We start from the raw sequence: 110,264 nt of genomic DNA, 5'->3' as shown, positions 1-110,264 counted from the left end.
CGCCTTTTTAATGTCCATCGTGACGGTGCCGGTTTTAGGATTGGGCATGAGTCCTTTAGGCCCTAAAATACGCCCCACTTTCCCCACAACCGCCATCATGTCCGGAGTGGCGATGACCATGTCAAAGTTCGTGTTGCCATTTTTGATCTCTTCGGCTAAATCCTCGCCCCCGACCACATCTGCACCAGCTGCTTTAGCTTCATCGAGCTTAATGTCTTTGGCAAAGACGGCGACTCGCACCTTTTTACCCGTGCCATGGGGCAACACCACCGCGCCGCGCACCATTTGATCGGCATGTCTAGGATCCACACCTAAGCGCAGCGCCACTTCTACGGTTTCATCAAACTTCGCCGAAGCGAGGGATTTGAGCACATCCACCCCCTCTTCAAGGCTATAGACTTTTTCTCTCTCAAACTGAGAATTTAATTTTTCTACCCGTTTTGCTAACTTTGCCATAGTTATCCTTCTACCTCAATGCCCATGCTCTTTGCGCTGCCCATCACAATTTTTTTAGCCGCCTCTAGGCTGGTGGTGTTGAGATCTTCCATTTTGTTTTGGGCGATCTCCTCAACTTGCTGCATGGTGAGCTTGCCCACTTTGTTTTTTAAAGGGTTGTCTGAACCCTTAGCCACGCCACTGGCTTTTTTGATCAAGTCTGTGACCGGGGGCTTTTTGGTGATGAAAGTAAAGCTCTTGTCTTGATAAACCGTGATGATAACCGGGATATTAAAACTGCCCATGTCCTTGGTTTTCTCGTTAAAAGCCTTGCAAAACTCCATGATATTCACGCCTCTTTGCCCTAAAGCCGGACCGATGGGCGGGCTAGGGTTTGCCTTGCCGGCGGGGACTTGTAATTTAATCTGGCCAACAACTTTTTTTGCCATACACTCTCCTTAAATGATTTTTTCCACTTGAGAATACAAGATCTCGATCAACGTGTTGCGCCCAAAGATAGACACATTGAGCTTTAACTTGCGGTGCTGCACATCGTATTCTTCGACCGTGGCGGTGAAGTTGGCAAAGGGCCCTTCAATGATGCGCACCACTTCGCCTTTTTCATAGTAGATTTTGGGTTTGGGCGCGGCGCGGTTGGTCATTTTCTCTAGAATATTGCCGATGTCCGCATCGCTTAAAGGCGTGGGCTTTTTGCTTTCTCCAATGAAACGGCTCACGCGGGGCAAGGACTGGATTTTATGCCAAAGCACGGTGTCTAAATCCACCTTGATGAACACATAGCCAGGATAAAGGCTGCGCTCGGTTACTTTATTCTTGCTCTTTTTAGACAGCTCGATCACATCTTCGGTCGGCACGATGATCTCTTGCACCCGGTCGGCAATGTTGTTTTCTTGCACCATGTTCTCAATGGCTTTTTTAACGGATTGCTCGCTGCCTGAATAGGTTTGAATCGCGTACCACTCCATACCCACGCCGACCCCTTATAAAATGCTCGCAACAAAAGACGACAAAACAAAATCGATCAAAGTCAAAAACAGCGTGATGATCGTTACCACAATCAGCACGGACACCAAAGCGTTTCTAATCTGCTCTTTGAGCGGAAAGATCACCTTTGATAGCTCTTCTTTTGTCAACTTGTACTGCGCTAATAGTTTATTCATGCCACCTACTTTAATTTCACCCCTGGCAGGCCAGGAGGGACTCGAACCCCCAACAATCGGTTTTGGAGACCGGTGCTCTACCATTGGAGCTACTGACCTAAAATCCCCCTCCCATTGCCTAGCTGCTTTTAAGCTTCACTTCCTTGTGGATGGTGTGCTTATTTTCTCTAGGGCAGAACTTTTTGAGCTCCAGTTTTTCCGTGTTTGTCTTGGCATTTTTGGTTGTGCTGTAATTGATTTCAGCACAATCTGCACACTTCAACCCTACCTTAACTTTCACAATGTGTCCTACTCGATGATTTTTGTAACCACACCCGCGCCCACGGTTTTACCGCCTTCACGGATCGCAAATTTTGTCCCTAATTCAAGGGCAATAGAGCTGATCAACTCAACCACGATTTTGGTGTTGTCCCCGGGCATGATCATTTCTGTGCCTTCGGGCAAAGTAATGGAGCCGGTCACATCGGTGGTGCGGACATAAAACTGCGGGCGGTAGCCGTTGAAGAAAGGCGTATGGCGGCCGCCTTCCTCTTTAGAGAGCACATACACCTCGCCCTCGAATTTTTTGTGTGGGGTGATGGAGCCGGGTTTGCAAAGCACCATGCCACGGAAGACTTCTTCTTTTTTAGTGCCGCGCAAAAGCACGCCTACATTGTCGCCCGCTTCGCCTTTTTCAAGCTCTTTTCTAAACATTTCTACGCCCGTAACGGTGGTTTTTTGGGTGGGTTTGATCCCCACAATTTCCACTTCGTCCCCAATTTTCACCACACCGCGCTCAATTCTACCGGTCACCACGGTGCCTCGGCCGGCGATGGAGAACACATCTTCTACAGGCATCAAGAAAGCTTTTTCGGTGTCGCGCTCAGGAGTGGGGATGTATTTATCCACTTCTTCCATGAGTTTGAGCACTTTTTGTCCCCATTCGCCAATGTTGCCAGATTTGGCCTCCTCTAAGGCTTTAAGCGCAGATCCGGCCACAATGGGGGTGTCATCCCCGGGGAATTCGTAGGTGCTCAAGAGTTCGCGCACTTCCATTTCCACGAGGTCTAATAATTCTTGGTCGTCGACCATGTCTTGTTTATTTAAAAACACCACGATATAGGGCACACCCACTTGGCGGGCTAGTAGAATGTGTTCGCGGGTTTGGGGCATGGGGCCATCAGCGGCAGACACGACTAAAATCGCGCCGTCCATTTGGGCGGCACCAGTGATCATGTTTTTGACATAGTCGGCGTGGCCGGGGCAGTCCACATGCGCATAGTGGCGGTTTTCTGTAGAGTACTCGATGTGAGAAGTGGCGATCGTAATGCCCCTTTCTTTTTCTTCTGGGGCGTTGTCAATGTTGTCATAATCTTTCAGTTCAGCTAGACCTTTTAAAGAGAGCACCGCAGAGATCGCCGCGCTCAAAGTGGTTTTGCCATGGTCCACATGCCCGATGGTACCCACATTGACATGGGGTTTGTTCCGTTCAAACTTCGCTTTTGCCATTGTTTTAACTCCTCTTATAGAATTTAAAGCATTGTGTTAAGGGGGAAACTGGAGCCCATAAGCGGGATTGAACCGCCGACCTCTTCCTTACCAAGGAAGTGCTCTACCCCTGAGCTATATGGGCATTCTCCCTACACTGGAGCGGGAAACGGGGCTCGAACCCGCGACCCTCAGCTTGGAAGGCTGATGCTCTAGCCAACTGAGCTATTCCCGCACTGGTGGTGAGACGTGGATTCGAACCACGGAAGACGAAAGTCAGCAGATTTACAGTCTGCCCTCGTTGGCCACTTGAGTATCTCACCTACTGGAGCTGGCTAAGGGAATCGAACCCCCAACCTGCTGCTTACAAGGCAGCTGCTCTACCAATTGAGCTAAGCCAGCGCAAAATAAGCTAATATTGTAGCTAACTTAGTGCCCCTTTGTCAAGCCCCCTGGCTTAAGGCTAAGTAATGTTATAGTAAGCCCCATTTTTAACACAAAGGAACGATTATGCGCTTTTTTTCACTGAGCCTCATCTTAGCCGGTCTGCTTGCAGCCACCCCCTACAAAGTTGATACCGCCCACTCCAGCGTGGACTTTAGTGCCACACACTTGTTGGTGTCTAAGGTCAATGGGGACTTCTCTCAATTTAAGGGGGCTGCGGACATTGAGAAGGGGCAGTTAAAAGCCCTGGATGGCGAGATTGAAATCCAAAGCATCAACACCAAGAACGCCAAAAGGGACAAGGATTTGCTCTCAGCCAATTTTTTTGATGCGCACGAATACCCCAAAGGCTATTTAAAAGCCACGAAGATCAGCCAAAAAGGCGATGGGGGTTTGCAGATCAAGGCCATGCTCAAACTCAAAGATGTGGAAAAGGAAATCATCCTAAAGGGCAAACTCACCGGACCCGTTAAACACCCTAAAAGTGGGGCAGATGTCTATGGGCTAGAGTTGCAGGGCGTGGTTTCGCGAAAGGTCTTTAAAATCGGACAGAACACCCCTCCTAAACTTGTGGGCGAAAACATCCAGGTCAACATCCATTTGGAGTTGCACCACTAATTTAAGTTTTTTAGGCTAAAATTGCCTTTTTTAGGGAGTGCAAAACATGCAGATCAAGAAGGCGTTTTTAGGGTACTTTGAAGGTTTAGGGCATCTACAAGTGCCAAGCTCTAGCTTAGTGCCCCAAGATTCTTCTTTGCTTTTCACCAATGCGGGCATGGTGCAGTTTAAAGACATTTTCTTAGGCAAGAGCAAGCCCTTCACAAACCGCGCCACCAGCGCCCAGCTGTGCATGCGTGCCGGGGGCAAGCACAACGATTTAGAAAATGTCGGCTACACCAACCGCCACCACACCCTCTTTGAAATGCTGGGCAACTTCTCCTTTTTTGACTACTTTAAAGAAGAAGCCATCGCCTACGCCTTTGAGTTTGTGCATCAACATCTAGGCTTTAAAAAAGAGCACATTTACATCAGTGTGCACGAAAAAGATCAAGAAGCCTATCAGTTATGGCAAAAGTTTATCCCCCAAAGCCGCATTAAGACCATGGGCGATGAGGACAATTTTTGGCAAATGGCAGACACGGGGCCCTGTGGGTACTGCAGTGAAATTTACATAGACCAAGGGGATCAATATTTTCACTCTAAAGAGGATTACTTTGGGGGCGAGGGCGATCGCTTTTTAGAGATTTGGAACTTAGTTTTTATGCAGTATGAGCGCTCAGCTGAGGGCGTGCTGACCCCCTTAGAAAAGCCTTGCATCGACACAGGCATGGGTTTAGAGCGGGTGCAAGCCCTTTTAGAGGGGGTGCAAAATAACTTTGACAGCTCGTTGTTTAAACCCCTTATGGCGTGCATTGAAGAGAGTTTTGGCTTGAAGTATGCAAAGCACCAAGAGTCCTTTAGGGTGTTGGCGGATCACGCCCGCAGTGTGGCGTTCTTGCTGGCGATGGGGGTTTACTTTGAAAACACGGGGCGCGGCTATGTCTTGCGCCGCATTTTAAGGCGGGCATTAAGGCATGGCTATTTGTTGCAACAAGCTAAGGGCAAGAGCCTAGAAAGCCCCTTTTTCTACGAAATTTTAGGGCGTTTTTGCGACTTGATGCCCGACTATCCCCTTTTAAAAGAACACCAAGAGAGCATTAAAGCCGAGTGCAGAGCAGAGGAAGAATTGTTTTTAGCCACTTTGGATAAAGGCATGCACTTATTTGAAAGGGCCCTCTCTGAGTGCCAAGGTCAAAAGTTTAGCGGGGCTGTGGCGTTTAAGCTGTATGACACCTATGGTTTCCCCCTAGATTTAACCGCCGACATGTTGCGCGGGCAGCATATCCAAGTGGACATGGCAGAGTACCAAGCCTGCATGCAAGAGCAAAAACAACGCTCGGCGCATAGCTTTAAACAAAACAACGCCAAAGACGGCTTAAAGGCACTAGATTTAAGCCATTTAGAGCCCAACCACTTTGCCGGCTACACCACAGAAAATTTGCAAACCCAAGTTGTCGCCCTTTATCCGCTAGAGGACAACACCGCCTATATTGTGCTCAAAGAAACCCCTTTTTACCCACAGGGCGGCGGACCCATCGGCGATCGAGGGGTGTTGTTAGACCCTAGCCATGTGCTTTTGGCTAAAGTCCTAGACACGCAAAAAGTGGGGGGGGTCAATGCGAGCTTGATCGCGCTAGAAAAAGGGGCGCATTTAAGCGTGGGGACACAAGTGATCGCACAGGTGAGCCAAAGGGCTGAGATTGCCAAACACCACAGCGCCACGCATTTATTGCATTTAGCCTTGCGGACCATCCTAGGCGAGAGTGCGAAGAAAGAGGGCAAGAACGCCCAAATCCAGCAAAAAGGCAGCCACATTGAGCCGCACCGCCTACGCTTTGACTTTAGCTTTTACCGCAATCTGAGCGATGAGGAATTAGAGCAGGTTGAAAGCTTTGTCAATGCCAAAATCAGCGAAGGGGTGGCTACTTGCGTTAAAAGCGTAGGGGCTAATGAGGCTAGAGAGAGTGGAGCCATCATGCTCTTTGAGGACAAATACCTAGATGAGGTGCGCCTTGTAGACATTGCCGGGAGCTTAGAGGCGTGTGGGGGCGTGCATGTGCCAAACAGCGCACATATTGGGGGCTTTGCCATTGTCAAAAGCTCAGGGGTGAGTGCGGGGGTGAGACGCATTGAGGCGGTGTGTGGTAGAGCGTATTATGCGTTTGTGGCCAGTGAAAGGCGCATCCTCAAACAAGCGAGGGCGCAGTTAAAAACCCAAGATTTATTAAAAGCCCTAAAACGTCAAGAACAAACCCCCAAAAGTGCTCCACCCAAAGAGCCTAAGCTCATCCCCATTGAGGGGCAGGCCTTTCATTTAGCCACCTTAAACGGGCTTAAAGAACACTTGAGTCACTTTTTGACCTTCATAGAGAAATACAAGAGTCGACAAGAACCCGTGGTGGCGTTGTTTCAATACCACAATTTGCAGAAAAATTGCGTGGAGGTGGTGCTAAAGTCTGTAGGGCAACACGATGTGCGCCCTTTGTTAGAGGCCTTAAAAGCGCACGGCCAAACCCTAGGCTACACCAGCAAGGGCGGGGGGCGGGCCGATCACGCTTCGCTCGTCCTATCCAAAGAGGGGGTTTTAGCGAGCAGGAATTGCAAAGCCTTGAGAAAGCCCTACACCTAAAGGCATTGGAGGTCTTAAAACCCTGATGCACACCAACACCCTATTTTTAATGCTCTTTGTGTCGCTCATGCTGGGGCTTGTAGGGTTGTTGATTTTTTTATGGGGTTTGAAGGGCAAACAGTTCAACGATGAGAAAAAAATGCTCGAGTGCTTGCTTTACGACAGCCCGCAGGATTTAGCCATCGCCAAACAAGAGGAGGAGGCGCAAAAATCTAAGAGAAAGGATGCGCATGGGTGAGGTCTATGATGTTTTGGTTGTGGGGGCGGGCCCTAGTGGGATCGCGAGTGCCATTGAGTGCCAAATCAACGGGATTTCTAAGGTTTTGCTGTGTGAAAAGGAGGAGGCATGTTGTGGGATGTTGCGTAAATACTACAAGGCCAACAAACGGGTAGACAAGGACTACCGCAAACAAGTGGTGGAGATTAAAGGGCATATCCCCTTTGGCGACACCGACAAAGAGGGGGCATTAGAAGTCTTTGAAAAAGCCCTAGCAGAGCACAAAACCCCCGTGCGCTACAAAACCAACATTGAGAGCGTGGCAAAAAAGGGTGCGCTTTTTGAGGTGACTAGCTCAGCCAATGAGGTCTTCAAGGCGCGGATTGTGGTGATCGCCATTGGCAAAATGGGCCAGCCCAACCGCCCCAGCTACCCAATCCCCGTAGAAATCATGCGTCAAGTGGTGTACACCATCAATGATTGCAAGGAAAAGGAAGAAGTCTTGGTCGTGGGCGGGGGCAATTCGGCGGTGGAGTATGCCATTGCCCTAGCGCAAAACAACGCCACCACCCTAAACTACCGCCAAAGCACCTTTAGCCGTGTCAATGAAGAAAATTTAAAAGCCCTTGAAGAGGCGTTTAACCGCAATTTAAAGAGCAAGCTAGGGGTGGATATTTTGGGTTTGGAAGGCTTAGAGGGGCGCATTAAGGTGAATTTTGCAGATGAAACAAGCGGGATTTACGACAGGGTTTTATACGCCATAGGCGGAGCGACCCCTCTAGACTTTTTAAAAAAATGCCACGTCCATTTGGAGCAGAATTTGCCCGTAGTGAGCGACAAACAAGAGAGCAATGTTGAAGACCTTTTCATTGTAGGGGATATTCTCTACAAGTCGGGGGCGAGTATTGGCATTGGCTTAAACAGAGGTTTTGATGTGGCACAGGTGCTTAAAAGCCGTTTGGCTTAGTGCCTTATTTTTCACTTTGATGCAAGGAGCAGGTATGCAGTTTTTTAAAGTCTTTATCCATACAGACGCACAAGGGTTTTTGGATTTAAAATTTGGAGGCAATGCACCCAAAGAGTTTTTAACACATGGGCTGCCTAAACTTTCACCCGAGATTTCTTGGGAGGCGGTGAGTGGGGCTAAGAGTTATGCCCTAGAGATCATCGACCACGATGCTGCAAGGGTTTGCGGTAAAACTTTCATCCACTGGGTGGTGGGCAATATCAAAGGCACAGAGCTTAAAGAAAACGCTTCGCTAGAGAATCCAGAGATCGCGCAGGGGGTCAATTCAATGACAGAGGGCTACTTACGCTCCGGCTTAAGTCCCGAACAACAAGAAAAATCTAATGTCGAAAACAGCACCTACATAGGGCCCATGCCCCCCAACGCCGATCACCACTATTTGATCCAAGTCTATGCCCTAGACATTGCGCACTTAGACCTCAAAAAACCCTTCTTTTTGGGCGACTTGCACGATGCGATGCGCGGGCACATTTTAGGCATGGGGCGCGTGGAATTTAAATACCCCAAAATGCGCTAATACAGCTTTAAACTTAGGCGTGTTAGAATAACACTTTTTTACGATGGGGGATTTCATTAATTTAGAGGTTAAAAATGTCGCAGGAAGGGTTGTATTTAGATTTAGACATACACATGATTAGCGCAATTTTACCGCACCGCTACCCTTTTTTATTGGTGGATCGCGTGTTGCACCTAGAACCTTATAAAGAGGTGCACGCCTACAAGAACATCACCTACAATGAAGAGGTGTTCACGGGGCACTTCCCGGGCAAGCCCATTTACCCTGGGGTGTTGATTGTGGAGGGGATGGCGCAAGCGGGTGGATTGTTGGCATTTGTGAGTTTATTTGGGGTAGACCCAGAGATCGCGGCGACTAAAATCGTGTATTTCATGACGATCGATCGGGTGAAGTTTAGAAACCCTGTGATCCCGGGCGATCAACTCCACTACCACTTGAGCGAACAAAAGCATAAGGGCATGATTTGGCAAGTGGGGGGCGTGGCTAAAGTGGGCGATAAAGTCGTGGCAGAGGCCCAGCTTAAGGCGATGATTGTGGATCGCAAGGACAATAAATGATCGCCCCCACTGCCATTATAGAAGCCGGGGCTAAGATCGATCCGAGTGTGGAGGTCGGGCATTTTTGCATGATCGGGCCCAATGTGGTTTTAGAGGCGGGGGTGAAACTCTACAACAATGTTACCTTATTAGGACACACCACCATTAAAAAAGACACCACGATTTTCCCCTACGCGGTGCTAGGCACCATCCCACAGGATTTAAAATACGAGGGCGAAGAGTCCTATTTAATCATCGGGGAGCGCAATTTGATCCGCGAGCATTGCATGATCAACCCCGGCACCAAGGGTGGGGGGTATAAAACCATCATCGGCAATGACAATTTATTAATGGCGTATGTCCATGTCGCCCACGATTGCCAAATAGGTAACCACTGCATTTTAGCCAATGGCGTGACTCTAGCCGGACACATTGAGATCGCCGACCATGTGAATATTGGGGGGCTCACAGCGATCCACCAATTCACCCGCATCGCCAAGGGGTGCATGGTTGCTGGGGCGAGTGCTTTGGGGCGAGATGTCCCCCCTTATTGCAATGCTGAGGGCAATCGGGCATTCATTAGAGGGCTTAACCGCCATCGCATGCGTAAGCTCTTGCAAAGTGCCGAGATCGACTTCATCAGCGGACTGTATAAAAAGCTTTTTGATTTGGAAACCACCAACATTAGGGACAACGCCCAAAAAATTTTAGAGGAATACCCTAACAACCCCCACGCCAAAGAAATTTGCACATTTGTGCTAGAAACCCAAAGGGGTATTGCCATCAAGGCAGGGGTTTTTAAAGAACAGGAGGAAGTGTGAACACCCGTTATTGTAGTTTTTGCAGCAAACCCGAGAATACTCTGCCCCACCACCGCCGTTTAGTGTTTTCGTCTAAAAAATCCGGTAAAGACATCCATGTCTGCGAATATTGTGTAGAAGTGATGTATAAAGAGTTGCACTCCCAGTTGCCCGGAGCTCTTTTAAGTGTGCCTAGATCCACGCCCGAAGAAACCCATTTTAACAGCCACGCCCAAACCCCCGTAACTGCGCCCAAGCTCTTAAAAGAGGCACTAGATCAATATGTCGTGGGCCAAGAGGAGGCCAAAAGGGTTTTAAGCGTGGCGGTTTACAACCACTATAAGCGCCTAAACCACCAAGAGAGTAAAGACCCTCTAAACCAAGAGGTGGAGATTTCCAAGTCCAATATTTTGTTGGTGGGCCCCACAGGCAGCGGCAAAACCCTCATGGCGCAAACTTTGGCCCGCTTTTTAAATGTCCCTATCGCCATCAGCGATGCCACGAGTTTGACAGAGGCAGGCTATGTGGGCGAGGATGTAGAGAACATTTTAACCCGCTTGTTGCAGGCCAGCGATGGTGATGTGGCGCGGGCGCAAAGGGGGATTGTCTTCATCGATGAAATCGATAAAATCGCCCGCTTGTCGGAGAATCGCTCGATCACACGCGATGTGTCGGGCGAGGGCGTGCAACAAGCCCTCTTAAAGATCATCGAGGGGGCGGTGGTGAATGTCAGCCCTAAAGGTGGGCGTAAACACCCTAATGAAAACTTTGTGCAGATCGACACCACGAACATTTTATTCATCTGTGGCGGGGCGTTTGACGGGATCATTGACATCATTAAACGGCGCATACACAGCAATGTCCTAGGTTTTGGCAATGAGAAAAAAACTAAAGAACAGTTAGAAAATATCTTGCACTTGGTCGAACCCGAGGACTTGATCTCTTATGGTTTGATCCCTGAACTCATCGGGCGTTTGCCGGTGATCTCCACTTTAAAACCCATTTCTAAAGAGGCGATGGTGGACATCCTACAAAAGCCCAAAAACGCCCTCATCAAGCAATATCAAGAGCTCTTTAAAATGGACGGCGTGGAGCTGGTCTTTGAGGACGAGGCGATCGAGGCGATCGCCGATTTGGCGATCAAGCGCAAGGTGGGTGCAAGGGGGCTAAGGGCGATCATCGAGAGCTTTAGCCTAGACATCATGTTTGACTTGCCCGCCTTAAAAGATTACCAAGTCATCATCACCAAAGAGTGCGTGTTGAAGCAAGAAAAACCCTTGTTTATCAAAAAAAACAAGCCCCTTCTCATGCCTTCTTAAATCCAAAGGAAAGAGTCTCATGATCTTAGATAAATTAATCGGCGTGTTCTCCCACGATGTCGCCATTGACCTAGGCACGGCCAACACCGTGGTGTCTGTCAAGGGGCAGGGTATTATTATCAACGAACCTTCCATTGTGGCGGTTAAGCTCAACAAGTACGACCGCATGGAGGAAATCCTAGCCGTAGGCACAGAAGCGAAGGAAATGATTGGCAAGACTCCTGCAGGGGTGCAAGCCATCCGTCCTATGAAAGATGGCGTGATCGCGGATTTTAACATCACCGAAAAAATGATCCGCTACTTCATTGAAAAGGCACATAAGCGCAAGTCCTTGATCCGTCCGCGCATCATGGTGTGCGTGCCTTATGGCTTAACCAGCGTGGAGCGCAAAGCGGTGAAAGAGAGTGCCATGAGTGCGGGGGCTAGGGAAGTCTTTTTGATTGAAGAGCCTATGGCAGCAGCCATTGGGGCGGGTTTGCCGGTCAAAGACCCACAAGGCAGCTTGATTGTCGACATCGGGGGGGGCACGACTGAAATTGGTGTGATCAGTTTAGGCGGGCTTGTGGTGAGTAAGAGCATTCGGGTGGCGGGCAATAAATTAGATGCGAGCATTGTGGATTATGTGCGCAAGACCTATAACCTGCAAATTGGCGAGCGCACGGGCGAGGAAATCAAAATCGCGATTGGCTCGGCCGTTGAGCTCAACCCCCCTTTGACGATGGAGGTCAGCGGGCGCGATCAGGTGAGCGGGATTTTAAACACCATTGAGCTCAACAGCGAAGATGTCAGGGAAGCCATTAAAGAGCAAATTCGCGAGATCAGCAACGCCTTAAAGTCTGTGTTAGAAGAGGTCAAGCCCGATTTAGCACGGGATTTGGTAGAAAATGGCGTGGTGCTGACGGGCGGGGGCGCTCATTAGGGGACTAGATAAATACCTAAGTAGCATCGTCAAACTCCCCGTATTCGTGGGCGAAGAGCCCTTACTCGCGGTGGCAAGGGGCACAAGCAAGGCGATTGAAGATTTAGATTTATTGAGTTCTTTGGGGGATATTTAATTTTTGATTAGCCGGCGCACCCTTTTGGTCTTGATTGCCATTTTTGGGGTGCTTTACTGGCTCAATATCAAAGGCTCGAGCAGTTTTATCAGCGATAAAATCCGTGTCTTTATTCTCACCACAAAAGATAACTTCATCTTTGCCTACCAAAAACACTTCGACCAAGCCCGCTTGATTGAAGAAGATCGACGGCAACTTAAGGCCTATGAAAATTTAAAACTCGCTTATGCCAATCTAAGCGCCAAAAACGAGGCGTTAACCCTTGAGCTAGATGACTTGCAACAGCTAGAAAAATCTAACCTAGACACGCCAGGCCTTGAAAACCTAAGCCCTGAAATGCCAAACCCCAAAGTTTGCCCCCCCAGCACTGAGGTAGAAAGTCCCACCGACCTGCTCCCCACCCCCACCTTCACTCCCGCACGCATTTATGGCTTTGCGCGTATGGACGACCCCCATCGGGTGCTTCTAGACATCCACAAATCCTACCCTAAAGACAAGATTTTAGGCATGGTCGCCTTTAACCAAGTGCTCGGCACCGTGATCCAACAAGACGGGCACTTTGTGGGGCTTCTGCACGGGGATAAACAAATGAGTTACAGCGTGGTGGTGAAAAGTGGGGATCAAATTTACTATGGCTTTGTTACGAATGAAAACTTTAAAACCTATGTGGATTTTTTGCCCGCTTACGCTTCGTTTAAGGTGGGGGATGCTGTTTTTACCAGCGGCTTAGACCATATCTTTAGCCCTAATATCTATGTCGGCACAATCGCGCACATTGAAGACCACTACCTTTACAAAAAAGCCCTACTCAACATCAAACACCCCCAAAACATGCTCTTTGAGGCGATTGTTGTGGCGGTGCCCTAGTGCGCCCTCTACTCTTAGGTTTAGTGTCTTTCTTGTTTATCGGGTGTATGGGGATGATGCCCTTCATGATGATGCCTACCATGTCGGGCTTATCTAGCGACAATGAAGACAATTTAAAACAAACCCACCAAGGCTTGTTTGACGATGACGATGACGACGATGGCCCACCCGTGTATTACACCCGTTTAGACCCCGTCATGCTAGACACCCCCGAAGAACAAGCCCAAAAAGAGCAAGCCAACCTAGAAAAGCAATTAGGGGGCAAGGTAAAAGAGTCTAAAAAACCTGCAGTTACAGAGAGTGCGGGCTTGAGCTCACAAGACATCCAAGGCACGCCCATGCCAAATGGGATCGAGATCAAACGCGCGCAGGTGATGGATGAGCTCAAAAACACCCAAGAAGCCTACGCTAGAGAGCCAAAAAAGACTCAAGAGTCCTACCACACCTTGCTAAATTACTGCGCCAAGAACGCCCTGTTTAACGAGCTAGGGGCGCATTTAATCATCAAGGCGAGCGAAACCAAGCAGTGCCAACGCATGCAAAAGGCGTACTTCGTGGTGTTAAGCCAGCATTACAGCCAAATAGAGCCCATCAACCAAGCCAAAGTCGCCCTGCACGACATCATCGTGGGTTGCGACACCCAAATAGACCACCAAAGGATTTTACAAAGCGCGTTTTTTGCCCGTTTAAAACCCGACATCACCAGCCCCAAAGATCGCTATTTACTCCGCCACTTCAAGCAAGCCAAACCCCTCAATGGCGATAAACTCCACGCCTTATTAGAAGACCCCAAACTTGGCGAAAAGTTTTACCGCTGTCAATACTTCATACAGCTGAAATAGCCAGCCCCTGTTTCTTCTCGCGCAGTTGTCCACACGCCGCACTGATGTCTAGCCCCTTAGAAATGCGTAAAGTGCAGAGCAAGCCCTTTTGGTTAAGAAAGTCGGCAAATTGCGCGACCTTATCCAAGTCTGGGCGCTCAAACTTCAAGCTCGGGTTGGGGTTGTAGGGGATTAAATTCACCTTCGCCTTTAACCCATTTAAAAGCCTTAACAACGCCTTAGCGTGCTCTAGCCCATCGTTGCAATCTTTAATCACTAGATATTCAAACATGACCCTTTTACGGGTATCCACGGGGAAGCGTTTGATCGCTTGGATCAAGGCTTCTAGGTTGTAGGTTTTGTTGATGGGCATGAGTTTGGATCGCAGAGCGTCATTGACCGCATGCAAGGAGATTGCCAGTTGCACGCCCAAATCCAAAGCCCCCAAAGCGTCGATCACGGGCACAACGCCACTTGTGGAAATGGTGATGCGCCTTGGGGAGATGTTTAAGCCATGCGGATCGCTTAAAATCCCAATCGCTTTCACCACTTCGTTAAAATTATGCAAGGGCTCACCCATGCCCATGAAGACTAAGTTGATTCCCTTTGTGGGCTCTAGGTTATGCTCTCTTTTGAGTGTTACCACTTGCTCCACGATCTCACCCGCCTTTAAATCCCTAACAAAGCCCCCCCTAGCTGTGGCGCAAAACACACAGCCCACTTGACACCCAATTTGTGAGCTCAAACAAAAAGTCAGCTTTTCTTGCGCCACAATTTGCCCGTCCGCGTCTAATTGCGTGGGTTTCATCACCATAAACACGCTTTCAAAGCTGTGGTGATCGGGCGTGAGGAACAAATACTTTTCGCTCTTGTCTGTGCTGCACTCTTTAGCCCCAACGCTGAGAGTTTGCACGCAAAAATCCCTATCTAAGCACGCCCGAAACGCCTTGGATAAATTATGCATTTGATCCGTTGAGGTGGCGTAGCGGTGGTAAAGCCAGCTAAAGAGTTGTTTGGCGACAAAGGGTTTAAAGCCTTGTAAGAGGGCGTAATCTTGCAAGTCTTTTAAAGAAAGGTCGTAGAGAGAGCGCATAAAAAGCCTTTTTCTCTATTCTTAACAAGGCAAAGCTTAAACAAGCTTAAAAGGCTGTGCTATAATGGGGGTTTTTGGAGGTTGCTATGGGTTTAAAAGCAGACACTTGGATCAAAGAGATGAGCGAACAACACGCCATGATCGCCCCCTTTTGTGAAAAACAAGTCAGCAAGGGCACGATCAGCTATGGACTGAGCAGCTATGGCTACGACATTCGAGTCGGCACAGAGTTTAAGCTGTTTAAATCCATGGACACGGGCGTGGTCGATCCCAAAAACTTCAACCTAGCCCTAGTCGAAACGATCCACACCAAGGACTTTATCACCATCCCCCCCAATGCTTTCGCCCTAGCGCACAGCATTGAATACATTAAAATGCCCAAGGATGTCCTCGCCATTTGTCTAGGCAAGAGCACCTATGCAAGGTGTGGGATCATTGTCAATGTTACCCCCTTTGAGCCCGAATTTGAGGGGCACATCACCATTGAGATTTCTAACACGACTTCTTTGCCGGCAAAAGTCTATGCCAATGAGGGGATCGCCCAAGTGGTGTTTTTACAAGGCGATAGCGTCTGTGCCACCAGCTACAAGGACAAACAAGGCAAATACCAAGGCCAACAAGGGATCACCTTGCCTAGAGTAGGGCTATAAATTTTCTAAGAAAAATTTTCTTAGAGTTTGGTAGATGTCTTCGTTACGGGCTTCAATGTCCGCTTTAAGCCAATCATCCTGTTTGAGTTTCGCCAATGCTTGGGCTTCCAAATATTTGGATTTTTGATACTTCTTCTTTTTCACATCGAAGTAATTATTGCCGGCTTGGATATTTTCTCTTTGCGTAAGCCACATTTTATTGCCAATCGATTCGATAAAAGGCTCTGCTTCCTTTTTGCTATTCCAGCCCGTGTAACCGGGTTGCCATTTTGTGGTGCGGGGGAAGATATGCTCAATTTGTCCGGGCAAAAACGGCTCTTGTGCGGGGTATTTGACATAGAGATACAGCCGCAACAAGGCAGGAATGAGCTTATTTGCCTTAAAAAATTGTGCTCTAAATAGAGTTTCATTGTCTAAAATCTGTGCTGTGTCCGTTTGAAAGTCCAATTTGTTCTCTTTGTCTTTGTTATATAGGGAAGTGTAGGCATTGAAGATGAGAATTTTGGTTGTATTTACGGTGGGCTGGGCGATAAACTTCACACAGATGTGGGTGATCATGCGGGCAAAAAAGTGCGCCAACCCTTCCTCATAATTTTGCCCATGCTCTTGGCAGTGCATGCAATAGGTGCTGTTGAGGTATTTCCAATATTCGTTAGGGGAAAAGCACAACACATCGTAGAATTGTTGGGCTCTTTTGTCTGCTGGCTTGGTCGCCCAAAAGTCTTTTAATCGCTTGATTTCCTCCATCACCTTAACGCTCTTGTCTTCTAAAATTTTTTTGTGCTTTTTCAAGAAAAAGTCTCGCAAATTCTTTTCTTTGGATTTATCTTGTTCCCTCGCCCGCACGACATGCATGTAATGCCTAAAGAAATTGTCTAGCCCATTCACCAAACTACTGTCATTGTGCTCTTCTAATTCCTTCCACATCTGCACAAACTCGCTCTTTTCCTCCAAGCCTTCCTTATTCTTAAAAATGATGCTTTTAAACATGTCTGCATCGCTTAAAGGCAACCCCCGATTGTTTAAGGTGTTGAAAATCCGCAAGGCATTTTCTAATTTTTTGTCCTCACTCGCCCCCTCGCATTCAATGGGCAACAACACACAAGATTTTAAAAGCGTCACACAAAATCTATTCCATTGCGTAGGACGCTCTCTAGCAAAGTCATCTGACTTCCCTAAGAAAAAGCAGTAATTCTTTTCATAGAGAGAGGCTTTTGGGTCCACTTTTTCGGGGATTGCATAGGTGTTGTTTAAGATGGCCTCCAATACCTCAACTTGTGCATCAGTCGCCACTTCACTTTTGAGGCGTGTTTTTTGGTAATCGGGTTTGCCACTGATGTCGTCCCTATCCCACAGGTAAGACTCGAGCATGCTCACTAGATTGCTGGTTTCCTCACTCTTGTCCTTGTAGGCCTTGTTGTAAAGGGCTTTTAAGAGCAGGATTAAGGTAGTTGTGCGTTGTTGCCCATCTATGATGTGTTGTGCTCCATTTTGTTTGTACATGACTACAGGACCTAAAAAATACTCCGCCTGCCCCTCTTTTTCATCAAAAAAATCCTCCAAATCGTCCCAAAGCTGGGTGCATTGCTCTTCATCCCACGCATAGGGGCGTTGGTACTCGGGGATCAAAAACTCGTTTTTAGACAAATAGTCCAAGACACTTTTTTGCTCTGTTTTCATCTCTGCCATAAACATATCCTTAAATAAATAAAAATTAAGTCTAGCATAAAAACCAATCTTGCACCCACCAAAACTAAGCCCCTTATGCACTTTTTGCTGTAAAATACCCCTTTCATTATAAAGTGCAAGGATGGCGTTTGGATTTACAAGCACGGCGTTTAAGGGCGTTTAAGGCGAATAAACGGGCGTTTTGGGCGTTGGTGGTCTTTGTGGTGTTGTTTGTGCTCTCATTGGGGGCGGAACTTTGGGTGAATGACAAGCCTCTTTTCATTTACAAAGACCATCAAGCCTACTTCCCCATTTTTAAGGACTACCCCGAAACCGCCTTTGGGGGGGACTTTTACACCAGTGCAGACTACACCGACCCTTATGTCAAAAACCATTTACTTAAAAATGCCTTTGTGATTTGGCCTTTAATCCCCTACTCTTACGACACCATCATTATGGACTTAAAACAGCCCGCCCCCACCCCCCAAGCCTAAAGCACTGGCTAGGCACGGACGATCAAGCCCGCGATGTGCTCGCCCGCCTTGTCTATGGCTACCGTATTTCTATTTTATTCGGGTTGATTTTAAGCATCTTTAGTGTGGCGATTGGTGTGGCGATCGGGGCACTTCAGGGCTACTATGGGGGACTCATTGACTTATTGGGGCAGCGCTGTATTGAGATTTGGAGTGCCATCCCCATGCTCTTTTTACTCATCATCCTGTCTAACTTATTCACGCCCAATTTTTGGTGGCTCTTAGGGCTGGTGCTGGCGTTTTCTTGGATGGGCTTAGCGCAGGTGGTGCGCACCGAGTTTTTAAGGGGGCGCAACATGGACTATGTCAAGGCTTCTTATGCCCTAGGCGTGAGCGATGCACGGGTGATTTTCTACCATATTTTGCCCAACGCTCTGGTCGCCACCATCACTTACCTACCCTTTGTGATGGCCGGTAGCATCGGTACTTTGGTCAGCCTTGACTTTCTAGGCTTTGGCATGCCCGTAGGCTCTGCCAGCTTGGGCGAGCTGTTAAATCAAGGCAAGAACAATCTTTACGCCCCCCACTTAGCCTTAGTGGGCTTTTTTGCCACCGCACTATTGCTTTCGATCTTAGTCTTTATTGGAGAGGGGGTGCGCGATGCCTTCAGCGCCACAAGCGTTAAATAACCCCATACTACGCCTTGAAAACCTAAACACCCGTGTGGGGGCGGATTTCTTACTAAAAGACATTGATTTAAGTGTAGGCGTTGGGCAAAGAGTGGCTTTAGTGGGCGAGAGTGGCAGTGGCAAAAGCTCACTAGCTAGCCTCATTTTACGCTTGAGTCCTAGCATTGCCCCCATTAGCGGACAAATTCTATTTAAAGGACAGGATTTATTGCGTTTAAGCGAGGGGGCTTTGCGTGCTTTAAGGGGGCAGCATATCGGCTACATCGCCCAAGAGCCCTTAAGCGCATTAAACCCCTTGCATAAAATCCAAAAGCAGATTTTGGAGGCTTTGTGTTTGCACGCTAAGCCCAGCAAACAAGAGGCACAAGAGAGGTTAGAGGCGGTCATGGCACAAGTGGGCTTATCTATGGATTTGTGCCAAAGGTATCCTTATGAGCTCAGTGGCGGGCAGAATCAGCGCGCGGCCTTAGCGATGGCGTTAATCAACCGCCCCAAGCTGTTGATTTGCGATGAGCCCACCACCGCCCTAGACGCACAGGTGCAATTACAGATTTTAGAATTGTTAAAAACTTTAAGCGTGCAACACCAAATGGCGTTGTTGTTCATCAGCCACGATTTGGGGGCGGTGGGTCTGCTTGCCGATTCTGTCTATGTCTTGCAAAAGGGGCAAATTTGCGAGCACAACGCCACAAAAGAGCTTTTTAACGCCCCCAAACACCCTTACACGCAAATGCTTTTAGGAGCAAGAAAGCTAGAAAAAAAGCGCGCACCCGCCCTAGATCAGCCCACTTTGAGCGTGCGAGATTTTAGCGTGTTTTACACCAAGTCCAAATTCTTTAAGAAAGACATTTTTGAGGCGATTAAGGGCGTAAATTTTAATTTACGCCAACAAGAGACGCTAGGGATCATTGGGCAGAGTGGGAGCGGTAAAAGCTCTTTGGCGATGGGCTTGTTGAAATTAGCCCAAAGTCAAGGCGTGCAGGTGCTCTTGGGGCAGAGTGTGGGGGGCTTAAGCCGCCAAAGTTTCAAGCCTTATCGCAAATCCTTGCAAATGGTCTTCCAAAACCCCTTTGCTTCGCTCAATCCCCGCTGGAGCGTGCAAGAGATTTTATTAGAGGCGTTTGTGGGCGCGGGGCTTAAGGGAGATATCAAGCAAGCACAAGAGAGTTTAGAGGCGGTGGGGCTGGAGGCAAAGCATTTACATCATTACCCTTTTGAGCTGAGCGGGGGGCAGCGCCAAAGGGTCGCCATTGCAAGGGCGATCCTCACCCGCCCGCAAGTGGTGGTGATGGACGAGCCCACTTCGGCATTAGATAAGAGCCTACAAAAGGTCGTGCTTGCCTTGCTCTTAGAATTGCAAGAGAGATTGCAATTAAGTTTCGTGTTTATCAGTCACGATTTAGATGTCATTGAGTGCATGTGCGATCGCGTCTTAGTCGTGCATAAGGGCGCAGTGGTGGAGAGTGGGGCGGTGACTGAGGTTTTTAAAAACCCCAAACACCCCTACACCAGAGAGCTATTAGAAACGAGATTATAACCCTAGCAATCCCTACACGACTGCGCCCCTATTGCGCTAGGTAGCCGCCATCGATCACAAAGGGCTGACCCGTGATGCTCTTAGCCGCATCGCTTGCCAAAAAGAGGGCAAGCTTGGCGATGTCTTCGATGGCAACCAAGCGCTTTTGAGGGATGAGCGGGTAGAGGATTTTTTCTAGGGCTTCTTGTGCGCTCATTTGACGGGTCTTAGCTAGGTCGGCTAATTGGTTGCGTACTAAGGGCGTATCGACATAGCCCGGACAAATGGCGTTAGCCGTAATGTTAAAGAGCGCACCCTCTAGAGCGCAAACTTTAGTCAGTCCAAGGAGTCCGTGTTTAGCGCTGTTGTAAGCCGCCTTGCCCGCAAAACCCACGAGACCATTGATCGAGGCCATGTTAAGAATGCGCCCGAATTTTTGCGCTTTCATCAAAGGAAAGGCGCATTTGGTGAGCATGAAAGGTCCCACCAACTCCACTTGTAACATTTGGTTAAAAACTTCTGTAGGGAAGTCTTCCAGCAAAGCGACATGCTGGAAGCCGGCGTTATTGATGAGCACATCCACAGAGCCAAACGCCTTGTGGCTCTCTTGTATGAGGTTTTGGCACGCAGACTCACTAGACACATCGCAGGGAATGAAGATCGCGTTTTTAGAAGGCGTGGTGGCGGCAACTTGATCCAAAGCCTTTTGATTGAGATCCGAAAAAACCACATTGTGCCCTTCTTGTAAGAAAGCTTGTGCGATGCCCAGCCCAATCCCGCTAGCACTTCCGGTAATGACAACGACCATAGACACTCCTTGTGTTTGAGATAGACAATCCTAACACCTTTTGGTGTATTTGGAGTCTCTTGATCTGCCTTGATAAAACTCTTGACTTATACAATAAATCTTGCTAGAATCGTGGCTTTTATGCGGGAATAGCTCAGTGGTAGAGCACGACCTTGCCAAGGTCGGGGCCGCGGGTTCGATCCCCGTTTCCCGCTCCATAAGTTTAATAAAAGCCTGTGATTGTCAGGGGCACTGCCCTAATGAACATTTTTTAAGCCTAGTTTGCGAGCAGCCCAGGTGGTGGAATAGGTAGACACAAGGGACTTAAAATCCCTCGGTAGCAATACCGTGCCGGTTCAAGTCCGGCTTTGGGCACCAGCGGCGACGTAGCCAAGTGGTAAGGCATGGGTCTGCAAAACCTTGATTCCCCGGTTCAAATCCGGGCGTCGCCTCCAGATTTGTTTTTGCTTAACTTTTCTGCGCTAACGGGAGATGGCTGAGTGGTTGAAAGCGGCGGTCTTGAAAACCGTTGAGGGTCACACCTCCGGGGGTTCGAATCCCTCTCTCCCGGCCACTCTCTAACCGATAGGATTTTATGGGTCATTCTGTTTATAGTCTAGCCGTCCCTTTTCTTGTCATTTTCATGGTGATTTTCACCAAAAGAGTCGCGCTTTCGCTCTTTAGCGGCATCGTCCTAGGCGCGCTTTTGATCACCGATGGGCGTTTGGGCTCGCTGCTTAGCTACATTTACTCTAAAATCAGCGCGGTCTTTTACACAAGCAGCCCTAGCGGTTTTCAACCCAATTTAAGCAGTTTATGCGTCTTTGGCTTTCTCATCACTTTGGGTGTTTTAAGCCAAGTGATTGCCAGCTCAGGCGCGATCAATTCCTTCGTGCATTGGGCAAAAAACTATGTCAAAAGCCCACGCCAGTCTGAGGGCATCGCCTTGCTTGCTGGGCTTGTGATTTTCATTGACGACTACTTTAACGCCCTCATTGTGGGACAGATCAGCAAGTCTTTAAACGACATGCACCAAAGCAGCCGCGAAAGGCTTGCCTACATCATCGACTCCACCTCTGCGCCCGTGTGTTTGCTCATGCCCATCTCTAGTTGGGGCGCTTACATCGTGGGCGTGATGCAAAATGAAGGCTCGCCCTTACTTAAAGACAGCTTCGCCCTGCTTTTAGCCAGCATTGGGAGCAATTACTATGCGTGGTTTGCACTTGTTGCGGTGTTCTTAGCCATTGTGTGGCAAATCAATTTACCCGCCATGCAAAAATACCAAAATGTGGGCGTGCAGGACTTACAAACCCTCGAATTAGACCCTAACGCCCACGCGCCCGTCTTTGTGCTTTTAGCAAGCATTGCCAGTTTGATCGTCAGCATCACCGCCCTCATGTTTTACACGGGCTACACCCATAGCCAAAGCAAAGAACTTTTAGACATTTTAAAGCACACCAACAGTGCGTTTTCGCTCTTTGCGGGCGGACTCTTTTCGCTAGCCCTTTGCGCCCTTTTAGCCCGCCCTTATTTGCCTAAAAACTCTTTTTTAAGTCTGTCTAAAAAGGGCTTTTTGAGCATGGCAGGGGCAATTTGGGTTTTGGTTTTGGCGTGGGCGATAGGACCTATGATTCGCGATGATTTGCAAACGGGGGTGTATTTAGCAAGTCTATTGCAACACTTTGAGGGGGTGTTTTTACTCATGCCCTTATTGCTTTTTTTGATCTCGGGTTTCATTGCCTTCACGACCGGCACCAGTTGGGGGGCGTTTGCGATCATGCTGCCCATTGGCGCGGGGATGGTGAGCGTGGTCGGGGGCGACATTGTCTTGGTGCTCTCAGCGATTTTATCCGGGGCAGTCTATGGCGATCACGCCTCGCCCATTTCAGACACCACGATTTTATCGGCCACGGGGGCGGGCTGCAGCGTGCAAAGCCACTTTTTAACCCAACTGCCCTACGCCACACTTACGGCTGGGTGTGCGATGGTGGCTTTTTTGGCGGCGAGTTTGACACTCTCTAAGACCATAGGCTTTTTGGTCGGTCTGGGGCTGCTTGCGGGGCTGTTTTACTTTTTAAAGACTTTGTTCAAATAACTTTTTGTAACAATCACCTCCATTTTTGGCACGCCTAGCACCTAGGTGCATGGGTGTTAATCTTTGGGGGTTAGACTCTTGCTATCTCACTTAAGAAAGGGATGACCATGAGTATTTACAAAGATAAAAACTAAATTTTCAAAGCCCGCTATGAAAACTACATCGGTGGGGAGTGGGTAAAACCGATTAAGGGGCAATACAAGACAAATAAAACTCCCATTAATGGGGAGGTGCTTTGTGAAGTGCCTATGTCTTCCACAGAAGACATAGAGAAGGCTTTAGATGCCGCCCACAAAGCTAAAGATGCCTGGGCGACCACTCCGGTAGATGCTAGGGCACAGGTGTTGTTAAAGATTGCAGATCGCATGGAAGCGAATCTAGAAAAACTTGCCTACACCGAAACTTGGGACAATGGCAAACCCATTAGAGAAACCCTAAATGCCGACATTCCTTTGGCCATTGACCACTTTAGGTATTTTGCCAGTTGCATTAGAGCGCAAGAGGGGGGCATTAGCGACATCAGCCCCGATGTGGTCGCCTACCACTTCCACGAGCCTTTGGGCGTGGTGGGGCAGATCATCCCTTGGAATTTCCCGCTTTTAATGGTGGCTTGGAAGTTGGCCCCCGCTTTGGCTGCGGGCAATGCCGTGGTGCTTAAGCCCGCCTCCCCCACCCCAGCGAGCGTGCTGGTGCTCTTGGAACTCATCGGCGATTTGATCCCAAAGGGACTGGTGAATGTGGTTAATGGCAATGGCGGGCAAATTGGCAAACACCTAGCCACAAGCCCCAAAATCTCTAAGGCCGCTTTCACGGGCTCTACCGCGGTGGGCCGCCAAATCATGCAATTTGCCACAGAAAATATCATCCCCTGCACTTTGGAGCTTGGGGGCAAAAGCCCGAATATCTTTTTCCCCGACATTTACGCGCACGAAGACGCGTTCTTAGATAAAGCCGTTGAAGGTCTTGTGCTCTTTGCACTCAATCAAGGTGAAGTTTGCACTTGTCCCTCAAGAGCGTTGATCCACGAAACGATCTACGACAAATTCATGCAAAAGGTTTTAAAACGGGTGAAGGCGATTAAAGTCGGCAACCCCCTAGAGCCAGACACCATGATGGGAGCACAAGTGGATGAAAATCAAGTGCACACGATTTTAAATTACATACAAGTGGCTAAAGAGGAGGGGGCTGAGTGTTTGATTGGTGGGGGCAAAAAGCACATCAAGGGGCTAGAAAATGGCTGCTATGTCCAGCCCACCATCTATAAAGGGCACAACAAAATGCGGATTTTCCAAGAAGAGATTTTTGGCCCCGTGCTCGCCGTAACCACCTTTAAGGACGAAAAAGAAGCCCTAGAGATCGCCAACGACACGATGTTTGGTCTAGGCGCCGCCGTGTGGACGCGCGACATCAACCGGGCTTACCACTTTGGGCGCGCGCTTAAAGCCGGACGGGTGTGGACCAACTGCTACCACCTTTATCCTGCCCATGCGGCCTTTGGGGGCTATAAACAGAGTGGAATCGGACGGGAGGGGCATAAGATGATGTTGGAGCATTACCAGCAAACTAAAAATATCTTGGTGAGCTACAGCCCTAACAAGCTAGGCTTTTTTTAATGCCCTTGCAAGCCACTAAACAAGCCCGTAGTCTATATAGGTATCCGCTGTAAAATCTCCCGCCCATAATACTTCGCCTTATACTCTAAGAGCGTGTTAAAGGCGGAGATGCTGACATCGCTCAAAGCTTTGGCTAGTTTAGAGTTTTTAAGCATATTTTTGACTTTTAAGCTCTCTAGGCAAAGGGTCTTAGCGTGCCGCACTAGGGCGGTGCTGAGTTTGTGTAAAAAGGTGTTACGGGTGTTGGCGATTTTGGTGTGTAGGCGATTCAGCCGCAAGCTGGCTTTAAGATAATTGTTAGACTTTTTGGTGCTATCGCCCTTAGTTTTCGGGAGGCAAGCAGAATGCTTGCCATTTTTGTCAAGCTGTCTAGCAAGTCTTTATTACCGTCTTATCAGCCTATTTAAGGACTTGGGTGCTGAAACTTATAAGCCATTAGATAGACTAGCAAAAGCCTTAATCCCGGTATCCACGCCTAGAGTGCAATTATTTTTTACGAGTCTATGCGTGCGGTTAAATTTCTTTTGGGTGGTATCCACTTGAATCGAAACATAAAACTTATCGCCCTTTTGTGATGGTCGCCCCATTGATTTTACTAAAGTGAGTCTGTGCCTTATTGTTGGGTTGTAATTCAATCTTGTGGGTTAGAGCGAACATTGCGGTTATTTTAGCAAGTTTCAAGGTGTTTTTTGGTAGTGATAATCCTATAAAAAATTTATATATGATTTGATGGAATTTTATAGATTTTGTCTTGCTGTTTCTAACCCCCCTCCTAACAAGGGAGGGTTTCTTTCTGGGTAAATCTTTAGTGGCGTTTTTAACCCTTGCCAACTTTCCCTTTTTCCTCTATCCTAGCCCTAGAAATCCTTAGATTAAGGGCTTATTGTGGCGACTTTAGACTTTGATAAATTAGAGCAAGCCGGGGTCAGTAAAAACAAAGTCCTAGACTTTATCAAAGCCCAAGATTCTAATTTTAACCAGGCGCCCCAAGAAGCCCTAAAGCCCGAAGAAGCGACTCAAGCGCGCATGCAAGCACAGCAGCAAGCCGACTTCAAGACCATTAAAGCCGGCCAAGAGAAATTAGAGCAAGAACCCCCAAGATTGAGCAGACCAGAGCTGCAAGAGAAGGCCCAAGAATTCGACCACTTCAACATGAACGAGCAGGGGATTTTGGGGACAAACTCCAAAGACCACCAGCAAAATATGCTCAGGTTGGAAAATCTTTTGCAAAAGGCCATGCAAAGCCAAATCGCCTTTAAGGACTTGCCCCACAATCTCAAACGCTACCTAAACTGCAAGTACCTAGACGAAGAGGCTACTTAGGCCATCTCTTGGGCAGTGGCTTTGATGCCAAGCAATACACCAAAGAGCAAGAGCGTTTAAGCATCCTTAAGGTGAAAAACCATGAAAAAAGAGCACACCCAAGGACCTTGTGCTTTCTGTTACCCTAGGGGAGCGTTTTTATTAGAAGAAGGGGTTTTTGCGCCCAAAGAGTATGTCTACGGCAAATGTGAGCTGTTGAAAGCAGAGGGGGATATTTTATTTGTGGGCTATGGCAATGGCGTGGGGCGGGCGTATGAAACTTTATCGAACAAGCCCTACAAATCGACCCAGCCAGCCTAGCTCAAAGGGTTTTGGGCTCGCTTAAGGGCTAAATCTGGTGGAGAATTGAGAGTGCTGCTCTCAATCTATTTTCATGAGTTAATCTTGTCCCCCCTTTTTTAAACACCAGCCCTAGAAGTTATAGACATAGTTGGCGTAAATCGCCACTGTGCGCCTAAAGGTGACGGTGGTTTTACCACCACCATTTGCCAGGGTATCTTTTTCCGTGTAGTAGGGATCGTTAATGGTGGGGATACGCACGCCCACTTCAAAGCCCTGATGTGCGCTGAAATTAGTCCTAAAGCCGATGTTGATGATGAATTGCACAAAAGTAGGGCTAAAGTTTGTTTTGCCATAGACTTTATCTGCTTTTGCCCAGTCCAAATACTGGGTATTCATGGTGCTACACTGGTCATTAGAATTGGTGTAAGCACAAACCCCATCGCTCGTTCCAGTACCCATTAACCATGAACTGCCCCCAAGCATCACCCCGGCAAACACGCCCAAATTAAACCCACTCTTTTCATAAAAATTATAGAGTGCATCAATGCCCGCGCCATAAAACAAGTTGGCGGCTTTACCTGTGATGACATTTCCTGGTATGAGTTGCGAAGGGACAGCACTTATGTCTGTAACATAGCTCCCGCCTTGCCCGCTAAACAAGCCGTAGTAGCGCAAACCAAAACGTTTTTTCTTGCCAAAGAATTGCTTGTATCCCGCCTGAATATCCGCGCCGTAAAGATTACCCGTAGTTTTACCCGGTTGACTGTAGCCTTCATTAGTATAAGTATAACCATCCTGAGTTTGGGTTGTTGTAGGCTGGCTGTAGTTGTTTTCACCGGTTACATTGGAGTACTGAAACCCGCCTTCGATAAAAGCGCCGTTTTTTTCTGCGCTCAAAGGGGCTAAAGAACAAAGGGTCAAAGACCCGAAAAGGGCTAGAAGTTTGCTTTTACCTGCCCTGCTCCTGCTGATTGCTGATTGCTGATTGCTGATTGCTGATTGCTGATTGCTGATTGCTGATTGCTTCTCTCATTATACCACAACTTCCTTTACAAAAAATGAAACAGGGGCGGATTCTAGCAAAAAATACATAAAAACACAAGCTAGCGCTTCAAGCTATTGACCGTCTGCAACATGTTATCTGCGGTCTGGATCGTCTTAGAATTGGCTTCGTAGGCGCGTTGGGCGGTGATGAGATCGGTCATCTCTTCGACCAAGCGCACATTGCTAAGCTCTAAAAAACCTTGGCGCAACTGCCCGTAACCATCGGCGTTAGGATTACCCACAATCGCTGGACCGCTGGCGGAGGTTACAGCCAAAAGATTATCACCCAAAGCGTGCAAGCCCGCAGGGTTGATGAAATTAGCTAAAGTGATCTGTCCGATCACATTAGAAGTTGTGGCATTGCCCTGGGTGATGCTCACCGTGCCATCCACGCCGATGCTGATTTGTGTGGTGTCTTGGGGGAAGGTGATTTGGGGGATGATGGGGTAGCCCTCGGTGGTCACCATATTGCCCTGATCGTCAATTTTAAAATTGCCCGCGCGGGTGTAAGCCGTAGAGCCATCGGGCATTTGCACTTGGAAAAACCCCTTGCCTGTGATGGCTAAATCTAAATTGTTCTCCGTTTCTTTAGGGCTGCCCTGAGAGAACATTTTTGTCACGCTAGAAGTCCGCACACCTAAGCCCACTTCAATGCCATTGAAAGACTACATCAAAGCCTTAAACGACAATGCGCTAAGAGGCGACATCAAACAGGGCATTGAAGAGCTCTTAGCCAAAGAGCCCAAATTTAGCGAAAAGATCACAGAAATCTATCACACGGCGTTAAAAGATTACGCCACGATGAAAGACGCACATAAAATGGTGAAAGCCTTAAAAATCACCGATGCCGCCAAAAGCCAAGATCACGCCATCGACAGCGTGCTAAAGTTTGTCAAAGGGCAAGGCAATAGCCTTGCTAAAGGCGCTAGCCCCACAAACGATAATCTGGGCGCACTCACTAAAGCCCTAAGCCCAGAGAACCGCTTTTAAGCGGCTGGAGAAGTTGCAAGAGGGCAAAAAGGGGCTGTTTAAGAGCCCCGCCGCCCAGCAATTCATCGAGCTGGCCCAAGGCTTTGATCGGCTCTTTACCAACGATGCCCTGCTTGCCAGAAGTTTAAAGCCGGCCATCAGTGAGAAGATCGGCAGCTCTATAGCCACGAGCGTTGAAGGTGCAATGAAATACCAATTCATTAAAGAAGTCTTCAGCCATTTAGTCCGTCTAGCCCCCTATATCCCCATGGCCACAAGCCTCAATGAAAAAGTCGCGGGAGCGGCTTTAAGGTATCACCTCAAAAGTGCGTTAAGCAAATCCCACACCGTGCAAGAGTTTAAAACCCACTTAAATGCTGTGGTGCAAAAACAACCCTTCGACAACAAGACCAAACAGCTCATTAGAGAGTTTTTAAAGGGGTTTGATGACGATCCCCCAACACCTCCCCCCAGTGGGGGTGATGGAGGCCAGCATACCTACCCCTCCCACAACCCCGCCTAAAGGCAATGCAACAGAACGCCTAGCCTACCTTAACCTAGTGGAGCCGACTTTAAAAACCCCCGACATTGAGCTCTTTTTTAAAAACTCCGAAAAGAAAGAATACATTAAGGCGTTTAAAATGGATTATATTTTTATGACACAGAACAAATAGAACCCCCAGGCATTGAAAAAAGTTCAATCGAAAAAGGCACGCCCATATTTTTTGTCTAAAAAGGCACTTTTTGCCTAGCTCATTTGTGCTCCACTCTCAGCGTTTTGCAGCCAAACAAAAACTTCCACCACGCTTGCGTACAGCTCGGGCGGGATGGGCGTGTCTAGGCGCACATCTAGGAGCGAATTCACTAGGGCTTCATTGCAAAACAAAGGCACATCAAAGGCTTTGGCCTTTTCCATGATTGCCTTAGCAATCTGCCCCACCCCGCTTGCCACCACTTTAGGCGCACTATCTTGCCCGATGTTATAGGCTAGGGCGACCGCTTTTGGCATCCCCATTTAATAGCCCATCACCAGCGAATCACACACCGCCCACGAAAGCGGATTTTGGCGTTTGTTAAGGTGTGCCACTGCACGCACCAGCATATCACTTTCAATATTCACCCTGCGCCCGGGTTTGTAAGCGTTAAACAAGGTGTTTTTAAAGGTGTGGGGGATGATGACTAAAGAAAAGCTATCGTCTTCAACGCCCGCTAAAGTCAGGCTCACCCCATCGATGGCGATCGAGCCTTTGGGGATACACATCTGTAAAATAGCAGGGGGGGCTTTGATGACGATGTCTACCTGACTCTCCCCCTTACGCACACTCTTAACCACCCCCACCCCGTCTATATGCCCTTGCACGAAATGCCCATCAAAGCGATCTCCCGCCTTTAGGGCAAGCTCAACATGCACTCTTTGGCCGGCTTGGTAGTTTTCTAGGGCGATTTGTGCCTGCGTGTGTGCGCTCATCTGCACGCTAAACCCCCCCTTAAAAAGAGCGATCGCTGTAAGGCATGCCCCATTGACCGCAATGCTGTCGCCTATCTTGGGTTGATATGTGCTTTTTAGGCTCAAAACCCCATTGTTAAAACTAAGGATTTGTGTTACTTCGTGAATCAATCCGCTAAACATGTATGCCTTTTTTATCGTTTTAGGGTATCGATCCATTAATTATAGTACAATAGAGCTTTTTTATATTGATAAGGAGCTAGATGTTAGAGCTTGTAGACACCCATTGCCACTTAGACCATGTCCACTACCTTGCCGATGTGTGTCAGGTCCTAGACAACGCCAAAGAAGTCGGGGTCAACACCGCCATCATCCCCGCTGCCAGCCCCAAAGACCTAGCCCGCGCCATCGCGCTTTGTGAAGAAAACCCCAATCTTTACTTTGCCGTAGGTGTACATCCCTTAGACTTGCAAGATTTCAACTTAGCCCCTTTAAAGGCGCACATACAGCATCCTAAATGCGTGGCAGTGGGTGAGTGCGGACTAGATTACCACTACAAAGACGACGAATCCACCAAAGCCCGCCAAAAGGAAGTCTTCCACGCCCAAATCGCTTTGGCTTTAGAGTTTAACAAGCCCCTGATCGTGCATATACGCGAAGCCAGTATAGACGCACACACGATTTTAAAGCAATACCCCGAGATTAAAGGCGTGTTGCATTGCTTTAATGGCGATGGCCTTTTACTAGAGCTGGCGGACAATTTTTACTATGGCATTGGGGGCGTGGCAACCTTTAAAAACGCCAAAAATTTAGTGGAAACCCTGCCCCAAATCCCCCTAGAGCGCTTGCTTTTAGAAACCGATGCGCCCTACCTTGCCCCCCACCCCTTTAGGGGCAGCCGCAATGAGCCTAAATACATCCCCTTGATCGCAGAAAAATTAGCTGGGGTGCGCCAAATGAGCGTGCAAGAGTTGGCCCACAGCACCACACACAACGCCCGAACTCTTTTTAATTTAATTTAAAGGTGTCCTCATGTTTAAAAATCTCTTAAAGCCCTTGAGCCTAGCCTGTTCGCTCAGCTTACCCCTGCTTGCCGCCCCGCCCACCATTAACAGCACCAGTCTAAAGACCTTAAACGCCTTTGGTGTGGATGCCAACTTTCTCACAAACAGCGCCAACACCGACACCCTAGAGAGCGTGCAACAAACCTTTGATAAATTGCTCGAGCACTACGATGCTAACGGGGTTTTCATCCCCACCATTAAAAGCATGCTCTTGCAAGCCAATGTCCCCGTGGAGTTTCTATTTTTGGCAATGGCGGAGTCTAAGTTCTCTGTGCGGGCATACAGCGTGAAAAAGGCGGTGGGGATTTGGCAATTCATGCCAGAAACCGCGAAAATGCTAGGGCTCAAGGTTGATGCCCTCGTGGATGAGCGGCGCGACCCCATTAAAAGCACCCAGGCCGCAATCGCCTATTTTAAAATGCTTTATAAACAAACCCACCAATGGTATTTGGTGGCGATGGCCTACAACTATGGACTAAGACGCGTGCTAGAAGCGGTCCAAGCCGCCGGTACAGACAACATCAATGTTCTGCTCGATGATGATAAGAAATACATCCCCAAAGAAACCCGCCACTACATCCGCTCCATTTTGAGCCTTGCCATCGCCTTTAGCAATTTAGACACAGAGGGCAATAAGGCGTATTTACTCAACCGGGGCGCACGCCAAACCCTTGCCAGCGTGCAGGTGAGGGGCGGAACTTTGCTAAGCCAAGTCGCCACAGCAGCGCATTTGTCTGCAGCTAAGGTGAGGGCCTACAACCACCAATTTAGATACAACTTTGCACCCACAGGTGCGCCCAGCACGGTCTACATCCCCTATGAAAACTTAGCCTACTTTAGACAACACTACAAGCCCAAAAGCTACATTGTGCGTATACTGAGCCACAGGGTGAAACCTAGAGAAACCCTTTACTCCATCGCTAGAAAGTTCCACAGCAGTGTAGCCCTTTTAAAATACACAAATGGTTTAACAAGCCCTTACTTGAGCCGCAAACAAAAGCTTATCATTCCTGTCTTAAGTTCCAAAGTCCACCGTCTTAAAGTGGCGCAAAATGAGGTACTATGAAATTGTATTACTTAAGCCATTTGATGCTCGCCACCGCCGCTTTTATGGGGTGTGCCAAAGATTCGCCAAGCCAACAACAAAGCTACGCCCTTTTTGATAAACACGAAAGCTTGCGTGCCTATGAGGACGCACGGGATTTTGACGGCACAATTCCGCCTAAGAAGCATTTTTCCTTTTTCCACCACCACCACAAAAATAAACACACCGACAACACGCCCTATAACGCCCATGTCTCTAAGAGCAGTTTAACCGCAGGGATGATCGACTCGGCGGCGATGCAGCGCGCCACCATGCGCCCTTATCGTGTGGGGGGCAAGACCTACTACCCCACACAGGTGAAAGTCGGGCAGACTTTTGATGGCTACGCGAGTTGGTATGGCCCCAACTTTCATGCTAAAAGAACCAGCGATGGCGAAACTTATAATATGCACGCCCACACCGCCGCTAACAAAATCCTGCCCATGAACACGATTGTCAAAGTTACGAATAAAGACAACAACAGGAGCACCATCGTGCGCATCAACGACCGCGGACCCTTTGTCGCCAACCGCATCATTGACCTCTCCAACGCCGCCGCGCATGACATTGCAATGGTGGGTAAAGGCGTGGCCCCCGTGCGCTTGGAGGTGATCGGCTTTGGGGGGATTGTGGCTAAACAATACGCACCCTCTTTGGCACAAAACAAACAGGCCAAAGCCCTACAAAAAGAGTTTAAAGTGGGCGAGAGTCAAAAGAGTTATAGCGGGGGCAGTTTCTCTTTACAAGTGGGGGCGTTTTTCAACAAACGGGGGGCGATCGATGCTAAAAACGCCCTACAAGAGCGCCTCAAAAGCACCAATTACTCCAGCGCCATTGTGGAGGGTGTGAAAAACGACAAACCCATTTATCGGGTGTTCATCAAAGGCTTTCAAAGCGAGGCAGAAGCTAGCGACTACGCAAAGGGGCTTGGCAAACCCAGCTTTTTGGTGCGTGAATAGGTGCGTGCAAATCCCGTTTGGCTCTTTTTTATCGGTTTAGCAGTGGCGATGGGGGGCTTGATCGTGTTTTTCCTGCGCCCTCAAAAAAAGACCACCACTTTCAGCGGGGATTTTGCCAAAATTGAGCTGCATGGCTTTAATGTCTTTGAGAGCAATGCGACGAGCACTGATTTAAACATCAAGGGGGTGCGGGCGTTGCAGTTTAACGACCACGAGGTCCTGTACGACTTTGTGTTGAGTAAATTTGATGCCGATAATCAGGTTTTAGAGCATGCAAGGGGGGAGGTTTTGGTGCGCCGCAACGACTTATACAGCTTTCCTAAAGGGGTGCTTTACACAACCAGCAATCACGAGAGCTTTTGGAGTCAAAAAGGGGTTTATAACCACGTTAAGCAGACCTTTCAGGGGGAGGGCAATTTTTTATTAAATGGACCTGAGGGGCATGTGAGCGGGCAAAACATCGCCTACAACCACAAAGCCCAAGTTTTGCAGGCACAAAACATCCACGCCATCATCGATTTGGCTGAAGCCAAACACCCCAAAGGGCGGCACACACAGAGGTTTAAATTTTGAAAAAGCTTGGTTTGTTGTGGCTCTTTTGTGGATTCTTGTGTGCCCTGCCTTTAAAGGAAACTTTGGAAGTGACGGCGGATAAATTCACCGCCAACGAACAAAAGAAAATGACCATCATCCAGGGCAATGTCCACATTAAAAAAGGCAAGGACACACTGACGGCCAACAAGGTCATTATTTACACCAACGACAAGCGCAAACCCACTAAGTACGAGGCGATCGGCGATGTGCATTTTCATTTATTCACCGAGGATGGCAGAGAGGTCAAGGGGCACTCGGATCGCTTGATTTATGATGCCATCAAGCAAGAGTACCGCTTATTACAAAACGCCGTGGTGGATGAGGTGGGTAAGGTGAACTCCGTGAAGGGCGAGGAGATCATTTTGAGCAAAGAGCATGGCTATGCGGATGTTTTGGGGGGCAAGGATAAGCCCGCAACCTTTGTCTTTGACATGGAGGACATCCAAAAAGAGCAAAAAAAGCAAAAGGCCAAAAAGCATGCTAAAGAACAGCCCAAGCCTTAAGGTCTTAGAGAGTCGCTTTGTGTGTTCGGCCACGAATATGGCGCAAACCCCGCCAGCCAGCCAGCCTGAAATGGCGTTTTTAGGGCGCAGCAATGTGGGTAAAAGCTCTTTTATTAACCAACTTTTGGGGCGCAAGATCGCCAAGAGTTCTGCCACGCCGGGCAAAACCCAGATGGCAAATTTTTTCACCACCACTTGGCAAATGGGCGATGAGAAGATCGCCTTTGGGTGCATTGACTTGCCCGGCTTTGGGTATGCCAAAGTGTCTAAGAGTTTGCAAGAGGAGTGGGGGGTGTTTTTATGCATGCTCTTAAAGAAACGCCCTAGCATTAAATTGTTTTTGCACCTCATAGACGCGCGCCACTTACACCTAAGCCAAGATCAAAGCGTGCAAGGATTTTTACAAAGCTTCATCAAGCCCGACCAGCAAATCCGCTGCGTTTATACGAAATTTGATAAACTCACCAGCCACGCCCAACACACCTTAGTGCAAGAGCACCCCGGGGCGTTGGTGAGTGTGCTAAAGCCCAGCACTCTTAAACCCAAATTTGGCTCTTTGAAACATTTGCAGACCACTTTGCTCGCCGCTTTGCTGGGGCGCGCATGAACCTAACCTACATGCGGTGTCTTTTGTCTGTGTTGGGTTTTTATCTTTACAGCAATTTGCAGACCCTCTACCCCATCTTGCCCCCCTGTATCAGCCTTCTTTTTAGTTTATATCGGGCAAGGGGAGGGGTGCGGCTGCAAGATCGCTACGTCCTTTGTATTTTTGCGTGTTTACTGCTCTTTGAGGCGATCAATCAAGAGCCGCTGGGGTTTTTAATTCTGCTTTTTATCCTGTATGAAAAGCTCATTTTGCAATTCGTGCTTATGGCATTTGAAGAGCACATTTTATGGGAAGCGTTTCACATGCTCGCCATTTATGTGCTTTACACCTGGTTGCTCTCCACCTTGCACGACACGCCCTTAGCCTCTTGGGATCGGCTACTCACCTACACCGCGCTTGAATTTATGTTGTGGAGGGTGTATGCAAGGGCTTAGATTCCGCTTCATCTTTGGGTTCTTGGCGCTGGTGTGGGCGATTTTGCTCTTGCGTATTTTCATTTTAACGATCAAGACCAGCGACTACTTCGAGCAGCTTGCCCTACGCAACATGACCAAAAAAGAAATCCTAGTCCCCACAAGGGGGCTGATTTTGGATCGCAACCATGCGTTGCTTGCCATGAACGAGCTGGGCTTTAGCATTTCTCTAGCCCCCGCCCTAAAAAAAGCCCAGTTGCAACAACAATTAGAATTTTTAAAACATTATTTCCCCACCCTAGACACACAAACAGCCACAGACAACTACCGCAAACAGAACTCCGCCTACAACCACAACGCCATACAAATTCTAGACTTTGTCTCCTACGATCAAATGCAAACACTCTACCCTAAGCTCATTTTAAACCCTAAGATCAGCATCGCCCCCGCCAATAAGCGCCACTACCCGGGCAATTCTTTAGCTTCGCATGTCATCGGTTACCTAGGCGCAGCCGACACGAAGGACATGCAAAACGACTCCAAAAGCCAATACACCCACACCATCGGCAAAACGGGCTTAGAAAAAGAGTACAACGACTTTTTACAAGGGGAGATGGGCTATAAGCTGGTGAGCGTGGACGCTCTAAACCAAGAATTAAAGGTCTTAGAAGAGAAGCAACCCCAAACCAACAATGATTTAATTTTGACCCTAGACAAACGCCTACAAGAAAAAGCCGATGCCCTTTTTGTGGGTAAAGTGGGGGCACTTGTGGTGATGGACGCGCGCACAGGGGCGATTTTAGCCGCAGGCAGTTATCCCGAGTACAACCTCAACAACTTCATCGGGGGGATCAGCGTGGCGCACTGGAAAGAGTTGCAAGACAACATCTATAACCCCCTCTTAAACCGCCTCATCAACGGGCTTTACCCCCCGGGCTCTGTGGTGAAAATGGGCTCAGCCTTGAGCTTTTTAGAATACCTGCCCATCACAGAGCAAACCGAAGTCTTTGCCCCCGGGTATATTGAGGTGGGTAAGCGCAAATTCCGCGATTGGAAGGCTGGTGGACATGGCAGGACAAATTTATACAAGGCGATCAAAGAATCCGTAGATGTCTATTTTTATAAATTCGCCCTCGACATTTCGATCGACAATCTAGCCAAAACTTTCCGCCAAATGGGCTTTGGGCAAAAAACGGGCGTGGATTTACCCAATGAATTTATCGGGATTTTGCCCGATCCGGGGTGGAAGATGAAGCGCTTTGGGGACATTTGGAACACGGGCGACACGCTCATCACTTCTATCGGACAGGGCTCGTTTTTAACCACGCCCCTGCAAGTGGCTAATTACACCGCTCTCATCGCCTCGGGTAAACTACCCACGCCCCATTTTGCGCTTAAAGGGGATTTTAAAGTGAAAGATGTTCTAGACAAATTCCAAAAGTCTAAGCTACCGGCTCTTAGGCAGGGGATGTATGAAGCTTGTAGCACACAGGGGGGCACAGGTTTTAACAGCACAAGGGGGGTCAAAATTCCCCTAGCGTGCAAGACGGGCACAGCGCAAGTTGTGGGAATCGACCAAGACACGATCAAGCGTGTGAAAGAAGACCAAATGGAGTACTTCCACCGCTCACATGCGTGGATGACCGCCTTTTTGCCCTATAAAAACCCTAAATATGTCATCACCGTTTTGGTGGAACACGGCGAGGGGGGGAGCAAGAACGGCCCCATCGTCAAAGCAATAGCCAACGCTTTAGTGGATTTAGGCTATCTCAAGCCCTAAACGAATGTTAAAATCTCTCGTAGGTCTAAGCTTGGGGCGATGGAGGTGGCAGCCTTTTTGGTGATCTCTTTAGCATTGAACGCTACGCTCACATCCGCCAGTTTAAACATGCCAATGTCATTGGCCCCATCGCCCACAGCTAAGGTGTGCTTGGGCTTTAGCAAACTTTGTAAACTGGCTAGAATCTCCGCCTTAGAGTCCCCACGCATTAAAGGGCCGCTCACTTCGCCCGTTAAAACCCCCCCGCTCACATGCAAGGTGTTGCTAAAATCCGCGTCTAAGCCAAGCTTTTCTTTAAAATGCCCAGTCGCCCACTTAAAACCCCCGCTAAGGCAAACGACCTTATAGCCCAAAGCGTGCAAGCCCTGCACCACTTCTAGCGCGCCCAAGTGCAAGGGCAAATTTTGGCAAATTGCCTCAGCCCACATGGCGTCCATGCCTTTAAGCAAGCTTGCGCGGCTAAGTAGGCTCGTGTAAAAGTCTGCCTTGCCTGCCATCGCCAGCTCTGTGGCGTTTTCTACGGCTTGCCCCACACCATAATTTTGGGCTAAAACCTCGATGGTTTCGGCATCCACTAAAGTCGAATCAAAATCAAAAACGGCTAATTTCATGTTGTTCCTTTATGGGGCGTATTTTAGCGCAAAAGTTTATTTGGGGTTAATATTTTTTCGTTAAGATGGGGGGTCCTTAAACAACATTGATGGAGTTCTTATGATTAGCCCGCGCACACCGCTTTTACAGGGGGGGGGGGGGGGGTAACTCTTCATTCTCCCTTTCTATCCCACAGATTTAACCCCAAAGCGAGGAGTCTTCATGTCATTTTTTAGCCACGAAAAACAGAACGACACTGCTACTCAGGAGTTTATCGCTGGGCTTGAGAGGCGCAACCACGAATTGGGTGCCATTTACAACGCCATAGACCGCTCAATGGCAATCATTGAGTTTGACACAGATTGTAAGGTCATTACAGCCAATGAGAATTTTTTAAAGCTCATGGGTTACACTTTGGAGGAGATCAAGGGCAAGCACCATTCTATGTTTTGCGACCAAAAATTGGTGTCTTCACCTCTATATAAACAAGGTTGGGATCAACTAAGAAGCGGTCAGTTCAAACAGGGGAAGTTTAAGCGCATCGCCAAAGGGGGTAAAGAACTATATTTGGAAGCCACTTATAACCCCGTGTTAGACAATCAAGGTAAAGTGATTAAGATCGTAAAATCGCCACAGACATCACCCAGCGCATTTTAGAATTTAACAATTTGCGTGCCGTCTATAATGCCGCCCTAGCTTCTATGGCCTTAATTGAGTTTGACACAGAAGGCAAAGTGATCACAGCCAATGAAAACTTTTTAGAGGTGATGGGATACAGCTTAGAGGAAATTAAGGGCAAGCACCATTCTGTGTTTTGTGACCCCGAGTTTGTTAAAACCCCTCAGTACAACGAATTTTGGAACAAGCTAAAATCGGGGCAATTCACGCATGGGACTTTTAAGCGCATCACCAAAGCGGGCAAGGCGGTGTATTTGGAGGCGAGTTATAACCCCGTCTTTGATGACGATGGCAGGATTTATAAATTCATCAAATTTGCACTAGATGTTACGGGCAAAGAGGAAAAAATTCTAATGATTCTCAGTTTAATTAAAGACAACCAGCGCTTAACCAGTGAGGGAAACACCATGGTCGAAAAAACCACAAACAATATCCAAAGTGTGGCCAACACCATGAAAAACAATGTGCATTTAGTGGATGACTTGAGCACGCAATCTGATTCGATCAGCTCCATCACTCAAACCATTAAAGACATCGCCGATCAAATCAACTTATTAGCCCTAAACGCCGCCATTGAAGCCGCCAGAGCAGGCGAGCATGGGCGCGGCTTTGCGGTGGTGGCTGATGAAGTGCGTAAATTAGCCGAGCGCACAGGTAAGTCTGTCACAGAGATTGCGGCCATCATCGGTTCGATTCGCGAAATCACCCAACAAGTGGTGACCAACATCAACATGGGTGCAGAAGAATCGGAAAAAACCCTAGAGCTCTCTTACCAAACCAAAGAACTCGTGGAGGAGATCAAAACCGCCACCGATCGCGTGGCTCAAGGCATCGGGGTGGTTTAATGCTATAATGCCCTTTTGTTAAAGGGGCATTATGGAGATCAAAAAGGGCTTATTTTTTATGGCCTTGGGGGCCTTTAGCTTTGGGGTGATGAACGCCCTCATTAAAATCACCAGTCAGTATTACTCCCCCCTTGAAAATGTCTTTTACCGCGCGTTTTTTATGATCATTTTCACAGGTTTGCTCTACTTTGCCAAACCCTTTAAATTCAGGGCGCACAAAAAGGGCGGGGGCAAAATCCTAGCGTGGCGCATGGGGCTAGGGGCGGTGGCTATGGTGCTTTTGTGTTACAACATCTACACCATGCCCCTGGGCACAGCGATCGCCTTTGGGCAGAGTGCGCCCATTTACGCGATCTTCATTGCATGGTTGGTGTTTAAAGAACCCTTAACTTGGCGCTTGGGTGTGGCGGGGGTGTTGGGACTTTTGGGTGTGCTGCTCATCGCCAACCCACACACCAGCGGATTGACCTTTGGCTTGATTGTGTGTGGGGTGTTAAGTGCCCTATTTAAAGCCATCGCCTACACAAGTTTAAGCCAACTCAAGGCTTACTATGACAGCGGGTTTGTGATCTTTGTCTTTTCGATCTTTTTATGCGCCTTTGGGTCTTTGGGCTTGTTTTTAAACCTCCCCCCCTTTGCCACCGGGCACCACCCCATACGCTTTAGCGGGGCATGGTGGCAATGGGATTTGTGGCTCTTGATGGGCATGGGCTTTTTTGGCACTTTGGGGCAATACTTTTTAACCAAAGCCTATATGTGCGCGCCCGCTGGGCTGGTTTCTCCCATAGATTACACCCGCTTGTTGTGGGCAACCCTCTTTGGGATGTGGCTGGGCGATCCTTGGCTGGGGGTTTATGAAGGGCTTGGCATGGCTCTTGTGGTGGGGGCGGGGTTACTCATCATCTTTAGCCAAAAGAAGTGATCTTGGGGGTTTATTTTTCTAGGGTATAATGCGACTTTTCACGCTAAGGATTTTGATGTGTATCCCAAGTTTTTTTAACCCCCTTGAGTAGTTTGCCCCAAAACACCCCTACTGCGATTTACCATTTATGCTTGGGGTTGCTCGTGGCCCTTAGCTTAAGCTTAGGGGTGTTTAAAAGTTTAGAAATCTCTGTGAGTTATCAAGAAGCCCTGCTCTACTTTAGTCCGCCGCACTATTTTCTGGACAAAATCCTTTTAAACGCCCTGCATGCCTTTGTGGATAGTGCCTTGTTGCCTAAAGATTTAGCCCTGCGTCTGCCTGGGCTGCTCTTGCATGGCTTAAACATTGTCCTCATCTATCTCTTGAGCGTGCAAATGTGTGCCCAAAAGCCCTACGATCCGCTCCTAGCGGCCATCACCTTTGCCCTCTTGCCCGGCGTGCAATTAGGGGCGATTTTGCTGGGCAAGGTGAGCCTACTCATCACCCTAGCCCTCTTGTGCCTACTCTTGTTTCGCACATATTTTATTTATCTCTTGGTGGGCTTAGCTATATTCTTAGATGCGAGTTGCGCGGTGCTGCTGATCGGGTTGTTGCTCAATGCCCTCAAACACAAACAGCGGCTGCTCGGGGGGTATTTGTTTTGCGCCTTTTGTGTGAACTTTTACACCTTTGCGCCCATAGCGGGCATCCCACAGGGCTTTTTCTTAAACACCCTCTTTTTAACACTCATCCTCTACTCCCCCTTTTTATGCATTTACTATCCTTACACCCTCTACGCCCAAGTGGTGAAAGACTATAAACAAGAAAGTTTGGTGGGGGTGGTGGGGGCCATAGGTTTTTGTCTGCCCCTCCTGCTCTCTTTGCGTCAAGAGCCCAGCCCAGAGTTTTTAAGCTATGGGGCTTGCGGCATGCCCATTTTGCTCAAAAGGGCACTTTCTAGCATCCGCTTACATTTACCCATTTTCCGCAGCCACTACCGCATCCGCTACAGTTTGGTCTTTGGCACGCTCTTGCTGGAGAGCACGCTGTTGTGGGGTGGGGGGTATAACCGGTTCGTGCACACCCACTATGTCGCCAAAGAGCTCGCCAGCGCACTTGAAAGTCGGGGGATCGATCGAATCAACACCCTTTCACCCAAAATGGCACTGCGGCTTAAGTTCTATGGCATTGGTTTTGGGGGGGATTTGTATTTGATCCAGCAAGATCGGCGCGCAGACATAGAGATTGTCTACAAGCACAAGGTGGCAGCCCGTTATGCGGTGCTGCAAAAACACCCTTAAGTTTCTATGATTTTAGGCACAATGAAGTAGCCCTCCTCAGCCTTTGGGGCATGGGCTAAGACATCCTTAGAGATTTGCAGATCGTGGATCACTTCGTCCTCTCTTAGGGGGGTTTTTAAACCGCTTTTTAGCTCCACGTCCTTCAAATCCATTTCGTTTAACCTATCTACAAACTCCAACACCTCTTTTAAATGCCCCTTGAGATTTTCTTTTTCATTGGAAGCGATCTCTAGCATGGAGAGCTTGGCGAGTTTGTCTAAGAGCGTGTCGTCAATTTGCATATTTGTCCTTTAGTTGTGGTGGTTACAGGCGGCCTTGTGGCAGAGCGGGTGGCACTCTTCATCGGTGCGTGAGATGTTGGCACGCCGGATGTCTGAGGCCAGCTCTAAAGCGGGGCGCACATCCTCCAAGCCTAGCCCCTCCCCACTGATGATTTCTTGATAACTCTTGGTGCATAAATCCTCTACCCCATGGCTAAAGTCAATTTCCTGCCCTTCTAAGACCAAGGAGCGGTAAGAGCTGTTGTGGTGCAGGCCTAATTTGGCGGGGTTTATCGAGAGAAACCACGATACATGGGCGTGTTCTAAATGCAAAACCCCGCCAATGCAATCGTGCTCGTGCACATGCACCGCAAAATCCACCACCGCCCCAAAGATGTCTAGCAAAATGTCTAAGAAGTGGATACAAAGATTCAAGGCCAACCCTCCGCTGCGCTCCTCATCGCCCTTCCACGAATTAAAATACCATTTGCCCCGCAAGATCAAATAGGTTAACGAAATGTCGTAAATTTTATCCGGCTCTTCTAAGAGCGCGGCCTGCACGCTCTTTTTTAGGTCAATCACATTAGGGTGCATGCGCAGTTGCATGATGCTAAACACCCGCTTGTTGTATTTTTTCTCTAGGTTGCGGATTTCATCCAGTTCGCCTGGGTCGAGCACTAAGGGCTTCTCACAAATAGCGTTGATGCCGTGTGAAAGGGCAAATTCAATGTGTTCGAAATGTAAATAATTGGGCGTGCAAATCACCATGTAATCCAAAAACTTTTCTACGGCTTTGCATTCTTGCAAATATTGGTGCAAGTCCTCTAAACTCGTGAAAAACTCACAATCTAAATAGTATTGATCCAAAACCCCCACGCTGTCGTGTATGTCTACAGCACAATCTAAAACATGCCCGGTTTCATAAATGGCTTTGATGTGCTTGGGTGCGATAAACCCCCCAACCCCAATGATCCCAAACAGCATGCGCTCTCCTTTAGTGGCCTAAATGCTAAACCCCCCATTCTAGCAAAACTCCCTTTAGGCTGTTCTTTAATGCTGGCGATAGAGAACGTCCTTTTGACACACTCCCCCTAGCTAAAGCTAGGGGGAGTGTGGAATCATCAAGGTTTGCCCACTAGGCATGTTTTACAGCCTTGACTCCAAGAGCAAGCCCGCTCTCTATGAACATCAATGCTTGCATTGAAGTCTCTATCCAAAGAAAAGCCACAAGAGAGATAATTTTGGCAGGCATTATAGGCCCGCTCTCTATCTTTTAGGCTCAAATCCTCTTTAAGTGCTCCACAGCTAGAACAAGTTTTAGAGCTGGGAACAAAAGCAACGCTTTTGATGAGACCTATAACCACTTGGGTTTTTCTCTCTAGAGGATAGCCCTTGCATTATAACAGTCCTCGCAGTTTGGCATTAGACGCGCAACCCTTCGGCTTGCGCACCCCCAAAGTTTAACCATACCCTTCAAGTTCAAGTCTTCAATGAAAATAGTGGCGTATTGTCTGGCTAGACTATTGGCAAGCTTGTAGAAAAAGTCTGTTCTCAGGTTTTTGATTTTTCTGTGCAATCTAGCAAGCCTTCATCTAGCTTTCAAGCGGTGATTCGAGCCTCTTTTCTTTTTAGAGATTTAGAACAAGATTTCATCAAAATAACAAATATTTAGAGAAAAATAAAGGTAAGGGGATTTGTGCGCCATGAGAGCAGGTGAGAAATGTTTTTAACCCAGCAAGCCCCACGCTGTTAGTGCCTGCAGGTTTAGGGGAAAACGCTTGGCGTTTTTCTCCACACACCAGGCACAAGTTAAATCTAGGAGGTCTGCCTTGTTTTTAAAAAAATCTTTGATAAGCCTTGTCTATCCTCTCTACTAACTCCTGCAAGGTTTGAGAACCCAAAGTTTTAAAAAAGCAAAGTGTGTTGTTTTCATTGAGTTTGGTGATGTGCTTTGCAGAGTGTAGAGATTTAAGTGTTTCTTGTAGAGCCTTCATATCTCTTATGCCAAGCCATACCATGGTTGTAGCAAATGCCATAAAAGCGTAGAAGCTTGCTGATGTGCTTGTGCTTGCTTGCATGGTAGAGTTTCTGCTTGTAGGCGATTAACATCGTCTTTCCACTTGTTTTCAAAGGCGCACCCCCCTATAGAAGAAATCAAACAAGAGTTTGTCCATGGTGTGGGTAGTCTTGTTCTCAAATGCACAAACTTTGCCTTAAAAGCCGACTGCTTCTGCCTTTAGCTGTTCTAATAAACTTCATCACTCCAAAATGAGCGCAGCGGAGTTTCTATGGTCCTTATCTGTTTCCATTTCTAAAATCTCCACCTCTAATTCTTGTGCCACTTCTAAAACAATTTGTTTCAATCTTATCTCTACCTGATTTACAAGAACTTTTCTCTTGTATTTAGGACACCACACAGCATGGTATTTGCAAGTATAGACAAGATTGTTGTTGCTCTTGTATTCTTGTATTTGATAGTTTGCATGCAGTGTATGATTTATATAGAATTAATGATATGATTTATACAGAATTATCTTAGCTGACACTTTAAGATGATTGTCTTTTGTTATGCTCTCAAGAGCATGCGCCAACTATCCCCTTAGCTAAAGAGCAAAGCATTCTGCTTTGTGGGGCTTTAGGGCGCGGTTGGAGTAATGCCCCACCTCTTCATCTTGGTGGAGGTACTCAGCTTAAGCCTTTTTTGGGCGCGCCAGGCGGGCTAGCGCACTTGTTTAACAAGAATGGCGCGCTCAAGGAAAAGCTAGAACAAAACCAAATCCACTTACAAGAACAAAACCAGCACATCAAGGCCTTAGAGCTTGACAGCAAGAAATACCTTGAGCAAAAGCCCCAGGAGGTCAAAATCATAAGAGAACGCTACAAAGATCCCAAGAGTCTCAAAGACCTTAAAACCTGCCACGAGCAATTAGCCCACATCCAGCACTTGCTGCAGATACTTAGGGAGGGCAGGAAGTAAGGCTAGACAACTGCCCACATCAATATTTAAAAGCTTAAGGTTTCAATAATCATCATCCGTGCCGCCACATTCATGGTAATACCTGAGAACAGAAAAGAAGACAGAAAAAAGACCAAGAAGACCACCATGTAAAAAGTCAAGGTGATGGGGGTAAAAAGGGCGCATTAGAATTTAGGTAGGTTCTGCCATATTTGAGCACATACGAAACATTTAAGCAGGGCATTTATCAAGGTTAACAAAATCCAAAATCACACCTATTATTGTTGTTATTTGAAAATATTTTTCCTTGACTTTTTATTACAAATGTAATATAGTCAACACTTATTTTTGTTTAAAGGACAACCATGGAATCTGGGCTTTCTGTTAAGGTGATTGGCGAATATGTGGACATTGCAATTTTTGTAACTTTGGGGGTGATGAGCTTTGTGGCAATATGGTTCACCATTGAGCGCATCATTTTTTACAGTAGACTCGATTTTAGCTTGTATGACGACCCCGATCGACTCGATTTAGACCTGAGTAAGAACTTAACGACTCTTTACATTGTCTTCTCAAACGCACCCTATGTCGGGCTTTTGGGCACAGTTTTAGGTGTGATGGTAACTTTCTATGACATGAGCACCAGCTCCACAGGACTAGACGCAAAAGCCATCACTTTGGGCTTGTCTTTAGCCCTAAAAGCCACAGCTTTTGGGCTGATCGTGGCGATCCCCACCCTAGTGGCTTACAACGCCATGTTGCGTAAAAGCGATGTGTTGTCTGAAAATTTTCGTCTCATGCGTAAAAAGGGTGTCTAATGCGCTCTAAATTAAGGAGGGGCGATGGGCTCAACATTGTCCCCTTCATTGATGTGATGCTGGTGTTGTTGGCTTTGGTTTTGAGCGTGTCTACTTTCATCGCTGAAGGCAAGATTAAGGTCAACTTACCCAGTGCGAGCAGTGCCCAAAAAGCCTCCCCAGATGAAAAGAAAGTCACGATTGTTGTGGATAAAAACGATGGGATTTTTGTAGATGACAAACCCAAGAGTGTAGAGGAGTTGCGCGCGCTCATCAAGACACTAGACCCCAAGACCTTAGTGGATTTGCGTAGCGATAAAGATTCGAAGTTTGGCACTTTTATAGAAATCATCGATGTTCTTAAAGACCTAAACCATGAAAACTTCTCCATCTCCACAGAAAAAAAGTAGGTCGTCCACCCGTGTGAGCTTTGTCATCACAAGCGTTTTATACGCTTTAGGGTTTTTGTTGGCTCTTCATTATATGCAGGATCACCCAAAAAGTTTGGCGCAATCTGGCAATAGGAGCATCACGATGAGCCTAGCCAGCATCGACACCCATGCTACCCACCTAGAGCACACACAGCAAGTCCCCACCCCGCCCAAACAAGAACCTAAACCCGAGCCTAAGCCAAAGCCCCACCCCAAACCTAAACCTAAACCAAAGCCTAAACCCGAGCCTAAGCCAAAGCCCAAACCTACTCCTAAACCCAAACCCGAGCCAAAACCTGAACCAAAGCCCGCTCCCAAACCTGAGCCAAAACCCGAGCCTAAGCCCAAAGAAGAGCCTAAGCCCGAGCCCAAAAAAGAGGAGCAGGCCAAAGCCAAAGACCTAGACAAGAAACAAGAACCTAAGAAGACTCAAGAGTCTAACCAAACTTCTCAGGGGGCAAAAACCAGCTCAATGGCGTACAATCAGGGCGTGAGCGATGCCTTCTTGATGAAAATCCAAATGGCGATTTCCTCCAAGAATCGCTACCCACGCATGGCGATGATTCGAGGCATTGAGGGAGAGGTGTTGGTGGAATTTGTGCTAAACACCGATGGCAGAACCACAGACATTAAAATCTCTAAAAGCTCGGGCTCAGACATTTTAAACCACGCCGCCTTGCAAGCCGTCAAAGAAGCCTCAAGTCTCTTCCCCACACCTAAACAAGTCGTGCGCATAAGAATCCCCATTGCCTACACACTCAAAGATGAGTGAATTAAAGTTTGTGGGTTGTTAGGGCCTAGCTCTGCTAAGGGCTTGAAAGCTTGCCCCTGCCAAAGGCTTATTTGCCAAGAATTTAGTTTGCTTAGGGGCGCGCTTTTTTAGAGATTTTTGGTGTGGACCTGCCTTTTTTGGAGGCCTGCTCAAGGTTTGGTGGCTCGCCATCAATTTGCTCTTTACCTTAAGCCTTGCTCTACTCTAGATTTTTGAGTATTAAATACACATAAAAGTGTGTTATTTGCAGAAAAAACCCACATAGCTTGACAAAACAAAATCTTTATAGTAGAATCATGCCCGTGTTTTAAGCACCTAAGCAGGCACAGACTAGAAGCTTAAACCACCCAAAATGGGTAGCCTCTTAGCTGTTGGAGAGAGCTACTTTTGTTGCTGTTGTTGTCGTCTTGTTGTTCTTTGCTCTTCTTTGCAAAATTTGGAAACGCCCCAAGATACTAATCTCAAGTGGTTAATCTAAAGTTAACCGCTTTGGAGTTGCTGGCAATCATGCAAGGCTAAAAATGCCAAGCGTGTGAGATGAAGAATAAAAGATTGCGCTCGAAGGGGCTTTTAGGTTCGGGGTTTAAAAAGACCTTCATGCCCACTTCCACATCCACGATGTGCCATGTAACAATGGTTCTAAACTGCACCCCAAAGGTCCCCATCGCCCGAAAATATGCTGGCTTGAATGAAAAATCCTTAAACGAGTTCCAAGTGTTCTCAATCAAATCCGAGACTTTTTGGTTGATCACCCACGAGTTTGCCCCCAGCTGTAAGCCAAAGAACAAAGTCCAAGAGTTAATGGGGTTTTGGTTGCAAGACACCATCAGTTCCCCACCAACGCCGTAAGTAAACAAATTTGCTTGTTTAGAAGTCTGCCCCAACAAGACATTTCCATAATCTAAAAAAATATAATAACGGCTGTAAACCCGAGAGTTTTTAGGGTTGATTTCATAACCCCAAGTGATGGAAGCCCCTTGTAAGGGTTTGTTGGCGTTTAAAGGTTTGAGATAGACCATGCCAATTTCATAAGATGAAGACATGTAGCTTAAATTTTTAGCCTTAAGGGGTAAAATTGTGGTTAAAAGCGCCCATGCAAAATGTCTTTTGTAAAACTTAGGTTTTCGACAAAACATGCGCCCATGCTAGCATTTTAAAGCCAAAATCGGGCATGTTTTTAAATATAAGCGTTGTCTAAGTTGTTTAAGATTAGAATTGCTGTTTATTTCTGTGGATGGTCCACGCCCATTAATCTTTAAAGATAGAAGGATAGCCATGTTAGAAGGTGAAGCTAGGGGCGCGCTTAGCAAATCCGCTAAAAAAGCGTTGCGTAAAGAAGGGGTTTTGATGGCGAATTTGTACGCCAAAGGCATGGAGAATGTCCATGCCACTTTTAAGACAAACGATTTTATCCGTTTTGTCAAACACAAACCCCATTTAGACTTTATGGTGAAAGTCGGGCAAGCCAGTTACAATGTCGTGGTGCAAGCCTACCAAAAAGACCCCGTAACCAACGCCTTGATCCATGTGGATTTGCTCGTTTTGCAAAAGGGCTTGAAGTCTAAATTCTTGATCCCGGTCAAAACCACCGGCACGCCTGTGGGCTTAAAAAACAAGGGGATTTTAATGCTCTCTAAAGCCCGCGTGCAAGTGGAATGCGTGCCTGAGAATTTGCCCGCCCACTTTGAGCTTGATGTGTCCGCTTTAGATGTGGGGGATGCGATTTTGGTGCGGGATTTGCAAGTCCCCGCCCACATCAAGGTGCTTGAAAACCCAAACAACGCTGTTGTCGGGGTCATTAAGGCAAAATAATGCTGATTGTGGGGCTAGGCAATCCCACACCCGCTTACGCCCACACCCGCCACAATGTGGGTTTTGACATCCTAGACCTTGTGGCACAAAGCCTAAATTTAAGCTTCAAACACTCTAAACTCTACAACGCCAACTACGCTAAAACCAACAACGCCTACCTCCTCAAGCCCACGACTTATATGAACAATTCAGGCCAAGCCGTGCAAGCCTTTTTGTCTAAACACCCCATAGAGCCTATTTTAGTCGTGCATGACGATTTGGATTTACCCCTAGGAGCACTGCGCTTTAAAGCTAGAGGGAGCAGTGGGGGGCATAATGGACTCAAGTCCATCATGGCGCACTGCCCCCACCCCTTTTATAAAATGAAAATCGGAATCGGTCGGGGTGCGGGCGAGGTCATAGAGTATGTTTTGGAGCGTTTTAACCCAGAAGAACAGCTGCTAAAAAATGAAATCCTAGAACACGCTAAAGAAGCCTTGCTTTTTTACCTTGAGAGGGGCGACTTTCACGCCCTGCAAAACCAATTCACCCGCAGAGCCTAGCCCATGCGCTTGTGGGTGTTTGTCGGCTCTTACTACCTAAAGTATTTTTTCATCATTTTATGCGCTCTTGAGTTCTTTTTTATCGGCATTGACAGCCTGCAATACGCCGAGAAGTTCCCCTCCGCTGCCAACCTGCTCTTGCTCTTTTTTGTCTACGATGGGCTGTATGCGCTCAACTACACCCTGCCCTTATCTTTACTCTTGGCCCTCGTGCTCTTTTACACCGCCTTTATCCACTCCAACCAATACACCGCCCTGCTCTCCATCGGTTACTCCATCAAGCAAATCCTCAAGCCCATGCTTGCCATCAACGCCCTGTTTATCGCCATTTTCGTGGGCTTAAGTGCGACACCCTTTGTTTACATGCAAGAGAAGGCCGAAGCGATCATCTACAAAGACAATGCCGGCAATATCTCGGAGAATCTCTTGGTCAAATACAACAACGACTATGTTTATTTTGGCAAGATCAATCCCTTATTGCAAAGTGCCAACAATGTCAAAATTTTCACCCTGAAGGACAAACAATTAGCGACTTTCGCCCAAGCCCCAAGCGCCAACTTCGAAGGCAAGTTTTGGGTTTTGCACGGCGTGCGCTTTTTAACTCTGCCCACCCCCTTTTTGTTAGGCCCCAAGGGGCTCAAGGTGCAAAACCTGCCCGTACTAAAGACTTTAAAGGGCTTTCGCCCTAAAGTTTTGGATACGATTTACCAAAACAAGCCGGCAGTGTCTATCACGGACGCTCTGCGCTCCTTGCATGTGCTGTTCCACCAAAAGGCAGACACTAAGAAGATCCGGGGCTTTTTGTATGTGTCGATCTTGTTGCCCTTTTTTGTGCCCCTCACGGCGATCCTCATCGCCTACCACACCCCCAAACTCGCCCGCTATGAAAACCTAGCCCTGCTTAGCCTAAAATTTATCCTGCTCTCTTTGGTGCTGTGGGGGCTGTTCTTTGCGATGGGAAAGTTTAGCATTTCAGGGGTGTTCCTGCCCGAAGTGGGGGTGTTAGGGCCCTTTTTGACCCTAGCAGCGATCGCCCTGCGCTACTACAAACGCCTAGACATTAAGCTTTAAAGCCCTGCACGAAGTCCTTGAGCTTAGCGTGCATTTGAGAGGGGTTGCTTAAATGCTCTTTGATGAGTCTTGCCACCGCCGAGCCACAAATGACCCCATTAGCCCCCATTTCTCTAGCCTCTTTGGCGTGATCGGGCTTAGAAATGCCAAAGCCAAGCATACAAGGCACTTCTTTAAAGCTCTTAATGGCCGCAATCACACCTTTAGCGTCTGTGCCTAGATGATCTAAAGCCCCTGTAACGCCCGAGTGTGCCAGCACATAGACATAGGCCTGTGTCAAATTTGTGATTTGTTCTAAATCCCTTTGGCTGGTGTGGGGGGCGGCGATGAAAACGGGGGCGATGTTGTGTTTTTTTGCGCTTGCCACATAGGGCGCACTTTCGATCAAGGGTAAATCCGCCACAAGCACGCTTGCCACCCCACAATCCGCACAGGTCTTATAAAAATTATCAGTGCCATAGCGGTGGATTAAATTCGCATACAGCAATAACCCGATGGGGGTTTTGGGGCTGTAAGCGTGGATTTGCTCCAGCAGTTCAAAATTGGCCTGCATGTTTGCGCCTGCCTGTAGGGATCTTAAATGACACTCTTGTATTGCTATGCCATCGGCCATCGGATCGCTAAAGGCAAAACCGAGCTCTAAGGCATCCGCCCCGGCATCGATGAGGGTCTTGACGATTTTTAAGCTCTCTTCATACGAAGGGTCGCCCAGCACCACAAAAGGCACAAAGACCCCATTTTTTTGAAACACATTTAAATAGTCCATAGCGACTAGATCGGCAAAGAGCGTAAATTTGTAAGATTTTGGGCTAAAATACCCCTATGCGTTGGTTGTTCTTGCTCTTTTGTCTGTTGTTTGTAGGGTGTGAGAATCGCTTTGACACCGCTTACATGCCCGATTACACCGAAGAAAAGCGCACACAAGCGACCAGAAAGGGTGAAATCATTAAAGACTTGCGTCCTATTGTGAGCGTGTTCATCACGCATTTAAACGATGTCGATCCCATCACCTACCACCAAAGAGAGTTTTTCTTTGTAGAGATTTTCACCCAAGACACAAGGATTTACGACAATGGAGGCTTTAACTACACCCTGCAAAGTACACATGGACCGCTCACGCCCATGTGGGTGCGCCCCATTGACAAGGACGAGTTTGACAGAATCCTACACACCACGAGCAAATACGCTAGGGGCTACTTGCTCGCTTTTAAAAAGCTGGATTATATCTCCGAGCAAGATGCCAAATTGACAATGGAGATAGACGGGCTAGGAGAAATGCACTTTAATTTTGCTACCCGAGTGCCCATCCCTAAGTTTTAAAACGATTTTTTGCTATAATGGAGGCTTACCCCCACGACACAACTTAAAGCAAATACAAGGATGAGCATGGAGAAAATACTAGATATTGTAGAGCTGATTGCCTATGAAAAGGGCTTAGGCTTAGACACGATTAAAGATGTTGTCAAAAACAGCATTTTAAAAGTCGCCAAGGAGTGCCTAGACGCACAGGCACACTTTGTCATTGACGACTCGAACAAGGATTTAACCCTTTTGCATGTGGTGCAAGTATGCACCGATGATGACCCTAGGCTAGAAACCGACCCCAAAAACACGCTCGCTCTAAGCCAAGCGCATAAGAGCGATCCGACCCTAAAACCCGATGATCTGCTGCACTATGAAATCAGCTTGAAGGACATGAAACGGGGGGTGGTCAATGCCCTGTTTAAAGATTTAGAATACAACATACAAAAGAGTCTGGAAGACCAATACTTCCAAAAATACAAGGCGATGTTAAACACCATTGTGAGCGGGGTTGTGCTGGATGTCGATAGCGAGCAAAACACCTACATAGAGATCGATGGCTTGCAGGCGATTTTGGCCTTGAAAAACCGCATTAAGGGGGAGAAATTTAAAGTGGGCGATAGTGTGCGGGCGGTGTTAAAGCATGTGCGCTTTAGCAAGCAGGGTCTCATCCTAGAGCTGTCTAGAACCACGCCCAAATTCTTAGAAGCCTTGTTGCACCTAGAAGTGCCTGAGATTGCCGATGAAGAGATAGAGATCATGGGGATTGCCCGTATCCCCGGCGATCGCGCTAAGCTAGCTTTACGCTCGCACAATAACCAAATCGACCCGATCGGCGCGACCGTGGGGGTGAAGGGGGTGAGAATCAATGCCATTAGCAAGGAACTTTGCAACGAGAGCATCGACTGCGTGCATTACAACGAAATCCCCGAAATGTATATCGCCAATGCCTTATCTCCCGCCCAAATCATTAAGATTAAACTCAGCGAAACTGAAGAAGGCAAGAAAAGTGCTCAAGTTACCTTGTATGGCGATCAAAAGAGCAAGGCGATCGGACGCAACGGGGTGAATGTCCGCCTAGCCTGTATGCTCACGGGCTTTGACATAGACTTTGAAGTGCTAGAGCCTAAAGAGAGCGTCTCAAGAGTACCTGAAAAAGTGGGTCTTAGCATGCTTGAATCGCTCTTTAGCAAAAAGCCCACCCCAGAAACCCCCAACAACTAAAACCCCTTTAAATACCCTTAGAATACAAAAGGGCCTTGCAACCCCTAAACTCTAAACACTTTTATTAGGGGTGCTTTGGCTTGTAAGCCTTGCAGCCTAAAGCCAAAGAGAAGTGAATAAAAACCCAAAGCCTACAGAAAAGGCGATGGCTAAGACCCCAGGGATTAAAAAGGGGTGGTTGAAAACATACTTGCCAATTTGTGTGCTGCCCGTGTCGTCCATTTGCACCGCGCCTAGCAAAGTCGGGTACGTGGGCAACACAAAGAGGGCTGAGGTCGCAGCAAACGAGGCGATGATGGTCGCCACGCCATGCGGATGAGAGGGGGTGAGCCCCATGGCTAAAATCACGCTAGGGATGAGTGCTTTTGTGGTCGCTGCTTGTGAATATAAGAGCATGCTTGTAAAAAACAGCCCCACCGCAAGTAAAAGGGTAGTGTGTGATCCAAGCGGCAGCGTGGATTTTAATCGGCTCAATGTAGCCTTTGACAAAGGTGTCGCCCAGCCACGCCACGCCCAGCACACACACGCAAGCACTAAGCCCCGCTTTAAAGGTGCTTGTTTGCACCAAGTCGTTGCATTTGACCTTGCAAAAAAAGACGATGCACGCAGCAATGGTGAGCATGAACGCCATGATCGCGCCATTGCGGGGCAGATGCACGGGGGCGATCCAACCCACATTTTTAGAAATCGCCGTGGCGTAAAGCACCACCGCCACAATCCCCACAACAAAAATCAGCACCGACAAGCGCGCCCCCTCGGGCAGCTCCTTTTGTTTAGTTGCCTGCAGTGCCACCGCCCCTTCTAAATGGCTTGGCAAAAACGTGCTCACAATGAACGCCGCGAGCGCACAGCCCAAAAAGCTTGAGGGGATAATCAGGCTAAGTAAGAGCGGGTAGGACACGCCCAAAGGCTCTACAAAGGCACTCATGGTGATCACAGCCGCAGACACGGGGCTAGCGGTGATGCCTACTTGGCTTGCCACCACTGCCAAAGATAAGGGACGGCACGGGCGGATTTTCTGCCCCTTTGCCACTTCCACAATCACGGGCAAGACCGAAAATGAAGTGTGTCCCGTGCCCGCTAAAAGCGTGAGGCTGTAGGTGACAAAGGGGGCTAGGTAGTTGATGTATTTAGGATTCGCCCTTAAGACTTTTCGGCCAACAAGACTAAATAATCTAGCCCCCCCGCCATTTGCATGCACGAAATCGCCCCAATCACAGACATGATGATTAAAATCACATCCCACGGGATCGCCCCTACGTCCATGCCAAGTCCTAAAGTGAGGACAGCCACGCCAAGACCGCCGGCAAAGCCAATCCCCATCCCGCCTAGCCGCACGCCCAAAAACAGAGCCACCAGTAAGACCAAAAATTGCAAAACGAAAAGACCCATACAAACTCCTCAATGCCATTCTAGCGTTTATTAGCTAGGCTTTGCTAAAGTGGGGTTTTTGAAACCAAGGACAAGCATGCCAAACACCCTAAGCCTAGAGGACTTACAAACCCTAAGCATCCATTTAAAACGCCCCCCAACTGCCCTTGAAAGCGCACTTTTAGCCGCTCTTTGGAGCGAACATTGCTCTTATCGCTCAAGCAAAGCCCACCTAAAAGCCTTTGGGGCAGACCTAGCAAGCAGCGGGGGGTGGTGAACTTAGGGGCGGGCTAGGGGCTGCCTTTAAGATCGAATCGCACAACCACCCGAGCTTTTTAAACCCCTATGCGGGCGCAGCCACAGGGCTAGGCGGCGTGCAGCGCGACCTTTTGAGCGTGGGTGCAAGACCCTTAGCTTGCTTTGCCCTGCTGCGCTGTGCTAAAACAAGCCCCCATCACCAAGAAGCCCTGCAAGGTTTTAATCACTACGCCACACACACCCACACGCAAAACTTAGGCTGTGAGAGCGGCTTTAGCGTGGGCTTTACGCACAATGTTTTGGTGAACGCCTTTTGTGTGGGGCTCGTGCCCTTGGAGCATCAGGTTAAGGCAAGTGCAAAAGCGGGGGGGTATTTGTGGTACTTGGGCGGGTGGTAAAGCTGTGGGCGTGGATGGGGCGTGCATGAGCAGCAAAAAACTTGAAAAAGAACAAAAATCAAGTGTACCCACAGGTGATCCCCATTTACAGGCCAAACTCATAGACGCGTGCTTAGAAATTTATGCCAATATTGGCGTGCTTGGGGCGCAGGATTTAGGAGCGGGGGGGCTTGGCGTGGCGTGCGTGGAAATGGCTGTTAGAGGGGGTGTTGGGGCCATTTTAGAGCTTGATAAAGCCCCAAGCGTGCAAGATTTAAGCCCCCTTGAGATTTTGCTCAATGAAACCCAAGAGCGCATGCTCTTATGCCTTGAACCCCAAAAGCTAGAGCAGGCCTTGCAAGTGGCGCGAAAGCACGGCTTAGAGGCTCAGGCTGTGGGCGTTGCCAGCAAGCAACCCATTTTTAAAGCCCTTTATCAGCAACAAGAACTTGCAAACTTGACCCTGCCACTAACTCCCCCAAGCACCCTCCTAAGCCCTAAACAAGACTCACGCCTAACCCCCCACCAAGTGGAGCTAAGTGTTTTACCCCCTGCACAAATTTGGCTGCCCGAGCTACAAAAGCATTTATGTATTGCTCTAAAAAGTTCCACACCCTTAGCCTTGCAAAAGCCCAAAGAGGACAGCAAACACTTATGTGTGCAGGCCTGTCAACAACTCCAAGAGATGGGCGCAGAGGTGTTAGGCTTTAGCGATTCGATCAATTTGGGGGCCATGGATGGGCATGGAGCGTGGATGTTACAAGAAGCGTGTTTAGGATTACAAGAAGCGCGCCAAGAGCTAGGCGTGCCCTTTGTGAGCGGCAATGTATCGCTCAACAATGCCACCGCCAACACCCCCCATCCCCCCACCCTTGCCCTTGTGGCTGTGGGGGTTGTTTAATTTTAAGCAGAGAGTCATGAAAAGCAGCGATGGTTGCATGTTTATATAAACTCTGTCCTTATACAACTTAGGGACTTTGAAAGGGCGAAAAATAGTAGATTGAGGATTGGCATAGATGCGTGCGCATGCAAACATGTCTGTTATATCTGCTTCATCGGCGACATTCCAATTATCAGGCAGTTGATTAAAGTCATCACACCAACAAAACATGCCAGACATATCCACCACATTAGACACATCCCAAAATTCCAACCCTTCAAAATTCTTTCTTGGAGAATTTTTAAACAGCTCGCTTAGATCTGTCAAAGCCCCCACTTCAATCTCGCCTAAGTGGATGTTTTCATCTTTGATTAACCTTTGCAACCCTTCCTTGCTCTTGGGGAAGTATTTTTTTTCATAAACTTGCTCTGCCAAGCGAATCCTTTATGATGATGCCTTGAGATCAATAAAGTGTATTTTAGCGCAAATCTATGTGATAAGTTCATGGACACCTAAAACTAGGCTCGTTTGGATTCTCTTAGGATTCTTAATATTTTAGGTTTAGTGGAGAATCAGTATAATACGCGGTTTTAGATTTTCTAAAGAACATAGAAAAGGGTTTTTATAGTCCGTACACACAACCAAAGCGGCATTCGCAGCTGTTATGAACTGATTTGACACATTAACTCAAATTTTCTGCTAGAATTACACTGATTTTAGTAAATCAAAATCTATAAAATCTTGTCTTGGCGGGTGGTTGTTGGTGGACCGCTTGTCTTTGTATGTTTTTTGTCTAGGATTATGTTTATGCAAGATGTTTCTTATCTTTTACGCCATAAAAAACGCCTCAAAAGAGAGTTGCTAGACTCTTATGGGGGGGGGGGACTTCTAAGAAAATCGCCCTCTTAGGGGGTTCAAGCACGGCCGAGCTCAAAGACCCTTTAGAGGTCTGCCTTCTAAAGGCGGGGATCGTGCCTCAAGGGACTTTGCCCCCGATCTCATCTACCTACACACTTCCAGCCTCAACATTGAGCACTTCCCCAAGCCCAACGCCTCAGCAGAGCAGATCGCCAAACTTGTCCAACAAGAGATGGGCAAACTAGAGATCATGCTCATTTCTTTAAAAACCCGCTATTCCTGTGCGATCCTTGTCAATAATTTTGACTTGCCCCCATACCGATCTTTAGGGAACTTAGATGCCTTGAGCGGCAAAACCCATTTGATCCACGCCCTCAACACCGCCCTTGTCCAACTTGTCAAGGAACATCCTGCGGTGTATGTGCAGGATTTGCTGTATCTGTCCGCACAGGTGGGGCTATCTAAATGGTTTGACCCCAATTTATACCACCGCGCCAAATACGCCATGAGCTATGAGGGCTTGGCTTGTGTGGCTTTTAATCTCTCTAAGATCATCTGCGCTATTTTTGGGCTTTCTAAAAAAGTTTTGATCCTAGACATGGACAACACCTTATACGGCGGGGTGATCGCCGATGACGGCTTGGCCGGCTTGGTGCTAGGGAGCGAGAGCGCATTGGCCGAGAGTTTTAGTGCCTTCCAACGCTACATTTTGGAGCTCAAAGAGCGGGGGATACTCTTAGCGATCTGTTCTAAAAACACGCGCGAAAATGCCCTTTTGGCTTTATCCCATGAGAACATGCTTTTAAAGCCTGCGGATTTTGCGTGCATCAAGGCCAATTTTGAGCCCAAAGACCGCAACATTGTAGAGATCGCTAAAGAATTGAATTTGGGCCTGGATAGTTTTGTCTTTGTGGATGACAACCCGGCCGAGCGGGCTTTAGTGGCCGCGCAACTGCCCAGTGTGGCCGTGCCAGACATGGGAGAGCCCGAGGAATACATAGCAAGGCTAGATGAAGCGGGGTATTTTGAGCCCATTTCTTTAAGTCAAGAAGATTTAGCCCGTGTGGCCCAATACCAAGCCAATGCTAAGCGCCAAAACGCCCAACAACAATTCAACTCTTATGAGGCGTTTTTGCAAAGCCTAGAAATGCGTGCGGTGATCGCCCCCTTCCACCCCAATGCCTTTGAACGCTTAACCCAACTCATCAACAAGACCAACCAATTCAACTGCACCACCAAGCGATGCACTTTAGCGCAGGTGCAAGAGTGGGCTAACAGCCCGGTTTATATCACTCTTTATGGGCAACTTGTGGATAAATTCGGGGACAATGGCATCGTAGCGATCAGCGTGGGGCGCATTGAGGGGGAGATTTGCCATTTAGAAATTTGGCTGATGAGTTGTCGGGTGCTTAAGCGCGATCTAGAATTTGCCATGCTCAATGCCTTAGTCAAAAAGGCTGGAAAGCTAGGCGTGCAAACCCTCAAGGGTTACTACCACCCCACGCCTAAAAATGCGATGGTCGCCCAGCTTTATGCCAGCTTTGGTTTCGCTTTGGAAAGTCAAAACGAAACCGGGAGCGTTTTTAGTTTGGATTTAGAAAAACACATAGATAAACCCCACTACATAAAGGTAAATGATGGAAACAGCACAGATTTTTAGCCAGTTGCAAGAGATTTTTAGAGACATCTTTGACGATTCGAGCCTAGTCATCAATGAGAGCACCAACGCAAGCGATATTGAGGATTGGGACAGCTTGAATCACATTAGTTTAATTAGTGCCATTGAAAAACACTTTAAAGTTAAGTTCCATTTAAGCGAATTACAGGGGCTTAAGAATGTGGGCGAAATGGTTGCCTTGATTGAACGCAAACTTGTCCGTGCTTAGAACCTACCGCTTTGCCGACCTCTTTGAGGGCTTGGAAGAAAGTTTTAACCTCACCTTAAACCCACAAAACCTGCAAGAGTTTAGCACACTCAGTGGGGACACCAACCCCCTACACACAGACCCCAGCTATGCCCAAGAAAAGGGCTTTAAAGATTGCGTGGTGCATGGAATGTTACACAGCGCATATTATTCCCGCTTGGTGGGGATGCATTTGCCCGGCAAATACGCCCTCTTTCAGGGGATCAAAGTGGCGTTTAAAAACCCTCTTTACGCCCCTGCAGATTTGCGCGTTTGGGGCAAGATCACCCATTGCAATGCAAGCTTTAAAACGATCGAGATCAGCGCAGGCATTGATGCCCTCATCGGGGGGGGCTATGTGTGAGCCGCGCCAAATTACAGGTGGGGCTGTTGGTCTAAAGCATGCGTATAAGTTTCAAGAATTGCGTGTGGGCATGTGTGGCGGGTTTAGCGTTGTGGTGACTGCAGAAATGTTGGAAAAATTCAGGGTCCTAAGCGGCGATGATAGCCATTTGCACGCCAACACGGATTACATGCTTTCAAAGGGTTTTAAGGGGGTGCTCTTGCACGGGGCGGCACTGGGCATGTTTTATTCTAGGCTAGTGGGTAAGCACTTGCCCGGGGAATATGCCATGTCTTTAAGTTATGACCTACGCTTTAAAAAACCCGTGTATGTGGGGGATTGCTTGCAGGTGAGCGGGCGCATTGTGCATTTGAATGAGGCTTTCCAAGTGGCAAGTTTAAAAGCGCGCATTGAGAATATCAATGATGAACCCTTTTTAGTGAGCACTGCAGACATTTTAGCCAAGGTCTTAGAATGAAAGATACCTATTTAATCTTAGGGGCTTCCTCGGATTTGGGGCTAGCCCTTTTGGAGGCATTGCCAAGAGAAGCCATTATTTTAGCCCACAGCCACAAAAGCCCCCTGCCCAACAAGCCTAATTTACACCCCCTCAAGGCGGATTTAAGCTCTTTGCAAGAAGTGCAAGCCTTGATTGAAAACATTAAGGCTAACCACCCCACGCCTAATAAAATCGTGCATCTAGCCCACCCCAAGTATGCCTACACCCGTCTTAAAGACATCTCCCCCCAAGCCTTGCAACACGACTTTAGCGCCAGTGTGCAAAGCTTCTTTTTGATGTTGCAGGCCTTTTTACCCCCCCTTGCGCACCAAAAACAGGGGGGTAAGGTGGTGGCAATGCTCTCAAGTTCTGTGTGCAACATCCCCCCTAAACACACCAGCGTTTATACCACGATGAAATATGCCTTGTTAGGGCTCATGCGTTCTATGGCAAGCGATTACAAGGAGCACAATATCCAAATCAACTGCCTCTCTCCCTCCATGATCGAAACCAAGTTTTTAGAAAGCATCGATCCTAAAATCGTGCAGGTGGCAGCTGAAAACCACCCTCTAAAGCGCAACGCCACTCCCAAGGACATTGTGCCCATGTTGCTCTTTTTGCTCTCTAGTGGGAGCGATTACATGACAGGGCTAAACATCCCCATCACGGGCGGGTTGGGATTTTAACAGAAAGGTTTTTATGCTTTTTAATTCTGTAGAGTTTATTTTTATGTTTTTGCCCTTGAGCTTTTTGGGCTATTTTGTTTTAAGCCGTTGGAGTGCTTTGGGGGCGAAGGCGTTTTTAGTGGGGGCGAGTTTGTTTTTTTACGCCTATTGGAATGTCAAATACCTCCCCCTCATTTTAATTTCCATTATTTTTAACTACGCCATTGTGCAAGCGATGTGGGTGCGCCCTAAGCAGGCTAAAGCGTGGCTTGTTTGTGGGATCATCGCCAATGTGGCTTTGCTGGGCTATTTCAAATACGCCGACTTCTTTCTTAGCAACTTCAACGCGCTCTTTAGCACCTCTGTAAATCTCTTGCATTTAGCGTTGCCTTTAGCCATTAGCTTTTTCACCTTGCAACAACTCACCTTTTTGCTCGACAGTTATGCCAAAATCGAAACAGAGAAAAAACCCCAAGCTGGCTTTTCTAATTTCTTAGACTATACCTTGTTCGTAACCTTCTTCCCTCAGCTCATCGCGGGTCCCATCGTCCACCACCAAGAGATGATGCCCCAATTTGCTAAAGATGGCAATAAGCGCATCTCTTTAGACAACATTGCTAGCGGGATTTTTATCTTTGCCATCGGGCTTTTTAAAAAGGTGGTGATCGCTGACAGCTTGGCGAAAATCGCCACAATGGGTTTTGACACCTCTAAGGTGCTCTCTGCTTTAGAGGGTGGATGACTTCTTTAGCCTACACTTTCCAACTCTACTTTGACTTTAGCGGGTATACAGACATGGCAATCGGGGCAGCTTTACTCTTTAATATCCGCCTGCCTCAAAACTTCAATAGCCCTTATAAAGCCACGAGCATGGTAGAATATTGGCAACGCTGGCACATGACCTTAAGCCGTTTCATTTTTGATTATTTATATGTGTCTGTGGCGCGCATGTTTAAACAAATCACTTTCCACACCTCGATGCTAGCTATTTTCATCGCTTTTTTGATCGCTGGGCTTTGGCATGGGGCAAGCTGGATGTTTGTTTTCTTTGGGTTTTTGCATGGGCTAGGCGTGGTTGTGAACCACTATTGGTCTAAGAAAATCCGCAAAAAATACAAACTTAAACCTCTCCCCATGTGGTTGGGGTGGTTTATCACTTTCAATTATGTGAATATTACAGAAGTGTTCTTTAGAGCGAAGAACTTGGATGATGCGCTTAAGGTGCTTAAGGCGATGTTTTTGATGAGTGGATTTAAAAATTATTTCTTTAGCAGAGAGCTAGATTATACCAGCAAATATTTCATTGGAACGGCAGCTATTTTAGCTCTTGTGATCACCTTTTGTTTTAAAAATAGTTGCCAGGTTTTAGAAAGTTTTAAGCCCTCTTTATGGCGTTTAGGTTGGACTTATGTCTCGATTTCCTTCATTGGGTATTATGTGTTGGTTTACGTCAACCGCGTGTCTGAATTCATTTACTTTAACTTTTAGGATAAATCGTGTCGGCTAAAACATATCTTTGGGCGGTGTTTGGGTTTATATTGCTCGGTTTGGGTTCTGTGATGCTCTTTAATTATATCGTGGACCCCTTCCAACAATTTAGAAAAGCAAGTTGGTATGAAGTAGATTTTACAGGATTTGATGAAAGGTGGCTTATTCCTGGCATGGCTAGGAATTTTGATTATGATAGTGTTGTTCTAGGTGCAAGCACAGAAGAAAATATTAAATTGGATATGCTTTCTAATCTTTTTCACCTTCAGAAACCTATCAAATTTGTCATGGCTGGCTCTGCAGGCTTTGAGAATTATGCTGCGCTAAATCTCGCCTTTCACTTTAAGCCAAATATTAAAACTGTAATTTATGCTCTGCGTTCTGATCTTTTTATGCACACGACAACCACCAGAGACACTTTCCCAAAATTTTTATACACAACGGATCATCGTTTTAAACAAGCCTTGCTCTACCTCACTAATCCCAAAACTTCACGAAAGTCTTACGAATATTTAAAAGCTTTCTACCATCATGCAAAGCACTTAACCGAAGATCCTTGCAGAAATTCCTACAACAATATGTTTACTTGGTATTGTAATTATTCAAAAAAACGCCCTGGTCCTGAAAAGATTTTTAAAGAATACATAAAGCAGACAAGACCTGATGCAGACTATCAAAATCAAGATTTTTCTAAAAAAAGGGCTTTGTGGAATGCACACACTGAGCTTGAGAATCTTGTTAAAAACCACCCTGAAACTCACTTTATCTTTTTTTATGTTCCATTCTCTGCGCTGTACTATAGAAGCATCAAGAACGCCCATGAGAGTTTTATAAATTCTTTTGAACAGAAGTATGTGCAATTCCCTAAGGCGCTCAGCCTTAAGCTTTTGACCTATAAAAATGTGGAAATACACGACTTGAGAAGTATGCCCTTTGTTGCAAACACTAATGCCTATTACGATCTATGGCACTACGACACCAATCACATCAAATTGGTTTTAGAGACAATTGCCAGCAAGACCCACCAACTTACACCACAGAATGTGCAAACCTACACAGATGCTTTTAAAAAACTCATTTTAGATTACTACATTCCCAAGGCACTTTCTAATCAGCTTTTAGAGAAAAAGAAATTGTTTTGAACTTGCTCATTGCATGATAGAATCGCAAAAATATCTGATATTTTTGCAATGCGCGCGTGTTACTTTTTTGACACACTCCCCCTAGCTAAAGCTAGGGGGAGTGTGGAATCATCAAGGTTTGCCCACTAGGCATGTTTTACAGCCTTGACTCCAAGAGCAAGCCCGCTCTCTATGAACATCAATGCTTGCATTGAAGTCTCTATCCAAAGAAAAGCCACAAGAGAGATAATTTTGGCAGGCATTATAGGCCCGCTCTCTATCTTTTAGGCTCAAATCCTCTTTAAGTGCTCCACAGCTAGAACAAGTTTTAGAGCTGGGAACAAAAGCAACGCTTTTGATGAGACCTATAACCACTTGGGTTTTTCTCTCTAGAGGATAGCCCTTGCATTATAACAGTCCTCGCAGTTTGGCATTAGACGCGCAACCCTTCGGCTTGCGCACCCCCAAAGTTTAACCATACCCTTCAAGTTCAAGTCTTCAATGAAAATAGTGGCGTATTGTCTGGCTAGACTATTGGCAAGCTTGTAGAAAAAGTCTGTTCTCAGGTTTTTTGATTTTTCTGTGCAATCTAGCAAGCCTTCATCTAGCTTTCAAGCGGTGATCTGAGCCTCTTTTCTTTTTAGAGATTTAGAACAAGATTTCATCAAAGTACCAATATTTAGAGAAAAATAAAGGTAAGGGATTTGTGCGCCATGAGAGCAGGTGAGAAATGTTTTTAACCCAGCAAGCCCCACGCTGTTAGTGCCTGCAGGTTTAGGGGAAAACGCTTGGCGTTTTTCTCCACACACCAGGCACAAGTTAAATCTAGGAGGTCTGCCTTGTTTTTAAAAAAATCTTTGATAAGCCTTGTCTATCCTCTCTACTAACTCCTGCAAGGTTTGAGAACCCAAAGTTTTAAAAAGCAAAGTGTGTTGTTTTCATTGAGTTTGGTGATGTGCTTTGCAGAGTGTAGAGATTTAAGTGTTTCTTGTAGAGCCTTCATATCTCTTATGCCAAGCCATACCATGGTTGTAGCAAATGCCATAAAAGCGTAGAAGCTTGCTGATGTGCTTGTGCTTGCTTGCATGGTAGAGTTTCTGCTTGTAGGCGATTAACATCGTCTTTCCACTTGTTTTCAAAGGCGCACCCCCCTATAGAAGAAATCAAACAAGAGTTTGTCCATGGTGTGGGTAGTCTTGTTCTCAAATGCACAAACTCTTGCCTTAAAAGCCGACTGCTTCTGCCTTTAGCTGTTCTAATAAACTTCATCACTCCAAAATGAGCGCAGCGGAGTTTCTATGGTCCTTATCTGTTTCCATTTCTAAAATCTCCACCTCTAATTCTTGTGCCACTTCTAAAACAATTTGTTTCAATCTTATCTCTACCTGATTTACAAGAACTTTTCTCTTGTATTTAGGACACCACACAGCATGGTATTTGCAAGTATAGACAAGATTGTTGTTGCTCTTGTATTTGATCGTGGTTTTCGTACAAAGTGCCATGCAAGATTATCTTAGCTGATTATGGTAGGCAAAGTAAGCCGCTAAGGGGTGTAACCGGCGTTCGTAGTCATCGTTTTTTTTGGGTTTGGCTTGTGTATTGTTTTCCACAATCATATTCCCCGCATATTCTTTCAGCGCAATGGTGATGGGAAAGTCGGCAACTTTCACAAAAGGCAAGTCTTCGCCCTTTCTAAAAGCTTGAGAGATGGGATAAGATGCCCTTTGGCTGTTTTTATACATGTGTTGGATTTTGCCTGCCTTCAATAGCTCTTCAGCGCGGTCGTAAAGGTCGTAAATCGACACAGGACCTTTGGCCTCTTTTAAAATCTCTAGCGTGATTTCTATGTATTCTTTTTTCATCTGTGATCCTTGATTCTTTTGTTGTTTTTCTGCCTCTTAAAACACCATCCACTGCATCACTTCAGAGTTGTTGTAATTGTCTTGCAAGGCGCTAGGATCGCAACCCATTTTTTCTAAATGGGCGAGGTAGGCATCTAGCCTATTTTGCAGCTTTTGAGCTTGTTTGTCTTGGCATTGGGGGATTTGCACCTCTAGGAGCTTAAGCAACATCGCTAAAGCCCCATAGTGGCGTTGTTCTTCCCAAAAGGGCGTGAGCAGTTCTAGCAACTCTTGAGCCTTGTTAAAATCTGTATCTTCTTGCTTCAAAAACTTGTTTGCCAACGCCACAGCACACAACACCGAGCCCGCCTTAGCCCCTGTTTCTAAACTCTTCTGGCATTTTTGTCCGTAAAACTTTCTGCCACCATCATCGGGATCCTCAGGGAACAATTCCTCAAAATACGGGCATGTTTCCTCTTACTCCCTATCCCCCTCTTCTTCACGCAACATTTGTAAGCTCCAGTAAAAACTATCGTAGCCGTGGATTCCCTTTGTCCCCAATAAATAATACCCATCCACAAAGCCCGCTTTTATGGCTGTTTTCATATCTTTATAGGCATGATTGGCCTCCCAGTGTCATGTGCTGACCCGCTCATCATCTTCCATACGGTTCAAGCTCCAAGCCCCAGGTCTAGCTGTCCCCGCTGTCATGCGTAAAACCCCCTCCACGCATACATGGATGCATCCTCTTGGCATTGTGTTTCCATACGATCCAAAATGTCTGCTAGCTCGTCTTGCGTCTCAATGGCCATCTCATCCCCAAAATAAGCGCCATTTTCAAAAAAATGGTCGTAGAACCATCTGCCCCGCATTTGCCCCTCCTTAAACATCCACTCCCAATTCTTCACATCACCGTAATCGCTCAAAGCCTCCTTGTAAATATTCTTCGCATCTGTCGAACCACCCAAAGGAAAAACGCACTCTAAGCCCTCTTGCACTTCTGCTAGCTTTAGGGGGCGTTGGTGGTCATAGCATTTACCCTCTAAGAGCGATGGATAGCGATATCCGAAATCTACTTCGGCTGCTCTAGCCAAATACAAGCCATAGTGTGCTACAAGTTCATCTAAATCCCTTGCCTTTACAAAGCACACCTGCGCCGCATAGTAATCCGGTGGGACGACCACGCCCTGTAAGCACATTGTCCCTAGAAGCCACGCCTTAGCATCGCCTGTCTCTTTAGAGCCTCCATGTAATCTTTAAAGGCTTGTTTGGTGTCTTTGCCATATTTCCATAGGGGTTTTGTGGTGCTTTTGGGCTTTTCTTTTGCCTTGACCTCTAGGTTTTTTAAGTCTGGGTGTTGCCAAAATGTGGGTGTAAAGTGGGCTTTGGCATCCAACTTGCCTCCAAAGGCAACAAACTTATCTATGAAGGCGGGCATAAGCCCCTCGACTTCTTTAAAATCACTGGCATACTTAGATAAGAAAGAGTGCAAAGAGTGTTTAGGGGCTTTGGCTAAAAGCTCTTGTTGCTCTTCTAGACTTTTGCCAAGAGAGCTTAGGGCAGAAGTGTAGCCCCGCTCTAACGCCTGTTTAAAATAGCCAATGGCGCGATGGTTTGCCTCTAAGATCGCATTTTGCTTTTTTTGTGCGCTCATTCTATAATGTTTGGGCTCTTCTAACTCCAAATGCGCTAATTCTAAGGTACAAACCCCACTGCCTAAAGCGATGCCCTTTAAATAGGCAACTTCGGCGTTGCCATACGCATCGTCATAGTCATCTTTTGTGGACTTGCCATAGACTTCTTTAATGGTTTTGAGCCGACTTAACTCCAAGTGGGCGTTATGTCCTTGCATGGTGGCGCAAAAGCCCTCATCAACTAAAGGCGTTTTCAAATCATTCTCGCCCTTATAAAAGAAAGGGTAAATGGATCCCATTCTGTAGTCGGGATCAGCACCCCATGTCGGACTAATGTGTGCGTCTTCGTAAAAATTGCTTAGGTAAGCACGCTCCCCCTCAACCTCTTTACTCAGTAGCGTTGCCTCAACATCTCTAACCAAGTCGATCAAATGAACCCTATTGTTATCCCAGTTGATTTCACCAAAATAGTGGAGCCTTTCTAGCCCCACCTCTGCCATGCCATCGCCCAAATTAAAAACCTTTTTAAGATAATCTGCGGCTGTTTTGGCATCCTTCTTTTTAATCTTTTCAATACCTCCATCCATGTAAGAGAGCCCCAACTGGGTGAGTGCCCGAATGGAGCCTAAACGCACCGCCTTTTTTAAAATGCCCCCGCGCCTCTGAGAGATTTTTGACTTTAATGCCTCCACCACCTTTAAAACACTTTTTCTAAGCTCCTTTGTGTTTTGATGGGCTTGTTGAAAAGCGTTGATGTAGGATGTCATGCTCTCTTCTTTGTCCTGATTGATAGCCGCTTGCAACTCTTGCGCCCGCTCTTGCAAGGTTTCTAATTCCCTCTCAAAATTACCCAAATGCTCGCAAATGTTGTTGCGTTTGAGCTCTGCGTTTAGCCTTTCTGTGATAAAGGCTTGGACTTGCGCCAAGTCCATCGCCGTAGATTGTGGGCTGTTGGCCCCACTTGCCTCTAGCATGTTCTCTATGATGGGTAGAGATTTTTCTAGATCGCTCACATGACTCACGCAGTTTAAAGCCTCTTTGCCCATTTTGACAATATTTTCATCCCCGTTGTTTGCCACAAAAGCCTGTAAACTCGCCTTTAAAGGCTCTAAGCCCTGCTCTAAGGGGTCGTAAAGGGCATTGATGTCTTTGTTGGTCACAATCCCCTCTTTGACAAGTTCTTGATGGACTTCGTCTATTTCTTTAAGAGCTGTGGGGATTTGGGCGATGGTTTCTTGTAACTGGGATTTAAGCATATTTAGGGCAGATTGTGGCGCAAGGGCTAGCCCCAAGGTTTTAAAATTCTGCTCTAAAGCCTTTAACACTTCCTTTTCTAAGGCTGTTTTAAAGCCTGATTCATCGTAATCACTTGTATATTTTACCTTCTCAACCCCCAAAACTTGGCGTGCCACCGCCACACCTAAGCTTGCATCGCACGCCTCAAACAGGGCTTTTAGGTCTGCTTCTAGGCTCTTTGTCAATTTCTCAAAGGGTTCTTTAATTTTGTTTCGCTCAGCATAACTCTTATCTTCAGCCTGCTTTAAAAGGGCGAGGTACTTGGGCAATTCCTCTTGACACTGAGCGATTTTGAGCTCCACTGACTTTTTAATCTCTAGGACTTGAGAGTCTTCGCTCGCCACAGCCCCCACCGCCTCTTTAAGGTCTAAAAGTTCTTGCAAGTCCCCCTCATAACAACCGATATCTATATAAACTCCATCTCTATAGGAACTCCACACCAGTTCGCGTAACGTCCCTATCCCCACTAGGCGGTCCGCCCATGCCAAAAGTTGTTCAATGCCATTTCTTAATAAATCATAAGACTTATCAAAATCCTTATAAGCTCCCCTAGTCGCCGTTTCCATATCGCAAGGGTAAATCTTTTTTTTACCCCCTTGGCTTTGCACTCCTCTTTGTAAAGTTTGTAAAACTTCTGCCACGCCTTGAGACACCGCTCCCACTCCAACTCCACAAAGACAAACCAGCCTTGTAATTGTTCAGTCTGTGAAAGCTTAGGGGTGTCTTTTAAAAAGGGGGTTAAGTGTTTTGTAAAGGCAATAAACGCCTCTTGAAATTTGCTCTGTTGTTCTTTGTAGTCGTCCAAAGAAGGGGTGTAGCAATAGTCATCGTTGCACCGCCCTTCTTCATTGTTGTGATAAATGCGTAGTTCTTTTTTGAGCACCTCTTTGGCTGCTTGTAAGCCCACATCTTCAGGGGCTAGGCGCACACAAAAGGGGAAAATTTCGTCTTTACAAGCCTCTAAAAGCCTGTCAAGTACCCAGTTTTTATCCCCAAACGCCTTGTTTTGTAAATCCCGTTTATCCGTTAATGGATGGTATTTCGCTTGCCTGTGTAGATTTGCTTGCCTGCAACTGCTTAGCAATTTGCAACACATCTTTACAAAAATAAAGTAGGCGTTGTGGCGAGTTAAGGTAAGTGGTTGAGCTTATTTTAAGAGAAAGGGTTGGTTTAGCCAAACACTCAAGTCTAATCCTACCCGATTTTGCGAACCAAAATTTACATTTAATGTGGGGATTTTTAGCGTGCCCTTTGCACCCGCGCTGGGACTAGGCTTAGCCAAACTCTCTATCAGAAAGCACATCACCCACAGCCTCTTTTAGCCTTGGGAGCTGTGGTGGTGGCTAGGCTTTACCAAACCCATGGGGCTTTCTTAACCTACATGCTTTGGGGGACTTTCACCTCGCCATAACTCATCGCGTCCTTAAAGACTTGGTGGACCGCTTGCTGCAAGGCTTTGATGGTGTTGAGGTGGATGGGTTTGATGGCGAGCAAATTCTTTTCAAGCAAGCCCCGATCGTAGCCATCCACGCGCACCAAAATAAAAACTTCTTGGTTATTGGGGTTGATGTATTCGCCCAGCTGAACTCCCTGATCTAGGCTGGCAGCGATGGCTTGGACAATCTGTTTAAAAATATTGTCATCAAAGGGGCGTTGATTGGCGTTTTGGGTTTGTTTGAACACATCTTTAATTTGTTTGCCGATGTGCTGGGCGACTCGAAAGCGCGCCCGCTCCCTAGCGATTTTCTCCGAGCGGGCGATCTGCCCGTCTATGATGTGCGAACTATCGATGCCCTGCGTGATGAAGGCACTACGGTCTTCAAGCATCCAAGCGGGCACATTGGCTAGAAAAACATCTTTCTTGTGTGTGCTGGTGCAAGCCGAGAAACCTAAAATCCCCAAACAGAGCAACGTGGGGGGCAAAAAGCGTGTTCGAAACACTTTAGCTCCTTTCAACAAGTTTAGAAACTACAGTATACGCTTTTAGAGTGAATAAACCCCCATTTGGAAAAATTATGAGAGTTGACCTTTCACTTCACCGATCCAAGCGTCGATGCGGCTGTCGGTGAGGTCGTCTTGATTATCTTCATCCAGCACGAGTCCCACGAATTTACCGCCTTCTACAGACCTAGAAGCCTCAAAATTGTAGCCATCTGTGGAAGTGAAGCCCACGACTTTACCCGCTTTGGCTTTTTCGTAAATGTGGAAAATGCCCTCAGCAAAGGTTTCAGAATAGGTGTCTTGATCGCCTAAGCCCACTAAAGCGATGGTTTTGCTCGCGAAATCTGCATCGCTAAGAGTGCTTAAGAACTCCTCCCAATCGCTTTGTAAATCTCCAGCCCCGGCAGTGGGTGCCACCAAGACCACAGAGCTAAAGCCATCAAAATCGGCTTTAGAGGCTTTCGCCACATCAAAAACCTTGGCTCCGCCTAGTTTTTCAGCGATCTTATTGCTGATTGTTTCGGAGTTGCCGCTGTCTGTCCCATAAAAAATACCAATTGCCATGCTAATCCTTTCGTTTTTTAAAGATAAACCCGCTCATTATAACGAATTTTGGTAAAAATGCAACAGGCGATCAATAGCAACTTGCGGAGAGTTTAAAGGGGGCTTGTTTGTAAGGGTAACCCTCAATGTCCATCACCAAATCTTTGGCTTTTTGCGGGGGGAGTTGCACCTTAAAAGTTTGGGTGTAGGTGTGTACAAACACCCATTGGTATAAATGGCCTTGGAGTCTGTTGTGCGGTTGGTGCAGAACATCTAGGCGCAAAAGACATTGGTTGATGGTCAAACGGCCGACATTTTTGACATTGACTTTCGCCATGAAGGCGTTAGTGTAGGTGAAAGAAAAGGCTTCGTAGATGTTGGTTTGGATCTTAAACAGCTGCTCTTCAAGGATGTAGCGCACCGCAATGGGGGCACCTAGCATGCACGAAGTGGCTAGAATGTAGAAAACGTAGGATATAAAGCCCCGAAACAAGAGCCCCGAGATATAAAAGCATAAAAAAAACGCACAATGCGCCCCAAAGATCACCAATGCAAAGGGGCTGGCGTTGGCCCAAAAGATTTTTAAATGGGCGAGGATGGAGTGCAAAAGGGTGGTTGTGTCGATCATTTATTGTGCGTGGTGGCGGTTGCCTTTTGGCGACTCTTTGTGTCTAACCAAATGTTGGGTACAGCTCCACCAGGAACTAGGAAAATTTGGGCGTTTTTATTGGTTTTTAGCGCCTCGTTAAATTGCCCTTGTGTTTCAATTTGGCGCAAGTTTAACAGCTTCTCTGTCAAGCTTTGGGCGATGCTGGTATTAGCGGCAGATTTGGCCTTCGCCTCGATCACGATCGCATCCGCCACGCCTTGCGCTTTAATGCGGTTCGCGTCCGCTTCGCCCTTAGCCAAAGCGGCGGCTTTTTGGGCTTCTTGTTTGGCTTTCTCCACTTCGTATTTCACCCGCTCGGACTCTTGGCGGGCGATCTGCACCTTTTCAATTTGTTCTTTAATTTTAGTGGGTAAAACAATTTCTCTTAGCTGGATGGAGGTGAGCTGCACGGGGGCATTGGGGAGTTTAGACACCTCTTTATTAATGTCGGTATTGATGAGGGCGGCGATTTCGTTGCGTTTGATGGGCAAGTCTTCAGCCGGATAACGCCCCACCACAGAGCGCACGACATCACGCACCACGGGGTTGATGATCTTTTGCTCCCAACTGAGGCCATAAGTGGCGATCGTTTGGGGCGTGGTTTGGGCGTTTAGGCGGTATTGCACGGTGAGCTCAATGGAAACGGTGAGCCCTCTGGAGTCCATCACATTGATCGCATCGTTTCTAAAAATCCCCTGATTTTTGCCTACAATGCCCATGTCCTCTGTGCGGGAAAAGTTGATCGTCCGCACGCGGGTGTCTATGACTAAAATGTCTTGCACTAGGGGGATAAAGAAGTGTATCCCGGGTTGCAAGGGGATGGGGTCGTAACGCCCTGCCGTCACCTTAATGCCGATTTCGCCGGACTGGATCACCATAAAGGGTTTAGCCAAAAAGAGCAAAGCCACGACAATCAAAAAGACAACGAGAGAAGTGAGTTTTTTAGACTGCCAAAGATTGGGCCCCAAGGGGGGTCTAAAAGGCGTGTTGTTCTTGGGGGGTTTTAGGGGACTCGGGCTGGTTGCCCTGCTTTTTTTTTAGATGCTCGTTGAGATCAATGGGCATACACTTCCTTTAGACTCGAACGACATAATGCGCGAATTTCTCCAAACCACCGGTGGTTTCGCCCTTGACAAGCTTCATGTAGGTGTCAAACAAGGCTTTGGTGATGGGCCTTTTGTCTGTGCCAATGGGTCTAAAGTCCAAAGATTTGATGGGTAAGATCTCCATGCCTGTGCCGACAAAGAAAGCTTCTTGGGCGCTGTAAATTTCTTCACGCACAATGTGGCGGTGCACCATAGGGATGTTTAAATGCGCGGCCAGCTCAATGATGGTTTGGCGGGTGATCGAATCTAGCGAATAATCTAGGGGGGGGACAATGAGTTTATCCTTAGCCACCATGAAAAAGCTCTCGGCCGAGCCCTCAGCCACAAAGCCATTGACATCTAAGAGCAAGCCCTCATCGCAACCACAATCTAGGGCTTCTTGTTTAGAGAGTTGGGAGTTTAGGTAGTTGGAGCTGGCTTTGGCTTTATTCATGGTTGATTGCACGCTGGGCTTGCGGTAAGAGCTGGTTTTAACCTTAATGCCCTCATGCGGGTTCTCCTTCCAAGTTACGGTGGCGATGGCGATGTGGATAGGCGGATTGCTCGCACAAATGCCAAGTGTGCCTAGCCCCATAAACACAAAGGGGCGGATGTAGGTGTTGGCATCGCACTTGTTCGCGCGCAAGGTTTCTAGTGTGGCGTGGCTCAGCTCTTCTATGGAGTAGGGGGTTTTTAGCCCCACCGCCTTACAAGAATCCAAAAGCCGTTGCATGTGATCGTGCAAGCGGAACACAAACAAGCCATCCTTGCCCTTGTAAGCACGGATGCCCTCAAACACGAGGTTAGCGTAATGCAAACTATAACTGAGGACATGGACTTTGGCCTTGTCAAATTCAACCAAAGCGCCGTCTTGCCAAATGTATGGGTGATTCATGATGCCTTACCTCTTTCTATTTTCCTATTTTCCTATTTCTTAACGCTTGCGCCTAGAATCTTTAAAGCGCCCATTTTTGCGGGGTCTTGAACTTTTTTGGGGGTTTTTAGACTCGCTTGGCTTTGTCTCTGTAAAAATGTGGCCTAAATCTACCTTGTGGCTCTTAAATTGCAAACTTAAAAGCTTTAGCACCAACTGAGAGGGTTCAAACTGCTCAGTCAGTTGCTCGTATAAGCTCACCACCTCTGCGTCCACTTCCACTTTTGAGAGGGCTTTGACCAAGCGGTCTTCATCCATATGAGGGATTTCATAAAGCTCTAAGGACGAGCCGATGTCCTTTTGCATGCGCTGCAATTCTTTATACTCTAGAGGGGTTATAAGCGTGATCGCCACGCCCTTTTTGCCTGCCCGCCCCGTGCGCCCGATGCGGTGGATATAGCTTTCTGTGTTTATGGGCAAGTGGTAGTTAAAGACATGGCTCACATCGCTGATGTCGAGCCCCCGACTCGCCACATCCGTGGCGATCAAGACATCCGCTTGTTTGGACTTAAAGGCTTTAATAGAAGCTTGCCTCGCCCTTTGCTCCATGTCGCCGTGTAGGGGCGTGGTCTTATAGCCCTTCGCACTCAAAAATTGGTGCAATTCATCCACTTCTCTTTTCATCCGCATAAAAATGATGCTTTTGCTGGGGGTTTCTTTATCCAACAAGCGCATGATCGCTTCGTTGCGCTCATGTTCATTGATCACATAAAAGCGTTGCGCAATGTCGGCGTTTGTTACATGCGTGGGGGCAATGTGGATAGACACGGGGTCTTGCAAAATTTTATTCGCCAACTCTTTAATGGGCGGGGGCATGGTGGCAGAAAATAAGAGAATCTGCGCATTTTCGGGCAGATAATCAAAAATCTCTTCAATGTCGTCCAAAAAGCCCATGTCGAGCATTTCATCGCTTTCATCCAAAACCACGACTTTAGGCGCAAAGCGTTTTAAGCGTTTGTTTTTGAGGTGGTCTAAGAGCCTACCCGGGGTGGCGATCATCACCTGCGGGTTGCGCTCCAAAAGTTCGCATTGTTTGCGGATGCTCTGCCCGCCATAGACACAAATCGTGCGGGTGCGTGAGCTTTTGCCGAGTTTAAAAATCTCATCGCTCACTTGCATCGCCAGCTCTCTAGTGGGCGTGATCACCAAAGCTTCTACGCTTTTATTGTTCTGCAAGTTTTGGATAATGGGTAGGGCGAAGGCGGCGGTTTTGCCCGTGCCGGTTTGGGCTTGGGCGATCACATCCTTGCCTGCAAGCACTAAAGGGATCGCCTTTTCTTGTATGGGGCTAGGCTGGGTGAAGCCCACTTCGGCGATGGATTTTAAAATCTTGGAGTTTAAGCCCAAATCTTTAAAAGACTTCGTGGGCTGGGTGGTTTCTTCAACGGGGGTTTGCATCGGTGGCTTAATGTCCTTAAATCTAAATGCTAGGTGTACTATAATTGTGCGGTATTATAGCAAAAAACTTAGGATTAGGTAGATGCTCGAGGACAACCTTTTGACGCTCTTTGACAAAACACCCTTGATTGCTTCGTTTTTGGCGGGCATTTTGGCGTTTTTGAGCCCCTGCGTTTTGCCTTTAATCCCCGCCTACTTGTCCTACATCTCGCAAACTTCTTTAGAGGAACTAAAGGCAGGCAATACCCCGCGTTTGGCGGTTTTGGCTAAGGCGGGCTTGTTTGTGCTGGGCTTTGGTTTGGTCTTTTGGCTCATCGGGGTGTCTATGGCAAGGATCATGCATGCTTATTTAAACGCCCCCTGGGTTAGGGTGGTGGCGGGCTTAGTGGTGGTGGTCTTTGGCCTGCACTTTTTGGGGGTCTTGCCCATCAAGTGGCTCTACAAAAGCAAAACCCTAGAGATGCGTCTAGAGTTTCAAAACCCTTTTTTAAACAGCCTCATCCCCTTCATCTTGGGGGTGAGTTTTGCTTTAGGGTGGACTCCTTGCATCGGCCCGATTTTCACCAGCATTGTGCTTCTTGGTGGGGCAGAGCACGCCTATGGCATGGCACTTTTGGGCGTGTTTGTGCTAGGTTTTGGACTGCCCTTTTTGGCGGTGGCGTTGTTGCTTAATCAAGTGTGGGGGGTGCTTAAAAAAATGCGGGCGCATAGCCGGGCGGTGGAGATTTTCTCGGGTCTGCTCTTGGTGGGCATGGGGGTGCTCATTTTAAGCGGGCAAATGGATCGCTTGGGAACATTCTTACTGCAACTTTGAAGGAGGTCTTTTGTTACTAGAAAATGTTAAATTAATGGGCGGTGTGGGCGCAAATGTCCGCATTGTGGGCGAGCACATCACAGAAATTAGCCCATCTTTATCCGCCACAGAGAGCGAAAAGGTTTTAGATGGCAAGGGGCTCACACTGCTGCCTAGCCTTGTGGATTTGGGCGTGTTTTTACACAATTTGCAAGCCGCCACCTACACCACGCTCAAAACCCAAGCCTTTAAAGGGGGTGGGTGCGCTCATGGGGATTGATTTAGAGCCCCTTTACTCTTTGCATGAGCCTGAAATGCAACCTTTGGACTTTAAAGAGGCAGAGGATCATTTAGAAAGCACCACCGCCAAAGAGGCGCAAAGAGCCAAAGACCCCATTTGTTTGCACCCCTTAAACGCCAAACAACGCCTGCAAAATTTATCTAAGATTGTAAGCAATTTAACTAGCCCCGCCTGCCTTTACATTTACAACCTAGAGGGGCAAAAGCTCTTGCCTGCCTTAGATTATGCCAAAATGCTAAATCTGCCCCTAGTGTGTGGGGTGCGTGGCTATGAGGGGCGGCCCACGCTAGGCATCATGGGCGCAACCGCCCTAGCTTACAAACTCGGACTGCCTAGTGTAAGCCCCCTGATTCAAATCAAAGAAGTCGGCAAATACGCCAGCATGGCCTTGCACACCCAAATAGACACCATGTTAGACAGCGTGGTGGAGATCGATGCTTTAAACATCGCCACGAGCCTGAAATCTCTAGGCGCGCCCCTATTCGTGCAAACCCCCTTGCACCACCTAATCCTAACCGAGCATGTGTATCAAACCTACGACCCCCGCTTTAAAATCCTACCCCCCCTGCAAAGCAAAGAGAAGCAAAAAGCCCTACAAACAGCCCTAAAAGAGGGGCAAATCGACATCCTCACCAGCCTGCACTACACCCGTCCGCCTAAAGCGCAAGAAATCTTTGAAGAAGCCCCCTTTGGTGTGCACTGCATTGAGGACAGCTTTAGTTTAGCCTACACCCATTTGGTGCAAACAGGCTTGGTGAGCCTAGAGAGGCTCATAGAGTTAATGGCAAGCACCCCGGCTAAATTTTTACGCCTAAATTGTGGTGTGGTGCAAGAGGGCAAAGAGGCGCGCTTGATGCTTGTAGACCTTGAGGCGGACAAAGTGGTAGATAACCCCAACAGCCCCTACTACCAAGCACCTTTAAAGGGGCGTGTACGCTTGGTGTTGCAAGGGGAGGACATGGTCTATGGGGCTTAGAATTTTGGGGGCAAAATGCACCCTTTTGTGTAACCCGGACTTTGACATTTTAGCCAATGGGGGGGTGTTGTTTGAGGGAGAGCATATTTTAGAAGTGGGCGATTATGCGAAACTTTGCGCCAAACACCCAAGTGCCAAAGCGCAGTTTCATCAAAGCGCCCTTTTAATGCCCGCTTTAGCCAATCCGCACATCCACTTTGAATTTGCGGCACAAAAGAACAACTTTAGTTATGGGAGCTTTGAGGGGTGGCTTAGCTCTGTCATGTCTAAACGCATCCAAGTTTTAAAGAAAGCCGCCACACCCATGCAAAGGGCGGTAAGCGAGCAGCTCATGCAGGGCGTGGGGAGTGTGGGGGCGATCAGCAGTTATGGTTTGGATCGCTCTGTTTTGAAGGATAGCCCTTTAAGGGTGGTGTTCTTTGACGAGCTCATCGGGGCAAACGCCGACATCGCCCCCGCTTTTGAGGCGTTTAGTAAACGCCACGCCTTAAGTCTTGAGTGCCAAAGTCCTAAATTCACCCCCGCCATTGCCATCCACGCCCCCTATTCTGTGCATAAAGATTTGGCTAAGAAGGTGCTAGACACCTACCAAAGCCCTGTCATCTCAGCGCATTTTTTAGAATCGCGGGCTGAGCTGGACTTTTTAGAGGGACGGGGTGGGTATTTCAAGGACTTTTACGCCAAACACGGGCTAAGTGCCCCGCACTATGAAAGCCCTTTGGAGTTTTTAGACTTGTTTAAGGGGCAAAATTTGCTTTTAGTGCACGCCCTGTTTGCCACAAGAGCGCATTTACAGCACGCTAAAGAGATCGCCTATCCCACGCTCATTTCTTGCCCCCGCTCGAATCGCTTGTTGAGCGGCACGCTTTTAGACTTCAAACAGATAAAAAAGGCGGGCATAAAGGCCGCCCTAGCCACAGATGGCGCAAGCTCCAATGCCAACACTTTATTTTTAGAGGAATTGCGCACCGCTCTTTTTGCCTTAAATGTTCCGCTTTTAGAGGCCTTGCCCCAAATTTTGCTCGGGGCGACTTTGCACGCCAGCCACGCTTTGGGGCTTCATGGGGGGAGTTTGCAGACGGGTTTTTTGGCAGATTTTGCCCTATTTGGCTTTCACGCTCAGCCCAATTTACAAGGAGTATTGCACTGGCTCTTGCAGACAAGGCGGGTGCAGAGTTTATACATTGGCGGGGAGTGGGTGTGTGGCTCTAAAAGGGGTTTTAAGGCAATGTAGGCTAGACTCTAGGGCTATTTGACGGGAGGTCTTAATGGAACTGCGTTTAGCGAAAATGGATCGCAAACAGAGCAAAACCCCTAGCTTGAGTTTGGAAGAGTTGCACCAAAAACATCTCAAAAACGAGCACATCTTCTACTTCGCCCCCACCAACCCCCACAAGGACATGCTAGCGGCGGTGGCGTTTTTGGAAAAAAAGAATTGTCGGGTGCATTTGTCGCAAGTGCAGGTGAGCTCGGATGAAAAGGACTTCATCTACCAAATGCATATCATTTAGGGCGGTTTGTGAAACTTTACATTGAAACGATGGGCTGTGCGATGAATACTCGCGACAGCGCGCATATGGTGGGCGAACTTGGCAAGGTGGGCTACACGCAAACAAACGAGCCTAGCGAGGCGGATTTGATTTTAATCAACACCTGTAGTGTGCGCGAGAAACCCGAGAGAAAATTATTCTCCGAGATCGGGCAGTTTGCCAAGATTAAAAAGCCGGGGGCCAAGATCGGTGTGTGCGGCTGCACGGCAAGTCACATGGGCGCACAAATCCTTAAAAAAGCTCCGAGCGTGAACTTCGTTTTGGGCGCGCGCAATGTGTCTAAAATCAGCCAAATCATCACGCAAGATCAAGCAGTTGCCGTAGACCTAGACCACGATGACAGCACTTATGTGTTTGCCAGTCAAGCCCCAAGCAGCATTAAAGCCCTTTTAAACATTTCTATCGGATGCGACAAGCATTGCACCTATTGCATTGTCCCCCACACAAGGGGCAAAGAAATCTCTATTCCTATGGATTTGCTCTTAAAAGAGGCGGATAAGTTAGCGCAGGCGGGGGTTAAAGAGATTTTGCTCTTGGGGCAAAATGTCAATAACTACGGCGCGCGCTTTAGCACCGACCATCCAAAGGTGAATTTCACCACTTTATTAGAGAAGTTGGGCCAAATTAGCGGGCTTGAGCGCATCCGCTTCACATCGCCCCACCCCCTACATATGGACAACGCCTTTTTGGAGCATTTTGCCACAAACCCCAAGGTGTGTAAAAGTATCCACATCCCCTTGCAGAGCGGCTCAAACGCCATACTCAAGGCGATGAAAAGGGGGTATAGCCGGGAGTGGTATTTAGATCGCATTGCGCGTTTAAAAGCCCTGGTGCCTGAAGTGGGCATCAGCACGGACATCATTGTGGGCTTTCCTGGTGAAACGCCCAAAGACTTTGAGGACACCCTAGACATCTTAGAGCAGGTGCGCTTTGACACGCTCTATAGTTTTATTTACTCTCCCCGTCCGCTCACACCTTCTTATGCGTGGACGAATCAAGTCCCCAAAGAGGAATCGAGCGCACATTTAGAACGCCTGCAGAGTCGCCACAAAGAGATTTTAGAGCAAAAGGCCAAAGCAGAGCTAGGCAAAACCCACGAGGTGCTGATTGAAAAAATCACAGAGGGCATCGCCGAGGGGCGCAGCGGCAATGGAAGACTCCTTAGCTTTGAGGCTGGCGGGGCTGGCGTGGGGGATTTTGTGGCAGTTAAGGTGGTGGCGCACCACAAGGGGAGTTTAAAGGGGAGGATCGCTTAGGGTGTGCTGTTGAAACGCTTACGGAATGGTTTTGTTTTGCACGCCTTACCTGTCTTGCTTTACTGGGTTTTACGCTTTTTATTTAAGACTTGTAAAAACCATTTCCACTTAGCCGAGGAGTTGCCCCAACAAACCTTCATTGCCAGCTGTTGGCATGGCGAGATGGCGATGTTGCCCTTTGCCTATTTGCGTGTCAAGCCCAAGGTGCATTTATCGGTGATTGCTAGCCAACACTTTGACGGCGGACTGGCGGCAAAGCTCTTTGAGTGTTTTGGGTTTCAAGCCATCCGTGGCTCTAGCAAAAGGGGTGGGGTGGGTGCGCTCATTGAGGCGATCAAAAGGCTAAAGGGTGGGGAGGATATTGGCATCACCCCCGATGGTACAAGTACGCCACAGTGTCGCCGATGGGGTGGTGGCGTTGGCACAAAAGACGGGGGCGGGGGTGGTGGTGTGCCGTGTGGTCTTTAGCAACGCCTTCACGCTCAACACCTGGGATCGCTTTAAGTTACCTAAACCCTTTTCCACAATCCATTACTACATGCTGGCCCCCTTTTTTATCCCTAAAAACATGGACCTGCAAGAGGCAAAGGCACTTGTTAAACAGCGCATGGAGGCGGTGTAGTGGGGGTTTTTAGCTTTTGTAGGGGTGTGTTTTACGATGGGGTGCGCTCTTTATTTTTCTCCGATGTCTTCATTTGTTTTAATTTGGATCACGAAGTGCTTTTGGGGCGGGTGGAGCGGCTTAGGTGGCGCAAGACCAAAGAGATCGTCAACAAGGCCTACCCCGTGAAAAATGGCATGATCCCCATTAGAGCGATGAAAGACACGAGAGATTTTGTGATGACCTACCCCTTTTCTTACATGTGCGGGATGGCTAAGAGTGTAGACCAGGGGATGTGTAAAAAGAGCGAATTAGAGCAACACATCCCGCAGGGGGTACGCAAAAAAGACTTGATTATCTTAGAAGTGGACGACTACTATTTTTACATCCCTAAGCAATCCCTAGAGCAGGACCGCAAAATCTTTAGTCTGACCATGCAAAAGATCGATTATATCTTTTCGCCCTTTCTGTTGATGTATAGCTTCATCAAACCTATGTTAGAGGACGATGTGGTGGTTTACGCCCTCTTAGAACATGCCCGCTTGCACATCATGGTGAGCAACCATGGGGATATTTGTTACAGCAAATTCTACCCCCTGGAAACGGTGAAAACAGATTTTGGGGTGCAAGTGCAAGAAGATCAAGCCGGCTATGAACACGAAGAGCACGTTTTGCAATCTTTTTTAAAATCCATTGAGGCCAATCTTATGCACATGGATTTTAATTTTGGGTCCCCTCCGCCCGAAGATGAGTCTAATCAAGACCCTAAAATGTTGGTGGACGATATGTTCCGCGTATCCGACATCGGTAAACATCTGCAAGAGTCGATCAAGACGGCTTACGATAGCCCCAACTACCACATTGAAGATTTCGTCCAAAAGGTGTGGGTGTTACACACTTACGAGATCTCCTATCAAATCATAGATATTTTGAAGGATGATCTCATGTTAGATGTTTACCATGCCCCTATCTCTTTAGTAGAACAAATGGGGATTTTAGCCAAAAAAGAGCTATACAATGAAGTTCAGCTATAGTAAACCATTTCCCAAACATATGTTTGGTCTGCTCACAAAAATTTGGCTGTTTTATATTCTGCTCTCTATGGGGGTAGTTTATGGGCTCACCTACTTCTTGCAAAAATACATTGAAATCACCAAGAATAGAGCCGAAGTCTCCCAAGTGCAAGGGTATATCTACAGCTACGAAAACCGTCGCCTTGAAGAGCGCATAGAGCGCACCAAGCAAACCCTAAAAAGCATGCGGAGCAAGGCCGCCTACACCATCAACACCAAGGACTCGATCAAGGGAATTTTAGAGATGATCCCCGATTCAATCACCATCGATTCGATCACCATAGACTACTCCAGTCTAGTGCTTAAGGGCGTTGTCCCCTCCAAGGAGAATTTTAAACAAACCATCCAGCAGCGGCTCGACTCGATCTTTGAAAACAGCCATGTCGTCTTCACTCCCCTAGGCAATGGGTGGTTTAGCTTCGTCTCCACAAACTCTTCTGTTTTACCCTTCATTGAAAAGGCAGACAACTAATGGAGCAAAGCCCAAGCCCCGAACAAGCCTATATGAGTCGCTACGCCAAGGATTTGGCGTTTGAGAACTTACTTAAAAACTTCATCTTTTTTGTGGTTTTTGTGATCATTGCTGTGGTGAGCGTTACTTTATGGCTTTTGCCAAAGATTAGCAACTTCCGATCCCAAGACACTGAAGCCCGCCGACAAGCCACGATTGTGACCTACCAACGTGGAGACTTTGTGGGGGCACTGCAAGACTACCGGGCATTAAAACAAAACAACATTGCCCTCTTAGTGCATCCCGACTACGCCGTGCTGACTCATAACATAAACGCACTCTTACGCCAGCATTTCACGCACATTAAAATCCAAACCGAGAGCAGCCACATCGACCCCTTAGAGCATTTTATCCGCGATGAGCTGCGGGTGAGTGTGCATGCACGCAATTTGGGTGACTTCTACGCTTTCTTTGACGGCCTAGCTGCCATCAGCGCACACATACAGATTGAGTTTCCCATCACAATCACCAAAAATAAACACGCCTTTGCTTTGGATTTTGGCATGCGTGTGGATTACAAGGCCATTGAACGCTGATGGATTTTAGTTTTGACCAAAGGGCGTGCGTATCTTGTGGGGCTAGGTGCTGTTTAGGCAAAGAAGGGTATATTTTTCTAAAACCTACTGAAATGGAAGCGATCAGTGTGTTTTTAAAACTGCCCTTTGAGGTCTTCACGCGCAAATACATTAAAAAAGTGGGTTATCGTTATAGCTTATTAGAAAAACCCGCCAAAGACCCTAAAGAGGGCTACGCCTGCGTGTTCTTAGACGAAGAGAGCAAGCGCTGCCAAATCTACCCTGTACGCCCCAAGCAATGCCAAACCTTCCCCTTTTGGGAGTGCTTTAAGAGTGAAAAAGGGATCGAAGAATTATGTGCCCTCTGCCCCGGGGTCAAACCCCTTAACTAAAACATGTTTTTTGTGTTATATACTAAGGGACACTATGCAAAATTTACACACAAGCGAGGTTTTATGCCACAACAGAGAATAAAGACTTTGAGGTTTTTAGGCTTGGGGCTCGCGCTAAGCAGCGTGCTTTTTGCCCAAAGCATGACCGAAGATCAGCAAATTTTAATCACATCGGATGCGTTCCACAGGGGCGATTTTGCCACGGCTAAAAAGGGTTATCTACAACTTTATAAAGAAACAAACAACATCATTTATGCCAAAGAAGCCGCCATTTCGGCCGCAAGCCTAGGCGACATCAACACCGCTGTGGAGCTGGCCATGCTCTATAAAAAAGTTACAAAAAATAACAAAGACCTCTCCATCAACAAGATCTTAGTGGACGGCTACATCAAGACAGGACAAATCCAAAAGGCGATCGCCCTGCTAGAAAAAATCCGCAAAGAGGACAAGTCTTTAATGTTAGATAGCGTGCTAGGCTCGCTTTACATCAGTGAGAAGAAGTACACCAAAGCCTTTGATGTGTTAAGCAAACTCTACAACCAAGCCCATGATGAAGACACCCTAGAAAAGCTCATCACGCTCTACTTCATCCAAAACAGCCAACAAGAGGTCGCCGACCTCATCGCCTCCCATTTAGAAAAATACGGCTGTTCACCCGACTTGTGTCAAAAGAGTTTCAACACCTTGATCCAAATGAATCAACTCACCAAGGCCAAAGAAGCCTTTGGCGCACTTTATCGCAAAGACCCCGTGGTGCAAAACGCGCAACTTTACATTGGGGTTTTGGTGATGCTCAAAGAATTTGACAAAGCCGAGAAAATCGCCAAAAACTTCCCCTTTAACCGGCGTTTGCTCTTAGACCTTTACACCGCCCAAAAGAACTTTGCCCTCGCGTCTAAACAAGCAGGCTTGCTCTATAAAGAACACAGAGACCCTAGATTTTTAGCTCTAGAGGCGGTTTATACCTACGAGCATTTAACTGCCCACAAAAAGCTCACTAGAACCCAAATGCTCCCCATCGCCCACAAACTTGAAAGGGCGATCGCCGAGCGCCGTGCACAAATTAGACTACACAAGGGTAAATTAGATCTCCAAGACGCCTTTTTTTATAACTTCTTGGGCTATTCACTCATTGAATACAATTTAAATGTCCGCAAGGGAATCGACTATGTCAAAGTGGCACTGCAAATCGAACCTAAGTCCATTTTTTACATCGATTCTTTGGCGTGGGGCTACTTCAAGCTAGGCAACTGCGCTTTAGCAAAGAAGCTATTTTTAGGCATTTCTAAAGAGGACATTGCCGCCCAACCTGAGCTCAAAGCCCACTCTCAAGCCATCGCTGAGTGTCAATAGAAAATTTAAAGGTCCTTTTAGCCCTAAAAAAGCAAATCCGCCCCTTTGAGCTTTTGGGGCGTTCTTTAGCTTACAACCCCTATTTGCCTAGATTAAATCTAGAGCAACTGAGTCGCCCTAAAAACAGCCCCCTAGCCCACGCCCTTTTAGCCCTAGATGTGCGCTTAGACTTAGAAGTTTTTTTAGAAAATCTGCAAACAGCGCAAGAGAGCCACGCTCTAGCTTTGTTGCTGGACTTCACTCCCATTTATGCCAAAGAGCCGTCTTTAGAAATGCTAGATTTATTGGGTTATGTGCGCCGCCTATGCTCTAAACCCTTGATTTTAAAAGATATGATGGTGGATCGTTACCAAATCTTAGAGGCGCTGGTATATGGTGTGGATGCGCTGGTTTTAGACCCTAGTTTACTCCAAAAGGATTTAAAGGACATGGCCGCCTACGCCATGCATTTAGGGCTGTTAGTCATTATACAAGTGGCAAACACAGCGGATTTAAAAAACGCCATTTTAGCGCGGGCTAGAGCCCTTTACATCGTCCAAGACTTTGAAGAGATGTTAAAGCTTGTTCCGCAGGGCTTGGTGATTTTAAAAGATTTAAAAACCCCTCCCATCACCCCCACAAACTCTTATGGGGTCGATGCCTTGGTGTTGTCAGGCTAGTAGCTGTTTTGCGCTGAAAAGAGTTCACCCAATTTCTTTAAGAGAGTGGGGGCATCGTCTCGGGCCATCTTTACTTCAATGAAAGCGAGTTTATCGGGGTGTTTGTAAGCTTGCCCAAAAGCGTGGCTCAAACTTTCAGCCGTATCTACTTTGAAAGACAGGGGCTTTCTGTGCAAATGCACATCAAAGACTTCTAAAAGTTTGGTGTAGTGCCACATGTTGATGTCGTTGTATTTGCGCTCAGGCCCGTGGATACAGCGCTCCACAGTGTAACCATCGTTGTTCACCAACACAATAATGGGCGTGATGTTCTCCCTTAGCATGGTGGAGAGCTCTTGAGCGGTGAGCTGGAAAGAGCCATCGCCCACTAAGAGCACATTGCGGCGCTTGCGATCGGCTAGAGCGCTGCCCAGCAGTGCTCCAAAGGTGTAGCCGATCGAGCCCCAAAGGGGTTGCCCGATGAAACTCGTCCCCTTTGGCAACTTCACATCGACTGCCCCATAAAACGAAGTCCCTTGCTCGGCAATCAAAACCCCATTAGGCTGTAAATGCTCTTCAACCACTCTAAAGAATTGCTTTTGTGTGAGTTTGTCGCCGAAGTGGGGTTCTTCTTGGGGTTCTTTAGGGGGCATTTTAGATTTAAATTTCAGAGCAGAGAGTTTTTTCAGCACATCTTCCATGAGAATATCGCTATAGACTTTCTCATCTATTTTACTGTAGAGAGGGTGGATTTCTATTTGAGGGGTGGGTTCTTCGCGAATGTAGTGAAACCCAGCGGTTAAAGAGTCGGTGAGTTTCACGCCGATTAAAATGCTGCAATCGGACTCTCTAATGGCGTTAGTGACCCGTTCATCGCTCAAAATCCCGTTATAAACCCCGATAAAGTTGGGGTGTTGCTCGCAAAACACCCCCTTGCTCATAGAGAGGGAGGCGATGGGCAAATCTGTGGCTTCTATAAAGTCTTGCAATTCTTGGTTTAAATGGCAGCGGTTCACTTCGTAGTCGGCTAAAGCAATGCAGGACTTATAAGTTTTTAAAGTCTTTTTCACCGCACCTACGAAGGCGTTGAGGGTTTTTTTGTCGCTCTTGGGCTTGTAGAGCATGGGGCTTGAAACTTCAATTTGCATGTGGGGCACATCGGCGGGGATACCAATATACACGGGTTTTTTATGCAGGGCGCACTCGGCCAACACCCGATCGATCTCGCTCTTAGCGTTTTGTTTGTTTAAAATCGTTTGTGCCACGCTGATGCCTTGATACATTGTGTAAAACTTCATAAACTCGCCATCACCCAAAGTGTGGTGCACCAATCGCTTGTTTTCCAACACATTGCGTGAGGGCATTCCCACGATTTTCACCACAGGTACGCTCTCGGCATAAGAGCCTGCCACGCCATTGATGGCACTAAGCTCACCCACACCAAAGGTGGTTAAAAGCACGCCCATAGGCTTGATGCGCGCATACCCATCCGCCGCGTAGGAGGCGTTAAGCTCGTTACAATTACCGATCCACTCTAAGCTAGGATCGTCTTCAACTATGTCTAAAAAGCCAAGATTATAATCCCCGGGCACACCAAAGATATGACTCACGCCATAATCCTTCAATCTGTCTAGCAGATACTGACCAATGCTGACTGCCATATAATCTCCCTTGCATTGCTAATGTTATGGACGCTATTTTAGCCCAAAATGGAAATAAAATTAACATTTGCACCTACCTAGTGTTTATGAGCATTTGAGTAAAACAATTTTTGGCCGATTATAGGTGCGCTAAAGCAAGGAAGCTTTAGGATGTTAACAAGGAGTTAGTATGGCATTTCAGATCAACACGAACATCAATGCGTTGAACGCCCACGCTGTAGGGTTGGTGACGCAGCGTGAGTTAAGAGAATCTTTGGAACGCTTAAGTTCTGGCTTACGCATTAACAAGGCAGCCGACGACGCTTCCGGGATGACAATCGCCGATTCATTGCGCTCTCAAGCCAAGAGTTTAGGGCAAGCAATCGCCAACACCAACGATGGCATGGGGATCATCCAAATCGCCGACAAAGCGATGGATGAACAAATCAAAATCCTAGACACCATCAAAACGAAGGCGACTCAAGCTGCCCAAGACGGACAAAACACGCAATCTAGAAAGGCTCTGCAAGCCGATATCGTGCGCTTGATCCAAAGCTTAGACAATATCGGTACCACCACTTCTTATAACGGGCAAACTCTTTTAGCGGGGTCTTTCTCAAATAAAGAGTTCCAAGTAGGGGCTTATTCTAATGAAACCATTAAGGCGAGCATTGGGGCGACCACTTCCGATAAAATCGGACAAACCAAGATCGTTACGGGGGCGACCATCACCGCCTCTGGCGATGTGGCTTTGACTTTTAAACAAGTTGATGGTATCCACGATGTGCATTTAGAAAGCGTGAAAATCTCCACTTCTGCGGGTACAGGTTTGGGTGTTTTGGCGGAGGTGATCAATAAAAATTCCAATGCTACCGGTGTTAGAGCAACTGCGAATGTGATTTCCACTTCAGACACAGCCGTCCACTCAGGTAACTTATACAATGTGGTGCTTAATGGCATACATATTGGGAACGTTGTGGGGATTAAGAAAAATGACAGCGATGGTCGTTTGGTGGCAGCTTTTAATGCCGTTACCGCCCAAACAGGCATTGAAGCCTACACAGACTCTGAGGGGCGCTTAAACCTACGCAGCTTGGATGGGCGAGGCATTAGTTTAAAGGCCGATAACGGAGGCGGAGGCGATCAAAAAGGTGGCGGCGGAAGCGCAATGGCTCTTGATACCCTCGATGGTGGCCAAAAAATCACAGACGGCTCTGTCAACTATGGCCGTTTGTCCTTGGTGCGCCAAGACGCTAGGGATATTTTGATTGTGTCTGGGGCGAATGTAGCCGATGCCAATGCGGGTTATAAGGCCATTGGTTTTGGCAAAGGTCAAACTGCCAGCACCACCGTTAACCTACGGGATGTCCTAGGTGAATTTAACCAAGCTGTGCGCAGTGCTTCAGGGGCCAACTTCAACAACACCCTAGCTAAAGAAAACCTCACTTTAGGTTCCGGGGTAACCACCCTTAAGGGTGCGATGGTGGTGATGGACATTGCCGAGTCTGCCCAAAAAATGTTGGATAAGATCCGCTCCGACTTGGGTTCTGTGCAAAACCAAATGGTGAGCACGGTCAACAACATCAGCATCACTCAAGTGAATGTGAAGGCTGCTGAGTCACAAATGCGGGATGTGGACTTCGCCGAAGAAAGCGCAAACTTCAGCAAAAACAACATTTTGGCGCAGTCTGGCAGCTACGCAATGAGCCAAGCCAACACCGTGCAACAAAACATTCTCCGCCTTTTAACTTAGGCCTTCGGGCTTAGATAAGCCACAAAGCGATTTCATCCGCCAGGAAGAAATCGCAAGCAACCAAGCGTTGGTTGCTGATTTTGCATTTTTTCTCTTCTACGAGGGTTCGGACTTTTTTGGGGTCTAGCCCTTTTAGCTCCACCCCCAGCATGCAGCGCAAACCTAAAAATAGTCTTTCAAGCTCTAAATCTTGATCGCTCAAATGTTCTACACGCCGTTTTAGGGGATCTTTAATGTAGGCTAGGACATCTTTTTGTTTGCAAAACCTCTCGTTGCCTATGCGCCCCACAGCCCCAGCCCCACAGCCCAAATACGCGCCCCCGCCCAGTAGCCCAAATTGTGTTGCACTTGGTAGGGTTTGGCGTAATTAGACACTTCATAGGGCGTAAAACCCAAATTTTTTAAAATATTTTGGAGTGTGGAGTCCGCATTTAAAAGTGCACTTGGGGCGGTGCTTTTGACTAGGCGGGTGTTGTCTTCAAGGGTTAAGCTGTAAGCAGAGAGGTGGTCTATGGGCAGGGTGTTTGCTTGCATGCATTCTGCCTTAAGGCGGGTGGGCGTGTCTAGGGGGGTGTTGTAAATCAAATCGATGCTTAGGTGGTCAAATCCGCAGCTGTGGGCGATATCCAGGGCTTTAAAAATGTCTTGTTGGCTGTGCTCTCTTTGCAAAAACTTTAATTTATCGGCAAAAAAGCTTTGCACACCCAAAGAGAGGCGGTTAGCCCCCAAAGCCTTTAAGGTTTGGCACCACTCTTTGGTGATGAGATCGGGGTTAGCTTCTAAGGTGATTTCTATATTTTGGGTGGCAATGGTGTGGGTGGCAATGGTGTGGAAAATACGCACATAGTGTTTGGACTCTAGCGTGTTTGGAGTGCCACCCCCGATAAAAATAGAGCTTAAAGCCGGCGTGTTTTTAAGGCTTTCTTTGAGGTCTACAATCAGGGCCTCTACATAGGCATCTTTTAAAGAATCTAATCCACTAAAGGAATTAAAGGCGCAATACCCGCACTTGCTCGTACAAAAAGGCACATGGATATAAAGACTAGGGGCTCTTTGGGGCATGGATTTAAGCATGGCTTAATCCTTTAAATAATATCATCTTACTATACTTTTTGATAAATTTAAAGGAGTTTGTTTTGAAAAAGGTTTTATTCTTGGGTGTTGTTTTGGGTCTTGGGCTTTTAGGAGCAGCAGAACCTGCTGAGTTGATTAAGAAATGTGCCGGTTGCCACGGACCTACTATGAACCACAAGGCCTTTGGTAAGGGGCACGTTGTGAATACACTTGACAGTTCAACCATTAAAGAGGATTTGATGGGCTATAAAGCGGGTACACTCAACCGCTATAGTGCAGGTAAAATCATGCACATGCAAGCCAAAGCTTTGAGCGATGCGGACATTGAAGCCCTAGCAAAATACATCCCCACTCTTAAAAAGTAAAACCGCACGAAAGAGGAGGGGGTTTCTTTCAGTTTTGCTTGTGTTATAATGTTGCCTGGTTTTTGGTTTAAGATACCAAAGTATAAGGACAACTATGGACACTAAAAAAAGTTACCGTCCCAATGTGGCCGCTGTTGTGCTTTCTTCCCACTACCCTAGGGACTGTGAGTTTTTTCTTGCACAGCGCATAGACATCCAGGGGGCGTGGCAATTCCCCCAGGGCGGGATCGATCAGGGCGAAACCCCCTTAAAAGCTTTGCATCGTGAGCTGTTGGAGGAGATCGGCACAAATGCCATAGAGGTGATCGCTGAATACCCTAAGTGGATCACCTACGACTTCCCCCCCACGATGCCTAAAAAACTTTACCCCTTTGATGGGCAAAAGCAAAAGTATTTTTTAGTGCGGCTCAAGAACAATTCTTTAATCAATATCCAAACCCTCTCGCCAGAATTTAACCGCTATTGTTTTGTTAAAACACAAGACCTGTTCCATCGAGTTGTGCACTTCAAGCGCCAAGTTTACCGTCAAGTGATCAGTTATTTCCGCAGAGAAGGGTATTTGTAAGATGTTGGTGGTGCAGAAGTTTGGGGGCACGAGCATGGGGGGTTGTGCGCGCATTGAAGCGGTGGCTAAACGCGTCATTGAGAGCAAAAAGCTCTACCAGGACCTGGTGGTCGTGGTTTCAGCGATGGGCGACACCACGGACGATTTTTTAAACCTCGCCCACTATTTTGGCGCGCGCTCTAACCAACGCGAATTGGATCGCTTATTAAGCAGCGGGGAGCAAATCTCTAGTGCCTTGCTTGCCATTGCTTTGGAGTCTATGGGACAAAAGGCATGTTCGCTTAGTGGACGTGAGGCGGGAATTTTAACAGACACCCGCTACACCAAAGCCCAAATTTTAGACATCGACACAGCCAAAATCCGAGAATTATTGGCCCAAAACTTTATCGTGGTGGTGGCGGGCTTTCAAGGCATTAGCCAAAGTGGGGAAATCACCACTTTAGGGCGGGGGGGCAGCGACTTGAGCGCAGTGGCTCTGGCCGGTGCCTTGCGCGCGGGGCTTTGTGAAATTTACACCGATGTGGATGGCATTTATACCACAGACCCACGCATTGTCCCCAATGCCCGTAAAATTGATGAAATCAGCTATGAGGAAATGTTAGAGTTGGCATCAATGGGGGCGAAGGTGCTGTTTAACCGCTCTGTGGAGCTGGCTAAAAAATACAATATCCCCCTTGTTACGCGCAATTCTTTCAACAATGTGGAGGGGACACGCATCACTTCAGAGGAGCAAATTGTGGAAAAACCCATTGTGAGCGGCATTGCCCTAGACACCGACCAAGCCCGTGTGAGCATCATAGATGCCCGCGATTGTCCGGGCATTGCAGGCGAGATTTTCGGGCTTTTAGCAGGGGCAAACATGAATGTTGATTTAATCGTGCAAACCGTGGGGCGTAATGGCAAAGCCGAAATCAACTTCACCGTGCCAAAAGGCGATTTAGAATCTTGTCTACAAATCTTAAAACATTTACAAAACATTGGCTCCATTGAACATGACGACAATGTTGCTAAGGTTTCTGTTGTGGGCGTAGGGATGCGCTCACATTCGGGCATTGCCAGTGCCGTTTTTAACGCCCTAGCCAAAGAAAACATCAACATCATGATGATTGGCACGAGCGAGATCAAGATCTCTGTGGTGGTGGACATCAGCGTGGCCGAACTTGCGCTCAAAACTCTACACACGACCTTTAAACTAGACCTTTAATGCGCCCTCAAGAGTGGCTTGTTGCACTGCAAAAGGAGGGGTTTTTATGCCTTGGGTTGCCCAAGGACTGCACTCCCTTACTGCGCGCCACAGAGCACATTTTAAAAGGGGGTTGTGTTCTCATCACCACAGACAGCCAAAGGGTGTGGCTTAAAACCTACGCCCTAACGCACATAAATACCCATCCCATGCACCCCTTAGTGCCGATCTTTGACCCCTTGCAAAGCTTTGAGGTGTACTTACAGCAAAATCCAGACATTTTGATGGTCCGCAACACTTTAGACCTGGTGTATCAAAACTACATTTTTTGGTATGTGGGGACAAGCAACACAGAGGTGGCAAATCTTGCCCTAAGCGTGGAGCAGAGTTTGTTGTGGCTTTTAGACAGCCCCAAAGAAGGGGCAATTTGTTTTGAATCCCTTGACCCCCTGCTTGATCACAAACTTTTAGAACTTTACCGCATATTTGCCCGCATGGTGCTAGAGAGCTTGTTAGGGAGGGTGAGTTTTAATGACTAGCCAAATCATCTACGCCAACGCCCCCCACGATGAGGCCCAAAGCCATAAAGTATTTTTAGAGGCGCATTTTAAAGCCCAAAACACCCCCTTTTTAGCCGAACTTTTTTGCGAGGATGAGCTGAAAATCGAACACGCCCACGAGATCAAACGCCGTTGTGTGTTGAAATTCTTAGGCCAGAAGGCGTTTCTCATCGCTGCGCCCGGTTTAAACATTTTTGCCCAAAACGCCCTGCTCAAAATTTTAGAAGAACCTCCAGAAAACACCTTTTTTATTCTCATCACCAAGCACCCAAGCGCATTGCTACCCACCATCCGCTCTAGACTGCCCTACACCAACAAGCGCACCAAAACCCTCCCACCGCCCTTTGGGCTAGACCTAAGAACCTGCGATTTATGTGCCCTTTACCAATACTTGCAAAACGCCGACAAACAATACAATCAAGAGGATGTCAAGGTGCAAATCGCTGCGCTCTTAGAAGCCACTAAGCAAGCAGGCATCCGCCTAAGCCCTGCCACGCTCGCACAATTTGACAATGCCCTTTACGCCAACGCCCTTTATCTGCGCCCCAGCTACAATCTCTTGCCCCTGCTCTTAAGCGTGTTGCAAGAAAGGGGCTGATGTTTTTACAACGACTCAACCCGGCTAGTTTTTCTTGCGCCTTAAAAGAGCTAGGCGCACACCCCATAGGACAGGCAATCATGGCACAAAAAGCCCAGCTTTTGAGCTTTAAAATCACCAACTTGCCCCTAAGTGCAACTTTAATCTTAAAACAAGAGGCGTTGCGGGTGGGCGCAGAGCTAGCCACACCCAAAAATTGCATTTTGGCACGAGAAAAGGTTTACGATTGTTTGCTAGTCGGCACTTTAGACCAATTAAAACACCTAACCCAAAAATGCGCCAAACAAGATTTTGGGCTTAAGAAACTCGCCAAAGAATTAGAAACCCACTTCACCCCTCCTCAAGTTGCCCCCACCTTAATGGGGATTGTCAATGTAACTCCCGATAGTTTCTACCCAAACAGCCGTTTTGAGCCCAAGAGTGCCCTAGAACAAATCTACAAATATCTAGAGCAAAAAATTGCCTACATAGACATCGGGGCGGCTAGCTCTAGACCGGGCAGTCTTTACATAGATGCCAACACAGAGATCGCCCGCTTAAAAGAGCTGTGCGCTGAGATCAAAAGCCAAAGTCTTTACAAGCATGCCAAATTCAGCATAGACACCTACAATCCTAAGACGGCCGCCTTTGCTCTAAAACATGGCTTTTGCGTGCTAAACGATGTGAACGGCTTTAAAGACCCGTTCATGTTTTCTGTAGCTAAGGAGTTTGGGGTGCAAGTTGTCTTGATGCACTCTTTAGGCGTGCCCCTGCAAGCGCAACAACAACTCACAGCCAACAATTTATGGGAGGACATGGAGGCGTTTTTTCGCGCCAAGATCGCCGCTTTGCAAGAGCAAGGCATGAGCGATATCATCTTAGACGTTGGCTTTGGCTTTTCTAAACAAATGCCCGAGAATTTGGCCCTCATCAAACACTTAGCGCATTTTCTGCACTTTGGCTACCCCTTGCTTGTGGGCTGTAGCCGCAAAAAAAGCGTGGGCGAGGTGTGTGCTAGAGAGGTGCAAGATCGCTTGGCCGGCACGCTCGCCCTACACTTAAAAGCCCTAGAAAATGGAGCGAGCATTCTAAGAGTGCACGACATCCCCGCGCATTTAGACATCTTAGCCATCCACAACGCTTTTTTGCAAATCCCCTAGATGACCGTCCGCCACAAAACTCCCCTAAATCGCCTTGCGTGGCTAGAACTGGTGGCCTATTGTCTTAATTTTGTTACAATACAGCCTTTGACTTTAAAGGTACAAGGGTTTAAATGGCGCAAGCGGATCAAAAATTAAATCTCTTTGACATCCGTTGGATGTGGTCGCTCTTTGGCACGGCTGTGGGGGCAGGGATTTTATTTTTACCGATTCAAGCGGGCAAACATGGGTTTTGGCCTGTAGTGCTTATGGCGATTTTGAGTTTTCCCATGACCTGGCTAAGCCATAGGGCTTTAGCGCGTTTTGTCAATGCCATAGGTAACCAAGACATCACCCACGCCGCCACCCGCCTAGGCAAAAAGGTTGGATTTTTAATCACCTTAATGTATTTCTTCGCCCTTTACCCAATCTGTCTAGCCTACGGTGTGGGGATCACCAACACAGTTGAATCGTTTTTTTCCAACCAGCTGAGGTTGCATTTCTTTGAGAACAACCGCTTCTTTTTGGCCGAACACCTCATCACAGGCATGATCTTTGTGATGCTTTTCAACACCAAGATTGTAACCCGGGTCGCTAACGCCCTTGTTTATCCTTTGGCGTTGATTTTATTGGTGTTTTCTCTATATTTAATCCCTTATTGGAAAACGGCGATGCTCACAGGTGTCCCGAGTTTTAAAGGATTTTTTGCGGCGCTGTGGTTCACTCTGCCCGTGTTGGTGTTTTCTTTTAACCACAGCGCGATCATATCCACCTTCGCCCAAGCGGTGGAGAAACACTACGGGGAACTCAAACACTATAAAACCAACCAAATTGAGTTGTTAAACACTTCTTTGCTGCTCTTTTTTGTGATGTTCTTTGTATTCTCTTGTATTTTATGTTTAGACCCCACCGATCTTGCCAAAGCCAGAGCGCAAAACATCCCTATCTTAAGCTACTTTGCCAACACCCTACACAACCCCTTCATTGGTTACGCCGGCCCTATTGTGGCGTTTTTGGCGATCACCACTTCCTTTTTCGGGCATTACTACGGCGCAAAAGAGGGCTTGAAAGGCCTGATCGTGCAAATATTCACCAAAGATAAGCTCAACATCCACCACCATCGCCGAATCGATGCGTGGACCACCATATTTTTTTGGATCAGCATCGTTGCTGTCGCCTACTACAACCCCAGCATTTTAAGTTTCATTGAGGATTTGGGCGGGCCCGCTTTGGCCACCATCACCTTCATTTTACCCATTGTGGCGATGTATACCCTATCCTCCATGCAAGACTTTAGAAGCCCGCTTGCCGATGGATTTATCTTCGCAACGGGTGTACTCACTGTTTTAAATGCCATCATCAATATTGTCAAATGAGGTAACCATGACACAACAAGAAATTTACAGCCAATCCATCACTGCTATTTTTAAAATAGGCATAGGCCCCAGTTCTTCACACACCATAGGCCCGATGGATGCTTGCGTGCGCTTTTGTAAACTCTTGCAAGAAAAACAAATCCTTGAGGAAGTGGCTAGGGTGCAAGTCATCTTGCACGGTTCGCTCGCACTCACGGGCAAGGGACATTTGACGGATTTAGCTTGTGTGGTGGGCCTTAGCGGAGTGTGCGCTAAAGAGGTGAGCGTGCCCCAAAGGCAAGAGATTTTACAAAAAGCGATCCAAGATCGCACCTTGCACCTGGCTAAAACAAAAAACATCTCTTTTAACCTTGAAGAGGATATTCTCTTTGAGTCCGAAGCCTTGAGTCTACACGAAAATGGCATGGAGGTGCGTGCTTTCAACAGCAAACAAGATTTATTGCTCAAAGAAATTTACTACTCCACCGGGGGCGGATTCATCTACACAGAAGAAGAGCTGAAACACAAAACAACTAATCCCACAAAACCTAAACACAACGCCTTTGATTTTTCCAGCGCCAAAGAATTAATGGAATTGTGTGAAAAACACCGCACCCACATCGCGGGCATCGTGGACATGCACGAAAGCGCGCTATTTGGGCAGAATTACGCCCGCACCTATTGCCTAGAAATTTATAAAGCCATGTTGGAATGCTATAAAAATGGGGTGTCTTCACAGGAAAAACAACTCCCCGGCTACATCGGCATGGCACGCCTAGCCCCCAAAGTCCACGCCCGCCTAAACAAACACCCAAGCCAAGCCGACCCGCTGGCGATGATCGATTACGCCACGCTTTATGCTAGGGCTGTTAGCGAAGAAAACGCTTGTGGGCATAAAGTCGTTACTGCCCCCACCAATGGGGCGTGTGGGGTGGTGCCGGCGGTGCTGCTTTATTGCCATCACCACATCAAGCCTTTAGAAACCGAGCAAATTGTAGACTTTCTACTCACCTGCGCGGCAGTGGGGTATTTGTACAAAAAGAACGCCTCTTTGAGTGGGGCAGAGGCGGGTTGCCAGGCAGAGGTGGGCACTGCGTCTTCAATGGCAGCGGCGGGCTTTGCCTTTGTGATGGGGGGCAATGTGCACCAAGTCTTAAGCGCAGCTGAGATCGCCATGGAGCACCACTTGGGCTTAACTTGCGACCCTGTGGGCGGGTTGGTGCAAATCCCCTGCATTGAGCGCAATGTGGTGGGGACAATCAAGGCGATCTCTTCGGCAAGGCTTGCCCTAGAGGATGGCTACCAAGCCAAAGTGAGCCTGGATGATGTGATCTCCACCATGTATGAAGTCGGCAAGGCATTAGACTCTAAATACAAAGAAACTTCGCTAGGTGGGCTAGCCACACACGTACACATCCCTAAATGCTAGGGGGGCTTGACTTTTTCAAAGAAACAAGCTACAATGGCGCTTTTTCGTTGGAGTATCGCCAAGTGGTAAGGCAGCAGGTTTTGGTCCTGCCATTCGGAGGTTCGAATCCTTCTACTCCAACCATCCCCTAGCCATGACGCGGGATAGAGCAGTCCGGTAGCTCGTTGGGCTCATAACCCAAAGGTCGGTGGTTCAAATCCACCTCCCGCAACCAACTACACGAGCCTTTTAAACTCTGCTTCAATGATGCTTTTTGTATCGGGTTCTACCAATCGTTGCCCCACTTCTGCCCCATCTTTATAGAAAATTAAGGTTGGGATGCGTTTAATGCCTAGACTTTCTTTGAGGTCTTCACTCTTGTCAAAATCCACTTTAAAGACTTGCACTTGGCTGTAATCCTTAGCTAAAGCATCCATCATAGGCGCGATTTTGTGGCAGTCGGGACACCAATTAGCCCCCACATTGACAACCACCGCTCCTTGACTTGTTTTTTCGTGATAATTTTGGCCTGTTAAGACTTCCATTTTTGCCCTTTCATTGTGAAATTAAGGACTTAAGCATAGCTTGAAAGAACTAAGTTTTAGGTTAAGAAAACCCCACACAAAAAGGCTATAATAAAGCATTTTTTATTTTGAGGAGGTTGTATGATTGTGATTCCTGCCAGGCTAGAGTCCACGCGCTTTCCGCGCAAGCTCTTGGTCCCTATTCAGGGCGTGCCTATGGTGGTCGCCACCGCGCGCAATGCCCAAAAGGTGGATGAAGTGGTCGTGGCTTGCGATGATGCCCTGCTTTTACGGGCTTGTGAGGATTTTAACATTAAAGCCATTTTGACAAGCAAGGCGCACACAAGCGGGACGGATAGGTGCGCACAGGCTTGTACCCTTTTAAATCTACCCGAGCAAACCCCTGTTTTGAATTTACAGGGCGATGAACCCTTTTTAGAGCCTGAGATCATCGCCACGCTTTTAAAAGAAGCCCAAAACACGCCTTTCATGCACACTTGCATCAAAGAAATCAGCCCTAAAGAAGCTAAGGACCCCAATGTCGTTAAAGTCGTGCTGGGCATAGACAACCAAGCCTTGTATTTTTCACGCGCCCCCATCCCCTATGGGCGGGACGAACAGCACAAAGCCTTTTTAGGGCACATTGGCATTTACGGCTTTAGGGTGAATACTCTCTTAGAGTTTTGTGCCCTTGAAAAAAGCCCCCTAGAGGACATCGAAAAGCTCGAGCAACTAAGAGCCCTCTACCACCACAAGGCGATCACCACAAGCCTCGTTAAAACCCAAAGTGTCGGCATAGACACCCTGCAAGACCTGCAAGAAGCCTTAAAAAGGTGCTAGAAAACCTTAAAACCCACAAGGTTTTAAAGGCGCAAATCGCCCTTTTTGCCCCCTATTTGCAAAGCGGGGTTACAGAGCTTCTCAGCAACACTGAAAATGAGCTGTGGCTCTATGAACTCAGTGGCGCACGCCAAAAAATCTATGACCCCACCTTTAACAAAGAGTTCTTGTTGCGCTTTTGCGAGCAATTAGCCAGCTATCGAGATTTACCCTTTGATCACCAAGCTCCCACGCTCAACTGCTCCATCCCCTTCACCCGCTACCGCGTGAGTGCAAACCACTTTAGCATCACCACAAACAACCAAATCAGCCTAAACATCCGTGTGCCAAGCCTACAGAAATTCCCCCTTGAAGCGTTTTCTATGTCTTCCACCTGCGCTTTTAGCCACAGCGACTTAAAAAGCATGGCAAAAGCGGGGCATAATATTTTAATCAGCGGGGCGACTGCCAGCGGTAAAACGAGTCTACTAAACGCTCTCTTAGAGTTTATCCCCAAAAGCGAAAGGGTGGTGAGTGTGGAGGATAGCCAAGAGTTGGATTTGAGTGGGTTTGAAAACAACGTAGGGTTGTTGGTGGGTAAAATCGAGCAAACCCCCTTCACCTACGAAAACGCCCTAAACATGGCCATGCGCATGCGCCCCGATCGGCTCATGGTGGGCGAAATTGACACGAGAAACGCCCTTTTGTTCCTGCGCTTTGGCAACACAGGGCATAAGGGGATGATGTCCACCCTGCACGCCAACAGCGTGGAGCAGGTCCTAGAAGCCATTGCCCTAAACATTGAAATGGGGCATAAAGCCAAGTTTGATTTAAGCATTGTCAAACGCTACTTTAAAAGTGCGATTGATGTGGTGATCCAAGTGTGTAAAATCAAAGAGCAGCGGCACATCACTCAGGTGCTTTTAAGCAAGGATTTATAATTCAGTCACGAGTTTATAGCCCGTCGCCACAATGCTCAGGACATAAATGCCTAAGAGCAAAACCCTATGGATGCGCTCATTAGCCACAAGGATTAATTTAATGCCAAGCCCGACCCCGACAAGCGCGCCCACGCCTGTTAAAAAGCCGATCCACAAAATATGGGGGGTTAAAACGCCCGTGTGGGTGAGAGAGATCACACCCGAAAGCGAGGAAAAGATCACAAAGAACAGCCCCAAGGGCACGATTTTTTGCGTGTCGTATTTTAAAAAATAGCCCAAAAAGGGGACGATTAAAATCCCTCCGCCCATGCCAAGCGGGATCGAGAAAACCCCCGTGAGTAAACCAGCTAGGGCTAAAATGGCGTGCTTTTGGCTCAAATGCCAATGGGTTAGGGGGATTTTAAAGCGGGTGCGCTTGGAGTGCATTTGGAAGTGAGCACTTTGGTAATTGCCCTTTTTAACAAAGGCGTATTTAAAGAAAGTGTAGCACACCACTGCGACAAATAGCCCCATCAACAGGCGATCGTCAATGCACTTTAATAAAAAACTGCCAAGCATTGCGCCAAACAGCCCACCTAAAGCGATCGCCAGGCCTTCTTTGATGTCTAATAAGCCCTTTTTGTAGTTGATGAGCGAACCTGCCAACGAAGAAAAGAGCATCTGAAAGAGCGAAATACCCACGGCGTGGCTGTAGCTAAAACCTGCAAACACGACGGCGGGCACGACGATCTCCCCCCCACCGATGCCAAAAAAACCCGCCGTGATGCCCGTGATAAAGCCCACTAGGGCCAAGACAAAATCAAGCCCCATTATAAATGAGAAATGATCACCTCTCCAAACTCAGAGCTAGACACTTCAGTGGCCCCCTGCATTAAGCGGGCAAAGTCGTAAGTAACTTTCTTGCTCTCAATCGCTTTTTTCATGCCTTTCACAATCAAATCTGCCGCCTCAATCCAGCCCATATGGCGTAACATCATTTCAGCACTCAGGATGATGGAGCCGGGATTGACTTTATTTTGTCCGGCGTATTTAGGGGCGGTGCCGTGTGTGGCTTCAAACATGGCAACGCTGTCATTCAGATTTGCCCCCGGGGCAATGCCAATCCCCCCCACCATCGCCGCCAAAGCGTCTGAGATATAATCCCCGTTTAAGTTCATGGTGGCGATCACATCGTATTCAGCCGGGCGCAGTAAAATTTGTTGCAAGAAGGCATCGGCGATCATGTCCTTAATGACGATCTCTTTGCCTGTTTTGGGGTTTTTAAGGGTGCACCAGGGGCTCTTATCGAGCACTTTTGCACCAAACTCTTTTTGTGCCAACGCATACCCCCACTTCATGAAAGCCCCCTCGGTGTATTTCATGATATTGCCCTTATGCACGAAGGTTAAACTGTCGCGGTCGTTGTCAATGGTGTATTCGATCGCCTTGCGCACAAGCCTTTCTGTCCCCTCTAGGCTAATGGGTTTGATGCCTATACTGCTGCTTTCAGGGAAGCGGATCTTGGTCACTTTGAGCTCGTCTTGCAAGAATTTAATGAGCTTTTTCGCCTCAGCGGTGTCTTGGTTAAACTCAATGCCCGCGTAAATGTCCTCGCTGTTTTCGCGGAAAATCACCATATCCACTTTTTGGGGATCTTTCACGGGGCTAGGGCTGCCATACCAGCGCACGGGGCGCAAACACACATACAAATCCATTTTTTGGCGCAAGGCGACATTTAAGGACCTAAAGCCCTCGCCTACGGGGGTGGTTAAGGGACCCTTGATCGACACTTTAAAATGGTTGATCGCCTCAATGGTGTCGGGCAAGAGCCATTGCTCTTCTGTGCTTAATTCTTTGTGATCCTTAAACTTGTTGTAGCATTTTTCGCCCACAAAGACTTCATACCAAGCGATTTTTTTCTCCCCTTTGTAAGCCTTTTGCACGGCGGCATCCACGACTTTACACATCACAGGTGTGATGTCCACGCCGATCCCATCGCCTTCAATGAAGGGGATGATGGGGTGGTTGGGTACATGCAATTTGCCCTCTTTGTAGGTGATCGCCTGCCCTTCAGTGGGCACAGACAAATACTTAGGGTTGTAAGACATCAAAACTCCTTGAAAAATGATATGCGTGGCATTGTAGCATAAAGCCAGTTTAAAGTTTTGGGTTAAAATAGGGACATCTCAAATAAAGAGGTGTTATGGCGAGCGAAGTGGGTTTAAACCTAGCGGATTTAATGTCTAAGGCGGTGGGTTTAGCAAAAGAGCACATGGACAGCGACACCGGTTTTAGCGATTGCTTAAATGTGCTTGTGGCAGGGGGCACGGGCACGGGCAAGAGCACCTTGATTAATGTGGTTTTTGGCGAAGAAGTCGCCCTTACAGGGCAAGGTGCGTCTATCACACAGAAAATTACAAGTTATAGCCAAAAGGGCTTAACAATCCACGACACGAGAGGACTTGAGCTCAAAGACTTCAGCACCATCAAGCAAGAGATTGCAAACTTTTTAGAAAACATGCACCGCAAAGAAGTCAAAGAGCAAATCCATGTTGCGTGGGTGTGTATCCAAGAGCCGGCAAGGCGGATTCAAGAGGGCGAAGTGGAGTTGTATGCGCTCATCAAAGAGCATGAAATCCCCACAATTGTTGTCATCACCAAAGCGCAACAAGACAAGGACGACAAGGGGGAGAAGTTTTCTAATGTGGTGCAAGAGTGTTTTAAGCTTGATGAGGCACATTTGCAAAGGGTGCGGGCGTTAGAAGTGGAGGACGATGAGGGAGAGGTTAAAAAGATCATGGGGATTAGTCAGCTCATGGAAAAAACCCAAGCCCTTTTAGCTGAGGGGCAAAAGGCGGCGTTTAAACGTAAACAAAAATACGACCTGGAGCTGCGCCGCGAACAATGCAAAGAGGACGCAAATAAAGCGATTGCGGGCTACACCACAGCTGCAGCTGCCATCGGCGCGACCCCCATTCCTTTCTCGGATTTTGCTCTACTTGCTCCCACGCAAATTGCCATGATCATCCACATCAGCAAGATTTACGGGGTAGACCTTTCGCAAGGCGTAGTGGAGCAGCTTTTGGGGGTCTTTGTGGGGGTTTTGGGCGTGGGCTATGCGGTGCGGGCGGCGGTGGGCGGTGTTTTAAAGCTTATCCCGGGAGTGGGTAGCGTGGTCGGTGGGACGATCAACGCCACAGCCGCCGGCGGCACAACGGCTTTGATCGGTAAGGCGTATGCGGCGTATTTGGACGCCAATATTAAAGACCCAGAGGGAGCAATCCAAAGCTTTAACGCTAAGGTGTTTCAAAAATACCTAGATATGGCGAAGTCCTTGTCTTGATACGGTCTAGAGAGCTTGGCGCAATTTTGTAGAGGGTCGGCGCGGCTTGTCCTTGTTTTCTATGTTGTGGGGGTGTTTCCCATTCCATGAGATTTTTTAAGGGGGTGTGTGGCACAATCCTCGGGTAACGTCGAATTTGTCTATCGGTTTTTTCGTGGTATGCTCATCGGCGATAATCTCGTCTGTATCCCTGCAATGGCCGCCATCAAAGCTCTTTACCCCTCTTGTAAGCTCGTGGTTTATACAAACACCATTGGCAAAGAGCTTTAGCGGGCTATGACTTCATCGACATCCTCGTGGACATGGACCCCCTCTCTCATGAGGCAATCCAAGAGAACATCAATTCTTGGCACTTTGATTATTTCATCCTCACACAAGCCAACCGCTGGCGTTGCAAGCTCATCAATACCACCAACGCCAAAGTTGTCCTCTCTTTGCTTAGCTTAGGCAGTGTTTTTAAGCCCAAATTCCGCACTCTATTCATCTCTAGAAGTTTTAGCCCGACAGCACAATATACGAGGATGTTAAGGCTGGTAAGAGAGATCGACCGTTCTTACAAACCTATAAAACCGCAAAAATATATTGTTTTCTACTACTTCTTGCATTTGCTCTAAAGGTTGTTTGTTTTTCTTTGAGCGTGCGCCATAAAGTCTAGCAGAGAATACGGTGATGATTTCTAATACATCTTTGGCTAACTCTTCCTCAAAGCGGACATTTTCATCGCCATGATTGATGATAACCACCTCCACCTCTTTAGCCTCACAGATAGCAAACACCAACTCTGCTCCAAAACGCAATAAGCGGTCTTTATGGGTGAGAACAAGCCTTTTAACTTGACTTTCTAGAATCAGGTTAAGAAGTTTGTTTAAACCTTTTTTGTAGTAATTCATACCTGAACCTAAGTCCTGTATCACCTCGTAATTAAAGCCTAACTTAGAGCAATACAACTCTAAAACCTGCACTTGGCGGATTAAATCCTCTTTTTGGTCGGCACTAGAAACACGGGCATAGGCGATAGTTTTGCGGTTGTCGTTATGAAAAACAATAATTTTTGTTAATGTGTTTTAGACTCTCTAGCTTGTATCTACGATCACCGCCTTTTGTGTAATTGTCGGGTTTTAGTAAGCCTTTTTTCTCCCAATTTCTTAAAGTTTGGATACTGACACCTAAAATCTTACTTGCTTGACCTATGGATAGCAAATTTTGCATGCCGGCGTGATGGCATAAGAAAACTTAAGATTATATAAAAATTTTATAGAATTTTATAGAATTTAGATTGCTATTTGTGGCCCTTTGAGGGGAGTGAGTTTTCTTTAAGTTATGGCTTTGGCGAGAGTTTTTATCTAAGACCCCTCCACCAAAGAGTTATAAGCCACGCAAAAAGTGGGGCTTTGGATGTTAAAAAGTGGCGATGAGTTGGGTATAAAGCGCACTTCTGTCTTGATACCCACCCCCACAGTAAGTTAAGCTAGGGTTACAATAGGCATTCAAGCCGGCTTGATAGCCTTCGTTTGTGTGTATACCGTAATAGGCGATGTTTACGAGCGCCTTTAAAAATGGCGTGAATTGGTAACCTAAAGCCAGGATAAAACGCCCCTCGTAAGAAACGGGCGCACTGCTCCATTGCCAAGTCATGTTCCAGGTGAATTTTCTCTTGAAATGTATCCCCCCATAGGCAATAGCCCCGGTTATAGAATCAGCCTTTAAGGCTGTGCCAAGATACCCCGCCCATGTGCTGTTGCCGTAAAATTCAACCCCCGCCGGGTTACCTGTGTTGCCCACCCAAGCGTTGGCATTGCCAAAATTCTTATAAAAAGTCCCAATGATGTAGAATTGGTTGATGTCAAAGCGTTGGCGGATCACAAGGCTTTGGCCGTTAGGCGTTACGGGGTTGTCGTAGCGGTAAATGGCTGCGCCCTTGCTATTGACCATCATCCAGGGCGGGTAAAAAGCAAACATGGCGATTAAAATCGTGTTGGAGCGAAAACCTTGTCCGCTAAAGTTAGGGTCGCTGTCCCAACCCACTTTAAAGCCCGGGTCGTTAAACATTTTGGGGGAGAAGTAGTAAAACCCTTCCACTAATAAGTGGTGTTTTTTATAGGTGAGCTGCACGGCATGCGTGCCTAAAGAGACGGGATGTCCGTGGTGGGTGTAGCCACCTTGGGCATTCTTGGTGTAATCGCCGCTGTAAACCACACGGGGGGCATACCAATCCCGCATTAAGGGTCCTGTGGCGTAAGCCCGCCCAAAGGAGCTAAACCACCACAAACGCACCTTTTTATACTGACCAAACACCTCAAAGCCTTCGGTTTGTCCGCTTTCATAGGCGGCAGTTGAGTTGTAGCGCCCCGCCTTGATTCCAAAGTAGTCTTTGTATTTGTAGTCTAAATAGGCATCGCTAAACACATAAAAATGGCTAAAATTAGAAAGTTTGCTGTTTTTGACTGGAGTCGAGTCGCTTTGCACAACATCAGCCCCCCCGCCATAAAACCCGTCATAAAAAGCAAACCTTTGGTACACAACCGAACCGCCCGAGAAACGCTTGGTTCCATCAAAGAGCACCCCCCCGACCATCCCCCACGAGTCCTTTTAGACTATGTCCTTTTTTTTCTAAATCTTTGGGCAACAAAGAAAAGCCCAAAGAGAGATACCCGGCGATGGTGGCGTATTGCTGCATGGGGTAGATGCCCTTGCTTTTGTTAATGGGGGCTTCGTTAAAGCCGATGGTGGAAGCTTGGTTGGCAAACCCACTCAATTTGTAGCTGTAAGCCAAACAAGGGTCGTTGAAAGAAAGTAACCCTAAAAGGGCGCAAAGTTTCCTAGGGATGGGGTTTGGTGCTGCCATTTTCATCCTTGGCACAAAAAGTAGGTTTCCTAGATTCTAACATGTTATCTGTCAATTTTCTTAAGAAGCCCGAAAAATAAATCAAGACATAGACGACAAGCTGCAAATAGTGATGTTAAAGATTAAACATTAAAGATGAATCATCATGGTTTAAAATGCCAAATCGTAGGCATTTTTTGTCTTTACTAGGCCATTACACTCTTGTCATCGCTCACGGAGTGTGTAATATAAGTGTGTAATATAATAACGCTTGATAAACTTTAGTGCTACTCTTTTAAGGCAGGCGGGGCGGGTTAATCGTAGTGGGGTATAATGACCCACTACATTAGAAAGGTTTTAGATGAATCCCTTAAAGGAAATTTTGGAGCAAAAAAGGGCGGTGTTGGTCGCCGATGCCCGCGCCTACGCCCATAAGGTGTTGATGCAACACAAGCCCTACCCATGGCACGACCCCACGCTTTACAGCAATTATATGAAGCAAGTGGCCGCGCTCTTAAGGGTAGATGTGCTCGTTTTGCGCTTTGACAAAATGCTAGAGGAGGAGTTAAAGACAAACACTGAGTTGGTCGCCAAAATGGGCGAAAAGAAACGCCAAGGTTACGCACTCAAGGTGTTCATGCAAGATGAGGGCATTAAGGAAGGCACAAGTTCTTTAGTCAACACGGCTACAAACACTTTGCATGTGCATATTTTGACCCAGCTGCCCTCTCCGCTCCAGCTTTTGCAAATGAGCGCACAGGCGGTGGGGGCGGACACCGACTTTAGCGAAGAGGACATTGAAAATGCGAGCATGTATTACGCCGACTGGCTGCGCTCTTACAAGGACTCTAAAGTGCGGGGGCTCTTGTTTGATGAGCGCACCCAAGAAGTCGCCCAAAGCCTTTACCAGCCTATCTTAAACACCGCAGGCAGTTACCACTGGGAGATTGGTTTTAGGCGTGCAGATGCTTTACATTTTTGTGGGTTTGCAGCGCCTATCCCCGTTTTAGATTCTAACTTTTGGTTGGATAAAAACGCCATTAGCCCGCAATTTAACAGCCCCTTTTTCACAGAGATACACGAGGATGCGATCCCTGAAGTGGTGTTGGAGAAATTGCATGCGTTTTTCCACTTATAAGCGCGCAAGGGCTTTTTTGCATTTCGTAAAACTTGCTCGTGCAAGCGGACAGACTAAGGGCTAAAAGCAGGCTAAACAATCTCATGCTTGTCCTTAATTTGGTGTATTTGCACTTTGGGGGTGCTTAGGGTTTGCACTTGAAAAGAGGGCTCTTTTAGGGGCTCTTGTGCGCTGTGGGTGCTGGTGTGGTGTTGCTCTAGGCTTGGTGAGCTACTTTGGGGGGCGTTTAACACGCTTTGGCTGTGTTGTAGCCATGCGTTTTTACTGGCACTTAGCATGGCTTGCAGGTCTTGCACGCTCCCTTGCGTGGCAAACAAGCTATTGAGGAAGGTGGGCACGCGGTATAACAAAAATAAAACCAAAAGTGTGCTGACAATAAGGGTCAAATACGCCCCGATCAAGGGGGGCGTTGGAGCTGTGGGTGCTGGCAAAAGGGTTCTAATCAAGTGTTGCAAAATTTGGGCGTTGTAAAAGGCAAGCAGTAAAATTAGGGGTTGGTAAAACGCCAAAGCCATGCACTTTTTGGCATAGTGCCACAAAAGTTTAGGGGCAAATAACCCCAAAGGCAGGACAAACACCGCCAAAGCAAGCCACAGCAACAGCTCAATAGACACGATTAAGGTCAACGCCAAAGTATAGGTGAGTAGCGCCCCTTGTGCTACAACAAGGGCACACACAAAGCCCGCCATGAAGTTGTTTAAATGCCCTTGCGCTTGCGTGGCTAGCAGCACTAGGCTGTGAAAGCTTTGGTTTAGTAAAAACTCTAAATTAAAATGCGTGGGGTCGGTGTTGAAGGCAGTGCTTGAGGCTTGCAGGCTTTGTTGCACGAGTTGGGTTAAGACATTAGGGGCGTAAAAGATCAGCTCTTTTAGCTGTGTGTAAAAGGCGGTTGGGTTGTGTGTGGCGTAGTTAAAGAGCGTGAAAAACAGCGCATAGGCGCAAAGGGAGAACAAGGTTCTTAGGAAAAAGAAGTCGGCTAAACGCACCCGATTTACGACCCACAGCATGAGCGCGATCAGCATAGCAAGGTTACATAAAAGCCGGAAGGGGGCATTTTGCAAAATCTCTTGCCCGATTTGTGTGAGTAGGGCGTGCGTGGGGTCTAAAAAGAAGTGCAAGACACTTTGGTAGAGTTGCAAATTTGAGCCTTGTATACAAAACAGCTATTGTAACCTTTTTTGTTAAAAAAAATGCAATGCGTTTTTTGCATGAGAATTTGCTTTTGTCTAGGCAGTGTATCAGACACTGGACAAAACTCTTTAAAGCCATTTACACCGATTCGTTGCAAATTTCTTAATTTGTAAAATTGTGTCGATCACGTTTTTAATATACGTGATGGCGCATCACTCCACAAGAGCTGCAAGAATAGGCTAACACATCAGCACACACGCCGTGGGCGACAATCTTTTAAGCGTGGTCTAACAACAAAGCCTACAAACAAAACATGCGCAAACTGTAAAATCTCTTACAAAAGGCCCTACACAGCCAAATCGCCTTTAAGGACTTACCCGAAAATGTGAAGAAATACCTAAAGCGCAAATTCGTAGACGAAGAGGGGATTTTATCCAGCTTATTACAAGGCAAAGACTTACAAGAGCTTTATACCCTGGAAACGGGTAGCCGTAAGATAGGGGCTAGGAAAATCCTCATTAAACATTTTGGCACAGAAAAGACGGGGGGATTGAACAGTGCAGAGCTTTAAATATGGGCTTTGTGTTGCGCAATGGGGCGATAGACGCTATGAGCTTTGAGCTTAGGGAAGATGTCTTGCGGTATACCTATGTGCTTAAAGAGCAAGACAAAAAGCGCAGAAGCTTGCTGATGTGCTTGTGCTTGCTTGCATGGTAGAGTTTCTGCTTGTAGGCGATTAACATCGTCTTTCCACTGCTAAGGTCGTTGAACCACAAGTAAAGTTTTAACATGACTTGGGTAGTATTGCACTTTCAAAGTGTTTTGTATTAGGGAGAAAAATGATGTCTGAGATGTTTCATCGATTACTCAAAGGGATAAGAAGACAAGCTGGGCGCGTGTTGGATAGATACCTAGAGCCAAGATTGGCGACTTTAGCTGCTTCACTTAAGAAAGAGATTTCAAGGATAAGAGTAGAACAACTAAGACAATCCAAAGACAAGATTTTTACATTTAATAAAGATGTCCTTAATCACAAATATCCAGGTGTTAGGGAAATTGCTATGTACCTACCCAGTGTCTCAGTTGATATTATTCAAAATTATATAGTAATGGACGACAATTTTTACGATATTTGTACCATACAGCAAGCAGATAAATATTTCAAAGATGGGGCTAATGTTTTAGATATAGGCTCAAATATCGGCAATAACGCTCTTTATTATGCTCTTGTGCGCAAGGCAAAAAAAGTCTATGCTTTTGAACCATTAAAGGAAAATTATGAAATTTTATGCAAAAACATTGAACTTAATTCCCTGCAAGATGTGATCATCCCACACAATGTCGCATTGGGAGAGCAGGTAGGTAGAGCAAGTATAGAGAGTTTTTCTGCTTGCAATACGGGTGGGACTCATTTAAAAAATGATGAACATGGGAATTTACCCATCATAAGTTTAGATGAATTGCAAAAAGAAGGTAAATTTGCAGACAAGATTGATTTTGTAAAAATTGATGTCGAGACTTTTGAAAGCCATGTTTTGCGGGGGGGGGGGGGGGGGTTCTTAGAGCAGCATAGCCCTGCTATACAAATAGAAATTTTTGTTGAGAAATATAGTGAAGTGAGCGATATTCTGCGCTCTTATGGCTATAAAATGGTTGAAAAGATAGGCTATGCAGATTATATATTTTTGAGAAATTGAACATTTGGGTGGTTTCTTTCATCAGTAATTTGTTTGGATCTGGGGACTCACTCTGCATTAATTCTTGACATTATTCTTAAGAAAGGGTGTTGTGATGGAAAACATAGAACAGGTAGGACAGAAACAAGAGCTACAACAGTTTCTAAAGAACATAATAGATCGATGATCAATTGACGAGAGATTAGAAGATAACGATGTGCGCTGTACAACAAAGCAAGCTCAAAGTTCTAAACGAAATCCCCATGATTCATTTTTTAGAAAGGTTGCCATTTAGCCCGCTTGATTGTCCTAAGACCTGGTATAGAACGGGGTTGCTTGACCTTTGTATTCCGCTAAAATTTGAATACTGAAAGCCCCCCGCTCTAAACGCCCCACTTTTTTCAGCCCCCAAAAGGACGAGAGAAAAAAGGGCTAAAGAGAGTGCTAGAAGTCTGCCTTTGCTTGCCTTGCACTTGCTGATTGCCGATCGCTTTTTTCAGCATATCAAAACTCTCTCCACAAAAATAAAATGAACGCCAAATGCCAGCACAAAAACCAAGCCTCGTCAAACTTCACGACTCCGCGCCCCATAACCCCTTAATCCGCCACTTACACCCTTGTATTGTTAGGGGGGTCCTGTGGGTTTGGCGTGCTTAAACCCGCCAGGTTTGGTTGTGTTGTCTCAATTTACTTTCTAATTTGATCGATCACGCGCCTGTATTGCTTTAGATTAGAGTGTTGCGCCCAAGAGATCACTCTTTCTAGCACTACTTTATACACTTTGTTGAGGATTTTATGGACGGCATCGTCATGATTTTTATCCATAGGACCGCCCAATTCGGTATTGTTTGCATTGTTTGCAGTGTCGCCAAGACTAACCGCATTTGCCCCCGCAAACCCACTTAAGATGACCGATTCTTGAAAGTTAGAGTAAGTGATGGCTTGTTCTGCACCGATGTTGATGGCGATGTTGTGGGTTGTCCGCCCTGTCTTGGGTTCAATGAATTGTAAAATCACCGCCCCTGCACTCTGCGCCGCTTGTGTTTGTGTGTTGGGATCTTGCGGGTTCTTGATGTCAATGTTGGTCTCTTCTAGGATGCCTATCCACCCCTTGATTTTTAATAGAGAGTAGATCGTATTTTTTTGTGTGGGTGTGAAATCTTTGGCGGATGCAATGCGTATAACGGTGTAGCCCTTTCTTTGGAGAATCTCTTGGACTTGCGTCGCTAGGGCATTTTGGAATTTTGCGATGTAGGGTTGGACATTTTCATCAGCTTGGATATGCGGGGTTAAAATGGCGGTGACGTGTTCGTTTGGAGCTTCTTGACCAATGTGGATGCGGTAGTTAAAGTTTATGGGGGTTACATTCTTTGCGTGCAGTTGGTTGCTTGCGGCATGTGTGCTTGTGTTTGTCGCACAGCCTGAGAGTGCTAGGGAGATTCCCATCAATGTCGATAAAATGCTTGTGTATTTTCGCATAAAATTCCCTTATTTGAAATGGTTAGAGGCCACGTATTGTAAGTTGTGAATCAATAATTTGAGTTTAAACAAGGGCTAAAAACTCCCTTTTGTAAATCTAAGTGGGCGAACCCCCACCCATTTTTAACCTCCTTGCTGGCTAAATACTCTTCACAACTCCCCTTAAAATCGATCATCTTTGCGCCTTTGTTGGGTGGGGATAAGCTCTATAATGCGGTTGGTATAGGCACTGATACGCTCGCGATCGCGATTGCAACCAAATAAAGTCAAAAGACACATCGTATCTAAACACTAGGCTTGATTTTCAGGCTCTAAATGGATAGACACGATTTCGCTCTTGGTGAAGATACGCACAGGGGGCCCCCAAAAGCCACAACCACTACTCACGATCATTTGGCAATCTTTTAAATGATAATGGCCGTAGATGTATTTTTGATCCAGCCACACCAAGAGAGTAAAGGGGAATATCTGCCCGGCATGGGTGTGTCCGCACAAGATCAAGTCGGGTTTTTGTTTTAAATGTGTGAGGGATTTGGGTTGGTGGGCGAGTAAAATACTAGGCAGATTGGGATTGGCCTTGGTAAAAACGGCTTTAAAATCAGGTTCAAAATGTTTGAAGCGATACCCCATTAGATCGTTCACCCCCATTAAATTGAGTCCTGCTACGGGGACACTCTCATTTTGCAAGACGCGTATATGATGTCTTTTGAATACCTCAATGAGAGCGGCCGCCCCGTGGTAATATTCGTGATTGCCAAGCACATAATACACGCCGTATTGAGATTGGATGTCTTTAAGCGGAGCTAAATCCTCTTGCACCAACTCTGCCTTTAAATCCGCTAAGTCTCCCACAATCACAACTATATCTGGGTGGAGCGCATTGATGCGATCGACGATCTTTTGCAAATAGTCTTTTTTGAGATACTCGCCGATATGCGCATCGCTGATCATAGCTAGATGGAGGGCTTGTTTTAAATTCTTGAGCTTGACGCGGCGTTTTGTGATCACAAGATTGGTTGCATTGTAAAAACCTTTGGTGATCGAAGCAAAGAGCCAAAAAATCACGCCCACATCAAAGAGTTTTTTGATGGTTTGGCGTCTATGGATGTCGGTATTTTTGGGCGTGGTTTTGAGGATCAGCGTATGCAAGAGCAAGAGCAAGCACATGATAAAGCTAGTGGCAATACTAATCCCGCCTATGGTGTATAAGACAATCCTAAATGCACCAAAGAAATTAGGGATCATCCTGCGCTGTATGAGCAAAAAGAAAATTTCAAAAACATACAAGGCGATAGGGATAAAGCGTAAAGAGGGGTAGGCAAATTTCTTTAAACGCATGTAACTAAACCCATTCATTAACAAAAAGACAGCTAAAAAGATGATTGTAAAACGGATGTGCATTGAATCACCACAGGTAGATGAAATCGTGTAACGATATTTTAATCAATCTATCCGTATTGGATGCTTTTGTGGTGGTGTCAATTTTTATCGTTCAGCTCAATGGGGTCTGCCCCATCAAGCCCCTTTACTTGCCAAATATTCTTCATAACTCCCCTTAAAATCGATCACTTTCGCACCCTTATTTGTGGGCACTAGCTCAATGATGCGATTGGCGTACGCGCTGATGAGTTCACGATCGTGGCTCACACAAATCAGGGCCCCCTCAAATTTATACAACGCCTCACCCAAAGCGATG

General features: G+C 47.2%; 123 protein-coding genes, 11 tRNA genes and 13 pseudogenes (2 of these 147 running past the window's edge). 88 read left to right on the top strand and 59 right to left on the bottom strand.

Annotated elements, in window-relative coordinates; all coding sequences use genetic code 11:
* The 11 genes from rplA to QUE23_RS03570 all read right to left on the bottom strand — a co-directional run.
* On the bottom strand, positions 1-456 hold the 5' portion of the coding sequence (rplA, locus tag QUE23_RS03620) for a 50S ribosomal protein L1 (RefSeq protein ID WP_286349258.1). Its footprint begins 246 nt before the window's first position; only the first 456 of its 702 coding nucleotides appear in the window; it begins with the start codon at positions 454-456; the stop codon falls past the left edge of the window.
* A 2-nt stretch (positions 457-458) separates the two neighbouring features.
* Positions 459-884: a 50S ribosomal protein L11 gene (gene rplK / locus QUE23_RS03615; protein WP_286349257.1), complete on the bottom strand. Its 426-nt coding sequence runs from the start codon at positions 882-884 to the stop codon at positions 459-461.
* A 9-nt stretch (positions 885-893) separates the two neighbouring features.
* Positions 894-1,421 (bottom strand): transcription termination/antitermination protein NusG, encoded by a 528-nt coding sequence (gene nusG / locus QUE23_RS03610; protein ID WP_286349403.1) that lies wholly within the window; start codon positions 1,419-1,421, stop codon positions 894-896.
* 15 nt (positions 1,422-1,436) lie between these two features.
* Entirely contained in the window at positions 1,437-1,616 is a 180-nt protein-coding gene (secE, locus tag QUE23_RS03605; RefSeq protein ID WP_104742010.1) for a preprotein translocase subunit SecE, read from the bottom strand.
* 23 nt (positions 1,617-1,639) lie between these two features.
* Positions 1,640-1,715, bottom strand: a tRNA-Trp gene (locus tag QUE23_RS03600).
* A 19-nt stretch (positions 1,716-1,734) separates the two neighbouring features.
* Positions 1,735-1,896, bottom strand: a complete 162-nt coding sequence (gene rpmG, locus QUE23_RS03595) for a 50S ribosomal protein L33 (RefSeq protein WP_015107255.1) — start codon at positions 1,894-1,896, stop codon at positions 1,735-1,737.
* An 8-nt stretch (positions 1,897-1,904) separates the two neighbouring features.
* A complete protein-coding gene (gene tuf, locus QUE23_RS03590) occupies positions 1,905-3,104 on the bottom strand; it encodes an elongation factor Tu (RefSeq protein WP_286349256.1) in 1,200 nt (399 codons plus the stop codon).
* 49 nt (positions 3,105-3,153) lie between these two features.
* Positions 3,154-3,228, bottom strand: a tRNA-Thr gene (locus QUE23_RS03585).
* A gap of 13 nt (positions 3,229-3,241) precedes the next feature.
* Positions 3,242-3,318 (bottom strand) — tRNA-Gly (locus QUE23_RS03580).
* A gap of 2 nt (positions 3,319-3,320) precedes the next feature.
* Positions 3,321-3,406 (bottom strand) — tRNA-Tyr (locus QUE23_RS03575).
* 3 nt (positions 3,407-3,409) lie between these two features.
* A tRNA-Thr gene (locus QUE23_RS03570) sits at positions 3,410-3,485 on the bottom strand.
* Between the two features lie 108 nt (positions 3,486-3,593).
* Between QUE23_RS03570 and QUE23_RS03565 the strand changes: the two genes are divergently transcribed.
* The 11 genes and pseudogenes from QUE23_RS03565 (at position 3,594) to QUE23_RS03515 (ending at position 13,936) form a co-directional block, all read left to right on the top strand.
* Positions 3,594-4,145: a YceI family protein gene (locus tag QUE23_RS03565; RefSeq protein ID WP_286349255.1), complete on the top strand. Its 552-nt coding sequence runs from the start codon at positions 3,594-3,596 to the stop codon at positions 4,143-4,145.
* A 46-nt stretch (positions 4,146-4,191) separates the two neighbouring features.
* A complete protein-coding gene (gene alaS / locus QUE23_RS03560) occupies positions 4,192-6,756 on the top strand; it encodes an alanine--tRNA ligase (protein WP_286349254.1) in 2,565 nt (854 codons plus the stop codon).
* Positions 6,757-6,781: 25 nt separating this feature from the next.
* The gene (ccoS, locus tag QUE23_RS03555) at positions 6,782-6,994 is read left to right on the top strand and encodes a cbb3-type cytochrome oxidase assembly protein CcoS (protein ID WP_221279191.1); all 213 of its coding nucleotides are present in this window, start codon (positions 6,782-6,784) and stop codon (positions 6,992-6,994) included.
* Positions 6,987-7,940: an NAD(P)-binding domain-containing protein gene (locus tag QUE23_RS03550; RefSeq protein ID WP_286349253.1), complete on the top strand. Its 954-nt coding sequence runs from the start codon at positions 6,987-6,989 to the stop codon at positions 7,938-7,940. Before ccoS ends, QUE23_RS03550 begins: the two co-directional genes overlap by 8 nt.
* A 34-nt stretch (positions 7,941-7,974) precedes the next feature.
* Positions 7,975-8,517: a YbhB/YbcL family Raf kinase inhibitor-like protein gene (locus QUE23_RS03545; RefSeq protein ID WP_286349252.1), complete on the top strand. Its 543-nt coding sequence runs from the start codon at positions 7,975-7,977 to the stop codon at positions 8,515-8,517.
* Between the two features lie 74 nt (positions 8,518-8,591).
* Positions 8,592-9,074, top strand: coding sequence for a 3-hydroxyacyl-ACP dehydratase FabZ (gene fabZ, locus QUE23_RS03540; RefSeq protein ID WP_286349251.1), 483 nt, complete (start codon positions 8,592-8,594; stop codon positions 9,072-9,074).
* On the top strand, positions 9,071-9,874 hold the full coding sequence (gene lpxA / locus QUE23_RS03535; RefSeq protein ID WP_286349250.1) for an acyl-ACP--UDP-N-acetylglucosamine O-acyltransferase: 804 nt from the start codon (positions 9,071-9,073) through the stop codon (positions 9,872-9,874). The genes fabZ and lpxA overlap by 4 nt, the downstream gene beginning before the upstream one ends.
* A complete protein-coding gene (clpX, locus tag QUE23_RS03530) occupies positions 9,871-11,172 on the top strand; it encodes an ATP-dependent protease ATP-binding subunit ClpX (RefSeq protein ID WP_286349249.1) in 1,302 nt (433 codons plus the stop codon). Before lpxA ends, clpX begins: the two co-directional genes overlap by 4 nt.
* A 19-nt stretch (positions 11,173-11,191) precedes the next feature.
* Positions 11,192-12,227: pseudogene (locus QUE23_RS03525) on the top strand (rod shape-determining protein).
* Positions 12,228-12,230: 3 nt separating this feature from the next.
* Complete coding sequence (locus tag QUE23_RS03520) at positions 12,231-13,094, top strand: rod shape-determining protein MreC (RefSeq protein WP_286349248.1); 864 nt, start codon at positions 12,231-12,233, stop codon at positions 13,092-13,094.
* Positions 13,094-13,936 (top strand): hypothetical protein, encoded by an 843-nt coding sequence (locus QUE23_RS03515; protein ID WP_286349247.1) that lies wholly within the window; start codon positions 13,094-13,096, stop codon positions 13,934-13,936. The genes QUE23_RS03520 and QUE23_RS03515 overlap by 1 nt, the downstream gene beginning before the upstream one ends.
* Here QUE23_RS03515 and rlmN read toward each other — a convergent pair.
* Positions 13,920-15,008: a dual-specificity RNA methyltransferase RlmN gene (rlmN, locus tag QUE23_RS03510; protein ID WP_286349246.1), complete on the bottom strand. Its 1,089-nt coding sequence runs from the start codon at positions 15,006-15,008 to the stop codon at positions 13,920-13,922. The two genes, QUE23_RS03515 and rlmN, sit on opposite strands and share 17 nt — an antisense overlap.
* 86 nt (positions 15,009-15,094) lie before the next feature.
* Between rlmN and dcd the strand changes: the two genes are divergently transcribed.
* Positions 15,095-15,658, top strand: coding sequence for a dCTP deaminase (gene dcd / locus QUE23_RS03505; protein ID WP_286349245.1), 564 nt, complete (start codon positions 15,095-15,097; stop codon positions 15,656-15,658).
* On the opposite strand, the gene QUE23_RS03500 is transcribed toward dcd, so the two are convergent.
* Positions 15,653-17,347, bottom strand: coding sequence for a DUF262 domain-containing protein (locus QUE23_RS03500; protein ID WP_286349244.1), 1,695 nt, complete (start codon positions 17,345-17,347; stop codon positions 15,653-15,655). The two genes, dcd and QUE23_RS03500, sit on opposite strands and share 6 nt — an antisense overlap.
* 128 nt (positions 17,348-17,475) lie before the next feature.
* Here QUE23_RS03500 and QUE23_RS03495 point away from each other — a divergent pair.
* Both QUE23_RS03495 and QUE23_RS03490 read left to right on the top strand, forming a co-directional pair.
* Positions 17,476-18,488: pseudogene (locus QUE23_RS03495) on the top strand (ABC transporter permease).
* A 4-nt stretch (positions 18,489-18,492) separates the two neighbouring features.
* Complete coding sequence (locus QUE23_RS03490) at positions 18,493-20,025, top strand: dipeptide ABC transporter ATP-binding protein (protein WP_286349402.1); 1,533 nt, start codon at positions 18,493-18,495, stop codon at positions 20,023-20,025.
* Positions 20,026-20,053: 28 nt separating this feature from the next.
* Here QUE23_RS03490 and QUE23_RS03485 read toward each other — a convergent pair whose 3' ends face one another.
* Positions 20,054-20,812 carry a 3-hydroxybutyrate dehydrogenase gene (locus tag QUE23_RS03485; RefSeq protein ID WP_053829507.1) on the bottom strand — a complete coding sequence of 253 codons (759 nt, stop codon included), beginning with the start codon at positions 20,810-20,812 and terminating at the stop codon, positions 20,054-20,056.
* Positions 20,813-20,934: 122 nt separating this feature from the next.
* Here QUE23_RS03485 and QUE23_RS03480 point away from each other — a divergent pair.
* From QUE23_RS03480 to QUE23_RS03455, 6 genes are all read left to right on the top strand, one after another.
* Positions 20,935-21,009: transfer RNA gene (locus tag QUE23_RS03480), tRNA-Gly, on the top strand.
* A gap of 73 nt (positions 21,010-21,082) precedes the next feature.
* Positions 21,083-21,169 (top strand) — tRNA-Leu (locus tag QUE23_RS03475).
* A gap of 2 nt (positions 21,170-21,171) precedes the next feature.
* Positions 21,172-21,246, top strand: a tRNA-Cys gene (locus tag QUE23_RS03470).
* Positions 21,247-21,277: 31 nt separating this feature from the next.
* Positions 21,278-21,365: transfer RNA gene (locus QUE23_RS03465), tRNA-Ser, on the top strand.
* Positions 21,366-21,386: 21 nt separating this feature from the next.
* On the top strand, positions 21,387-22,886 hold the full coding sequence (locus QUE23_RS03460; RefSeq protein WP_286349243.1) for a Na+/H+ antiporter NhaC family protein: 1,500 nt from the start codon (positions 21,387-21,389) through the stop codon (positions 22,884-22,886).
* Positions 22,887-23,020: 134 nt separating this feature from the next.
* Positions 23,021-24,499, top strand: a complete 1,479-nt coding sequence (locus QUE23_RS03455; RefSeq protein WP_286349401.1) for an aldehyde dehydrogenase family protein — start codon at positions 23,021-23,023, stop codon at positions 24,497-24,499.
* Between the two features lie 32 nt (positions 24,500-24,531).
* On the opposite strand, the gene QUE23_RS03450 is transcribed toward QUE23_RS03455, so the two are convergent.
* Both QUE23_RS03450 and QUE23_RS03445 read right to left on the bottom strand, forming a co-directional pair.
* Positions 24,532-24,777 (bottom strand): IS200/IS605 family accessory protein TnpB-related protein, encoded by a 246-nt coding sequence (locus tag QUE23_RS03450; RefSeq protein WP_286349242.1) that lies wholly within the window; start codon positions 24,775-24,777, stop codon positions 24,532-24,534.
* A 147-nt stretch (positions 24,778-24,924) separates the two neighbouring features.
* Positions 24,925-25,086, bottom strand: coding sequence for a hypothetical protein (locus QUE23_RS03445; protein WP_286349241.1), 162 nt, complete (start codon positions 25,084-25,086; stop codon positions 24,925-24,927).
* Between the two features lie 298 nt (positions 25,087-25,384).
* Here QUE23_RS03445 and QUE23_RS03440 point away from each other — a divergent pair, with 298 nt between their 5' ends.
* Positions 25,385-25,822: a hypothetical protein gene (locus QUE23_RS03440; RefSeq protein ID WP_286349240.1), complete on the top strand. Its 438-nt coding sequence runs from the start codon at positions 25,385-25,387 to the stop codon at positions 25,820-25,822.
* 81 nt (positions 25,823-25,903) lie between these two features.
* The gene (locus QUE23_RS03435; protein WP_286349239.1) at positions 25,904-26,122 is read left to right on the top strand and encodes a hypothetical protein; all 219 of its coding nucleotides are present in this window, start codon (positions 25,904-25,906) and stop codon (positions 26,120-26,122) included.
* A gap of 111 nt (positions 26,123-26,233) precedes the next feature.
* Here the strand turns inward: QUE23_RS03435 and QUE23_RS03430 are convergent, their stop codons facing one another.
* Both QUE23_RS03430 and flgG read right to left on the bottom strand, forming a co-directional pair.
* The gene (locus QUE23_RS03430) at positions 26,234-27,025 is read right to left on the bottom strand and encodes an outer membrane protein (protein ID WP_286349238.1); all 792 of its coding nucleotides are present in this window, start codon (positions 27,023-27,025) and stop codon (positions 26,234-26,236) included.
* 182 nt (positions 27,026-27,207) lie between these two features.
* Positions 27,208-27,807, bottom strand: a pseudogene (gene flgG, locus QUE23_RS03425) (flagellar basal-body rod protein FlgG); the annotation flags it as partial.
* Between flgG and QUE23_RS03420 the strand changes: the two are divergent.
* Genes QUE23_RS03420 through QUE23_RS03410 form a run of 3 tightly spaced genes read left to right on the top strand, consistent with a single transcriptional unit; the run spans position 27,800 to position 28,791 of the window.
* Positions 27,800-28,138: a hypothetical protein gene (locus tag QUE23_RS03420; protein ID WP_286349237.1), complete on the top strand. Its 339-nt coding sequence runs from the start codon at positions 27,800-27,802 to the stop codon at positions 28,136-28,138. The pseudogene flgG and the gene QUE23_RS03420 overlap by 8 nt on opposite strands.
* Before the next feature lie 13 nt (positions 28,139-28,151).
* Positions 28,152-28,640, top strand: coding sequence for a hypothetical protein (locus QUE23_RS03415; RefSeq protein ID WP_286349236.1), 489 nt, complete (start codon positions 28,152-28,154; stop codon positions 28,638-28,640).
* Positions 28,600-28,791: a hypothetical protein gene (locus QUE23_RS03410; protein ID WP_286349482.1), complete on the top strand. Its 192-nt coding sequence runs from the start codon at positions 28,600-28,602 to the stop codon at positions 28,789-28,791. The genes QUE23_RS03415 and QUE23_RS03410 overlap by 41 nt, the downstream gene beginning before the upstream one ends.
* A 74-nt stretch (positions 28,792-28,865) precedes the next feature.
* On the opposite strand, the gene QUE23_RS03405 is transcribed toward QUE23_RS03410, so the two are convergent.
* Together QUE23_RS03405 and ribE are read right to left on the bottom strand one after the other, a co-directional pair.
* The gene (locus QUE23_RS03405; protein ID WP_286349235.1) at positions 28,866-29,132 is read right to left on the bottom strand and encodes an EscU/YscU/HrcU family type III secretion system export apparatus switch protein; all 267 of its coding nucleotides are present in this window, start codon (positions 29,130-29,132) and stop codon (positions 28,866-28,868) included.
* Positions 29,133-29,747 (bottom strand): riboflavin synthase, encoded by a 615-nt coding sequence (ribE, locus tag QUE23_RS03400; RefSeq protein WP_286349234.1) that lies wholly within the window; start codon positions 29,745-29,747, stop codon positions 29,133-29,135. It abuts the gene before it with no gap.
* Positions 29,748-29,827: 80 nt separating this feature from the next.
* On the opposite strand from ribE, the gene QUE23_RS03395 reads away from it, so the two are divergent.
* The 8 genes from QUE23_RS03395 (at position 29,828) to mrdA (ending at position 36,568) form a co-directional block, all read left to right on the top strand.
* Positions 29,828-30,586, top strand: coding sequence for a TatD family hydrolase (locus QUE23_RS03395; protein ID WP_286349233.1), 759 nt, complete (start codon positions 29,828-29,830; stop codon positions 30,584-30,586).
* Between the two features lie 10 nt (positions 30,587-30,596).
* Positions 30,597-31,694 carry a lytic transglycosylase domain-containing protein gene (locus tag QUE23_RS03390; protein WP_286349232.1) on the top strand — a complete coding sequence of 366 codons (1,098 nt, stop codon included), beginning with the start codon at positions 30,597-30,599 and terminating at the stop codon, positions 31,692-31,694.
* Between the two features lie 44 nt (positions 31,695-31,738).
* Complete coding sequence (locus tag QUE23_RS03385) at positions 31,739-32,671, top strand: septal ring lytic transglycosylase RlpA family protein (RefSeq protein ID WP_286349400.1); 933 nt, start codon at positions 31,739-31,741, stop codon at positions 32,669-32,671.
* Positions 32,672-33,244 carry a hypothetical protein gene (locus tag QUE23_RS03380; RefSeq protein ID WP_286349231.1) on the top strand — a complete coding sequence of 191 codons (573 nt, stop codon included), beginning with the start codon at positions 32,672-32,674 and terminating at the stop codon, positions 33,242-33,244.
* Positions 33,241-33,768 carry a lipopolysaccharide transport periplasmic protein LptA gene (lptA, locus tag QUE23_RS03375; RefSeq protein ID WP_286349230.1) on the top strand — a complete coding sequence of 176 codons (528 nt, stop codon included), beginning with the start codon at positions 33,241-33,243 and terminating at the stop codon, positions 33,766-33,768. Before QUE23_RS03380 ends, lptA begins: the two co-directional genes overlap by 4 nt.
* Positions 33,743-34,375 (top strand): ribosome biogenesis GTP-binding protein YihA/YsxC, encoded by a 633-nt coding sequence (yihA, locus tag QUE23_RS03370; protein ID WP_286349229.1) that lies wholly within the window; start codon positions 33,743-33,745, stop codon positions 34,373-34,375. The genes lptA and yihA overlap by 26 nt, the downstream gene beginning before the upstream one ends.
* 128 nt (positions 34,376-34,503) lie before the next feature.
* Complete coding sequence (locus QUE23_RS03365) at positions 34,504-34,809, top strand: hypothetical protein (RefSeq protein ID WP_286349228.1); 306 nt, start codon at positions 34,504-34,506, stop codon at positions 34,807-34,809.
* Positions 34,796-36,568, top strand: coding sequence for a penicillin-binding protein 2 (mrdA, locus tag QUE23_RS03360; RefSeq protein WP_286349227.1), 1,773 nt, complete (start codon positions 34,796-34,798; stop codon positions 36,566-36,568). The genes QUE23_RS03365 and mrdA overlap by 14 nt, the downstream gene beginning before the upstream one ends.
* On the opposite strand, the gene serB is transcribed toward mrdA, so the two are convergent.
* Positions 36,565-37,179, bottom strand: a complete 615-nt coding sequence (gene serB, locus QUE23_RS03355; protein WP_286349226.1) for a phosphoserine phosphatase SerB — start codon at positions 37,177-37,179, stop codon at positions 36,565-36,567. The two genes, mrdA and serB, sit on opposite strands and share 4 nt — an antisense overlap.
* Before the next feature lie 202 nt (positions 37,180-37,381).
* Between serB and QUE23_RS10150 the strand changes: the two genes are divergently transcribed.
* The 5 genes and pseudogenes from QUE23_RS10150 (at position 37,382) to QUE23_RS03340 (ending at position 40,884) form a co-directional block, all read left to right on the top strand.
* Complete coding sequence (locus tag QUE23_RS10150) at positions 37,382-37,816, top strand: PAS domain-containing protein (protein WP_434802000.1); 435 nt, start codon at positions 37,382-37,384, stop codon at positions 37,814-37,816.
* 44 nt (positions 37,817-37,860) lie between these two features.
* Positions 37,861-38,121 (top strand): annotated as a pseudogene (locus QUE23_RS10145) (PAS domain-containing protein); the annotation flags it as partial.
* Between the two features lie 69 nt (positions 38,122-38,190).
* The gene (locus QUE23_RS10140) at positions 38,191-38,682 is read left to right on the top strand and encodes a methyl-accepting chemotaxis protein (RefSeq protein ID WP_434802009.1); all 492 of its coding nucleotides are present in this window, start codon (positions 38,191-38,193) and stop codon (positions 38,680-38,682) included.
* A 31-nt stretch (positions 38,683-38,713) separates the two neighbouring features.
* Positions 38,714-39,604, top strand: a complete 891-nt coding sequence (locus tag QUE23_RS03345; protein ID WP_286349225.1) for a DMT family transporter — start codon at positions 38,714-38,716, stop codon at positions 39,602-39,604.
* A 143-nt stretch (positions 39,605-39,747) separates the two neighbouring features.
* Entirely contained in the window at positions 39,748-40,884 is a 1,137-nt protein-coding gene (locus QUE23_RS03340) for a hypothetical protein (RefSeq protein WP_286349224.1), read from the top strand.
* Here QUE23_RS03340 and gatC read toward each other — a convergent pair.
* The 6 genes and pseudogenes from gatC to tnpA (QUE23_RS03315) form a co-directional block, all read right to left on the bottom strand.
* Positions 40,881-41,165: an Asp-tRNA(Asn)/Glu-tRNA(Gln) amidotransferase subunit GatC gene (gene gatC / locus QUE23_RS03335; RefSeq protein ID WP_286349223.1), complete on the bottom strand. Its 285-nt coding sequence runs from the start codon at positions 41,163-41,165 to the stop codon at positions 40,881-40,883. The two genes, QUE23_RS03340 and gatC, sit on opposite strands and share 4 nt — an antisense overlap.
* 9 nt (positions 41,166-41,174) lie before the next feature.
* Positions 41,175-42,128: a Gfo/Idh/MocA family protein gene (locus QUE23_RS03330; RefSeq protein ID WP_286349222.1), complete on the bottom strand. Its 954-nt coding sequence runs from the start codon at positions 42,126-42,128 to the stop codon at positions 41,175-41,177.
* A gap of 137 nt (positions 42,129-42,265) precedes the next feature.
* Entirely contained in the window at positions 42,266-42,508 is a 243-nt protein-coding gene (locus QUE23_RS03325) for a zinc ribbon domain-containing protein (protein ID WP_286349221.1), read from the bottom strand.
* A 14-nt stretch (positions 42,509-42,522) separates the two neighbouring features.
* The gene (locus QUE23_RS03320) at positions 42,523-42,720 is read right to left on the bottom strand and encodes a transposase (protein ID WP_286349220.1); all 198 of its coding nucleotides are present in this window, start codon (positions 42,718-42,720) and stop codon (positions 42,523-42,525) included.
* A 392-nt stretch (positions 42,721-43,112) separates the two neighbouring features.
* Positions 43,113-43,274, bottom strand: coding sequence for a hypothetical protein (locus QUE23_RS10135; RefSeq protein WP_434801972.1), 162 nt, complete (start codon positions 43,272-43,274; stop codon positions 43,113-43,115).
* Between the two features lie 6 nt (positions 43,275-43,280).
* Positions 43,281-43,615: pseudogene (tnpA, locus tag QUE23_RS03315) on the bottom strand (IS200/IS605 family transposase); the annotation flags it as partial.
* Between the two features lie 257 nt (positions 43,616-43,872).
* Between tnpA (QUE23_RS03315) and QUE23_RS03310 the strand changes: the two are divergent.
* The 4 genes from QUE23_RS03310 to QUE23_RS03295 all read left to right on the top strand — a co-directional run bounded on the left by QUE23_RS03310 (position 43,873) and on the right by QUE23_RS03295 (position 46,100).
* Positions 43,873-44,121, top strand: coding sequence for a hypothetical protein (locus tag QUE23_RS03310; protein ID WP_286349219.1), 249 nt, complete (start codon positions 43,873-43,875; stop codon positions 44,119-44,121).
* A gap of 344 nt (positions 44,122-44,465) precedes the next feature.
* Entirely contained in the window at positions 44,466-44,918 is a 453-nt protein-coding gene (exbB, locus tag QUE23_RS03305) for a TonB-system energizer ExbB (RefSeq protein WP_286349218.1), read from the top strand.
* On the top strand, positions 44,918-45,307 hold the full coding sequence (gene exbD / locus QUE23_RS03300) for a TonB system transport protein ExbD (protein ID WP_286349217.1): 390 nt from the start codon (positions 44,918-44,920) through the stop codon (positions 45,305-45,307). Before exbB ends, exbD begins: the two co-directional genes overlap by 1 nt.
* Positions 45,273-46,100: an energy transducer TonB gene (locus QUE23_RS03295; RefSeq protein WP_286349216.1), complete on the top strand. Its 828-nt coding sequence runs from the start codon at positions 45,273-45,275 to the stop codon at positions 46,098-46,100. Before exbD ends, QUE23_RS03295 begins: the two co-directional genes overlap by 35 nt.
* A 515-nt stretch (positions 46,101-46,615) precedes the next feature.
* Here the strand turns inward: QUE23_RS03295 and QUE23_RS03290 are convergent.
* A complete protein-coding gene (locus QUE23_RS03290) occupies positions 46,616-47,143 on the bottom strand; it encodes an outer membrane protein (protein WP_286349399.1) in 528 nt (175 codons plus the stop codon).
* 232 nt (positions 47,144-47,375) lie between these two features.
* Between QUE23_RS03290 and QUE23_RS03285 the strand changes: the two genes are divergently transcribed.
* From QUE23_RS03285 to QUE23_RS03275, 3 genes are read left to right on the top strand one after another with little or no spacing between them, the layout of a single operon-like run.
* Entirely contained in the window at positions 47,376-47,912 is a 537-nt protein-coding gene (locus tag QUE23_RS03285; protein ID WP_286349215.1) for a 50S ribosomal protein L25/general stress protein Ctc, read from the top strand.
* The gene (gene pth / locus QUE23_RS03280; RefSeq protein WP_286349398.1) at positions 47,909-48,454 is read left to right on the top strand and encodes an aminoacyl-tRNA hydrolase; all 546 of its coding nucleotides are present in this window, start codon (positions 47,909-47,911) and stop codon (positions 48,452-48,454) included. The genes QUE23_RS03285 and pth overlap by 4 nt, the downstream gene beginning before the upstream one ends.
* A 3-nt stretch (positions 48,455-48,457) precedes the next feature.
* A complete protein-coding gene (locus tag QUE23_RS03275) occupies positions 48,458-49,525 on the top strand; it encodes an LptF/LptG family permease (protein WP_286349214.1) in 1,068 nt (355 codons plus the stop codon).
* Here QUE23_RS03275 and trpA read toward each other — a convergent pair.
* Positions 49,515-50,291, bottom strand: a complete 777-nt coding sequence (gene trpA / locus QUE23_RS03270; protein ID WP_286349213.1) for a tryptophan synthase subunit alpha — start codon at positions 50,289-50,291, stop codon at positions 49,515-49,517. The two genes, QUE23_RS03275 and trpA, sit on opposite strands and share 11 nt — an antisense overlap.
* 56 nt (positions 50,292-50,347) lie before the next feature.
* Here trpA and QUE23_RS03265 point away from each other — a divergent pair, with 56 nt between their 5' ends.
* Positions 50,348-50,845, top strand: a complete 498-nt coding sequence (locus tag QUE23_RS03265) for a hypothetical protein (RefSeq protein WP_286349212.1) — start codon at positions 50,348-50,350, stop codon at positions 50,843-50,845.
* 66 nt (positions 50,846-50,911) lie between these two features.
* Complete coding sequence (nusA, locus tag QUE23_RS03260; protein WP_286349211.1) at positions 50,912-52,051, top strand: transcription termination factor NusA; 1,140 nt, start codon at positions 50,912-50,914, stop codon at positions 52,049-52,051.
* A 96-nt stretch (positions 52,052-52,147) separates the two neighbouring features.
* Here nusA and QUE23_RS03255 read toward each other — a convergent pair.
* Positions 52,148-53,374: pseudogene (locus tag QUE23_RS03255) on the bottom strand (anaerobic C4-dicarboxylate transporter).
* 145 nt (positions 53,375-53,519) lie between these two features.
* Between QUE23_RS03255 and QUE23_RS03250 the strand changes: the two are divergent.
* The 3 genes from QUE23_RS03250 to QUE23_RS03240 are packed head-to-tail and all read left to right on the top strand — an operon-like array spanning position 53,520 to position 54,958.
* Entirely contained in the window at positions 53,520-53,699 is a 180-nt protein-coding gene (locus tag QUE23_RS03250; protein WP_286349210.1) for a hypothetical protein, read from the top strand.
* 31 nt (positions 53,700-53,730) lie between these two features.
* On the top strand, positions 53,731-54,078 hold the full coding sequence (locus QUE23_RS03245) for an AIR synthase related protein (protein ID WP_286349397.1): 348 nt from the start codon (positions 53,731-53,733) through the stop codon (positions 54,076-54,078).
* Positions 54,035-54,958: an AIR synthase-related protein gene (locus QUE23_RS03240; RefSeq protein WP_286349209.1), complete on the top strand. Its 924-nt coding sequence runs from the start codon at positions 54,035-54,037 to the stop codon at positions 54,956-54,958. The genes QUE23_RS03245 and QUE23_RS03240 overlap by 44 nt, the downstream gene beginning before the upstream one ends.
* Here the strand turns inward: QUE23_RS03240 and QUE23_RS03235 are convergent.
* Entirely contained in the window at positions 54,857-55,372 is a 516-nt protein-coding gene (locus QUE23_RS03235) for a BspA family leucine-rich repeat surface protein (RefSeq protein WP_286349208.1), read from the bottom strand. The genes QUE23_RS03240 and QUE23_RS03235 overlap by 102 nt on opposite strands.
* A 514-nt stretch (positions 55,373-55,886) precedes the next feature.
* Here QUE23_RS03235 and QUE23_RS03230 point away from each other — a divergent pair.
* From QUE23_RS03230 to QUE23_RS03200, 7 genes and pseudogenes are all read left to right on the top strand, one after another.
* A complete protein-coding gene (locus QUE23_RS03230) occupies positions 55,887-57,455 on the top strand; it encodes an HAD-IIIC family phosphatase (protein WP_353622241.1) in 1,569 nt (522 codons plus the stop codon).
* Positions 57,433-57,681 carry an acyl carrier protein gene (locus QUE23_RS03225; RefSeq protein WP_286349206.1) on the top strand — a complete coding sequence of 83 codons (249 nt, stop codon included), beginning with the start codon at positions 57,433-57,435 and terminating at the stop codon, positions 57,679-57,681. Before QUE23_RS03230 ends, QUE23_RS03225 begins: the two co-directional genes overlap by 23 nt.
* On the top strand, positions 57,656-58,063 hold the full coding sequence (locus tag QUE23_RS03220; protein WP_286349205.1) for a MaoC family dehydratase: 408 nt from the start codon (positions 57,656-57,658) through the stop codon (positions 58,061-58,063). Before QUE23_RS03225 ends, QUE23_RS03220 begins: the two co-directional genes overlap by 26 nt.
* Positions 58,056-58,520: a MaoC/PaaZ C-terminal domain-containing protein gene (locus QUE23_RS03215; RefSeq protein WP_041302930.1), complete on the top strand. Its 465-nt coding sequence runs from the start codon at positions 58,056-58,058 to the stop codon at positions 58,518-58,520. The genes QUE23_RS03220 and QUE23_RS03215 overlap by 8 nt, the downstream gene beginning before the upstream one ends.
* Positions 58,517-59,227 carry an SDR family NAD(P)-dependent oxidoreductase gene (locus tag QUE23_RS03210; RefSeq protein ID WP_286349204.1) on the top strand — a complete coding sequence of 237 codons (711 nt, stop codon included), beginning with the start codon at positions 58,517-58,519 and terminating at the stop codon, positions 59,225-59,227. The genes QUE23_RS03215 and QUE23_RS03210 overlap by 4 nt, the downstream gene beginning before the upstream one ends.
* A 13-nt stretch (positions 59,228-59,240) precedes the next feature.
* Positions 59,241-60,694, top strand: a pseudogene (locus QUE23_RS03205) (MBOAT family O-acyltransferase).
* A gap of 8 nt (positions 60,695-60,702) precedes the next feature.
* A complete protein-coding gene (locus QUE23_RS03200) occupies positions 60,703-61,836 on the top strand; it encodes a hypothetical protein (RefSeq protein WP_286349203.1) in 1,134 nt (377 codons plus the stop codon).
* Positions 61,837-61,947: 111 nt separating this feature from the next.
* Here QUE23_RS03200 and QUE23_RS09940 read toward each other — a convergent pair whose 3' ends face one another.
* The 15 genes and pseudogenes from QUE23_RS09940 to QUE23_RS03130 form a co-directional block, all read right to left on the bottom strand.
* Positions 61,948-62,190, bottom strand: coding sequence for a zinc ribbon domain-containing protein (locus QUE23_RS09940; protein WP_286349221.1), 243 nt, complete (start codon positions 62,188-62,190; stop codon positions 61,948-61,950).
* 602 nt (positions 62,191-62,792) lie between these two features.
* Entirely contained in the window at positions 62,793-62,954 is a 162-nt protein-coding gene (locus QUE23_RS10130) for a hypothetical protein (RefSeq protein ID WP_434801972.1), read from the bottom strand.
* A 6-nt stretch (positions 62,955-62,960) separates the two neighbouring features.
* A pseudogene (tnpA, locus tag QUE23_RS03190) lies at positions 62,961-63,317 on the bottom strand (IS200/IS605 family transposase); the annotation flags it as partial.
* A gap of 6 nt (positions 63,318-63,323) precedes the next feature.
* On the bottom strand, positions 63,324-63,677 hold the full coding sequence (locus tag QUE23_RS03185; protein ID WP_286349202.1) for a hypothetical protein: 354 nt from the start codon (positions 63,675-63,677) through the stop codon (positions 63,324-63,326).
* 36 nt (positions 63,678-63,713) lie between these two features.
* Positions 63,714-64,106, bottom strand: coding sequence for a hypothetical protein (locus tag QUE23_RS03180; RefSeq protein WP_286349201.1), 393 nt, complete (start codon positions 64,104-64,106; stop codon positions 63,714-63,716).
* 27 nt (positions 64,107-64,133) lie between these two features.
* Entirely contained in the window at positions 64,134-64,262 is a 129-nt protein-coding gene (locus QUE23_RS03175) for a hypothetical protein (protein WP_286349200.1), read from the bottom strand.
* A 101-nt stretch (positions 64,263-64,363) separates the two neighbouring features.
* On the bottom strand, positions 64,364-64,855 hold the full coding sequence (locus tag QUE23_RS03170) for a hypothetical protein (protein WP_286349199.1): 492 nt from the start codon (positions 64,853-64,855) through the stop codon (positions 64,364-64,366).
* A 5-nt stretch (positions 64,856-64,860) separates the two neighbouring features.
* Positions 64,861-67,152 carry a hypothetical protein gene (locus tag QUE23_RS03165; protein WP_286349198.1) on the bottom strand — a complete coding sequence of 764 codons (2,292 nt, stop codon included), beginning with the start codon at positions 67,150-67,152 and terminating at the stop codon, positions 64,861-64,863.
* Complete coding sequence (locus tag QUE23_RS03160; RefSeq protein ID WP_286349197.1) at positions 67,095-67,670, bottom strand: hypothetical protein; 576 nt, start codon at positions 67,668-67,670, stop codon at positions 67,095-67,097. Before QUE23_RS03160 ends, QUE23_RS03165 begins: the two co-directional genes overlap by 58 nt.
* A 293-nt stretch (positions 67,671-67,963) precedes the next feature.
* On the bottom strand, positions 67,964-68,527 hold the full coding sequence (locus QUE23_RS03155; protein WP_286349196.1) for a hypothetical protein: 564 nt from the start codon (positions 68,525-68,527) through the stop codon (positions 67,964-67,966).
* 72 nt (positions 68,528-68,599) lie between these two features.
* Positions 68,600-69,091 (bottom strand): flavodoxin, encoded by a 492-nt coding sequence (locus QUE23_RS03150; RefSeq protein WP_286349195.1) that lies wholly within the window; start codon positions 69,089-69,091, stop codon positions 68,600-68,602.
* A 70-nt stretch (positions 69,092-69,161) separates the two neighbouring features.
* Complete coding sequence (locus tag QUE23_RS03145) at positions 69,162-69,698, bottom strand: DUF2393 family protein (protein ID WP_286349194.1); 537 nt, start codon at positions 69,696-69,698, stop codon at positions 69,162-69,164.
* Positions 69,695-70,784 (bottom strand): annotated as a pseudogene (locus tag QUE23_RS03140) (prohibitin family protein). The gene QUE23_RS03145 and the pseudogene QUE23_RS03140 overlap by 4 nt, the downstream one beginning before the upstream one ends.
* 9 nt (positions 70,785-70,793) lie before the next feature.
* Complete coding sequence (locus QUE23_RS03135) at positions 70,794-71,699, bottom strand: branched-chain amino acid transaminase (protein ID WP_286349193.1); 906 nt, start codon at positions 71,697-71,699, stop codon at positions 70,794-70,796.
* A gap of 39 nt (positions 71,700-71,738) precedes the next feature.
* Positions 71,739-73,136, bottom strand: coding sequence for a DEAD/DEAH box helicase (locus QUE23_RS03130; RefSeq protein WP_286349192.1), 1,398 nt, complete (start codon positions 73,134-73,136; stop codon positions 71,739-71,741).
* Positions 73,137-73,218: 82 nt separating this feature from the next.
* Here QUE23_RS03130 and QUE23_RS03125 point away from each other — a divergent pair, with 82 nt between their 5' ends.
* The 13 genes and pseudogenes from QUE23_RS03125 (at position 73,219) to QUE23_RS03065 (ending at position 83,116) form a co-directional block, all read left to right on the top strand.
* The gene (locus QUE23_RS03125) at positions 73,219-73,950 is read left to right on the top strand and encodes a cytochrome c biogenesis protein CcdA (protein ID WP_286349191.1); all 732 of its coding nucleotides are present in this window, start codon (positions 73,219-73,221) and stop codon (positions 73,948-73,950) included.
* Positions 73,951-73,960: 10 nt separating this feature from the next.
* Positions 73,961-74,209, top strand: coding sequence for a hypothetical protein (locus QUE23_RS03120; RefSeq protein ID WP_286349190.1), 249 nt, complete (start codon positions 73,961-73,963; stop codon positions 74,207-74,209).
* Positions 74,187-75,206, top strand: coding sequence for an amidohydrolase family protein (locus QUE23_RS03115; protein ID WP_286349189.1), 1,020 nt, complete (start codon positions 74,187-74,189; stop codon positions 75,204-75,206). The genes QUE23_RS03120 and QUE23_RS03115 overlap by 23 nt, the downstream gene beginning before the upstream one ends.
* Complete coding sequence (mqnF, locus tag QUE23_RS03110) at positions 75,196-76,440, top strand: aminofutalosine deaminase family hydrolase (protein WP_286349188.1); 1,245 nt, start codon at positions 75,196-75,198, stop codon at positions 76,438-76,440. Before QUE23_RS03115 ends, mqnF begins: the two co-directional genes overlap by 11 nt.
* Before the next feature lie 34 nt (positions 76,441-76,474).
* Positions 76,475-76,717: an HP0268 family nuclease gene (locus QUE23_RS03105; protein ID WP_015107038.1), complete on the top strand. Its 243-nt coding sequence runs from the start codon at positions 76,475-76,477 to the stop codon at positions 76,715-76,717.
* Between the two features lie 8 nt (positions 76,718-76,725).
* A complete protein-coding gene (miaB, locus tag QUE23_RS03100) occupies positions 76,726-78,012 on the top strand; it encodes a tRNA (N6-isopentenyl adenosine(37)-C2)-methylthiotransferase MiaB (protein ID WP_286349187.1) in 1,287 nt (428 codons plus the stop codon).
* Positions 78,013-78,015: 3 nt separating this feature from the next.
* A pseudogene (locus QUE23_RS03095) lies at positions 78,016-78,634 on the top strand (lysophospholipid acyltransferase family protein).
* Positions 78,634-79,647, top strand: coding sequence for a DUF8569 domain-containing protein (locus QUE23_RS03090; protein WP_286349186.1), 1,014 nt, complete (start codon positions 78,634-78,636; stop codon positions 79,645-79,647). Before QUE23_RS03095 ends, QUE23_RS03090 begins: the two are co-directional and overlap by 1 nt.
* On the top strand, positions 79,631-80,158 hold the full coding sequence (locus QUE23_RS03085; RefSeq protein WP_286349185.1) for a hypothetical protein: 528 nt from the start codon (positions 79,631-79,633) through the stop codon (positions 80,156-80,158). Before QUE23_RS03090 ends, QUE23_RS03085 begins: the two co-directional genes overlap by 17 nt.
* Entirely contained in the window at positions 80,158-80,733 is a 576-nt protein-coding gene (locus QUE23_RS03080; protein ID WP_286349184.1) for a hypothetical protein, read from the top strand. The genes QUE23_RS03085 and QUE23_RS03080 overlap by 1 nt, the downstream gene beginning before the upstream one ends.
* Complete coding sequence (locus QUE23_RS03075) at positions 80,733-81,104, top strand: YkgJ family cysteine cluster protein (RefSeq protein ID WP_286349183.1); 372 nt, start codon at positions 80,733-80,735, stop codon at positions 81,102-81,104. Before QUE23_RS03080 ends, QUE23_RS03075 begins: the two co-directional genes overlap by 1 nt.
* 63 nt (positions 81,105-81,167) lie before the next feature.
* Positions 81,168-82,457, top strand: coding sequence for a tetratricopeptide repeat protein (locus QUE23_RS03070; RefSeq protein WP_286349182.1), 1,290 nt, complete (start codon positions 81,168-81,170; stop codon positions 82,455-82,457).
* Complete coding sequence (locus QUE23_RS03065; RefSeq protein ID WP_286349181.1) at positions 82,448-83,116, top strand: beta/alpha barrel domain-containing protein; 669 nt, start codon at positions 82,448-82,450, stop codon at positions 83,114-83,116. The genes QUE23_RS03070 and QUE23_RS03065 overlap by 10 nt, the downstream gene beginning before the upstream one ends.
* Here QUE23_RS03065 and QUE23_RS03060 read toward each other — a convergent pair.
* A complete protein-coding gene (locus tag QUE23_RS03060) occupies positions 83,113-84,756 on the bottom strand; it encodes an alpha-keto acid decarboxylase family protein (protein ID WP_286349180.1) in 1,644 nt (547 codons plus the stop codon). The two genes, QUE23_RS03065 and QUE23_RS03060, sit on opposite strands and share 4 nt — an antisense overlap.
* A gap of 169 nt (positions 84,757-84,925) precedes the next feature.
* Here QUE23_RS03060 and QUE23_RS03055 point away from each other — a divergent pair, with 169 nt between their 5' ends.
* Positions 84,926-86,488 (top strand): flagellin A, encoded by a 1,563-nt coding sequence (locus QUE23_RS03055; protein ID WP_286349179.1) that lies wholly within the window; start codon positions 84,926-84,928, stop codon positions 86,486-86,488.
* Positions 86,489-86,498: 10 nt separating this feature from the next.
* Here the strand turns inward: QUE23_RS03055 and hemW are convergent.
* Positions 86,499-87,562 (bottom strand): annotated as a pseudogene (gene hemW, locus QUE23_RS03050) (radical SAM family heme chaperone HemW).
* Positions 87,563-87,624: 62 nt separating this feature from the next.
* Between hemW and QUE23_RS03045 the strand changes: the two are divergent.
* From QUE23_RS03045 to QUE23_RS03000, 10 genes are all read left to right on the top strand, one after another.
* Positions 87,625-87,927, top strand: coding sequence for a c-type cytochrome (locus tag QUE23_RS03045; RefSeq protein ID WP_286349178.1), 303 nt, complete (start codon positions 87,625-87,627; stop codon positions 87,925-87,927).
* Positions 87,928-88,021: 94 nt separating this feature from the next.
* Positions 88,022-88,492 carry an RNA pyrophosphohydrolase gene (locus tag QUE23_RS03040; protein WP_286349177.1) on the top strand — a complete coding sequence of 157 codons (471 nt, stop codon included), beginning with the start codon at positions 88,022-88,024 and terminating at the stop codon, positions 88,490-88,492.
* A 1-nt stretch (position 88,493) separates the two neighbouring features.
* On the top strand, positions 88,494-89,696 hold the full coding sequence (locus QUE23_RS03035; protein ID WP_286349176.1) for an aspartate kinase: 1,203 nt from the start codon (positions 88,494-88,496) through the stop codon (positions 89,694-89,696).
* Complete coding sequence (locus QUE23_RS03030; RefSeq protein WP_286349175.1) at positions 89,696-90,214, top strand: HobA family DNA replication regulator; 519 nt, start codon at positions 89,696-89,698, stop codon at positions 90,212-90,214. Before QUE23_RS03035 ends, QUE23_RS03030 begins: the two co-directional genes overlap by 1 nt.
* The gene (locus QUE23_RS03025) at positions 90,207-90,833 is read left to right on the top strand and encodes a DNA polymerase III subunit delta' (protein WP_286349174.1); all 627 of its coding nucleotides are present in this window, start codon (positions 90,207-90,209) and stop codon (positions 90,831-90,833) included. The genes QUE23_RS03030 and QUE23_RS03025 overlap by 8 nt, the downstream gene beginning before the upstream one ends.
* On the top strand, positions 90,833-91,972 hold the full coding sequence (gene folP / locus QUE23_RS03020; RefSeq protein ID WP_286349173.1) for a dihydropteroate synthase: 1,140 nt from the start codon (positions 90,833-90,835) through the stop codon (positions 91,970-91,972). The genes QUE23_RS03025 and folP overlap by 1 nt, the downstream gene beginning before the upstream one ends.
* A gap of 113 nt (positions 91,973-92,085) precedes the next feature.
* The gene (locus QUE23_RS03015) at positions 92,086-93,327 is read left to right on the top strand and encodes an aromatic amino acid transport family protein (RefSeq protein ID WP_286349172.1); all 1,242 of its coding nucleotides are present in this window, start codon (positions 92,086-92,088) and stop codon (positions 93,325-93,327) included.
* 22 nt (positions 93,328-93,349) lie between these two features.
* Positions 93,350-94,735 carry an L-serine ammonia-lyase gene (locus QUE23_RS03010; RefSeq protein ID WP_286349396.1) on the top strand — a complete coding sequence of 462 codons (1,386 nt, stop codon included), beginning with the start codon at positions 93,350-93,352 and terminating at the stop codon, positions 94,733-94,735.
* Positions 94,736-94,783: 48 nt separating this feature from the next.
* Positions 94,784-94,858 (top strand) — tRNA-Gln (locus QUE23_RS03005).
* Between the two features lie 14 nt (positions 94,859-94,872).
* Positions 94,873-94,949, top strand: a tRNA-Met gene (locus QUE23_RS03000).
* 1 nt (position 94,950) lies between these two features.
* On the opposite strand, the gene QUE23_RS02995 is transcribed toward QUE23_RS03000, so the two are convergent.
* The gene (locus QUE23_RS02995) at positions 94,951-95,259 is read right to left on the bottom strand and encodes a thioredoxin family protein (protein ID WP_286349171.1); all 309 of its coding nucleotides are present in this window, start codon (positions 95,257-95,259) and stop codon (positions 94,951-94,953) included.
* Between the two features lie 120 nt (positions 95,260-95,379).
* Between QUE23_RS02995 and kdsB the strand changes: the two genes are divergently transcribed.
* On the top strand, positions 95,380-96,078 hold the full coding sequence (gene kdsB, locus QUE23_RS02990) for a 3-deoxy-manno-octulosonate cytidylyltransferase (RefSeq protein WP_286349170.1): 699 nt from the start codon (positions 95,380-95,382) through the stop codon (positions 96,076-96,078).
* Positions 96,072-96,998 carry a CpaF/VirB11 family protein gene (locus QUE23_RS02985; RefSeq protein WP_286349169.1) on the top strand — a complete coding sequence of 309 codons (927 nt, stop codon included), beginning with the start codon at positions 96,072-96,074 and terminating at the stop codon, positions 96,996-96,998. The genes kdsB and QUE23_RS02985 overlap by 7 nt, the downstream gene beginning before the upstream one ends.
* Here the strand turns inward: QUE23_RS02985 and QUE23_RS02980 are convergent.
* Together QUE23_RS02980 and icd are read right to left on the bottom strand one after the other, a co-directional pair.
* Positions 96,993-97,808 carry a sulfite exporter TauE/SafE family protein gene (locus QUE23_RS02980; RefSeq protein ID WP_286349168.1) on the bottom strand — a complete coding sequence of 272 codons (816 nt, stop codon included), beginning with the start codon at positions 97,806-97,808 and terminating at the stop codon, positions 96,993-96,995. The two genes, QUE23_RS02985 and QUE23_RS02980, sit on opposite strands and share 6 nt — an antisense overlap.
* Positions 97,808-99,085 carry an isocitrate dehydrogenase (NADP(+)) gene (icd, locus tag QUE23_RS02975; protein WP_286349167.1) on the bottom strand — a complete coding sequence of 426 codons (1,278 nt, stop codon included), beginning with the start codon at positions 99,083-99,085 and terminating at the stop codon, positions 97,808-97,810. Before icd ends, QUE23_RS02980 begins: the two co-directional genes overlap by 1 nt.
* Positions 99,086-99,180: 95 nt before the next feature.
* Between icd and QUE23_RS02970 the strand changes: the two genes are divergently transcribed.
* On the top strand, positions 99,181-100,320 hold the full coding sequence (locus QUE23_RS02970; protein ID WP_286349166.1) for a YcjF family protein: 1,140 nt from the start codon (positions 99,181-99,183) through the stop codon (positions 100,318-100,320).
* Between the two features lie 108 nt (positions 100,321-100,428).
* Positions 100,429-100,590 carry a hypothetical protein gene (locus tag QUE23_RS02965; protein WP_286349165.1) on the top strand — a complete coding sequence of 54 codons (162 nt, stop codon included), beginning with the start codon at positions 100,429-100,431 and terminating at the stop codon, positions 100,588-100,590.
* Positions 100,591-100,844: 254 nt separating this feature from the next.
* On the opposite strand, the pseudogene QUE23_RS02960 reads toward QUE23_RS02965, so the two are convergent.
* Together QUE23_RS02960 and QUE23_RS02955 are read right to left on the bottom strand one after the other, a co-directional pair.
* A pseudogene (locus QUE23_RS02960) lies at positions 100,845-101,529 on the bottom strand (IS607 family transposase).
* 189 nt (positions 101,530-101,718) lie between these two features.
* Positions 101,719-103,165 (bottom strand): annotated as a pseudogene (locus QUE23_RS02955) (outer membrane family protein).
* 340 nt (positions 103,166-103,505) lie between these two features.
* Here QUE23_RS02955 and QUE23_RS02950 point away from each other — a divergent pair.
* Positions 103,506-104,282 (top strand): hypothetical protein, encoded by a 777-nt coding sequence (locus tag QUE23_RS02950; protein WP_286349164.1) that lies wholly within the window; start codon positions 103,506-103,508, stop codon positions 104,280-104,282.
* A gap of 71 nt (positions 104,283-104,353) precedes the next feature.
* On the opposite strand, the gene QUE23_RS02945 is transcribed toward QUE23_RS02950, so the two are convergent.
* Complete coding sequence (locus QUE23_RS02945; protein WP_286349163.1) at positions 104,354-105,421, bottom strand: hypothetical protein; 1,068 nt, start codon at positions 105,419-105,421, stop codon at positions 104,354-104,356.
* 377 nt (positions 105,422-105,798) lie between these two features.
* On the opposite strand from QUE23_RS02945, the gene QUE23_RS02940 reads away from it, so the two are divergent.
* Positions 105,799-105,984 (top strand): hypothetical protein, encoded by a 186-nt coding sequence (locus tag QUE23_RS02940; RefSeq protein ID WP_286349162.1) that lies wholly within the window; start codon positions 105,799-105,801, stop codon positions 105,982-105,984.
* Between the two features lie 76 nt (positions 105,985-106,060).
* On the opposite strand, the gene QUE23_RS02935 is transcribed toward QUE23_RS02940, so the two are convergent.
* Positions 106,061-106,204 carry a hypothetical protein gene (locus QUE23_RS02935; protein ID WP_286349161.1) on the bottom strand — a complete coding sequence of 48 codons (144 nt, stop codon included), beginning with the start codon at positions 106,202-106,204 and terminating at the stop codon, positions 106,061-106,063.
* A 48-nt stretch (positions 106,205-106,252) separates the two neighbouring features.
* Here QUE23_RS02935 and QUE23_RS02930 point away from each other — a divergent pair, with 48 nt between their 5' ends.
* Positions 106,253-107,110 carry an FkbM family methyltransferase gene (locus QUE23_RS02930; RefSeq protein WP_286349160.1) on the top strand — a complete coding sequence of 286 codons (858 nt, stop codon included), beginning with the start codon at positions 106,253-106,255 and terminating at the stop codon, positions 107,108-107,110.
* A gap of 666 nt (positions 107,111-107,776) precedes the next feature.
* Here the strand turns inward: QUE23_RS02930 and QUE23_RS02925 are convergent.
* From QUE23_RS02925 to QUE23_RS02910, 4 genes are all read right to left on the bottom strand, one after another.
* On the bottom strand, positions 107,777-108,568 hold the full coding sequence (locus tag QUE23_RS02925; RefSeq protein WP_286349159.1) for an HpaA family protein: 792 nt from the start codon (positions 108,566-108,568) through the stop codon (positions 107,777-107,779).
* Between the two features lie 50 nt (positions 108,569-108,618).
* A complete protein-coding gene (locus QUE23_RS02920) occupies positions 108,619-108,744 on the bottom strand; it encodes a hypothetical protein (protein WP_286349158.1) in 126 nt (41 codons plus the stop codon).
* A 115-nt stretch (positions 108,745-108,859) separates the two neighbouring features.
* Entirely contained in the window at positions 108,860-109,906 is a 1,047-nt protein-coding gene (locus QUE23_RS02915) for a metallophosphoesterase (RefSeq protein ID WP_286349157.1), read from the bottom strand.
* Between the two features lie 177 nt (positions 109,907-110,083).
* A protein-coding gene (locus QUE23_RS02910; RefSeq protein ID WP_286349156.1) for an ABC-F family ATP-binding cassette domain-containing protein crosses the window boundary here: on the bottom strand, positions 110,084-110,264 show its 3' end. Its footprint extends 1,424 nt past the window's final position; the window shows 181 of its 1,605 coding nt (coding positions 1,425-1,605); its start codon lies beyond the right edge, outside the window; the stop codon is at positions 110,084-110,086.

Source organism: Helicobacter felistomachi (assembly GCF_030296895.1).
In the GTDB taxonomy this organism is placed as follows: Bacteria; Campylobacterota; Campylobacteria; order Campylobacterales; family Helicobacteraceae; genus Helicobacter; species Helicobacter felistomachi.
The sequence above is the reverse complement of the archived record's forward strand: the minus strand, read 5'-3'. Positions and strand labels throughout refer to the sequence as shown.

What these genes read in the sequence shown, in the direction of transcription:
- rplK (WP_286349257.1), bottom strand. Translation starts at nt 884, where the DNA reads ATGGCAAAAAAAGTTGTTGGCCAGATTAAATTACAAGTCCCCGCCGGC.
- nusG (WP_286349403.1), bottom strand. Translation starts at nt 1,421, where the DNA reads ATGGAGTGGTACGCGATTCAAACCTATTCAGGCAGCGAGCAATCCGTT.
- secE (WP_104742010.1), bottom strand. Translation starts at nt 1,616, where the DNA reads ATGAATAAACTATTAGCGCAGTACAAGTTGACAAAAGAAGAGCTATCA.
- tuf (WP_286349256.1), bottom strand. Translation starts at nt 3,104, where the DNA reads ATGGCAAAAGCGAAGTTTGAACGGAACAAACCCCATGTCAATGTGGGT.
- QUE23_RS03565 (WP_286349255.1), top strand. Translation starts at nt 3,594, where the DNA reads ATGCGCTTTTTTTCACTGAGCCTCATCTTAGCCGGTCTGCTTGCAGCC.
- alaS (WP_286349254.1), top strand. Translation starts at nt 4,192, where the DNA reads ATGCAGATCAAGAAGGCGTTTTTAGGGTACTTTGAAGGTTTAGGGCAT.
- ccoS (WP_221279191.1), top strand. Translation starts at nt 6,782, where the DNA reads ATGCACACCAACACCCTATTTTTAATGCTCTTTGTGTCGCTCATGCTG.
- QUE23_RS03550 (WP_286349253.1), top strand. Translation starts at nt 6,987, where the DNA reads ATGGGTGAGGTCTATGATGTTTTGGTTGTGGGGGCGGGCCCTAGTGGG.
- QUE23_RS03545 (WP_286349252.1), top strand. Translation starts at nt 7,975, where the DNA reads ATGCAGTTTTTTAAAGTCTTTATCCATACAGACGCACAAGGGTTTTTG.
- fabZ (WP_286349251.1), top strand. Translation starts at nt 8,592, where the DNA reads ATGTCGCAGGAAGGGTTGTATTTAGATTTAGACATACACATGATTAGC.
- lpxA (WP_286349250.1), top strand. Translation starts at nt 9,071, where the DNA reads ATGATCGCCCCCACTGCCATTATAGAAGCCGGGGCTAAGATCGATCCG.
- rlmN (WP_286349246.1), bottom strand. Translation starts at nt 15,008, where the DNA reads ATGCGCTCTCTCTACGACCTTTCTTTAAAAGACTTGCAAGATTACGCC.
- dcd (WP_286349245.1), top strand. Translation starts at nt 15,095, where the DNA reads ATGGGTTTAAAAGCAGACACTTGGATCAAAGAGATGAGCGAACAACAC.
- QUE23_RS03500 (WP_286349244.1), bottom strand. Translation starts at nt 17,347, where the DNA reads ATGGCAGAGATGAAAACAGAGCAAAAAAGTGTCTTGGACTATTTGTCT.
- QUE23_RS03485 (WP_053829507.1), bottom strand. Translation starts at nt 20,812, where the DNA reads ATGGTCGTTGTCATTACCGGAAGTGCTAGCGGGATTGGGCTGGGCATC.
- QUE23_RS03460 (WP_286349243.1), top strand. Translation starts at nt 21,387, where the DNA reads ATGGGTCATTCTGTTTATAGTCTAGCCGTCCCTTTTCTTGTCATTTTC.
- QUE23_RS03445 (WP_286349241.1), bottom strand. Translation starts at nt 25,086, where the DNA reads ATGGGGCGACCATCACAAAAGGGCGATAAGTTTTATGTTTCGATTCAA.
- QUE23_RS03435 (WP_286349239.1), top strand. Translation starts at nt 25,904, where the DNA reads ATGAAAAAAGAGCACACCCAAGGACCTTGTGCTTTCTGTTACCCTAGG.
- QUE23_RS03420 (WP_286349237.1), top strand. Translation starts at nt 27,800, where the DNA reads ATGCCATTGAAAGACTACATCAAAGCCTTAAACGACAATGCGCTAAGA.
- QUE23_RS03410 (WP_286349482.1), top strand. Translation starts at nt 28,600, where the DNA reads ATGGAGGCCAGCATACCTACCCCTCCCACAACCCCGCCTAAAGGCAAT.
- QUE23_RS03405 (WP_286349235.1), bottom strand. Translation starts at nt 29,132, where the DNA reads ATGGGGATGCCAAAAGCGGTCGCCCTAGCCTATAACATCGGGCAAGAT.
- ribE (WP_286349234.1), bottom strand. Translation starts at nt 29,747, where the DNA reads ATGTTTAGCGGATTGATTCACGAAGTAACACAAATCCTTAGTTTTAAC.
- QUE23_RS03395 (WP_286349233.1), top strand. Translation starts at nt 29,828, where the DNA reads ATGTTAGAGCTTGTAGACACCCATTGCCACTTAGACCATGTCCACTAC.
- QUE23_RS03390 (WP_286349232.1), top strand. Translation starts at nt 30,597, where the DNA reads ATGTTTAAAAATCTCTTAAAGCCCTTGAGCCTAGCCTGTTCGCTCAGC.
- QUE23_RS03385 (WP_286349400.1), top strand. Translation starts at nt 31,739, where the DNA reads ATGGGGTGTGCCAAAGATTCGCCAAGCCAACAACAAAGCTACGCCCTT.
- yihA (WP_286349229.1), top strand. Translation starts at nt 33,743, where the DNA reads ATGCTAAAGAACAGCCCAAGCCTTAAGGTCTTAGAGAGTCGCTTTGTG.
- mrdA (WP_286349227.1), top strand. Translation starts at nt 34,796, where the DNA reads ATGCAAGGGCTTAGATTCCGCTTCATCTTTGGGTTCTTGGCGCTGGTG.
- serB (WP_286349226.1), bottom strand. Translation starts at nt 37,179, where the DNA reads ATGAAATTAGCCGTTTTTGATTTTGATTCGACTTTAGTGGATGCCGAA.
- QUE23_RS10150 (WP_434802000.1), top strand. Translation starts at nt 37,382, where the DNA reads ATGTCATTTTTTAGCCACGAAAAACAGAACGACACTGCTACTCAGGAG.
- QUE23_RS10140 (WP_434802009.1), top strand. Translation starts at nt 38,191, where the DNA reads ATGATTCTCAGTTTAATTAAAGACAACCAGCGCTTAACCAGTGAGGGA.
- QUE23_RS03345 (WP_286349225.1), top strand. Translation starts at nt 38,714, where the DNA reads ATGGAGATCAAAAAGGGCTTATTTTTTATGGCCTTGGGGGCCTTTAGC.
- gatC (WP_286349223.1), bottom strand. Translation starts at nt 41,165, where the DNA reads ATGCAAATTGACGACACGCTCTTAGACAAACTCGCCAAGCTCTCCATG.
- QUE23_RS03330 (WP_286349222.1), bottom strand. Translation starts at nt 42,128, where the DNA reads ATGCTGTTTGGGATCATTGGGGTTGGGGGGTTTATCGCACCCAAGCAC.
- exbB (WP_286349218.1), top strand. Translation starts at nt 44,466, where the DNA reads ATGGAATCTGGGCTTTCTGTTAAGGTGATTGGCGAATATGTGGACATT.
- exbD (WP_286349217.1), top strand. Translation starts at nt 44,918, where the DNA reads ATGCGCTCTAAATTAAGGAGGGGCGATGGGCTCAACATTGTCCCCTTC.
- QUE23_RS03295 (WP_286349216.1), top strand. Translation starts at nt 45,273, where the DNA reads ATGAAAACTTCTCCATCTCCACAGAAAAAAAGTAGGTCGTCCACCCGT.
- QUE23_RS03290 (WP_286349399.1), bottom strand. Translation starts at nt 47,143, where the DNA reads ATGTCTTCATCTTATGAAATTGGCATGGTCTATCTCAAACCTTTAAAC.
- QUE23_RS03285 (WP_286349215.1), top strand. Translation starts at nt 47,376, where the DNA reads ATGTTAGAAGGTGAAGCTAGGGGCGCGCTTAGCAAATCCGCTAAAAAA.
- QUE23_RS03275 (WP_286349214.1), top strand. Translation starts at nt 48,458, where the DNA reads ATGCGCTTGTGGGTGTTTGTCGGCTCTTACTACCTAAAGTATTTTTTC.
- trpA (WP_286349213.1), bottom strand. Translation starts at nt 50,291, where the DNA reads ATGGACTATTTAAATGTGTTTCAAAAAAATGGGGTCTTTGTGCCTTTT.
- QUE23_RS03265 (WP_286349212.1), top strand. Translation starts at nt 50,348, where the DNA reads ATGCGTTGGTTGTTCTTGCTCTTTTGTCTGTTGTTTGTAGGGTGTGAG.
- nusA (WP_286349211.1), top strand. Translation starts at nt 50,912, where the DNA reads ATGGAGAAAATACTAGATATTGTAGAGCTGATTGCCTATGAAAAGGGC.
- QUE23_RS03250 (WP_286349210.1), top strand. Translation starts at nt 53,520, where the DNA reads ATGCCAAACACCCTAAGCCTAGAGGACTTACAAACCCTAAGCATCCAT.
- QUE23_RS03225 (WP_286349206.1), top strand. Translation starts at nt 57,433, where the DNA reads ATGGAAACAGCACAGATTTTTAGCCAGTTGCAAGAGATTTTTAGAGAC.
- QUE23_RS03215 (WP_041302930.1), top strand. Translation starts at nt 58,056, where the DNA reads ATGTGTGAGCCGCGCCAAATTACAGGTGGGGCTGTTGGTCTAAAGCAT.
- QUE23_RS03210 (WP_286349204.1), top strand. Translation starts at nt 58,517, where the DNA reads ATGAAAGATACCTATTTAATCTTAGGGGCTTCCTCGGATTTGGGGCTA.
- QUE23_RS03185 (WP_286349202.1), bottom strand. Translation starts at nt 63,677, where the DNA reads ATGAAAAAAGAATACATAGAAATCACGCTAGAGATTTTAAAAGAGGCC.
- QUE23_RS03175 (WP_286349200.1), bottom strand. Translation starts at nt 64,262, where the DNA reads ATGAAAACAGCCATAAAAGCGGGCTTTGTGGATGGGTATTATTTATTG.
- QUE23_RS03170 (WP_286349199.1), bottom strand. Translation starts at nt 64,855, where the DNA reads ATGTGCTTACAGGGCGTGGTCGTCCCACCGGATTACTATGCGGCGCAG.
- QUE23_RS03165 (WP_286349198.1), bottom strand. Translation starts at nt 67,152, where the DNA reads ATGGAAACGGCGACTAGGGGAGCTTATAAGGATTTTGATAAGTCTTAT.
- QUE23_RS03150 (WP_286349195.1), bottom strand. Translation starts at nt 69,091, where the DNA reads ATGGCAATTGGTATTTTTTATGGGACAGACAGCGGCAACTCCGAAACA.
- QUE23_RS03145 (WP_286349194.1), bottom strand. Translation starts at nt 69,698, where the DNA reads ATGATCGACACAACCACCCTTTTGCACTCCATCCTCGCCCATTTAAAA.
- QUE23_RS03135 (WP_286349193.1), bottom strand. Translation starts at nt 71,699, where the DNA reads ATGAATCACCCATACATTTGGCAAGACGGCGCTTTGGTTGAATTTGAC.
- QUE23_RS03130 (WP_286349192.1), bottom strand. Translation starts at nt 73,136, where the DNA reads ATGCAAACCCCCGTTGAAGAAACCACCCAGCCCACGAAGTCTTTTAAA.
- QUE23_RS03125 (WP_286349191.1), top strand. Translation starts at nt 73,219, where the DNA reads ATGCTCGAGGACAACCTTTTGACGCTCTTTGACAAAACACCCTTGATT.
- mqnF (WP_286349188.1), top strand. Translation starts at nt 75,196, where the DNA reads ATGGGGCTTAGAATTTTGGGGGCAAAATGCACCCTTTTGTGTAACCCG.
- QUE23_RS03105 (WP_015107038.1), top strand. Translation starts at nt 76,475, where the DNA reads ATGGAACTGCGTTTAGCGAAAATGGATCGCAAACAGAGCAAAACCCCT.
- QUE23_RS03085 (WP_286349185.1), top strand. Translation starts at nt 79,631, where the DNA reads ATGAAGTTCAGCTATAGTAAACCATTTCCCAAACATATGTTTGGTCTG.
- QUE23_RS03080 (WP_286349184.1), top strand. Translation starts at nt 80,158, where the DNA reads ATGGAGCAAAGCCCAAGCCCCGAACAAGCCTATATGAGTCGCTACGCC.
- QUE23_RS03075 (WP_286349183.1), top strand. Translation starts at nt 80,733, where the DNA reads ATGGATTTTAGTTTTGACCAAAGGGCGTGCGTATCTTGTGGGGCTAGG.
- QUE23_RS03070 (WP_286349182.1), top strand. Translation starts at nt 81,168, where the DNA reads ATGCCACAACAGAGAATAAAGACTTTGAGGTTTTTAGGCTTGGGGCTC.
- QUE23_RS03060 (WP_286349180.1), bottom strand. Translation starts at nt 84,756, where the DNA reads ATGGCAGTCAGCATTGGTCAGTATCTGCTAGACAGATTGAAGGATTAT.
- QUE23_RS03055 (WP_286349179.1), top strand. Translation starts at nt 84,926, where the DNA reads ATGGCATTTCAGATCAACACGAACATCAATGCGTTGAACGCCCACGCT.
- QUE23_RS03040 (WP_286349177.1), top strand. Translation starts at nt 88,022, where the DNA reads ATGGACACTAAAAAAAGTTACCGTCCCAATGTGGCCGCTGTTGTGCTT.
- QUE23_RS03035 (WP_286349176.1), top strand. Translation starts at nt 88,494, where the DNA reads ATGTTGGTGGTGCAGAAGTTTGGGGGCACGAGCATGGGGGGTTGTGCG.
- QUE23_RS03030 (WP_286349175.1), top strand. Translation starts at nt 89,696, where the DNA reads ATGCGCCCTCAAGAGTGGCTTGTTGCACTGCAAAAGGAGGGGTTTTTA.
- QUE23_RS03025 (WP_286349174.1), top strand. Translation starts at nt 90,207, where the DNA reads ATGACTAGCCAAATCATCTACGCCAACGCCCCCCACGATGAGGCCCAA.
- folP (WP_286349173.1), top strand. Translation starts at nt 90,833, where the DNA reads ATGTTTTTACAACGACTCAACCCGGCTAGTTTTTCTTGCGCCTTAAAA.
- QUE23_RS03015 (WP_286349172.1), top strand. Translation starts at nt 92,086, where the DNA reads ATGGCGCAAGCGGATCAAAAATTAAATCTCTTTGACATCCGTTGGATG.
- QUE23_RS02995 (WP_286349171.1), bottom strand. Translation starts at nt 95,259, where the DNA reads ATGGAAGTCTTAACAGGCCAAAATTATCACGAAAAAACAAGTCAAGGA.
- kdsB (WP_286349170.1), top strand. Translation starts at nt 95,380, where the DNA reads ATGATTGTGATTCCTGCCAGGCTAGAGTCCACGCGCTTTCCGCGCAAG.
- QUE23_RS02980 (WP_286349168.1), bottom strand. Translation starts at nt 97,808, where the DNA reads ATGGGGCTTGATTTTGTCTTGGCCCTAGTGGGCTTTATCACGGGCATC.
- icd (WP_286349167.1), bottom strand. Translation starts at nt 99,085, where the DNA reads ATGTCTTACAACCCTAAGTATTTGTCTGTGCCCACTGAAGGGCAGGCG.
- QUE23_RS02970 (WP_286349166.1), top strand. Translation starts at nt 99,181, where the DNA reads ATGGCGAGCGAAGTGGGTTTAAACCTAGCGGATTTAATGTCTAAGGCG.
- QUE23_RS02950 (WP_286349164.1), top strand. Translation starts at nt 103,506, where the DNA reads ATGAATCCCTTAAAGGAAATTTTGGAGCAAAAAAGGGCGGTGTTGGTC.
- QUE23_RS02935 (WP_286349161.1), bottom strand. Translation starts at nt 106,204, where the DNA reads ATGTTAAAACTTTACTTGTGGTTCAACGACCTTAGCAGTGGAAAGACG.
- QUE23_RS02930 (WP_286349160.1), top strand. Translation starts at nt 106,253, where the DNA reads ATGATGTCTGAGATGTTTCATCGATTACTCAAAGGGATAAGAAGACAA.
- QUE23_RS02925 (WP_286349159.1), bottom strand. Translation starts at nt 108,568, where the DNA reads ATGCGAAAATACACAAGCATTTTATCGACATTGATGGGAATCTCCCTA.
- QUE23_RS02920 (WP_286349158.1), bottom strand. Translation starts at nt 108,744, where the DNA reads ATGATCGATTTTAAGGGGAGTTGTGAAGAGTATTTAGCCAGCAAGGAG.
- QUE23_RS02915 (WP_286349157.1), bottom strand. Translation starts at nt 109,906, where the DNA reads ATGCGTTTAAAGAAATTTGCCTACCCCTCTTTACGCTTTATCCCTATC.